101 protein-coding genes and 1 tRNA gene (2 of these 102 running past the window's edge) are annotated in these 115,343 nt (G+C 60.0%); 46 read left to right on the top strand and 56 right to left on the bottom strand.

The window, feature by feature from the left end; genetic code table 11:
* On the top strand, window positions 1-643 hold the final stretch of the coding sequence (locus ACL2XN_RS26420; RefSeq protein WP_410014348.1) for a TerC family protein. It extends 938 nt beyond the left edge of the window; 643 of the gene's 1,581 nt are visible here — the last part of the coding sequence; its start codon lies off the left edge, out of view; it ends in the stop codon at window positions 641-643.
* Window positions 644-714: 71 nt separating this feature from the next.
* Here the strand turns inward: ACL2XN_RS26420 and asmA are convergent, their stop codons facing one another.
* The 3 genes from asmA to udk all read right to left on the bottom strand — a co-directional run bounded on the left by asmA (window position 715) and on the right by udk (window position 3,891).
* The gene (gene asmA, locus ACL2XN_RS26415) at window positions 715-2,547 is read right to left on the bottom strand and encodes an outer membrane assembly protein AsmA (RefSeq protein ID WP_413729798.1); all 1,833 of its coding nucleotides are present in this window, start codon (window positions 2,545-2,547) and stop codon (window positions 715-717) included.
* 44 nt (window positions 2,548-2,591) lie between these two features.
* Window positions 2,592-3,173 carry a dCTP deaminase gene (gene dcd, locus ACL2XN_RS26410; protein WP_410014346.1) on the bottom strand — a complete coding sequence of 194 codons (582 nt, stop codon included), beginning with the start codon at window positions 3,171-3,173 and terminating at the stop codon, window positions 2,592-2,594.
* Between the two features lie 76 nt (window positions 3,174-3,249).
* A complete protein-coding gene (gene udk / locus ACL2XN_RS26405) occupies window positions 3,250-3,891 on the bottom strand; it encodes a uridine kinase (RefSeq protein WP_410014345.1) in 642 nt (213 codons plus the stop codon).
* Between the two features lie 245 nt (window positions 3,892-4,136).
* On the opposite strand from udk, the gene ACL2XN_RS26400 reads away from it, so the two are divergent.
* From ACL2XN_RS26400 to ACL2XN_RS26390, 3 genes are all read left to right on the top strand, one after another.
* Window positions 4,137-4,799 (top strand): phosphatase PAP2 family protein, encoded by a 663-nt coding sequence (locus tag ACL2XN_RS26400; RefSeq protein ID WP_413723260.1) that lies wholly within the window; start codon window positions 4,137-4,139, stop codon window positions 4,797-4,799.
* 389 nt (window positions 4,800-5,188) lie between these two features.
* Window positions 5,189-6,190: a sugar kinase gene (locus ACL2XN_RS26395; protein ID WP_413723261.1), complete on the top strand. Its 1,002-nt coding sequence runs from the start codon at window positions 5,189-5,191 to the stop codon at window positions 6,188-6,190.
* Between the two features lie 193 nt (window positions 6,191-6,383).
* Window positions 6,384-7,388: an NAD(P)-dependent oxidoreductase gene (locus ACL2XN_RS26390; protein ID WP_413729797.1), complete on the top strand. Its 1,005-nt coding sequence runs from the start codon at window positions 6,384-6,386 to the stop codon at window positions 7,386-7,388.
* A gap of 53 nt (window positions 7,389-7,441) precedes the next feature.
* Here the strand turns inward: ACL2XN_RS26390 and ACL2XN_RS26385 are convergent, their stop codons facing one another.
* From ACL2XN_RS26385 to apbC, 3 genes are all read right to left on the bottom strand, one after another.
* Window positions 7,442-7,852: a type II toxin-antitoxin system VapC family toxin gene (locus ACL2XN_RS26385; RefSeq protein WP_413729795.1), complete on the bottom strand. Its 411-nt coding sequence runs from the start codon at window positions 7,850-7,852 to the stop codon at window positions 7,442-7,444.
* A gap of 1 nt (window position 7,853) precedes the next feature.
* Window positions 7,854-8,105 carry a type II toxin-antitoxin system Phd/YefM family antitoxin gene (locus ACL2XN_RS26380; RefSeq protein ID WP_410014340.1) on the bottom strand — a complete coding sequence of 84 codons (252 nt, stop codon included), beginning with the start codon at window positions 8,103-8,105 and terminating at the stop codon, window positions 7,854-7,856.
* Window positions 8,106-8,281: 176 nt separating this feature from the next.
* Entirely contained in the window at window positions 8,282-9,394 is a 1,113-nt protein-coding gene (gene apbC / locus ACL2XN_RS26375; protein ID WP_413729793.1) for an iron-sulfur cluster carrier protein ApbC, read from the bottom strand.
* A gap of 141 nt (window positions 9,395-9,535) precedes the next feature.
* Here apbC and metG point away from each other — a divergent pair, with 141 nt between their 5' ends.
* Window positions 9,536-11,572, top strand: a complete 2,037-nt coding sequence (gene metG, locus ACL2XN_RS26370; protein WP_413729792.1) for a methionine--tRNA ligase — start codon at window positions 9,536-9,538, stop codon at window positions 11,570-11,572.
* Between the two features lie 186 nt (window positions 11,573-11,758).
* Entirely contained in the window at window positions 11,759-12,982 is a 1,224-nt protein-coding gene (locus tag ACL2XN_RS26365) for an MFS transporter (protein ID WP_413729791.1), read from the top strand.
* Between the two features lie 1,245 nt (window positions 12,983-14,227).
* Here the strand turns inward: ACL2XN_RS26365 and ACL2XN_RS26360 are convergent.
* Window positions 14,228-14,509 (bottom strand): hypothetical protein, encoded by a 282-nt coding sequence (locus ACL2XN_RS26360; protein WP_413729789.1) that lies wholly within the window; start codon window positions 14,507-14,509, stop codon window positions 14,228-14,230.
* A 67-nt stretch (window positions 14,510-14,576) separates the two neighbouring features.
* Entirely contained in the window at window positions 14,577-15,482 is a 906-nt protein-coding gene (locus ACL2XN_RS26355) for a dihydrodipicolinate synthase family protein (protein ID WP_413729788.1), read from the bottom strand.
* Between the two features lie 253 nt (window positions 15,483-15,735).
* On the opposite strand from ACL2XN_RS26355, the gene ACL2XN_RS26350 reads away from it, so the two are divergent.
* The 6 genes from ACL2XN_RS26350 to ACL2XN_RS26325 all read left to right on the top strand — a co-directional run bounded on the left by ACL2XN_RS26350 (window position 15,736) and on the right by ACL2XN_RS26325 (window position 21,290).
* Entirely contained in the window at window positions 15,736-16,140 is a 405-nt protein-coding gene (locus ACL2XN_RS26350) for a CidA/LrgA family protein (protein ID WP_410014335.1), read from the top strand.
* The gene (locus tag ACL2XN_RS26345) at window positions 16,140-16,835 is read left to right on the top strand and encodes a CidB/LrgB family autolysis modulator (RefSeq protein WP_410014334.1); all 696 of its coding nucleotides are present in this window, start codon (window positions 16,140-16,142) and stop codon (window positions 16,833-16,835) included. The genes ACL2XN_RS26350 and ACL2XN_RS26345 overlap by 1 nt, the downstream gene beginning before the upstream one ends.
* A 154-nt stretch (window positions 16,836-16,989) precedes the next feature.
* A complete protein-coding gene (cdd, locus tag ACL2XN_RS26340) occupies window positions 16,990-18,021 on the top strand; it encodes a cytidine deaminase (protein WP_413729786.1) in 1,032 nt (343 codons plus the stop codon).
* Window positions 18,022-18,211: 190 nt separating this feature from the next.
* Window positions 18,212-19,909 (top strand): NAD-dependent malic enzyme, encoded by a 1,698-nt coding sequence (locus ACL2XN_RS26335; protein WP_410014332.1) that lies wholly within the window; start codon window positions 18,212-18,214, stop codon window positions 19,907-19,909.
* Window positions 19,910-20,027: 118 nt separating this feature from the next.
* Entirely contained in the window at window positions 20,028-20,783 is a 756-nt protein-coding gene (sanA, locus tag ACL2XN_RS26330; protein ID WP_410014331.1) for an outer membrane permeability protein SanA, read from the top strand.
* Window positions 20,784-21,056: 273 nt separating this feature from the next.
* Window positions 21,057-21,290: a YgdI/YgdR family lipoprotein gene (locus tag ACL2XN_RS26325; protein WP_410014330.1), complete on the top strand. Its 234-nt coding sequence runs from the start codon at window positions 21,057-21,059 to the stop codon at window positions 21,288-21,290.
* A 154-nt stretch (window positions 21,291-21,444) separates the two neighbouring features.
* On the opposite strand, the gene ACL2XN_RS26320 is transcribed toward ACL2XN_RS26325, so the two are convergent.
* The 13 genes from ACL2XN_RS26320 to ACL2XN_RS26260 form a co-directional block, all read right to left on the bottom strand.
* Complete coding sequence (locus tag ACL2XN_RS26320) at window positions 21,445-21,897, bottom strand: type II toxin-antitoxin system HigA family antitoxin (protein WP_410014329.1); 453 nt, start codon at window positions 21,895-21,897, stop codon at window positions 21,445-21,447.
* Window positions 21,894-22,205 carry a type II toxin-antitoxin system HigB family toxin gene (locus ACL2XN_RS26315; protein WP_410014328.1) on the bottom strand — a complete coding sequence of 104 codons (312 nt, stop codon included), beginning with the start codon at window positions 22,203-22,205 and terminating at the stop codon, window positions 21,894-21,896. Before ACL2XN_RS26315 ends, ACL2XN_RS26320 begins: the two co-directional genes overlap by 4 nt.
* A 124-nt stretch (window positions 22,206-22,329) precedes the next feature.
* On the bottom strand, window positions 22,330-23,340 hold the full coding sequence (mglC, locus tag ACL2XN_RS26310) for a galactose/methyl galactoside ABC transporter permease MglC (RefSeq protein WP_410014327.1): 1,011 nt from the start codon (window positions 23,338-23,340) through the stop codon (window positions 22,330-22,332).
* An 18-nt stretch (window positions 23,341-23,358) separates the two neighbouring features.
* The gene (gene mglA, locus ACL2XN_RS26305; RefSeq protein ID WP_413729784.1) at window positions 23,359-24,879 is read right to left on the bottom strand and encodes a galactose/methyl galactoside ABC transporter ATP-binding protein MglA; all 1,521 of its coding nucleotides are present in this window, start codon (window positions 24,877-24,879) and stop codon (window positions 23,359-23,361) included.
* 70 nt (window positions 24,880-24,949) lie between these two features.
* Window positions 24,950-25,951, bottom strand: coding sequence for a galactose/glucose ABC transporter substrate-binding protein MglB (gene mglB, locus ACL2XN_RS26300; protein ID WP_410014325.1), 1,002 nt, complete (start codon window positions 25,949-25,951; stop codon window positions 24,950-24,952).
* Between the two features lie 182 nt (window positions 25,952-26,133).
* Complete coding sequence (gene galS / locus ACL2XN_RS26295) at window positions 26,134-27,174, bottom strand: HTH-type transcriptional regulator GalS (RefSeq protein WP_410014324.1); 1,041 nt, start codon at window positions 27,172-27,174, stop codon at window positions 26,134-26,136.
* A 320-nt stretch (window positions 27,175-27,494) separates the two neighbouring features.
* Window positions 27,495-27,791: a hypothetical protein gene (locus ACL2XN_RS26290; RefSeq protein WP_410014323.1), complete on the bottom strand. Its 297-nt coding sequence runs from the start codon at window positions 27,789-27,791 to the stop codon at window positions 27,495-27,497.
* Between the two features lie 9 nt (window positions 27,792-27,800).
* Window positions 27,801-28,883, bottom strand: coding sequence for a two-component system sensor histidine kinase PmrB (pmrB, locus tag ACL2XN_RS26285; protein ID WP_410014322.1), 1,083 nt, complete (start codon window positions 28,881-28,883; stop codon window positions 27,801-27,803).
* The gene (gene pmrA, locus ACL2XN_RS26280; protein ID WP_410014321.1) at window positions 28,880-29,557 is read right to left on the bottom strand and encodes a two-component system response regulator PmrA; all 678 of its coding nucleotides are present in this window, start codon (window positions 29,555-29,557) and stop codon (window positions 28,880-28,882) included. The genes pmrB and pmrA overlap by 4 nt, the downstream gene beginning before the upstream one ends.
* Window positions 29,554-31,206, bottom strand: a complete 1,653-nt coding sequence (gene eptA, locus ACL2XN_RS26275; RefSeq protein ID WP_413729783.1) for a phosphoethanolamine transferase EptA — start codon at window positions 31,204-31,206, stop codon at window positions 29,554-29,556. Before eptA ends, pmrA begins: the two co-directional genes overlap by 4 nt.
* 168 nt (window positions 31,207-31,374) lie before the next feature.
* Window positions 31,375-32,535 (bottom strand): DUF418 domain-containing protein YeiB, encoded by a 1,161-nt coding sequence (yeiB, locus tag ACL2XN_RS26270; RefSeq protein ID WP_413723269.1) that lies wholly within the window; start codon window positions 32,533-32,535, stop codon window positions 31,375-31,377.
* Between the two features lie 57 nt (window positions 32,536-32,592).
* Window positions 32,593-33,258 carry a GTP cyclohydrolase I FolE gene (gene folE / locus ACL2XN_RS26265; RefSeq protein ID WP_162368522.1) on the bottom strand — a complete coding sequence of 222 codons (666 nt, stop codon included), beginning with the start codon at window positions 33,256-33,258 and terminating at the stop codon, window positions 32,593-32,595.
* 156 nt (window positions 33,259-33,414) lie between these two features.
* A complete protein-coding gene (locus tag ACL2XN_RS26260) occupies window positions 33,415-34,539 on the bottom strand; it encodes a YbfB/YjiJ family MFS transporter (protein ID WP_410014318.1) in 1,125 nt (374 codons plus the stop codon).
* A gap of 102 nt (window positions 34,540-34,641) precedes the next feature.
* On the opposite strand from ACL2XN_RS26260, the gene ptrR reads away from it, so the two are divergent.
* Complete coding sequence (gene ptrR / locus ACL2XN_RS26255) at window positions 34,642-35,556, top strand: putrescine utilization regulator PtrR (RefSeq protein ID WP_413729782.1); 915 nt, start codon at window positions 34,642-34,644, stop codon at window positions 35,554-35,556.
* Complete coding sequence (gene fghA / locus ACL2XN_RS26250) at window positions 35,556-36,404, top strand: S-formylglutathione hydrolase (RefSeq protein ID WP_413729781.1); 849 nt, start codon at window positions 35,556-35,558, stop codon at window positions 36,402-36,404. The genes ptrR and fghA overlap by 1 nt, the downstream gene beginning before the upstream one ends.
* 117 nt (window positions 36,405-36,521) lie before the next feature.
* Here fghA and ACL2XN_RS26245 read toward each other — a convergent pair whose 3' ends face one another.
* From ACL2XN_RS26245 to yieE, 3 genes are all read right to left on the bottom strand, one after another.
* A complete protein-coding gene (locus tag ACL2XN_RS26245; RefSeq protein WP_413729780.1) occupies window positions 36,522-37,619 on the bottom strand; it encodes an oxidoreductase in 1,098 nt (365 codons plus the stop codon).
* A 234-nt stretch (window positions 37,620-37,853) separates the two neighbouring features.
* The gene (locus ACL2XN_RS26240; RefSeq protein WP_413729779.1) at window positions 37,854-39,377 is read right to left on the bottom strand and encodes an amino acid permease; all 1,524 of its coding nucleotides are present in this window, start codon (window positions 39,375-39,377) and stop codon (window positions 37,854-37,856) included.
* Between the two features lie 187 nt (window positions 39,378-39,564).
* Window positions 39,565-40,449, bottom strand: coding sequence for a DNA-binding transcriptional regulator YeiE (gene yieE, locus ACL2XN_RS26235; protein ID WP_413729778.1), 885 nt, complete (start codon window positions 40,447-40,449; stop codon window positions 39,565-39,567).
* 125 nt (window positions 40,450-40,574) lie between these two features.
* On the opposite strand from yieE, the gene ACL2XN_RS26230 reads away from it, so the two are divergent.
* Together ACL2XN_RS26230 and nfo are read left to right on the top strand one after the other, a co-directional pair.
* Window positions 40,575-41,648, top strand: a complete 1,074-nt coding sequence (locus ACL2XN_RS26230; protein ID WP_413729777.1) for a YeiH family protein — start codon at window positions 40,575-40,577, stop codon at window positions 41,646-41,648.
* 74 nt (window positions 41,649-41,722) lie between these two features.
* Entirely contained in the window at window positions 41,723-42,580 is an 858-nt protein-coding gene (gene nfo / locus ACL2XN_RS26225; protein WP_413729776.1) for a deoxyribonuclease IV, read from the top strand.
* Window positions 42,581-42,654: 74 nt separating this feature from the next.
* On the opposite strand, the gene narI is transcribed toward nfo, so the two are convergent.
* From narI to ACL2XN_RS26200, 5 genes are all read right to left on the bottom strand, one after another.
* Window positions 42,655-43,332 carry a respiratory nitrate reductase subunit gamma gene (gene narI, locus ACL2XN_RS26220; protein ID WP_410014310.1) on the bottom strand — a complete coding sequence of 226 codons (678 nt, stop codon included), beginning with the start codon at window positions 43,330-43,332 and terminating at the stop codon, window positions 42,655-42,657.
* A 2-nt stretch (window positions 43,333-43,334) separates the two neighbouring features.
* Entirely contained in the window at window positions 43,335-44,120 is a 786-nt protein-coding gene (narJ, locus tag ACL2XN_RS26215; RefSeq protein ID WP_413727985.1) for a nitrate reductase molybdenum cofactor assembly chaperone, read from the bottom strand.
* Complete coding sequence (narH, locus tag ACL2XN_RS26210) at window positions 44,113-45,654, bottom strand: nitrate reductase subunit beta (protein WP_413729774.1); 1,542 nt, start codon at window positions 45,652-45,654, stop codon at window positions 44,113-44,115. Before narH ends, narJ begins: the two co-directional genes overlap by 8 nt.
* The gene (locus tag ACL2XN_RS26205; protein ID WP_413729773.1) at window positions 45,651-49,433 is read right to left on the bottom strand and encodes a nitrate reductase subunit alpha; all 3,783 of its coding nucleotides are present in this window, start codon (window positions 49,431-49,433) and stop codon (window positions 45,651-45,653) included. Before ACL2XN_RS26205 ends, narH begins: the two co-directional genes overlap by 4 nt.
* A gap of 85 nt (window positions 49,434-49,518) precedes the next feature.
* Entirely contained in the window at window positions 49,519-50,943 is a 1,425-nt protein-coding gene (locus tag ACL2XN_RS26200; protein WP_413729772.1) for a NarK family nitrate/nitrite MFS transporter, read from the bottom strand.
* A gap of 326 nt (window positions 50,944-51,269) precedes the next feature.
* On the opposite strand from ACL2XN_RS26200, the gene ACL2XN_RS26195 reads away from it, so the two are divergent.
* Window positions 51,270-53,165 (top strand): ATP-binding protein, encoded by a 1,896-nt coding sequence (locus ACL2XN_RS26195; protein ID WP_413731030.1) that lies wholly within the window; start codon window positions 51,270-51,272, stop codon window positions 53,163-53,165.
* A 12-nt stretch (window positions 53,166-53,177) separates the two neighbouring features.
* Window positions 53,178-53,828, top strand: coding sequence for a two-component system response regulator NarL (gene narL / locus ACL2XN_RS26190; RefSeq protein WP_413723280.1), 651 nt, complete (start codon window positions 53,178-53,180; stop codon window positions 53,826-53,828).
* A gap of 100 nt (window positions 53,829-53,928) precedes the next feature.
* On the opposite strand, the gene fruA is transcribed toward narL, so the two are convergent.
* From fruA to fruB, 3 genes are read right to left on the bottom strand one after another with little or no spacing between them, the layout of a single operon-like run.
* On the bottom strand, window positions 53,929-55,626 hold the full coding sequence (fruA, locus tag ACL2XN_RS26185; RefSeq protein ID WP_413727982.1) for a PTS fructose transporter subunit IIBC: 1,698 nt from the start codon (window positions 55,624-55,626) through the stop codon (window positions 53,929-53,931).
* Window positions 55,623-56,579: a 1-phosphofructokinase gene (fruK, locus tag ACL2XN_RS26180; protein WP_162368505.1), complete on the bottom strand. Its 957-nt coding sequence runs from the start codon at window positions 56,577-56,579 to the stop codon at window positions 55,623-55,625. Before fruK ends, fruA begins: the two co-directional genes overlap by 4 nt.
* Window positions 56,576-57,709, bottom strand: a complete 1,134-nt coding sequence (gene fruB / locus ACL2XN_RS26175; protein WP_413729770.1) for a fused PTS fructose transporter subunit IIA/HPr protein — start codon at window positions 57,707-57,709, stop codon at window positions 56,576-56,578. The genes fruK and fruB overlap by 4 nt, the downstream gene beginning before the upstream one ends.
* 428 nt (window positions 57,710-58,137) lie before the next feature.
* Between fruB and ACL2XN_RS26170 the strand changes: the two genes are divergently transcribed.
* From ACL2XN_RS26170 to mepS, 6 genes are all read left to right on the top strand, one after another.
* Complete coding sequence (locus ACL2XN_RS26170; protein ID WP_413723472.1) at window positions 58,138-59,388, top strand: sugar efflux transporter; 1,251 nt, start codon at window positions 58,138-58,140, stop codon at window positions 59,386-59,388.
* A gap of 30 nt (window positions 59,389-59,418) precedes the next feature.
* Window positions 59,419-59,991, top strand: coding sequence for an elongation factor P-like protein YeiP (gene yeiP / locus ACL2XN_RS26165; RefSeq protein WP_410014302.1), 573 nt, complete (start codon window positions 59,419-59,421; stop codon window positions 59,989-59,991).
* A gap of 37 nt (window positions 59,992-60,028) precedes the next feature.
* Entirely contained in the window at window positions 60,029-61,519 is a 1,491-nt protein-coding gene (locus tag ACL2XN_RS26160) for a mannitol dehydrogenase family protein (RefSeq protein ID WP_413729769.1), read from the top strand.
* Window positions 61,516-62,496, top strand: a complete 981-nt coding sequence (locus tag ACL2XN_RS26155; RefSeq protein WP_410014300.1) for a CobW family GTP-binding protein — start codon at window positions 61,516-61,518, stop codon at window positions 62,494-62,496. The genes ACL2XN_RS26160 and ACL2XN_RS26155 overlap by 4 nt, the downstream gene beginning before the upstream one ends.
* A 53-nt stretch (window positions 62,497-62,549) precedes the next feature.
* Entirely contained in the window at window positions 62,550-63,263 is a 714-nt protein-coding gene (locus tag ACL2XN_RS26150) for a phosphatase PAP2 family protein (RefSeq protein ID WP_413729768.1), read from the top strand.
* A 405-nt stretch (window positions 63,264-63,668) separates the two neighbouring features.
* Window positions 63,669-64,277, top strand: a complete 609-nt coding sequence (mepS, locus tag ACL2XN_RS26145; RefSeq protein WP_410014298.1) for a bifunctional murein DD-endopeptidase/murein LD-carboxypeptidase — start codon at window positions 63,669-63,671, stop codon at window positions 64,275-64,277.
* 352 nt (window positions 64,278-64,629) lie between these two features.
* On the opposite strand, the gene ACL2XN_RS26140 is transcribed toward mepS, so the two are convergent.
* Window positions 64,630-65,460: a sugar phosphate isomerase/epimerase family protein gene (locus ACL2XN_RS26140; protein WP_410014297.1), complete on the bottom strand. Its 831-nt coding sequence runs from the start codon at window positions 65,458-65,460 to the stop codon at window positions 64,630-64,632.
* Between the two features lie 168 nt (window positions 65,461-65,628).
* Between ACL2XN_RS26140 and ACL2XN_RS26135 the strand changes: the two genes are divergently transcribed.
* The 4 genes from ACL2XN_RS26135 (at window position 65,629) to yejF (ending at window position 71,222) form a co-directional block, all read left to right on the top strand.
* Window positions 65,629-67,449, top strand: coding sequence for an extracellular solute-binding protein (locus ACL2XN_RS26135; RefSeq protein WP_410014296.1), 1,821 nt, complete (start codon window positions 65,629-65,631; stop codon window positions 67,447-67,449).
* 66 nt (window positions 67,450-67,515) lie between these two features.
* Window positions 67,516-68,610, top strand: a complete 1,095-nt coding sequence (locus ACL2XN_RS26130) for a microcin C ABC transporter permease YejB (RefSeq protein ID WP_410014295.1) — start codon at window positions 67,516-67,518, stop codon at window positions 68,608-68,610.
* A complete protein-coding gene (locus tag ACL2XN_RS26125) occupies window positions 68,607-69,629 on the top strand; it encodes an ABC transporter permease (protein WP_410014294.1) in 1,023 nt (340 codons plus the stop codon). Before ACL2XN_RS26130 ends, ACL2XN_RS26125 begins: the two co-directional genes overlap by 4 nt.
* Before the next feature lie 3 nt (window positions 69,630-69,632).
* On the top strand, window positions 69,633-71,222 hold the full coding sequence (gene yejF, locus ACL2XN_RS26120; protein WP_413729767.1) for a microcin C ABC transporter ATP-binding protein YejF: 1,590 nt from the start codon (window positions 69,633-69,635) through the stop codon (window positions 71,220-71,222).
* 24 nt (window positions 71,223-71,246) lie between these two features.
* Here the strand turns inward: yejF and ACL2XN_RS26115 are convergent, their stop codons facing one another.
* From ACL2XN_RS26115 to rsuA, 6 genes are all read right to left on the bottom strand, one after another.
* Window positions 71,247-71,588 (bottom strand): YejG family protein, encoded by a 342-nt coding sequence (locus ACL2XN_RS26115; protein ID WP_410014292.1) that lies wholly within the window; start codon window positions 71,586-71,588, stop codon window positions 71,247-71,249.
* Window positions 71,589-71,958: 370 nt separating this feature from the next.
* Window positions 71,959-73,245 (bottom strand): iron uptake transporter deferrochelatase/peroxidase subunit, encoded by a 1,287-nt coding sequence (efeB, locus tag ACL2XN_RS26110; RefSeq protein WP_410014291.1) that lies wholly within the window; start codon window positions 73,243-73,245, stop codon window positions 71,959-71,961.
* Between the two features lie 13 nt (window positions 73,246-73,258).
* Window positions 73,259-74,398, bottom strand: coding sequence for an iron uptake system protein EfeO (gene efeO / locus ACL2XN_RS26105; protein WP_413723292.1), 1,140 nt, complete (start codon window positions 74,396-74,398; stop codon window positions 73,259-73,261).
* A 37-nt stretch (window positions 74,399-74,435) separates the two neighbouring features.
* Complete coding sequence (gene efeU, locus ACL2XN_RS26100) at window positions 74,436-75,266, bottom strand: iron uptake transporter permease EfeU (protein WP_410014289.1); 831 nt, start codon at window positions 75,264-75,266, stop codon at window positions 74,436-74,438.
* A gap of 1,425 nt (window positions 75,267-76,691) precedes the next feature.
* Window positions 76,692-77,897, bottom strand: coding sequence for a Bcr/CflA family multidrug efflux MFS transporter (locus tag ACL2XN_RS26095; RefSeq protein WP_410016770.1), 1,206 nt, complete (start codon window positions 77,895-77,897; stop codon window positions 76,692-76,694).
* 70 nt (window positions 77,898-77,967) lie between these two features.
* Entirely contained in the window at window positions 77,968-78,678 is a 711-nt protein-coding gene (rsuA, locus tag ACL2XN_RS26090; RefSeq protein ID WP_410014288.1) for a 16S rRNA pseudouridine(516) synthase RsuA, read from the bottom strand.
* 204 nt (window positions 78,679-78,882) lie between these two features.
* Here rsuA and ACL2XN_RS26085 point away from each other — a divergent pair, with 204 nt between their 5' ends.
* Entirely contained in the window at window positions 78,883-80,643 is a 1,761-nt protein-coding gene (locus tag ACL2XN_RS26085; protein ID WP_413729766.1) for a DEAD/DEAH box helicase, read from the top strand.
* Between the two features lie 128 nt (window positions 80,644-80,771).
* The gene (gene rplY / locus ACL2XN_RS26080) at window positions 80,772-81,056 is read left to right on the top strand and encodes a 50S ribosomal protein L25 (RefSeq protein ID WP_410014286.1); all 285 of its coding nucleotides are present in this window, start codon (window positions 80,772-80,774) and stop codon (window positions 81,054-81,056) included.
* Window positions 81,057-81,668: 612 nt separating this feature from the next.
* Here the strand turns inward: rplY and yejK are convergent.
* The gene (gene yejK / locus ACL2XN_RS26075; protein WP_413729764.1) at window positions 81,669-82,676 is read right to left on the bottom strand and encodes a nucleoid-associated protein YejK; all 1,008 of its coding nucleotides are present in this window, start codon (window positions 82,674-82,676) and stop codon (window positions 81,669-81,671) included.
* Between the two features lie 180 nt (window positions 82,677-82,856).
* On the opposite strand from yejK, the gene ACL2XN_RS26070 reads away from it, so the two are divergent.
* The 3 genes from ACL2XN_RS26070 to ACL2XN_RS26060 all read left to right on the top strand — a co-directional run bounded on the left by ACL2XN_RS26070 (window position 82,857) and on the right by ACL2XN_RS26060 (window position 85,035).
* Window positions 82,857-83,084, top strand: coding sequence for a YejL family protein (locus ACL2XN_RS26070; RefSeq protein ID WP_410014284.1), 228 nt, complete (start codon window positions 82,857-82,859; stop codon window positions 83,082-83,084).
* A gap of 20 nt (window positions 83,085-83,104) precedes the next feature.
* The gene (gene yejM, locus ACL2XN_RS26065; RefSeq protein WP_410014283.1) at window positions 83,105-84,880 is read left to right on the top strand and encodes an LPS biosynthesis-modulating metalloenzyme YejM; all 1,776 of its coding nucleotides are present in this window, start codon (window positions 83,105-83,107) and stop codon (window positions 84,878-84,880) included.
* A gap of 78 nt (window positions 84,881-84,958) precedes the next feature.
* A tRNA-Pro gene (locus ACL2XN_RS26060) sits at window positions 84,959-85,035 on the top strand.
* Between the two features lie 109 nt (window positions 85,036-85,144).
* On the opposite strand, the gene ACL2XN_RS26055 is transcribed toward ACL2XN_RS26060, so the two are convergent.
* Window positions 85,145-86,086 (bottom strand): SDR family NAD(P)-dependent oxidoreductase, encoded by a 942-nt coding sequence (locus ACL2XN_RS26055; protein WP_413729763.1) that lies wholly within the window; start codon window positions 86,084-86,086, stop codon window positions 85,145-85,147.
* A 215-nt stretch (window positions 86,087-86,301) separates the two neighbouring features.
* Complete coding sequence (locus tag ACL2XN_RS26050) at window positions 86,302-87,147, bottom strand: metal ABC transporter substrate-binding protein (RefSeq protein WP_410016769.1); 846 nt, start codon at window positions 87,145-87,147, stop codon at window positions 86,302-86,304.
* Between the two features lie 283 nt (window positions 87,148-87,430).
* Here ACL2XN_RS26050 and ssuE point away from each other — a divergent pair, with 283 nt between their 5' ends.
* The 4 genes from ssuE to ACL2XN_RS26030 all read left to right on the top strand — a co-directional run bounded on the left by ssuE (window position 87,431) and on the right by ACL2XN_RS26030 (window position 91,593).
* Window positions 87,431-87,994 carry an NADPH-dependent FMN reductase gene (ssuE, locus tag ACL2XN_RS26045; protein ID WP_413723295.1) on the top strand — a complete coding sequence of 188 codons (564 nt, stop codon included), beginning with the start codon at window positions 87,431-87,433 and terminating at the stop codon, window positions 87,992-87,994.
* Between the two features lie 117 nt (window positions 87,995-88,111).
* On the top strand, window positions 88,112-89,098 hold the full coding sequence (locus tag ACL2XN_RS26040) for an ABC transporter permease (protein WP_413729762.1): 987 nt from the start codon (window positions 88,112-88,114) through the stop codon (window positions 89,096-89,098).
* Window positions 89,095-89,937 carry an ABC transporter permease gene (locus tag ACL2XN_RS26035; protein ID WP_410014279.1) on the top strand — a complete coding sequence of 281 codons (843 nt, stop codon included), beginning with the start codon at window positions 89,095-89,097 and terminating at the stop codon, window positions 89,935-89,937. Before ACL2XN_RS26040 ends, ACL2XN_RS26035 begins: the two co-directional genes overlap by 4 nt.
* Before the next feature lie 6 nt (window positions 89,938-89,943).
* Window positions 89,944-91,593, top strand: a complete 1,650-nt coding sequence (locus tag ACL2XN_RS26030) for an ABC transporter ATP-binding protein (RefSeq protein ID WP_410014278.1) — start codon at window positions 89,944-89,946, stop codon at window positions 91,591-91,593.
* Between the two features lie 57 nt (window positions 91,594-91,650).
* Here ACL2XN_RS26030 and ACL2XN_RS26025 read toward each other — a convergent pair whose 3' ends face one another.
* The 6 genes from ACL2XN_RS26025 to ACL2XN_RS26000 are packed head-to-tail and all read right to left on the bottom strand — an operon-like array spanning window position 91,651 to window position 99,380.
* Window positions 91,651-92,463 carry an SDR family oxidoreductase gene (locus tag ACL2XN_RS26025; RefSeq protein ID WP_413727973.1) on the bottom strand — a complete coding sequence of 271 codons (813 nt, stop codon included), beginning with the start codon at window positions 92,461-92,463 and terminating at the stop codon, window positions 91,651-91,653.
* Window positions 92,464-92,474: 11 nt separating this feature from the next.
* Window positions 92,475-93,707, bottom strand: a complete 1,233-nt coding sequence (locus ACL2XN_RS26020; RefSeq protein WP_413727972.1) for an acyl-CoA dehydrogenase family protein — start codon at window positions 93,705-93,707, stop codon at window positions 92,475-92,477.
* Between the two features lie 9 nt (window positions 93,708-93,716).
* Window positions 93,717-95,069: an LLM class flavin-dependent oxidoreductase gene (locus ACL2XN_RS26015; protein WP_413727971.1), complete on the bottom strand. Its 1,353-nt coding sequence runs from the start codon at window positions 95,067-95,069 to the stop codon at window positions 93,717-93,719.
* Entirely contained in the window at window positions 95,066-96,421 is a 1,356-nt protein-coding gene (locus tag ACL2XN_RS26010; protein WP_410014274.1) for an LLM class flavin-dependent oxidoreductase, read from the bottom strand. The genes ACL2XN_RS26015 and ACL2XN_RS26010 overlap by 4 nt, the downstream gene beginning before the upstream one ends.
* A 42-nt stretch (window positions 96,422-96,463) precedes the next feature.
* Entirely contained in the window at window positions 96,464-97,726 is a 1,263-nt protein-coding gene (locus ACL2XN_RS26005) for an acyl-CoA dehydrogenase family protein (RefSeq protein ID WP_410014273.1), read from the bottom strand.
* A gap of 49 nt (window positions 97,727-97,775) precedes the next feature.
* Window positions 97,776-99,380, bottom strand: a complete 1,605-nt coding sequence (locus ACL2XN_RS26000) for an ABC transporter substrate-binding protein (RefSeq protein WP_410014272.1) — start codon at window positions 99,378-99,380, stop codon at window positions 97,776-97,778.
* Between the two features lie 299 nt (window positions 99,381-99,679).
* On the opposite strand from ACL2XN_RS26000, the gene ACL2XN_RS25995 reads away from it, so the two are divergent.
* The 7 genes from ACL2XN_RS25995 (at window position 99,680) to ACL2XN_RS25965 (ending at window position 107,622) form a co-directional block, all read left to right on the top strand.
* The gene (locus tag ACL2XN_RS25995; RefSeq protein WP_413729761.1) at window positions 99,680-101,281 is read left to right on the top strand and encodes an ABC transporter substrate-binding protein; all 1,602 of its coding nucleotides are present in this window, start codon (window positions 99,680-99,682) and stop codon (window positions 101,279-101,281) included.
* 1 nt (window position 101,282) lies between these two features.
* Window positions 101,283-102,068 carry a class II aldolase/adducin family protein gene (locus ACL2XN_RS25990; RefSeq protein ID WP_410014270.1) on the top strand — a complete coding sequence of 262 codons (786 nt, stop codon included), beginning with the start codon at window positions 101,283-101,285 and terminating at the stop codon, window positions 102,066-102,068.
* Window positions 102,061-103,272: an acyl-CoA dehydrogenase family protein gene (locus tag ACL2XN_RS25985; protein ID WP_413729760.1), complete on the top strand. Its 1,212-nt coding sequence runs from the start codon at window positions 102,061-102,063 to the stop codon at window positions 103,270-103,272. Before ACL2XN_RS25990 ends, ACL2XN_RS25985 begins: the two co-directional genes overlap by 8 nt.
* An 8-nt stretch (window positions 103,273-103,280) precedes the next feature.
* A complete protein-coding gene (locus ACL2XN_RS25980) occupies window positions 103,281-104,426 on the top strand; it encodes an LLM class flavin-dependent oxidoreductase (protein WP_413729759.1) in 1,146 nt (381 codons plus the stop codon).
* 27 nt (window positions 104,427-104,453) lie between these two features.
* Window positions 104,454-106,037, top strand: a complete 1,584-nt coding sequence (locus ACL2XN_RS25975) for a rhodanese-like domain-containing protein (RefSeq protein WP_413729758.1) — start codon at window positions 104,454-104,456, stop codon at window positions 106,035-106,037.
* 220 nt (window positions 106,038-106,257) lie between these two features.
* Entirely contained in the window at window positions 106,258-106,680 is a 423-nt protein-coding gene (locus tag ACL2XN_RS25970; RefSeq protein WP_413729757.1) for a DUF2000 domain-containing protein, read from the top strand.
* A gap of 117 nt (window positions 106,681-106,797) precedes the next feature.
* Complete coding sequence (locus ACL2XN_RS25965; protein WP_410014265.1) at window positions 106,798-107,622, top strand: helix-turn-helix domain-containing protein; 825 nt, start codon at window positions 106,798-106,800, stop codon at window positions 107,620-107,622.
* A 99-nt stretch (window positions 107,623-107,721) separates the two neighbouring features.
* Here the strand turns inward: ACL2XN_RS25965 and ACL2XN_RS25960 are convergent, their stop codons facing one another.
* Both ACL2XN_RS25960 and ACL2XN_RS25955 read right to left on the bottom strand, forming a co-directional pair.
* The gene (locus ACL2XN_RS25960; protein WP_413723303.1) at window positions 107,722-107,919 is read right to left on the bottom strand and encodes a hypothetical protein; all 198 of its coding nucleotides are present in this window, start codon (window positions 107,917-107,919) and stop codon (window positions 107,722-107,724) included.
* A gap of 48 nt (window positions 107,920-107,967) precedes the next feature.
* Window positions 107,968-108,195, bottom strand: a complete 228-nt coding sequence (locus tag ACL2XN_RS25955) for a YgdI/YgdR family lipoprotein (RefSeq protein WP_413723304.1) — start codon at window positions 108,193-108,195, stop codon at window positions 107,968-107,970.
* Between the two features lie 272 nt (window positions 108,196-108,467).
* On the opposite strand from ACL2XN_RS25955, the gene ACL2XN_RS25950 reads away from it, so the two are divergent.
* The gene (locus tag ACL2XN_RS25950; protein ID WP_413729755.1) at window positions 108,468-109,355 is read left to right on the top strand and encodes a class I SAM-dependent methyltransferase; all 888 of its coding nucleotides are present in this window, start codon (window positions 108,468-108,470) and stop codon (window positions 109,353-109,355) included.
* 61 nt (window positions 109,356-109,416) lie between these two features.
* Here the strand turns inward: ACL2XN_RS25950 and pagP are convergent, their stop codons facing one another.
* On the bottom strand, window positions 109,417-109,950 hold the full coding sequence (pagP, locus tag ACL2XN_RS25945) for a lipid IV(A) palmitoyltransferase PagP (protein WP_413728757.1): 534 nt from the start codon (window positions 109,948-109,950) through the stop codon (window positions 109,417-109,419).
* Window positions 109,951-110,428: 478 nt separating this feature from the next.
* Here pagP and ACL2XN_RS25940 point away from each other — a divergent pair, with 478 nt between their 5' ends.
* The gene (locus tag ACL2XN_RS25940) at window positions 110,429-111,067 is read left to right on the top strand and encodes a nitroreductase family protein (RefSeq protein WP_413729754.1); all 639 of its coding nucleotides are present in this window, start codon (window positions 110,429-110,431) and stop codon (window positions 111,065-111,067) included.
* 109 nt (window positions 111,068-111,176) lie between these two features.
* Here ACL2XN_RS25940 and ACL2XN_RS25935 read toward each other — a convergent pair whose 3' ends face one another.
* The 5 genes from ACL2XN_RS25935 to ACL2XN_RS25915 all read right to left on the bottom strand — a co-directional run.
* Window positions 111,177-111,959 (bottom strand): anti-sigma factor family protein, encoded by a 783-nt coding sequence (locus tag ACL2XN_RS25935; RefSeq protein WP_413729752.1) that lies wholly within the window; start codon window positions 111,957-111,959, stop codon window positions 111,177-111,179.
* Window positions 111,956-112,477 (bottom strand): sigma-70 family RNA polymerase sigma factor, encoded by a 522-nt coding sequence (locus tag ACL2XN_RS25930; RefSeq protein WP_410014259.1) that lies wholly within the window; start codon window positions 112,475-112,477, stop codon window positions 111,956-111,958. The genes ACL2XN_RS25935 and ACL2XN_RS25930 overlap by 4 nt, the downstream gene beginning before the upstream one ends.
* 25 nt (window positions 112,478-112,502) lie before the next feature.
* The gene (locus ACL2XN_RS25925; RefSeq protein ID WP_413723308.1) at window positions 112,503-113,951 is read right to left on the bottom strand and encodes a YncE family protein; all 1,449 of its coding nucleotides are present in this window, start codon (window positions 113,949-113,951) and stop codon (window positions 112,503-112,505) included.
* Window positions 113,952-113,982: 31 nt separating this feature from the next.
* Window positions 113,983-114,423, bottom strand: a complete 441-nt coding sequence (locus ACL2XN_RS25920; RefSeq protein WP_413723309.1) for a DUF305 domain-containing protein — start codon at window positions 114,421-114,423, stop codon at window positions 113,983-113,985.
* 602 nt (window positions 114,424-115,025) lie between these two features.
* A protein-coding gene (locus ACL2XN_RS25915; RefSeq protein WP_413729751.1) for a DUF202 domain-containing protein crosses the window boundary here: on the bottom strand, window positions 115,026-115,343 show its 3' portion. The gene runs 6 nt beyond the window's last position; the window shows 318 of its 324 coding nt (coding positions 7-324); its start codon lies off the right edge, out of view — the gene reads right to left on this strand; its stop codon occupies window positions 115,026-115,028.

The raw sequence follows: 115,343 nt of genomic DNA, 5'->3' as shown, positions 1-115,343 counted from the left end.
TATCGAGCATATCGATTTGCGCGATCCGCCCGAGGTGATAATCCCGCTGCTGGAAAATAACCAGCATACGCGGCTGGTGATTACCGAGGACAGCGCGTCCAATGAGCCGTTGGGCGTGGTGCACGTTATCGACCTGCTAACCCAGCAGTTGCGCAATGAGCCGCTGAATCTGCGCGCGCTGATCCGCCAGCCGCTGGTGTTTCCCGAACAGCTGTCGCTGCTGCTGGCGCTGGAGCAGTTTCGCGAGGCGCATACCCATTTTGCGTTTATCGTCGATGAGTTCGGGTCGGTGGAAGGTATTATCACCCTGAGCGATGTGATGGAGACCATTGCCGGTAACCTGCCGCTGGAAAACGAAGAGATCGACCCGCGTCATGATATCGTGCAGCATGATGACGGCACCCTGACGGTGAATGGGTACCTGCCGCTGGAGGATTTGGTCGGCTATATCGGTATTCCGCTGGAAGAGCGGCGGGAATACCATACCCTGGCGGGATTACTGATGGAGCATACACAGGCGATCCCCAAGGAAGGCGATACCTTGAGTATTGATAATTACCTGTTTGAGATTCTGGAAGTAGAGAGCCACCGGATATTAAAGGTACGCATCACCCCCGAAACCTTACCTGAATACGAAGTCTGAGAATACGCGGCGGCGAGGGGGCTTAGCCATGACAAGCCTTAGCTCCCGCGTTCCGTTTATCCCCTGCCCCGTTACAGCTTATCCAGCAGTTTTTGCACGTTTTTGTTCTGCGGGTGATCCTGGTTTTTCTGCGCCCAGGCGTCCAGGCGTTTCTTTAGCTCGTCCTGCAAGCGGTCGCGCAGCAACTGGTCGACGTGCAGCTGATAGCTGAGGCTGTCCCAGGGGCCGTAGACGCGCAGCGGGATGGCGGTATTGACCAGCGCCTCGGTCAGCTGCGGCTCGCCTTGCCAGCCCTTGAGCACCCGGATATTGAGGTTCACGTCGCACTGCCTGCCGGGCAGGTCGAGCACGCCGGTGCCGGCCAGCGACATCAGGTCCGAGTCTCCCGCCAGATTGTTCAGCCGCAGATTGCCCCGCTCGAGCGTGGCGTCGGCGGTAAGCTGTTTTACCGCTGAGTAGGTCTCGTTGCGCTCTTGCGCCGTGACATTATTATTGGTGCGCTCGACGGCCCGTTGAATCAGCTGTTGGATATTCAATCCTTCCAGGCGGGCATCATCGAGCTGCATCCGGCCTTTGCCGCTCCAGTTTTCGGCAAAATCCCGGAAACTGAAGGTCTGCCCGGTCAATTGCCCGTCCACGGATAGCCGTCCGGTCAGGGTCTGCGGCAGGGCAAATGCCTGCAGCAGCGGTCCCAGCGCCACCTGTTTTAAGCTTGGGTTTAATTCAAAACGGGGCCTGGCGCCGGTGGTATCCACCGTGCCCGGCAGGCTGAATTCGCCGTCGCCCAGTTTTCCGCCCAGGGTATTGATCGACAGATGGCCGCGGCGGTTATCCGCCTGGGTTTTAAAGCCGGTGATATTGAGCCCGTGGTAGATAACCTGATCCGCCGTGAGGTTAAGCTGGCCGTTGAAATCATTCAATACCGCCAGCGGCTGTTCCTCTTTACCGATGGCGGCGATGACCGGCTTGGCGCTGTGGCGATGGCTTTGCGTGTCATTGCCGCCGCCGGCGTTGATGCCCAGCAGCGTGTCCAGGTTCAGGCGCTTGGCGGTGAGGTCGAGCTGATAAACCGGCGCGTCGCCCAGTTTGGCGCTGGCCTGGCCCGCCAGCTCGCTGTCGTTGGCGCTGAAGGACATGTTGCTTAATTCGACGGTCTGGTTGGTGGCGGAATAGTCGGCGCTGAATTTACCCTGCCCTTTGATGCCCTCGGCCGGTAACCCCTGGCCGTGGAGTTCATAGTTAAAACGGTCAAGGCTGGCGGCCAGCTGGCGTGGGTAATGGCTCAGGTCAGCTTTGCCGCTGAGGGAGACCGCCACGTCGCGCTGATCGCGGTTAATGCGGCTGGAGAAGGTGATATTGGCCAGCCGCGCCGCCGTTTGCTCCACATCCAGGTTGAAATCGCGCAGGTTGATTTGTTCGTTTGGCTCCCGTTGCCAGACAAGCAGGCTGTCGGTCACCTTTAAACTGGCGATATCGTAGGACCATCCTGAGTGCGGCGCCAGGTCGGGCGTGCCGGCGGGCGCAATGGGCGCATTTTCCGGCCGGCGGGCTTCGCTGTCGGGCGTGATGGTAATGACGGCCCCCTTCAGCAGTACCTGTTTTACCGAGAGCTGATGGGACAGCAGCGGCCAGAGCTGGACATCAAGGCGCATATTTTCGGCGCTGACCACCGGCACGGCGGCGCCGGGCGCGGTGAGCGTCATGCGTCCGGCCAGGATGCTGAGCTGCGGCCAGACGTGCCAGCGCAGATCGCCGTCCAGGCGCAGCCGGTAGCCGCTGCGCTGCTCAACCTTGGTGACCATATAATTACGAAAGTCATTGGGATTGATCAGCAACACCAGCGCAGTCGTGCCTGCCACCAAAACCGCCAGCAAAATAACCAGCGTCGTCAGAAATCGTCTCATGCCATCCTCAAATAAGTCTGCGCCATACAGTTCGTCTGACGGAATTAATCCTCATCAATCCGGCTGGCCACCGCGCCCTGTTGGTTGCGGTACTTGGCATCCTCGCGGCGATTATACGGCCGCGCGGCATGGCCGCTCAGCGGCTCGAAACTCAGCGCGCCGATAAGCATGCCCGGACGCAGCGCCAGCGGCAGCTTACCTGAATTATAGAACTCCAGCACGATCCTACCCTGCCAGCCGGGATCGATGCGGTGCGCGGTCACATGCACCATCAGCCCGAGGCGCGCCAGGGACGAGCGGCCGTCCAGCCAGCCGACCAGGTTATCCGGCAGGGTGACGGATTCAAGGGTGACCGCCAGCGCCAGTTCGGCGGGATGCAAAAAGAAGGCGCCGCCTTCCGGCAGCACGATTTCATCGCTCATGACGCGATCGAGCGCGGCCGAGACTTCTTCCTTAGGGCCGCTGAGGTCGATAAAGGCCGCGGTATGGCCCTGGAACACCCGGAATTGATTGCCCAGGCGCACATCGACCGTGGCGCCGTTAATCCGTTCCACCGGCGGACGTGGGCTGATATCCAGCCTGCCGTCGTCCAGCCAAGCTTCAATATCGCTGTCGCACAGTCTCATCGTTATTTCTCCATAAGCGTTCTGGGGGTCGTAGCGCCGGCGGCGCCGTGAACCCTACCCGCCTGCGTTAGGGGGATTATTCAAAAAACTGACTGATTTTTGCCTTCAGGATATCGATGGCAATACGGTTCTTTCCCCCGCGGGGTACAATAATATCGGCGTATTGCTTGGAAGGCTCGATAAACTGCAGGAACATCGGGCGTACCGTTTTCTGATATTGCTCCATCACCGAATCCATGGCGCGGCCCCGTTCGTTGACGTCGCGCTTCATGCGCCGCAACAGGCAGATATCCAGCGGGGTATCGACGAAAATCGAAAAATTCATTTCCGTGCGCAGCCGCAGGTCGGTCAGCAGCAGTATGCCTTCCAGGATAATCACCTTCTTGGGACGCAGATGGATGGTCTCAGGCCGGCGGGTGTGCTCGACATAGCTGTAGACCGGCATTTCGATGGCCTGGCCCGCCTTGAGCATCTGCAGATGCTGGAACAGCAGGCTGTGATCCATGGCGCTGGGATGATCATAATTGGTCTTGACCCGCTCGCTCATGGTCAGGTGGCTTTGATCCTGATAATAGCTGTCTTCTGGGATAATGCCGATATGTTCGTCGCCGACCTGCTCACAAAGTTCCTGGTACAACGTGCTGGCTATCAGGCTTTTCCCGGAGGCGGAGGCGCCGGCGATGCCGATAATGACGCACTGGTGAGGCTTGTCAGTCATACAATAAATGGCCTGGTGTTATAAAGATGAAGGGCTGCGCCGGGGCGCATTTGACGCGGCAATTATAGAGTGCGGGAGAAACGGATGCCAGCAATAGCGTTTATCTGACGTGGCTTTACGCGGTTTAGACCGATGATTACCGCGATTTATGTCACACTTTTAAGATAATTCATGCTGGAGAGGGGCCGGAAGTTTGCGTAAGGTATATACAGCGGCATTTTTAATCTACTTTCGAGCGGTATTGGATGAATTGGCATTGGTTGACGTTTTTTGGCGATAGCATGCTGTTGCTGCCCTGCGCGGTTATTATCGTTATGTTGCTGCTGTGGAAAGCCGATACCCGGCGCACCAGCCTGCAGTGGCTGCTGCTGTTCGCTACCGCGGGCGCCGTGGTCGTGATATCGAAACTGGCTTTTATGGGCTGGGGCGTCGGCAGCAGAATGTATGATTTTACCGGTTTCAGCGGCCATTCGGCGCTCTCCGCCAGTATCTGGCCGGTGATGATCTGGATTTTGACCAGCCGCGCCTCCCGCGGCTGGCGGCTGGCGGCGGTGTGTTTCGGTTATCTGCTGGCGCTGGCCGTGGGATTTTCCCGCGTGATTATTCATGCCCATTCGGTTTCCGAGGTGATCGCCGGGCTGGCGCTGGGTTTTACCATCAGTACCTCGTTCCTGCTGATGCAGTATTCCCGCCGGACCGCTATCCGCCCCCTCTCCTACGGGCAACTGAGCGCGGTGCTGCTGCTGCCGCTGCTGCTGGTCGTCCAGGGGAAAAAAGCGCCGACCCAGGGATTGCTGGAGCAGATAGCCTTGACGGTGGCGCCCATCGAGCGGGTGTATACGCGCGCGGATTTGCACGGCAAGGGGCGGCTGGCGTTGCCGGATACCGTGCAGATCACCCCGCAGTAAGCCCTTTATCCGCTATGAAGCCCATGGCCGCATCGCCCTGGGCGGCCTGTTGCAATGCCGTTTATTCCACGTGTTCTCAGCATGAAATGCGGCTTTCATGCCACCTCGCCCGCCGACGCTGCAGCGGCGGCAGGGTATTTCACGTTCCCTTCTGGGATATCGGCGCGCCGTTTCATTCTTCTTCCCTGTTTATGCCTGTTCGCATCCCAGGAATTCCCCGCTGGTAATTAAATCGTGATCCGCTTCAAATTTTTATCATGAGGTGATAGATCGTCGATGGAACCGGTTCCATACTCTTCTCAGCGTATTTGCCGCGCCGGCTGCCAGGTTAGCCCTGTCCGCGCCCGCCCGGATGCCACCCTGTATTGATGTCTTGAGGAGTATCTTTTATGTCCAGCAACCCTATTCCTACTGACTACGACCAGACCCTGGACGTGGTGACCTTCGGCGAAGCGATGGCCATGTTTGTCGCCACCGCCGGCGGCGAATTGCACACGGTGAGCCAATATGTCCGCCGCGCGGCCGGCGCCGAACTGAATGTCGCTATCGGCCTGGCGCGCCTGGGGCTGAAATCCGGCTGGGTGAGCCGTCTGGGCAACGATTCTTTCGGACGTTTTATTCTGGATACCCTTGATGCGGAGCAGGTGGACCGCCGTGCGGTCACCCTGGATGCGGCCTACCCTACCGGCTTTCAGCTGAAATCCAAAGCGGAGGATGGAACCGATCCCACCGTTGAGTACTTCCGTAAGGGCTCGGCCGCCAGCCGGCTCTCCACGGCGGATTTTGATGAGCAATACTTCGGCGGCGCCCGGCATCTGCATCTCAGCGGCGTGGCGGCGGCGCTGTCGCCGGAATCTTATCAGCTGGCCGCCCATGCGGCGCAGTGGATGAGGCAGCGCGGCAAGACTATCTCCTTTGACCCTAACCTGCGCCCGGTGTTATGGCGCTCGCGGGAAGAGATGGTATCCCGCCTGAATGCGCTGGCGTTCAGCGCGGATTATGTGCTGCCGGGAATTAAGGAAGGCCTGATCCTGACCGGCCACGAAAGTCCTGAGGCGATTGCGGATTTTTACCTGGCGCACGGTGTGCGGGCGGTGGTGATCAAGACCGGCGCGGACGGCGCGTATTATAAAACCGACGCCGGTGCTGAGGGCGTGGTGCCAGCGGTGCGGGTGGTTAACGTGGTGGATACCGTGGGTGCCGGCGACGGTTTTGCGGTGGGCGTGGTTAGCGCCCTGCTGGAGGGGCTGACGCTTGATAAGGCGATTGTGCGCGGCAACCATATCGGCGCGCTGGCCATCCAGGTTATCGGCGACAGCGAAGGATTGCCGGATCGCCGGCAGCTGGCGCGGGCCATGGCGGATAGTACCGCCGGCGCACTGACGGCGTAAAGGACGTCACCAGACCGCGCGACACGCCGTGCGGCTGCCGGAGGTAATGCACCTGCGGGTCAAACCGGCCCCACCGTCGCGCCCCTGCCGCCGGGCAGGCGCCGCTGTGCCCCGGGAGCTGCCCGGGGCACAGACATACGGCTCCGTCCGGCAATCCGGGCGCGGCTGATAACCAATTGCAAAAGGAATCGTTATGAAACCCAACGTCGTCCTGTATAAAACCATTCCCGCCGATCAACTGGCGCGGCTGCAGGCTGCTTTTAACCTGACCCGATTCGACAGCATCACCGACGCCAACCGGCAAGAGGTCATAGCCGCCCTGCGCAACGCACAGGGCCTGATCGGCGCCAGTCATCCCATCGGCAACGAATTGCTTGATGCCGCGCCCGGATTGCGCGCCATTTCCACCATTTCGGTGGGCTATGATCAGTTCAGCGTGCCGGAACTGACGCGCCGGGGCATTACCCTGATGCATACCCCGGGGGTATTGACCGAAACCACCGCCGACACCATTTTCACCCTGATCCTGACCAGCGCCCGGCGCGCCGTGGAGCTGGCGGAGCTGGTGAAGCGCGGGGAATGGCGGCGCAGCATCGGCGAGGAATATTACGGCACCGACGTCAACGGCAAGACCATCGGCATCCTCGGCATGGGCCGTATCGGGTATGCGGTGGCCAAACGCGCGCATCTGGGATTCGGCATGCCGGTGATGTATTACAATGATAAGGTGAACGAACAGGCGGAGAGCTTGCTCCATGCCCGCCGCGCTACCCTGGATCAGGTGCTGGCCGAGGCGGATTTTGTCTGCGTGGTGCTGCCGCTATTGCCGGAAACCGAGAAATTGATCGGTTACGCCGAAATCAGCAAGATGAAGCCGGGCGCCATCCTGATTAACGGTTCGCGCGGTAAAATCATCAATGAGCCGGAGCTGATACGCGCCCTGCAAGACGGCGTGATACGCGGCGCCGGGCTGGATGTGTTCGAGCAGGAGCCGCTGCCGGCCACCTCGCCGCTCCTGGCGCTGCCCAACGTGGTGTCGCTGCCGCATATCGGTTCGGCAACGCATGAAACACGCCACGCCATGGTGGCCTGCGCGGTGGACAACCTGATTGCCGCGCTGGCGGGCGATGTGACTCAAAACTGCGTTAATCCTGGGGCGTTGCGCAACGTGGCAGCTACTGGCAATGAATTTCAGTGAATGTAACGGCAATCCCGATCAATCCCCGCCCCTGGCGGCGGGGCAACTGGCCGTCACAGCCAGGGATTTAATAACGTTACGCCGGTTAATCCGAAATCTTTCGTGTTGCGGGTAACAAGCGTAAGACGGTTCGTTATGGCGGTTGCCGCGATTAATGAGTCCGTCATACATTTAGGGTCAGGGACAGGCATTTTGGCACAGCATAGCGCTACAGCGGCATCAACTGCCAGGATCCTGTCATGAAAACCTTTTATTACTGTATGCTCAAACCAAGACCGCAATTTGACCGCTTGCGTTAAATCTTTCCTTTCTTTTAGTAAGATACCTTTTTCAATTTCCATAATAACTAATGCGGAAGTATACATTTCATAGTGTTCGTTACTTGCCGCCCATTCCCTGACGTTGGAATCAGCTTTATCCCCCTTAAAAAGCTCGGATATCACATTGGTATCTAACAGAAACATATTAAAACTCAACAGGCCTTGCTTGAATGTGTGCGCGTTCCGTTTCCAGATCGAACGATTCACCATCGGGGGGAGACAGCGCGTCAAGAATACTTTTACGCCCCCCCGTGATACTGCGGTAGGCTTCTTCGCTCAGCAGAACATGGGTTATTTTGTTGCGGGATTTTATAAACACCGGACCTTTGACAGCATCCCGTTTTGCTTTGGTAATGTTTTGATTGAGTTCCCGACTTGATATGTAGGTTACGCTCATCTTATCACCCCCTCATAACACAGCGTATGTAGTAACATTACTACATTACCGTTACCCGGGCAAGTAAGGAAGATAGCCTCACCGGCGACGTCAAGGGCAGGAACCGTTGGTCCGGCACGTCATCCATTTTTATCACCCCGTGCCGGCCATAACACATAAGCAGGATTATTCTGCCCTTATAATGCCTTAAACGCGATCTCGGTGGGGATAACCTCGCCCTGCCAGTACAGCTGCGCCGCCACCTGTCCCGCCAGTTGGCGGTAGAGCTCGGTGAACTCGCTGTCCGGCCGGCTGACCACCGTCGGCTGGCCACGGTCCAGATCTTCGCGCAGGCTGATATGCAGCGGCAGTTGCCCCAGCAGCGCGCAGTGGTACTGCTCGGCGAGTTTTTCGGCGCCGCCGGTGCCGAAGATGGCCTCCAGGTGACCGCAGTGGCTGCAGATATGCACGCTCATGTTTTCCACGATACCGAGCACCGGCACGCCGACCTTTTCAAACATCACGATACCTTTGCGCGCGTCGGCCAGCGCGATATCCTGCGGCGTGGTCACCACCAGCGCGCCGGTGACCGGGATATTCTGCGCCAGCGTCAGCTGGATATCGCCGGTGCCCGGAGGCATATCCAGCACCAGGTAATCCAGCTCCGGCCACAGGGTGTCGTTAAGCAGTTGCAGCAGCGCCTTGCTGGCCATCGGCCCGCGCCAGACCATGGCGTTATCTTCCGTTACCATATACCCGATGGAGTTGGTAGCCAGGCCGTGCGCCATGATGGGGGCCATATGCTGGCCGTCCGGCGACGTGGGGCGTTCCTCGGTGGTGCCGAGCATGGCGGGAATCGACGGGCCGTAGATATCCGCGTCCAGCAGGCCGACGCGGGCGCCCTCGGCGGCCAGCGCCAGCGCCAGGTTAACCGCGGTGCTGGATTTGCCGACGCCGCCCTTGCCGGAGCTGACGGCAATCAGGTTGCGCACGTTTTTTACCCCGGGTTGATCCTTAACCCGCTTGAGCGTGGCGATATTGTGGGCCAGCGTCCAGTCGATGGCCCGCGCCCCGGTGACGCGCAGCAGGTCCGCGCTGGCGGATTCCTTCAGCTCCTCAAAGGCGCTGTGCCAGGCGAAGGGCATGATAAGTTCGATATGCAGCGTGCCGTCCAGCAGCGCGCAGTGGTTCAGCGCCTTGAGTTCGGCCAGGCCGCGTTTGAGCGTGGGGTGCTTGAAGCGGGCGAGCACCTTGGCGACCTGGGCGCGCAGCACCTCGGGAGTAGACTGTTCGGGTGATGGAGGATTCATCACGGCTCCTTAATTTCTCATTCTGGGGGTGGTAACCGATGCCCATAGCATAACAGAACTGGCGGCGCTTGTTTACGTGAGGTGTCGCTATCGGTTACCATCGAAACTCTTTATTTCATCTGATAAAAGCACATTCCCAACATGACTCAAGTCGCGAAAAAAATATTGGTAACCTGTGCGTTACCATACGCTAACGGTTCAATTCATCTCGGCCATATGCTGGAGCATATCCAGGCAGATATTTGGGTCCGTTTTCAGCGAATGCGCGGCAATCAGGTTTATTTCATCTGCGCCGATGACGCGCACGGCACGCCGATCATGCTTAAGGCCCAGCAGCTCGGCATCGCGCCGGAAAAAATGATCGATGAAGTGAACCAGGAGCATCAGAAGGATTTTGCCGGTTTCGGCGTCAGCTATGATAACTACCACTCGACGCACAGTGATGAAAACCGCGAGCTGTCGACGCTGATTTACCATCGGCTGAAAGATAACGGCTATATCAAGACCCGCACCATTTCCCAGCTGTTCGACCCGGAAAAAGAAATGTTCCTGCCGGACCGGTTTGTCAAGGGCACCTGCCCGAAGTGCAAATCCCCCGATCAGTACGGCGACAACTGCGAAGTGTGCGGCGCCACCTACAGCCCGACCGATTTGATCGATCCTAAATCGGCGGTGTCCGGCGCCACGCCGGTGATGAAGGAGTCGGAACACTTCTTCTTCGACCTGCCGGCCTTCAGCGATATGCTGAAAGCCTGGACCCGCTCCGGCGCGCTGCAGGAGCAGGTGGCCAACAAAATGCAGGAATGGTTTGAATCCGGCCTGCAGCAGTGGGATATTTCCCGTGACGCCCCCTACTTCGGCTTTGAAGTGCCTGATGCGCCGGGCAAGTATTTCTACGTCTGGCTGGACGCGCCCATCGGTTATATGGGGTCGTTCAAGAACCTGTGCGACAAACGCGGCGACATTGATTTCAACGAATACTGGCGCGTGGGTTCCGATGCCGAGCTGTATCATTTTATCGGCAAGGATATCGTCTATTTCCATAGCCTGTTCTGGCCGGCGATGCTTGAAGGCAGCGATTTCCGCAAGCCGACCAATTTGTTTGTCCACGGCTATGTGACGGTGAACGGCGCCAAGATGTCGAAATCGCGCGGTACCTTTATTAAGGCCAGCACCTATCTTAAGCATCTTGACGCGGATTGCCTGCGTTATTATTACGCCGCCAAGCTGTCGTCGCATATCGACGACATCGACCTGAACCTGGAAGACTTCGTCCAGCGGGTTAACGCCGATATCGTCAATAAGGTGGTTAACCTGGCCTCGCGCAACGCCGGTTTTATCGCCAAGCGCTTTGACGGCCGTCTGGCCGATACCCTGGCCGACCCGGCGCTGTACCAGACCTTTACCGATGCCGCCGTCGGCATCGCCGAAGCGTTCAACGCCCGTGAATCCTCGCGCGCCATCCGCGAAATCATGGCGCTGGCCGACCTGGCCAACCGCTATGTGGACGAGCAGGCGCCCTGGGTGGTGGCGAAAGCGGAGGGACGCGAGGGGGATCTGCAGGACATCTGCTCAATGGGCATTAACCTGTTCCGCGTGCTGATGACCTATCTCAAGCCGGTGCTGCCGTCGCTGGCGGAACGCGCCGAGGCGTTCCTGAACGTGCGGCTTGACTGGGACGGCATCCACACGCCGCTCACGGGCCATAGGGTTACGACCTTCAAGGCGCTGTTCAGCCGTATCGATCCCGCGCACGTGGCGAATATGGTTAACGAATCCAGGGAAGAAGCGGATGCCGCCGGCGCCAAGACCGCCGTCGCCGGTCCGCTGGCGGATGAGCCGCTGCTTGAGACCATCGCCTTTGACGATTTCGCCAAGGTGGATATGCGCATTGCGCTTATCAAGCGCGCCGAGCTGGTGGATGGATCGGATAAGCTGCTGAAGCTGACGTTGGATATCGGCGGCGAAACCCGCCAGGTGTTTTCCGGCATCCGCGCGGCCTATCCCGATCCGCAGGCGCTGGAGGGCCGCCTGACGGTGATGGTGGCCAACCTGGCGCCGCGCAAGATGCGTTTTGGCGTTTCCCAGGGCATGGTGATGGCGGCGGGACCGGGCGGCAGCGACATATTCCTGCTTAGCCCCGACGCCGGCGCCCTGCCGGGCATGGCGGTTAAATAATTCCTTAAGGCAAGGCATATAACCGGGCCGCCAGAGTTTGCGGCGGCCCGGTAGGTTTTCCGTGTAAAAAACCCCGCTTGGCAGCAGCCTAATACCTTCATTTCGTTATCAATTTAACTCCACATGGTGAGCAATTTAGATTAAGGTTGGGTGTACGCCTTATTATTTATCATGAGAAAATTGGTCATGAAAGGATTCCCGCCCATTATCCGGCTGTTGTTAATCACATCGTTAATATTAACCATCGGCCGCGGGCTGACGCTGCCGTTTATCGCCATCTACCTGTCCATGCAGGGCGGCATGCCGCCGGGAAAAATCGGCCTGGTGCTGGGTATGGGGCTGACGCTGGGCATTATCTTTAGCCTGTATGGCGGCTATCTGGTGGACCGGTTTAATAAAAATCGCCTGATTATTTGCGCCATCATGGTATTTGCCCTGGCGTTTTTTCTGCTGCCGCTCGGCGGGGGCGCTTTGTTGCCGATGATTATACTGGTGGCGCTGATTAATTCGGCGTACAGCCTGTACTCCATTACCCTGAAGGCCAGTATTGCCGAATGGCTGACCGTTGAGCGGCGCATCAAGGCGTTTTCCGCTAATTACACCCTGATCAACGTCGGCTGGGCCATCGGCCCGCCGCTGAGCGTGTTATTGGCGAAAAGCAGCGCCGTGCTGCCGTTTTATTTATCCGGCGTCCTGGCCGCCGCGGCCACGCTGACCCTGGCAATGCTGCTGCCGCGCTATGGCCGCCCGCCGGCCCGGGCGGATGATAACGTGGCGGCGGTAACGGAAAAAATCAACTTCCGTACGACCCTGGACGTGCTGCGCCACGATAAGCGGCTGATCTTTTTTACTCTGGGCGGCGCACTCGGCAGCCTGGTATGCAGTCAGTTCGCCAGCTGTATTTCGCAATACCTGATGGTGGAGTTCGACGCTGTGTTTGCTTATCGGGTGGTGGGGATTATTCTGCCGGTCAACGCCGCTATCGTCATCACCCTGCAATATGCCGTCAGCCGTAATATCCGCCGCGAGACCCTGATGCCGTGGCTATTACTGGGCAGCCTGTTTTTTATTATTGGCCTGCTGGGCTTTATGCTGGCGGGCAATGCCCTGCCGCTATGGATGATCGCGGTTGCCCTGTTTTCGCTGGGGGAGATTATTATTATCCCGGTGGAATACATGTTTATCGACTTTATCGCGCCGGCGCATTTAAAAGGCAGTTATTACGGCATGCAAAACCTGGGTAATCTCGGTGGCGCCGCCAATCCGCTGCTCACCGGCGCCATCCTGACCTATGCACCGCCGGTCTCGCTGTTTATGGTCTTGATACTTGCCACGCTGCTTAGCCTGTGGTTATTCCACCGCGGGTTTCACCACACCCGCCGCGCCGCCGTAACAACACATTCTTTGTGATTGCGTCCCGGTCTTTGGCCGGGAGAGTGAAGAAAGCACGTGATTATCCGCCCGCCAGACCGCGCGGGCAGGCCGCAATTGAATGGTCCAGAGCTATAGCGCGGTTTTAAAGCCGGCATACAGCACGGCGACGACGGGGTTTTGTTTGCGGCATGGTTTATATTGCCTTGGGGAGGGCGTTTGCGGCATGATCTATGTCGCCCCGAGGGGGTTTCGCTTGCCATGCGTGAGGTGTTCATAGGTATTGCCGGGCGCCGGCAAGCGACAAAGAGGCCGTACCGCGACGGCCTCCTTGACCTCCGCGCGCCCGGCAGATCGCGCGTCGCTGCGCGATGCCTTCCGCCGCCAATGCCCCCGTGATGCACCGGCCCGGTTAGCGCTCCCGGCGCCACCGGGCCTTTCGCCGCTCCCGGCGGCTCATGCCGGGGTCACAGGCGCCGTCAGCGCGCTTTATGCCGGTCCACATGTCGCTGTTGGCCATGCGTTTTATGAAGTGGCTGCGGCGCTGTTGCTTAGGATAGAGACTGGCGTCGGGATGGGATTGACCATTATGGGAGGCAATGACTATGGAATGCAGCTGACACAGCGAAAAGTTGGACATACAGTCATACAGTCATGCAGTCATGCAGTCATGCAGTCATGCAGTCATGCAGTCATGCAGTCATGCAGTCATGCAGTCATGCAGTCATACAGTCATACAGTCATGCAGTCATACAGTCATGCAGTCATACAATCATGCAGTAAGGCGTTCATCATTCAACTTTATGCTTAAGTTTTAACAGTAAGCATTAAGCATTAAGCCATTAGCCATCAAACTGTAAGCTTTAGCGCAAAATGAATACCGATACCTTTCCCGGTAAGTGCATGCCGCAAGAAACCCAAAAACGCTATTTTACTCACAGGCGGTGGTGTTGACCTGGTGCCGGCATAGAGTGCGCCGGCGGCGCACATCGCGGCTGGATGAGCCGCCGGGAGCGGCGAAAGCTAAGGGCCGCGCCGGGAGCGCGTCCCGTGCGGTCCAAAAGCCGGGATGGGTGATGCCGGGAACCGCGCAGCGGCGCACGATCTGCCGGAAGCCCGGGGTCCCGGGGCGGGGGCGACTGCCCGCCCCGGGTCGATTGCCCGCACGGTGCGGCATAAAAATCCGCCTCGCATGGCAAGCGAAACCTTCTCCCATGCCAACAAACGCGCCCGCCCAAGCAAAACCTTCCCCCATGCCAATAAACGCGCCCGCCCAGGCAAAACCTACCCCCATGCCAACAAACGCGCCCGCCCAGGCAAAACCTTCCCCATGCCGATAAACTCGCCCGCCCAGGCAAAACCTACCCCCATGCCAACAAACGCGCCCGCCCAGGCAAAACCTACCCCCATGCCAATAAACGCGCCCGCCCAGGCAAAACTTACCCCCATGCCAACAAACGCGCCCGCCCAGGCAAAACTTACCCCCATGCCAACAAACGCGCCCGCCCAGGCAAAACCTTCCCCCATGCCGATAAACGCGCCCGCCCAGGCAAAACCTTCTCCCATGCCAGTAAACACCCCTAGGCAAGCTCAACCCCCTGCCCAGCCGTAGTCCCGCCAACCGCAATGCCCCTTAAATTACCCCGCTCCTGACCAGCGCGCTCCTTACCTTCTCCTTCAGCTCTTCCGTAAGCGGCGACGCCGGCCAAAGCGAATTCACCGAAATATCCACCCCGGTCAGCTTAATGGCGTATTTCACCACGTTATAGAACGGCAAATCATAATTATACAATTCCGGAATATACGACAGGCTCTGCTGCAGCTTGACCGCCTGGGCATAATCCTGTTCCTGCCAGGCCCGGTAGATGCCGCAGGTCAACTGCGGGGCAAAATTCGCGCTGGCCGGAATACAGCCGTCGCCGCCGAGTATCAGGGTGCCGAACAGATATTCGTCATAGCCGGAAAATACGGCAAAATCCGGACGCACGGGTTTAACCGCGTGGATGGTTTCCCGAATATGGTTAAGGGTATCCACCGTATCCTTGAGGCCGACGATATTCGCGCAGGTCTCCGCCAGGCGACGGATCACCGCCACCGGAATCGATTGGCCGGTCAGCCCCGGGAAGTTATAGATGATAATCGGCAGGCTTAGCGCGTCGGACAGATGCTTATAATGCAGATAGAGGTTTTCCTCGCTCAGCGGATTGTAAAACGGATTTACCGCCACCACCCCATCGGCGCCAATCTTCTGTGCGTGCAGGCCGTAACGGATGGCCTCGCGGGTACCGGAATGGGCAATGCCGATTAAAACCGGTTTACGCTTGTTGACGTAATTAACGCAGAACTCCGCCGTCTGCAGGCGCAACGCTTCCGACATATGGGCAAACTCACCGGCGCTTCCCAGGAAAAACAGGCCGTTGACGTCAGAGGCAATCAGACTGTCCAGCAGTTTCGCCATGCTGTCTTCATCGAGTTGCTCATCGGCGGTAAAAAGGGTGGGAACGGGCGGAATAACACCATAAAAACGTGGAATAGCCATAGTAAAAACCTCTTCTGATCGCAAACACGCCTGACGAGGATCCTTCGTCGGCAAATGAATCTACTTTGTTAACAGTTTGGCCGGGAGATTGCCGTGCGATAAGTCATACATTTAAATCCGCCTTGGTCACGGCACGATTTTTACCGGCATAGCTGATAAGCTGGCCCGGTCATTTCATCGGACGAACCGTGAGCGGTGGCACGGTGTCAGAATTAATTGTATGATAAACGCGATTAGAAATAAGGTTGAGATAATGCGCAATATCATCGTAAACGGCTGGGCCTTTATTCGCGCCTTTGCCTTGATTTACCTGTGCCTGTTCGTCGGTGATTTCCTTTCCACGCTGTTGCCGATTACCATTCCGGGCAGTATCCTGGGCATGCTGATCCTGTTTATCCTGCTCTGTCTGCAACTGCTGCCGCCGTTATGGCTCAAGCCCGGCTGTCATCTGCTGATCCGCTATATGGCGTTGTTGTTCGTGCCGATAGGCGTGGGCGTGATGAACTATTACCACGAGCTGTCGTCGCAGTTCGGCCCGCTGGTGGTGTCTTGCGTTATCAGTACCCTGATTGTCATGGTGGTGGTGGGCTATAGCTCGCATTACATCCACCGTGAACGTCCGGTGGCCGGCCAGCCGCGCCCCCCTGAGGATCAATAATGTTAGCCAATTTCTGGTGGTCGCTGCCGCTTACGCTTGCGGTATTTTTTGGCGCCAGGCGGCTGGCGGCGAAATTTCGCATGGCGCTGCTCAATCCGCTGCTGATTTCCATGGTGGTGATTATCCCGCTGCTGTTGCTCACCGGCATTCCCTACGCGCGTTATTTTGCCGGCAGTAAAATTCTCAACGACCTGCTGCAACCGGCGGTGGTGGCGTTGGCCTTCCCGCTGTATGAACAACTGCACCAGATCCGCGCGCGCTGGAAATCCATTATCAGCATCTGTTTTGTCGGCAGCGTTACCGCCATGGTCAGCGGCACCGCCATCGCGTTGTGGATGGGCGCCACGCCGGAGATTGCCGCCTCGATCCTGCCTAAATCGGTGACCACGCCGATTGCCATGGCGGTGGCGCAGTCCATTAACGGTATTCCGGCCATCAGCGCGGTATGCGTGATTTTTGTCGGTATCCTGGGCGCGGTATTCGGCCATACGCTGTTCAGGCTGCTGGGTATCACCACCAAAGCCTCCCGGGGCCTGGCCATGGGCACCGCGTCCCATGCGCTCGGCACCGCCCGCTGCGCCGAGATGGATTTTCAGGAAGGCGCGTTCAGTTCCCTGGCATTGGTGATCTGCGGCATTATCACCTCGCTTATCGCGCCGTTCCTGTTCCCGCTGCTGCTGCGGGCGTTCGGCTGATCTCGCCGCGCCGGCATCCGTCCGGGCTGATGCGATAATTTGCTTGACCCGGCCGCCGCCGGCAACCGCCAGGCCGCACGATAAGATATTGATCATATTTATTTAAGCCTACAACGTCTAAAATGATCCCATAATAAATGCTCAGGGAATCATTATGCACGCACGGTTTACCCCCTCACTGGACGCCCTGGCACCGGCCCTGCGGTCCGCGCTGGCGCATGAACTGGACCAGGCCGATTTCAGCGGCTGGCTAAGCGCCGCCCAGGCCGCCAGCCTGATGCGGGCCGGCGGGATGGACGAAGACGCCTTATGCTTCGCGCTGCTGCCCCTGGCCGCCGCCTGCGCCCTGGCGCCGGTCTCGCGGTTTAATGTCGGGGCGGTGGCGCGCGGCGTTAGCGGCAACCTCTATTTCGGCGCCAATATGGAATTTATCGGCGCGCCGCTGCAGCAAACGGTGCATGCCGAGCAAAGCGCCATCAATCATGCCTGGCTGCGCGGTGAAAAACGCCTGCGCGGCATCAGCGTCAACTACACGCCATGCGGCCATTGCCGGCAGTTTATGAACGAGCTGAACAGCGGCACCGACCTGATGATTTACCTGCCCGACCGTTCGCCCGCCACGCTGGGCAATTATCTGCCCGACGCGTTCGGCCCGCGCGATCTGGCCATTCATACCCTGCTGATGGACGGCGTGGATCATCAGTACGGCATGATGGCGCCCAATTGGCGCGGCGCCAGGGCGGTGAAATCGCCAGGGGCGCGCGCGGATAGGCTTTACGCCGCGGCGCAAGGCGCGGACCCGGCCCAGGCGGCGTCCGGACGGCCCGCAGCCGGCAGCCCGGGGAAAGGCGCCGAGAGCGTCAACGATCCCCTGGCGCAGCAGGCGTTGCAGGCCGCAAACCAGAGCCACGCGCCTTATAGTCAGGCGCATAGCGCGGTGGCGCTGCAAACGGCGGATGGGCGCATTTTTGCCGGCCGCTATGCGGAAAACGCAGCGTTTAATCCCAGCCTGCCGCCGCTGCAGTCGGCGCTGATATTACTGAATATGGCCGGCGCCGACTGCGCGACCCTGCAGCGCGCGGTACTGCTGGAACGTGAAGGCGCGCCTTTTTCGCAGTGGGACGCGACGCGATCGACGCTGACGGCGCTGGGCTGCGGCGAGATCTCCAGGTATTGGCTGACATAAGCCCCTTTCCCGCCGATAACGTCTTCGACGGCGGCGCTGCGTTGCCGCCGGGCGGCGCCGATCGGGGCCGGCTGGAGTATCCAATTATTTATAAGTTAATCATTAAATAACAAATTACCAATGAAAACATGCATCCTTCGCCACAATCTTTTATCCTTTTGGAATCTTTTGCGAAGCGATGGGAAAAGTCATGGAATTGGAACACGAAAGCAAGCGTCCCCTCTATATCCCCCATGCGGGTCCGGTACTGCTGGAATTTCCGCTACTGAATAAAGGCAGCGCGTTTACCATTGAGGAGCGCGATAACTTTAACCTGCATGGCCTGCTGCCGGAAGCGGTGGAGAGCATTGAGGAGCAAACCGAACGCGCCTGGCGGCAGTATCAGGACTTTACCAGCGATATCGATAAGCATATCTACCTGCGCAATATTCAGGATACCAATGAAACGCTGTTCTACCGTCTGCTGGACGGTCATCTGAGCGAGATGCTGCCGATTATCTACACGCCGACCGTGGGCGAGGCCTGCGAGCATTTTTCCGATATCTACCGTCGCGCCCGGGGGTTGTTCATCTCCTACGGTAACCGCGACAAAATCGATGATATGCTGCAAAACGCCACCAAACAGAATGTAAAAGTGATTGTGGTCACCGACGGCGAACGCATCCTGGGCCTGGGCGATCAGGGTATCGGCGGCATGGGCATTCCCATCGGCAAGCTGTCGCTGTACACCGCCTGCGGCGGCATCAGCCCGGCCTATACCCTGCCGGTGGTGCTGGATGCCGGCACCAACAATCCCCAGCGTCTTAACGATCCCCTATATATGGGCTGGCGCCATCCGCGCATTACCGGCGAGGAGTATGATCAGTTCGTCGACGCCTTTATCCAGGCGGTGAAGCGCCGCTGGCCCGATGTGCTGTTGCAGTTCGAGGATTTTGCCCAGAAAAACGCCACCCCCCTGCTTAACCGCTATCGCGACGAACTGTGCTGCTTTAACGATGATATCCAGGGCACCGCTGCGGTAACCCTGGGCTGCCTGCTGGCCGCCAGCCACGCCGCCGGCAGCCGTCTGCGCGATCAGACCGTGGTGTTCCTGGGCGCCGGCTCCGCCGGCTGCGGTATCGCCGAACAGATCGTCGCGGAGATGCGCACCGAGGGCCTGAGCGAGGACCAGGCGCGCGCGCGGGTGCTAATGGTCGACCGTTTCGGCTTGTTAACCGATAAGCTGGCCAACCTGCTGGATTTCCAGAGCCGCCTGGTGCAGCACAGCGACCAGATTGCCGATTGGCGACTGGACAGCGACACGATTTCGCTGATGGATGTGGTGCGCAACGCCAGGCCGACGGTGCTGATCGGTGTTTCCGGCCAGCCTGGCCTGTTCAGCGAGGAGATTATCCGCGAGATGCACGCTCACTGCCCGCGTCCCATCGTCATGCCGTTGTCCAATCCCACCTCCCGGGTAGAGGCCACGCCGGAAGACGTGATTCGCTGGACCGACGGCGCGGCGCTGGTGGCCACCGGCAGTCCGTTTGCGCCGGTGCGCTATAAAGACCGGGTTTATCCTATCGCCCAGTGCAACAACGCCTATATTTTTCCGGGCATCGGCCTGGGCGTCCTGGCCTCGGGCGCGACGCGGGTGACGGAAGCCATGCTTATCGCCGCCAGCCGCGCCCTGGCCGACTGTTCGCCGCTGGTTAACGGCGCCGATGGGGCGCTGTTGCCGGATATCAACGATATCCAGGGCGTGTCGAGAGTGATCGCCATGGAAGTCGGCAAGGCGGCGCAGGTGCACGGCGTGGCGATGGTCACGCCGGAGGAGGTGCTGTCCATCGCCATCGAGCACAATTTCTGGCATCCGCAGTATCGCCACTACCGGCGCACGCCGTTCTGACGCGCCTCAACAAATTGTCACATTGGGCGTATTCAGCCGCCACGCTCCTTGCTTCGGCCGGGCAGGTAAAGTAGCCTTGGGCAATGACTTTGCGGCAGGATAGGTTAAGGCTTACGGCATGTGGAAGCGCCTGATATATTCCCTGATTATTATCGCGGGCGTTTTGCTGTTAACGGCATTCGGACTGGATCGCTGGATCAGTTGGAAAACCGCGCCTTATATCTATGAAGATCTGCAACTGCTGCCCCACCGCCAGGTGGGCGTGGTGCTGGGTACCGCCAAATACTACCGCGCCGGCGTCATTAACCAGTATTATCTCTATCGCATCCAGGGCGCGCTTAACGTCTACAATAGCGGCAAGGCCAACTATCTGCTGCTAAGCGGCGACAACGCGCTGCAAAGCTATAACGAGCCGGTCACCATGCGCCGCGACCTGATTGCCCACGGCATGCCCGCCGGCGACATCGTGCTCGACTACGCCGGCTTTCGTACTCTTGATTCGATCATCCGCACGCGCAAGGTCTTCGACACCAACGATTTCACCATTATCACCCAGCGCTTTCATTGCGAAAGGGCGCTGTTTATCGCCATGCGCATGGGTATCCAGGCCCAGTGTTTCGCCGTGCCCTCGCCCAAGAATATGTTCTCGGTCCGGCTGCGGGAAATCGGCGCCCGCCTTGGCGCCCTGTCGGACTTGTACCTTATGAAACGCGAACCCCGCTTCCTGGGGCCGCAAATCCCCATTCCCGCGCCGCACGAAATTCCCGAGGGCACCCAAGGCTACCCGGCGGTATCACCGGAGCAACTGCTTGAAACCCAGCCCAAACCCGAACCGAACAACGATATCAGCGATCGTCTGCCGGATATGCGCTAACCGCACCAGACCCTACCTATTGGTGCGAAACGCACCTGACTGAGGGGTTGCCGCCCCGATAACGACCCGGTCCCTTGTCCTACCGCCGTAGGTTCCCGCCGGTAGGCCGATGGGTGGTTTAGCATTGAAAATGAACAAATAATCGCCAATATTCCTAAAATAAAGACCAATGGCACGGATACCTCATCAACCGGCTCGTAAACAGTCAACTCTCTGCTAGATTTTAAGATGAAAAATTCACAATCTAATTAACGTTCATCAGAGGAGATTATAATGATTAAAAATATAGTGGTTTCAGTGGTTTTCAGCTGCGCTTCGCTGTTTTTACTGACCGCCTGCTCATCCAATCAGGCGATAAAAACCACCGACGGCAGGACCATCGTCACCGATGGTAAACCACAGATTGATGATGATACCGGCCTCGTTTCTTACAAAAACGCCGAGACCGGCAAAACTGAGCAGATTAATCGCGATCAGGTTAAATCCATGGGCGAATTGGATAACTAATAGCGGAGCCGGGGTTTATATCGCCTGGGGAGGGTTTCGCGCTCGCCAGCGAAACTCTCACCGAGGGCCACAACAGCCCTTTTTGACAGCAAGCCCGGGCCGCCTTTGCCTTTTTATCATAAAATTCTGGTATTTCAGAACGACAATTCAACCGCTAAATGAACATTTCGGCAGGAATGTGAAAGCGCTCAGAGAGTGCTTTTATATGATGTACAGTCAATGCACGCCGTCCGTTCAGTATGTTGCTTACGTTGGATTTAGAACCTAATTCACTCTCAAGATCCGCCGCTTTGAGTCCAAGCTGATCCATAATCGTGCGCAAAACTGCAATTCCACCTGGTATCCCGTCAAGCGCTTTGTTTAATTCAGCGAACTCCGGCGCACTGCTCTCATATTCGGCGATTTTTGCCGCTAGCGGTTCAAACAACGGATTATCAAGCTCGTCGTGGTCGATCAGGTACTCAATCAACTCCAGCGCCTGGTGGTATTCCGTTTCACTTTTGTTGCCCGTCATCAGGGGGATAATTTTCACGACGTTCCCAAATGCGGAAATTATGCCTTCGGCACTGGCGGCATTGAGGTGATTTTTACCATAGAGCGTAGTCATTCTTTATGCTCCCGATAATATTTTGTCAATTTGTCATAGTCGGCATGACTGGCGATATGCTTGATGAAAACCTTTTGCAATTGAAAATCGATAAACGCGATGATCCGTAGCGTATTTCCTGATACATCAATCACCCACCACTTCTCCCGATACTTAAAATTGTCTAGAGAAGATATCGCCTTTTTCATCGACTCCGGGCTGCTGAAACTGCCTTTTTCCAATGTCATTAGCAGATCAACAAGTGCAGTAGCGCTATTGGGGAATTCCGCCCGCGCCTCGTTGAACGGCAGCCTGCTGATAACGTGCAATCGTTTTGCCTCCCAGCATGACGTTTTCAACTTGAAAACATTCTAGTCTCTTCTCTGTACGTTTTCAAGATGAAAATACGTAAGCGCGGGGCCATTGACAACCCCGCACCTACGCCTGAGGCTGTTATTTCTTCTTCGCGTATTTCAGTGAATCCAGCGCCACCGCAAAGATAATAATCGCCCCTTTAATAATGTACTGCCAATAAGGATTTACGCCGATATAGGTCAGCCCATAGTTGATAACCGTAAAGATAATTACCCCGGTCACCACCCCCGCCACCGTGCCGACCCCGCCGGCGAACGATACCCCGCCCACCACGCAGGCCGCAATGGCGTCCAGCTCGTACATAAAGCCCAGGTTATTGGTGGCGCTGCCGATACGCCCGGCTTCCAGCATACCGCCGAAGGCATAGAACACCCCGGACAGGGCATAAATCATAATCAGGTTCAGCGGCACGTTGACGCCGGAAACCTTGGCCGCTTCCGGATTGCCGCCGATGGCGAAGATATTTTTACCGAAGCGGGTCTTGGTCCAGATCACCCAGACAAACAGAATGGCAAACACCGCGTAAAACGTAATATAGGAAAGCTTAAAATCGCCGAAGCGCAGGAACCCTTGGGTAAAGGTGGAAAAATGGGAATCAAAGCCGGCGATGGGCGAGGCGCCGACAATATCGTAATACAGCGAGTTGACGCCATACACGATGATCATAGTACCCAGAGTGGTAATAAAAGGCGTCACATTAAGATAAGCAATCACCACGCCGTTAATCAGGCCGATAAAAGCGCCGATCACGCATACCGTCAGGATAACCACCGGGATCGGCAGGGTTTGCATATCCGGAAAGACTTTATTGACGTTTTCCATTGATTGCAGCAGGGTCGCCGAGACCACCGCCGCCAGCCCCACCTGGCGCCCGGCCGACAGGTCGGTGCCCTGGGTAACAATCAACCCCGCCACGCCGAGCGCGATAATAATACGCACCGATGATTGGGTCAGGATATTACTTAAGTTTATCAGGCTTAAAAAAGTCGGATCCTGAAAAATGATAATAGCCAGCAGTACCAATAACACCACATAAATGCCGCCCTCTTTTAAATAAGTGAGCATGCTTTTCTTATTCAACACATTCATAATAAGAACCCTATAAAATTAAAGATGCACGGAAGCAAGACGTAAAATTTCGTTTTGCGAAGTTTGTTTCGTTTCCACAATCCCCGCCATCAGACCGTTACTCATTACCAGTATCCGGTCGGTGATCCCCAGGAGTTCCGGCATCTCGGACGAAATAATAATAATGCCCTTACCGCGTTTCGCCAGCTCGGTAATTAATTGATAAATTTCAAATTTAGCCCCGACATCAATCCCGCGCGTCGGTTCGTCCAGCAGCAGGATTTCCGGTTGGGTCAATAACCAGCGGCCGATAATCACTTTTTGCTGGTTGCCGCCCGACAACGAACCGATATTGGTCTGATGGCCCGGCGTTTTTACCCGCATGGAATCGATAACCCATTGGATATCGCTTTTCATGCGCGAATTATCCAGCAGCCCGATTTTGTTTTTATAATTGCGGATATTGGAAATCAGCGAATTAAAGCCGACATCCAGATAGGCGTAGATACCGGTGGCCCGCCGCTCCTCGGTCACCAGGGCAAAACCGTTGTTGATCGCCTCGTTGGCGCTGTTGTTTTTGATGGCCTTGCCATGCAGGATGATGGTGCCGGTCACTTTTTCGCGAATGCCGAACAGGGTTTCGACAATATCGGTGCGCCGGGCGCCCACCAGGCCCGCGATGCCGAGAATCTCCCCTTTGCGCAAGTCGAAGGAGATATTGCGGATCGACGGCTGGCGCAGCGAGGTCAGGTTTTTCACCTCCAGGATCACCTCGCCCGGTTCGCCTTCGCGCGTGGGGAAGCGCTGGCTGAGCGAACGCCCCACCATCATGGAGATAATCTTGTCCATGGTCAGGCCTTCCACCTGTTGGGTGGCAATCCACTGGCCGTCGCGCAGGATGGTGATTTCATCGCACAGCTGGAAAATTTCCTCCAGCTTATGGGAAATATAAACAATGCCGCACCCGCGCGCCTTGAGCTTGCGGATAATACTGAACAGATGATTGACCTCGCGTTCGGTCAACGACGAGGTCGGTTCATCCATGATGACGATTTTGGCATTATAGGAAAACGCCTTGGCAATCTCGATCATCTGCATTTGCGACACTGACAGGGTGGCCACTTTATCATAGGGATCGATATTAATGTCCAACTCGTCAAATATGGCCTTGGTGTCGGCGTACATCTTTTTGTGATCGACAAACAGGCCTTTGCGCGGATAACGCCCAAGCCACATATTGTCCATGACGGTACGCTGTAATACCAGGTTCAGTTCCTGATGCACCATGGAAACGCCATGTTCCAGCGCCTCTTTGGAACTTTTGAAATCGATTTCCTTTCCCTGGAAAATAATACTACCGGAATCTTTTTTATAAATGCCGAACAGGCACTTCAATAACGTGGATTTACCCGCGCCGTTTTCGCCCATCAAGGCATGGACGGAGTGGGAGTGCACCTTGAGGTTCACATTATCCAATGCTTTGACGCCAGGAAATGATTTACTGATGTTGTTCATTTCCAGCAGCCATTCGCCTGGCTGTTCGGTCGTAATATCGGCCATAGTTATACCCGGCTAGGATAAGACAGAAAAATCCCCCCTCGGGCGTCAGGCCCAATGGGGGGAGTGGGGATTATTTCTTAATAAACTGCGTTAAATTATCTTTATCGACGCCGACATAGGGGATGCGGACGACTTTATTATCCAGTTTCCAGTTGGTGCCTTCCGCCGCCGGTTTGCCGTCGGCCAGGTTTTTCGCCAGGTCGAAGGTGGCCTTGGCCTGGTTGTCGGCATCGTTCAGCACGGTGCCGGCCATAGCGCCGGATTTAACCATCGCCAGCGCTTCAGGCAGGGCATCGACGCCGAATACCGGAATGGCCGATTTATTGTGGGCTTTCAGCGCTTCCACCGCGCCCATGGCCATGGCGTCGTTATTGGCGATCACCACTTCAATCTTGTTGGCGTTCGGACCCGACATCCAGGCATCGGTTTTATCCTTGGCCTGGGCGGTATCCCACATGGCGGTATCCAGCTGCAGCTGCTGTACCTTGATCTTTTCCTGGTCGGTCAGGGTCTTGACCACATAGGCGGTGCGCGCTTCGGCATCGGGATGTCCCGGCTCGCCTTTAAGCAGTACATATTGGATCACGCCGTCTTTATTCAAATCCCATTCCGGATGCGCCTTCCAGTGCTTGGCGATAAGCTCGCCCTGGATAATGCCCGACTGCTTGGATTCGGTACCGACGTAATAGGCCTTGTCATAGCTGTCCAGGTCTTTACGGCTGGGTTCTTTGTTGTAAAACACCACGGGAATATTGGCGCCGCGCGCTTTTTCGATAATCACCGGCGCGGCGGCGGGGTCGACCAGGTTAATCGCCAGGGCCTTGACGCCCTTGGCAATCAATACGTCCACCTGGTCGTTTTGTTTTGACTGGTCATTTTGCGAGTCATTCATCAGCAGTTGCACGCCTTTGGCTTCTTTGGCGTCTTTTTCTATTGCCTTGCGCACCACCGACATGAAGTTATCGTCATATTTATAAATAGTTACCCCAATGCGGGTATCGGCGGCATGAGCGGCGACGGACAGCAACAGGCCGGTTGCCAGAGCGGTAAGGGTTAATGCCTTCTTATTCATTAGTTTCTCCGGAAATAGGTAGGTTTACTCAAAGGCAGACAAATTCCTTCCGTGGTTTTACCGACATCCCTGTACGAAAAGCCCTCGCGATGTTGACCTGATAGCATCGTGAGGGAATAACACCATTAGCATAGAGGGATCAATGTTAAGAAACTGTGAATATTCTCACAGTTTGGAAGCGGTTACATCTCATCTTCTGATGACGACGCGATCGCCGCCACGTTTTTCCAGGGCGCCACGGAATGGCGGCGCACCAGCGTCGGCATAAACAGGTGCGTTTGCTTCTCGTCGATGCGCCCCGCCGTGCCCAGCAGCGCCAGCTCGGTAGCGGCGACCGCCATGGCGAAGATGGGGTAGCGCACCGTGGTAAGATTGGGGCTGGTATAGCGGGAGATGGGAATATCGTCGAACCCCACCACCGAAAATTGCGTCGGCACCGCGATACCGTTTTCTTTCAGCGTCGCCAGGGCCCCCACCGCCATGCCGTCGTTATAGACAAACACCGCCGTCAGCTGCTGGTTGCGCCCCAGCAGCTCCACCATCGCCTCCTCGCCGCCCTGCAGGTCCGGCGAGCTGAACGCCTGCCAGCTTTGCGGCGGCGCGATCCCCTCCTCCGCCATGGCCTGCAGGTAGCCCTGGCGCCGCTGCCGCTCATCCTCGATGGGATGGTTGGAACCGATATAGCCAATCTGCCGGTGCCCCTGCTTGAGCAGGGTACGGGTGGCCATCAGGGCGCCGCTGACGTTGTCCAGCCCCACGCAGCGGTGCTCGAAGCCCGGCAGGATGCGGTTAATCAACACCATGCCCGGCTCGCGCACCATAAAGGGGATCATCTCTTCGTCGGACAGGATCTTGGCGTGGACCACCAGCGCGCTGCAGCGCTGGCGGATCAGCACTTCAATGGCATGGCGCTCTTTATCCGCCTGGTGGTAGCTGTTGTTGATCAGGACGTTTTTTTTATGCCGCTGCGCCACGGTGTCCACCGCTTTCACCAGCGCGCCGAAAAACGGATCGGATACGTCCATAACCACCACGCCGATGGTGTCGCTGATTTGCGTGGCCAGCGCCTGCGCATTGGCGTTAGGCCGGTAACCCAGTTCCTTGACCGCTTTCATCACCTTGTCGCGCGCTTCCTTGCTGGCGATAGCGCTATCGTTTAATACCCGTGACACCGTTGCCACCGATACCCCGGCCAACCGCGCCACATCACGAATAGTGATCATCTCATCCCCTGTTAATGGTGCTTTTCGCCCAGGTATTCTCGACCAAACCGGCGGACATTGATGGTTTATGCCCTCCTGACGCTCCTGATTGTCATAACACTTATGAAACATAAAGCGCTATCCTAACCGGTTTAATCGCAACACAGCGTGAATCAGGTCACAGGACCGGAACCGTTTACATACATTATTGGCATTTTATCTGCCAGGCGCTTTTGCACGCATTTGCCGGAGGGGAAGGATCGGTGGGGGGATACTTGGTGGATGTTGTAACTATTTAGGGGCTTTTTTTTGTTATTTCACCCTATCCTATCACGAAATACTTAATCATCGCGGCGGCGGCGGTGTTTTTTCGCCCGGGAGTAAAATGACAGCGACCAGGCGCTGACCACCGAAACCAGCACAAAGGAGGCATTGATAAGCAGCACTATGTAGCAGGCGGCGGCCGGGCTGGATGCGTCGATACGGCTGAAAACCGTCGCCGCGGCGGCAAGCGTGCCCGCCAGGCTGAGGATGATATACAAAAACGCCTTATTCCACGCCAGGTGCGCGTAACCGCTGGCCAGCAACGCCAGGATAAACAGGTTATACAGCCAGGGGGCGGACGCGTCGGATAGCATGGCGGTCTCCTAGGCCGGTTCGGTTAGGAACAGGCGGGCGATGGTGCCGGAGTGGTCGTCGCGGTTGACCAGCTCGAAGCGGCCGTTGTGCAGCTGCGCAATGCGGGTGACAATACTTAATCCCAGGCCGATGCCGTTATAGCGCTGATCCATGCGCACGAATTCCTTCGTCAGTTCCACCGCTTTCGCCGGGTCGACGCCCGGCCCTTCGTCAATCACCTGAAGCTGGATGCCGTCAGCGCCGTCATGCGTGAGCCGCACGACGATAATACTGTCCGCCGGGCTGTAGCGGTGGGCGTTTTCCACCAGGTTGCGCAGCAGCAGCCGCATCAGGATGGCATTGCCCTGGAAAATGATTTCCGTTTCCGGCAGCAGCCAGCGTATCCGCTGTCCGCGCTGTTCCACCATCTCGTCCAGTTCGCTTTGCTGTGGGATGATAACGTCGTCCCTGAACCTGACCGTTTGGTAATGGCCGGAGGAAAAATCGTGGCGAATGCGCGCCAGCAGCAGCAGCTGTTCCACGGTATAGGACATATTGTCCACCCGCTCGATAAGCGGCTGGCAGTCGATACCGTACTGCTTTTCCTGTACCTCCAGGTGCAGCCGGATGCCGGAAAGCGGCGTGCGTAATTCATGGGCCACGTCGGAGGTAAACTGCCGGTCCTGCTGCAAGGTGGTATTCAGCCGGAACAACAGCTGGTTAAGGCTGCGGGTGACGGCGATCACCTCGCGGATATTGCCGAGCTCCGGCAGCGGCTCAAAGTTTTCCGCGCCGCGCGATCCCAGCGCGTCCTGCAGGCGCGAGAGCGGCTGGGTTATCCAGTTCACCGCCTGGAAGCAGAAGAACAGCGTGAACATAATCATCATCAGCGACGGCACGCTGAGCGCGGCGATGGCCTCGCGTATTTCCTGGTTAACGTGCTCGTTACGCACGCTCTCCGCCAGGGTACGGTTGACCAGCAGGTCGATTTGTTCTTTGCTTTCGTGCCATAACCAGATAACGGTAATCAGCTGGCAACACAGCAGGATAATGCCCAGCACCACGATAAGCCGCCAGCGCATGCTGGTCATCGGACCGTCGGCGGCTTTCATGACGGCTCCCCTGCCGCGGTTTTGGTCAGCAGGTAACCGAATCCGCGCAGGGTGCGGATACGATCCTTGCCGATTTTCGCCCGCAGATTATGAATATGGACCTCGAGCGAGTTGGACGAGGGGTCGTCATCCCAGTTATACAGATCCTGATGGAGGATTTCGCGGTGGATGCGATGCCCCGCCCGCAGCATCAGCCGGGAAAGAATGGCGAATTCCTTCGGCGTCAGTTCGATAATCTTGCCGTCCAGGGTCACTTCGTGGCTGTTCAGGTCGAGTGAAATATTATCCACCCACAGCTGATTGTTACTTTTGCCCTGATGGCGGCGGATAATGGCGCGCACCCGGGCCAGCAGCTCGCTGAGGGCAAAAGGCTTGACCAGGTAATCGTCCGCCCCCAGGTTTAGACCGTGCACCCGTTCATCGATGCCATCGCGCGCGGTCAGGATCAGCACCGGCACGTCGTTTCCCGCCTTGCGCCACAGATTCAGCAGCGACATGCCGTCACCGTCCGGCAGGCCCAGGTCGAGTATTGCCAGGCTGTAGGCGGTGCTGTCCATCAGATGTTCCGCGTCGCGCAGATTACCCGCGCAGTCGCTGGCGTAGCCTTCCTGCTGCAGGGCCATTCGCAGGCCGTCCTGCAATAACTTATCGTCTTCGATGATCAGAATTTTCATTGCTGCGCATCCCGGCAAGGTTGTAAAACATCAAGATCCGGCTGATAGAGTTGCGTTTTGACATCGGTCAGTCCAAGCAACGTAGAGAAGAGATTATCGTGTGAGTAGGCCTGTCGTTTTGCCCGGTCTCGCAGGCAGTCTTCCCGGACGGCATGCGCCTGGACATAGTCGGGCGACAGCCAAATCAGCATCGGGATATGGGTTTGCTGGGCCGGCGCCACGGCGTAGGGCATGCCGTGCAGATAGATACCGTTCTCGCCCAGGGATTCGCCGTGATCTGACAGATAGACCAGGGCGGTATTGAACCTATCGCCATGAGCTTGCAGCAATTTTATGGTCTTATCAAGCATGTCGTCTATATAGACAATAGTATTGTCATAAGTGTTAACCAGCGCCTGGTTCGAACAGGTTTGAATCTCGTTGGTGTCGCAGGTGGGGGCAAAGGCGGCGGCGGTTTTCGGGTAGCGCTGGTAATAAGTCGGGCCGTGGCTGCCCATGGTATGCAGCACGATAACCGTATCCTTGGTGCGCGCGTTGATGTAGCCGTCCAGGTTGCGCAGCAGGGCTTCGTCCAGGCAGACGCCTTCGGCGCAGAGTTCGGGTAGATGCCAGGTGCTGAGCTGTTCGGTGGGCACCCGCAGGCAGACATCCTTGCAGCCGCCGTCGTTTTCCCGCCACAGCACATCCACCTGCGCCCGCTGGATGATATCCAGCGCGTTGCTTTGGCTGTCGGCTTTTTCGCCGTCATACTGCCTGCGCGTCATGCCGGAAAACATGCAGGGTACCGATACCGCCGTGGCGGTGCCGCAGGACGAGGTGTCCGGAAAATAGATGACGTTGTCCGCCGCCAGCTTGGGGTTGGTCAGTTGGCCGTAGCCGCCCAGCGAAAAATCCTGCGCGCGGGAGGTCTCGCCCACCACCACGATGATCAGGTTCTTTTTATGATTGTCATGAATCGCGGGGACAATATGCGCGTCCTGGCCGCGCTCGGTGAAGGGCATTTTCTTGACGTAATCATGCTTGTAATAGGAATAGCCGCCGAGCGCCATATCGCTGGGGACCAGGTTTTTCACCAGCTGCTGGTTATTGCGCATCAGCGAAGCGTAGTCTTTATAAAAGAAAGAGGCCACCAGCGCGATAACACAGAGCGATACCAGGACATTCAGGAAATGCAGACCGATATTCGACCAGGAAAACGCCACCGGCCTGACCTTGATCCACAACACCAGCAGCGAGGGCAAAATACCGAAGACGATAAGATACAGCGCCAGGCGCGGCGTCAGCAGGGCGACGCTTTCCACAAGCGTGGTGTCAAGGGTGTTCTGGACCATGCCCCGGTCGATAATAATGCCGTACGCCTGCATAAAATACTGCGCCAGGGCGTCGCTGAAAAACAATAGGATGACGATGGGCTTGCGGATATAAGGCAGCAGGATCACGCTGAATAATACATTGAGCGCGAACAACAGGGTAACGGGCATGCTGATAAAAAACAGTAAGTTGTAGCCTGCTGATATATCGACGAGCTGCAGGACTTTTCTAAAATAAACGATATTCTGGAAAAAAGTAATTATCAGCGCCACGATAATATTAAAAAACCACGGGCTGACCGTGGGGCGCGGCGCCGCTTTCGCAATATTAAACCACATATTCAGGTTAGCTCAGGGAAATATTAGCGCCAGTTAACCATGAAAAAATTAACCTAACCTTAAGCGGGCACATGCTTTGATGAATGATTAAAGTAATGGCGCACTCTCCCGGCAATCCCGCCTCCGCCAGGGATAATGGATGGCGATGCCCTGCCCCGGGGAAGGACCTTAGTCCGCCGCGCGCGCCGGGGCGCCGGCGGTCAGCCGGGTGAGGCGGCGCCATGCCCATTCCATCGGCCCCTGGGGGAAAAACCGCAGCCACAGGGTGGAAAACAGGATATTGGCCAGCCAGACGGGGGGCACCAGCAGCAGCAGGCCGGTGCGGCCGAGGGACATAAACAGGCCGAACTGGTTAAACACCAGGGTGCACAGCAGTGTTTGCAGCAGGTAGTTGCTCAACGCCATGCGTCCGACGTTACTCACCCAGCGCACGACGCGCAGGCCGCCGATGGCCGGCCAGAAGCCGTAGCACAGCGCCACGTAGCCGAGCGCCTGGAACGGGGCGCCCAGCTCGCGGGGGATTTGCAGCAGGAACGCGCACCAGTGATAAGCCCAGCCCGATTGCCACTGCGCCACCACCGACGGCAGGTTTATCGCCAGCCCCAGGGGAATAAGCCAGGACGCCATGGCGCGGTAGTGGGCGGGACTTCTGTTGCCCGCCAGCCAGCCGCTGCGCATCAGCCCGGCGCCAATCAGCATGGCGCCGGCCAGCAGCCAGCCGTACTGGGCCGCCAGCGACATCAGGCTCGATTGCAATAACGCCAGGCGCACGCTCCAGGCTTCGGGACCGCCGGTGGTTTGCCAGTAGTATTCGTAAATGCGATCGGCCACGCCGGGCAGCCAGAACCGCCCCGGCGCGGCGCCGGCCAGCATCGCCTGCATCAGCACCAGGATGCCGAGGCCGATGGCGTACAGGGCGATGCCGGCGCCGATCAGGCGCCCGGACGATATATCGTGGCGAATGGCGCCCAGGCACAGCAGCCCCACCAGGCCGTAATCCAGCAGGATATCGCCGTCCCAGAAAAAGATGGCGTGGATCAGGCCAAAGGCCATCAGCCAAAACAGCCGCGAGCGTATCCAGCGGCCGCCGCGCGGCAGCAGCATTTGCAGGCCGGCGCCGAACAGCAGGGCGAACAGGGTCAGGAACTTGACCTGCGCCACCATGTCCATCACGGCCCAGGTCCAGGCATCGGCCAGGGAAGGCGCGCCCATAAACGCCGGATTGAGATAGGCCGCCTTCGGCAGGCCGAAGGCGGTAATATTCATCAGCAGGATGCCGAGAATCGCCATCCCCCGCGCGCAGTCCAGCATGGCGATGCGCTCGCGCATGGGCAACCTCTTTTATCAGGCGGCGCGCACCGCGCCGTAACACATATCAGCGCCGCATCAGCCGTTGTGGTGGCGTACGGCCCGTAAAAATTCCTGGCGCGTATTCTGGCTGGATTTAAACAATCCGCCCAGGGACGTGGTGGTGGTGGCGCTGGTGGCGTCGCGGATGCCGCGCGCTTTCACGCAGTAATGCACCGCGTCGATGGACACCGCCACGTTCAGGGTGCCGAGCAGGGTTTGCAGCGCCACCAGGATTTGCTGCGTCAGACGCTCCTGCACCTGCGGGCGCTGGGCGAAAAACTGCACGATGCGGTTGATTTTGGATAAGCCAATCACGCTGTCCTTCGGGATATAGGCCACGGTGGCCTTGCCGTCGATAATCACGAAGTGGTGTTCGCAGGTGCTGGTCAGGGTGATATCCCGTACCGTGACCATTTCATCCACCTTCATCTTGTTTTGAATCAGGGTGATTTTGGGGAAATTGGCGTAATCCAGGCCGGAAAAAATTTCATCAACGTACATCTTGGCAATCCGGTGCGGCGTTTCCGCCAGGCTGTCGTCGGATAAATCCAGGTTAAGCAGGTTCATTATGGCGGTCATGTGCTCGGCAATCTGCCGTTTGCGGGTTTCCCCGTCCAGCACTTCCCCGCGCAGGGGCGTTTCGAGGCCGCGCGTCATTAAGGCTTCATGCACCAATGCGGCTTCTGTTGTCAGCGATAGCATACTTTTTCTTCTCCGGCAGGCCTGGCTGCTCTTGATCTCATCACGTCAAGATGCGCCCCCACTCTAGTAGAGAGCGCCGCGTTTATCCAGTGAATGTGTTGCATGCGCCATGAAATTTTTACCGGCTTTACCGCATCGCCGCCTGTGACTAACCGTTCAGGGCTGACGCCATGCCAGCGCGCCCGCGAGCGCCAGGGCGGCCACCGCCGTCATCAGCGCCGGCTCCAGCCGGCCGGTCAGGCTGCTGGCCAGCGCGGAAAGCATGGGGCCGATAAGCTGCCCGACCGCGTAGCCGCAGGTGAGCAGGCCGGTCATGAAGCGCATATGATCCGGCGCCTGGCGGCGGGAGCAGACCAGCGTCAATTGCACCACGCTCAAAAAGCCGCCGCCGGTGAGCACCGCGCCCGCCATCAGGCCGGCGACGCCGGGCATGGCGATCATCAGGCCGACGCCGAGCGTTTGCGCCCAGAGGGTCAGCGCCAGCCGCTGGCCGGCGCGCAGGCGATGGCGCGTCAGAATGCCGACCCCAATGCCCGCCATGCTGGCGGCGCCGAACACCGGCCAGATCCAGTGGCCGGTCTCGCTGCCGGGAAACCGCGCGGCCGCCATCTGCGCCAGAAAGGTGGCCGGCAGGATATAACCGAAACCCGCCAGGGAGTAGCTCCAGACCAGGCTTTTCAGCCGTGGCGTCAGCGCCGGCCTGGCGGCGTCCGGGCCCTGGCGCGTCAGCGCGCCGCCTCTGGGCAGATGCGCGCTGATAAGCGCCACCAGCAGCAGCGCCGTAACGCCATAGACCAGCCAGGCGCCCGCGGCGTGGATATCCAGGCGATGCATGACCAGCGCCAGCAGGCCGCTGACCATGATGCCGGCGCCGGGACCGGCGAACACCGCGGCACTGAGCGCCGGGCGACGTAGTTGTACCAGCCGGTCGCCGGTCCAGGCCGCCACCAGCACCATTGCCCATCCGCTGGCCGCGCCCGCCAGCAAACGCAGCAGGCAGTGCGCAAGCAGGCTGTGGGTAACGGCGCAGAGCAGCGTGATGGCCACCGTCCCCCACAGCCCAAGCCACAGCCGTATTTCCAGCCCCCTGCCCGCGCGCATGGCGTCATAAGCGCCCACCAGGTAGCCCAGGTAATTACAGGCCGCCACCACCCCCGCCCCGGTAAGGGTTAACTGCCCCGCGCTTATCATCAGCGGTACCTGCGGCGTAAAGGCGAAACGGCCGATACCCATCGCCACCAACAGTGCCAGAAAGCCGCTCAGGGCCACTTTTATCGCCATACCTTCTCCACAAGAAATATTCATCTTGCCAATAGCATGCACGATCACTAAACTCACGAAAAATGAATAATCAAGACCAACTTACTGACAAATCGAGAACATATGGATCTGACCCAGCTGAAAATGTTCTGCGCCGCCGCCGATACCGGTTCGCTGGCGCGCGCCGCCGAGCAGTTGCATCGCGTGCCGTCCAACCTGACCACCCGGCTGCGGCAGCTGGAGCGGGAATTGGGAACCGATCTGTTTATCCGCGAAAAACAGCGCCTGCGGCTCTCGCCCATGGGGCATAATTTCCTGGGCTACGCCACGCGGATCCTGGCGCTGAGCGAAGAGGCCATCAGCATGACCCACGCCGGGGAACCGACGGGCAATTTTGCCCTCGGCTCCATGGAAAGCACGGCGGCCATCCGCCTGCCCGCGCTGCTGGCCACCTATCATCAGCGTTTTCCCCGGGTGTCGTTGTCGCTGGTGACCGGATCCTCGGGGGAGCTGGTGGACGGCGTGCGCGCCGGCACCCTGGCCGCCGCCCTGGTGGACGGTCCGGTGAACTATGCTGAAATAGAAGGTTGCTACAGCTTCGCCGAGACGCTGGTATTGATTGCCGCGCTCGATCAGCCGCCGATCGACAGCCCGGCGGAGATTGCCGGCAAGACGTTGTTCGCCTTTCGCCCCAGCTGTTCTTACCGCCGGCGCTTTGAAGCGTGGTTTGCACAGCAGGGCGTGGCGCCCGGTCCGATCCTGGAAATTCAGTCGTATCATACCATGCTGGCCTGCGTCGCCAGCGGCGCCGGCGTAGCCATGCTGCCGCTGACGGTGCTGCGTCAATTACCGGATCGGCGGCGGGTGTCGGTGCATGAACTGCCGGCGCCCACCGCCGATGTGGCGACGTGGCTTATCTGGCGCGCCGATGCGTTCAGCCCCAACGTGGCGGCGCTGAAAAAACTGATTATCGAGCAATACCCGCCCGCGCCCGGGAACGGGTGTGCGGTTAACGATGTGGTCCTGGAGAATATGTGATGGATGCGATGCCTGAGTGTATTGATGAGCACCGGCTGTTCGGCGGCCGGCAATGCCGTTTTCGCCATCGTGCGGCGAGTACCGGCGGCCTGATGACCTATAGCCTGTTCGTGCCGCACGCCGATCGGCACGCGGCGCCGCCGCATATGGTGTTCTGGCTGTCGGGACTGACCTGCAGCGATGAGAATTTTTCGCAGAAAAGCGGCGCCCAGCGGGTGGCCGCCGAGCTGAACCTGTTGCTGGTGATGCCGGATACCAGCCCCCGAGGCGCGGATGTGCCGGATGACGAGGCGTATGATCTGGGCCAGGGCGCGGGGTTTTACGTTAACGCCACTCGGCAACCCTGGGCCGGGCAATTCCGGATGTTTGATTATGTGGCCGAAGAGTTGCCGGCGCTGGTGCGACGGCAGTTTGCGGTAAGCGGCCGGCAGGCGATCATGGGGCATTCCATGGGCGGCCACGGCGCGCTGATGCTGGCGTTGCGTTTCCCGGGGCGGTTTAGTTCGGTGTCGGCGTTTGCGCCTATTGTGAATCCGGCGGAGGTGCCCTGGGGGCGCAAGGCGTTTAGCCACTACCTGGGAGATAACGCGCAGGCGTGGCGGGAATACGATAGCTGTGTCCTGCTGGCGGGGGATGCGGCCAGGCCATTGCCGATACTGATAGATCAGGGCGATGCCGATCAGTTTCTGGCGACGCAGCTGCAGCCCGAGAAGTTTGCGGATCTGGCGCGGCGGCGGGACTGGCCGTTAACGTTGCGCATCCAGCCGGGTTATGATCACAGCTATTTTTTCATCGCCAGTTTTATCGAGGATCATCTGCGCTTTCACGCGCTGCATCTTAACCGTTAACGCCCGTCCACTGTGAATCCGCCGACAGCGAGCCTGGCGAAACGGGGGCGTCCGGTGCCCCGAAACGCCGTGGCTGCTTCGGCCTCATAGGCACGCTTTCCCTTTTACCCGCCATGCTTACGCTGCCGCACCGGCGGCGACAGCCTCGACGTCGCGCAGCGCCTGCAGCACAATAGCCTCGTTTAAAGCGATCGGCACCAGATGGATGGATTCTCCCGGCTGGAGCGTGCGGGCAATGAGCTGGCCGACGGCGTCGCGGTCGTTGATATCCACGCGCATGGCCGCCAGCGACGTCGGCAGGCCGAAGCGGCTCCAGGCGGCGCTGAGCGCGCGCAGGACGTCATGTTGTCCCAGCAGGGCGCACTGGACCAGGATGCCGTAGGCGACTTTGGTGCCATGCAAAAAGGACGCGGTGGCGGGCAGCGCCGTTAAGCCGTTATGGACCGCGTGCGCGGCCGCCACCCGCGTGTAGCGTTCGCCCAGGCCGCCCACCATGCCGCCGGCGGCGATAATGGCGTCCACCACATCAAGAAAATCCTGGCTTAGCTCGCCCCGGTCCAGCGCCGTCAGCGCCGCGGCGCTTTGGTTGAGCAGCACATCGCGCGCCGCCAGCGCGGTCTGGAGCCCCAGGCGTACGGTAAGCGGCAGTTTTTCCGGTTCGGCACTGAGCACCACCGCCTCATACCATTTCGCCAGCGTATCGCCGATGCCCGCCAGCAGGTAAGCTTTCGGCGCCGCCAGGATAATGCGCGGCTCCACCAGTACCAGGTGGTTGGCATCGGCGAAGATTTCAAAGCGCAGGGCTTGCCCGGCGTCGTCGTACCAGACCGAGAGCGGCGTCCAGGCGGCGCAGGTGGCGGCGATGGTGGGGATAGCCACCAGCGGGATGCCCAGGCGACGGGCCACCACCTTGGCGGTATCCAGCACCGCCCCGCCGCCGACGCCTATCACCACACGGCGGTCGCCGCCGGCCCGGCGCGCCAGATCCGCAACGTCGCGCTCGCTGCAATGGCCGGCAAAACCGATGCGCACCGCGCCGGGGGCGTCAAAGGACGCCGGCAGGTAGGCGCGCGCCGCCGCCAGCGCCCGTTCGCCGTAAATCCAGACCGCGTTCGCCAGCACGTCCGCAGGATAGAAATGGACCAGCTGTTCGATGGCGCCGGGGTAGGAATAGTAATTATCGGGAGATACCTGTACACGGATTGCGTATGACATGCCTTGGCCTGTATAAAACCGCGCGCCGTGCGAACTGACCTAGCCGACCCGGCCCGCGCTGGAATGGGAAGAATATCTTATTGGGTATCCGGGCAATGGGTAAGCATTTTTTCGGCATATAAAAAGCCAATCGCGCTATAAACCCAGGCCGGCGCGCCGCCCGGGATCACCCGAGGGGACGACGCGCGCGACAGGCCGGGCGGACGGCGGGCGCATCATCCGCCGTCCCGCGGCTCAGCTCTCCGAGCGCAGGGGCGCGGGCGCTGCTGCGGCGTCCTGGCGTTCAGCGGCATCGGGCCGGGCGGGGAAAATCATCTCCCGATAAGGCACCAGGCGCGAGCCGTGGCTCCATTTGTAACCCAGCCAGATAACCAGGAACAGCGGGATGCCGATATAGGTGGCGGTGACGCTGTACCAGTCGATGCGATCCTGTAAAAACGCCTGGTAGTTTTGCCCGAGCGTGATAAGCAGGCACAGCACAAAGGCGAAAATCGGCCCCAGGGGAAAAAAGCCCGAGATATACGGCAGGTCGCTGAGCCGGCGGCCCTGGATGATATACCCTTTACGAAAGCGGTAATGGCTGATGGCGATGCCCAGCCAGGCGATAAAGCCGGTCATGCCGGAGGTATTAAGCAGCCACAGGTAGACCGTCTGGTTGCCGTACATCGAGGTCAGAAAGCACAGGCCGGCCATGATGGTGGTCAAATAGAGCGCGTTGCGCGGCACCCCGCCCCGGGATAACTTGGCGAAGATTTTCGGCGCCTTGCCTTCGCAGGCCAGCATATACAGCATGCGGGTGGAGGCATACATGCCGGAATTGCCGGCCGAAAGCACGGCGGTCAGGATCACCGCGTTCATTACGGCGGCGGCGGAGAGCAAACCGGCGTTGCGGAACACCAGCGTAAACGGACTGACGGTAATATCCTTGACGTCGTTGCGCAGCAGGTTCGGGTCGGTATAGGGGATGATGAGGCTGATAATCAGGATGGCCAGCACGTAGAACAGCAGGATACGCCAGAACACCTGGCGCACCGCGCGCGGAATATTCTTGCCCGGATCGGCGGACTCGCCGGCGGCGACGCCGATAAGCTCGGTGCCCTGGAAAGAGAAACCGACAATCATCGCCACCCCGATCATCGCCGGGAACCCGCCGGCGAAAGGCGCGTCCCCCACCAGCCAGTTATGCCAGCCCGCACCCTCGCCGCCGCGCAGGATACCGGCAATCATCAGTACGCCCACGGCGATAAATATCACCACCGTGACCACTTTGATCAGTGAAAACCAGTATTCCGCCTCGCCGAAGCCCTTGACCGAAATGGCGTTAAGCAAAAACATAATGGCAAGGAATATGGCGCTCCAGATCCAGCCGGGCACCGTGGGGAACCAGTAGTTCATTACCAACTGCGAGGCCACCAGATCGACGGCGATGGTCACCGCCCAGTTGTACCAGTAGTTCCAGCCCAGCGCAAAACCGAACCCTTCCTCGACGTAGCGCGCGCCGTAGGTGGCGAACGAGCCGGACACCGGCATGTAGGCCGCCAGTTCGCCCAGGCTGGTCATCAGGAAATAAACCATCAGGCCTATCAGGATATAGGAGAGCAGCGCGCCGCCGGGACCCGCCTGGGAGATGGTCGCCCCGGAGGCGACAAACAGCCCGGTGCCGATGGAGCCGCCGATGGCGATCATGGTCAGGTGGCGTGCCTTAAGTTCACGCCGCAGGCCCGGCGCGGCCTGGGGTTCGATGCGGTTTTGCAACATGGTTGTTCAGTCTGTCCGTACAAAAATCGAGGGCGGATTGTAACAAATCAGGCGGCGGGGGATAGCGCAACGCGCCGGTTATAAGAGACCTTCATGATCGGCGGGGAATTATAAGCAATACGGCGGAAGATTGCCGCTTTTTGCCGCGGCCGCCGGTCCGGGACGGTGGCGCGACATCGCCGGACGCTTAGCGCGGGAGCATGTCGAACCGGCGGCAGTAGTCCTGGAAACGGGCCAGCGCCTGGGAAAGGTGTTTTTGCCGGTGATGCACCAGGTAAAGCGTGCGCATCAGCGGCGGCAGCGGCAGATCCAGCGTGACCAGGGTGCCGAGCGCCAGCGCCTCCGCCACCACCCGCCGCGACAGGCAACTGATGCCCAGGCCGTGGCGCACCGCGTGCTTGATGGCTTCCGAATTGCCGAGTTCCATGACCGGCAGAAAGCTTGGCAGCCGGGCCAGCAGCAGGTAATCGACGATTTCCCGGGTGCCCGATCCCTGCTCGCGCAGGATCCAGGGCGCGCCGGCCAGCTCCGCCAGCGCCAGCCGGCGTCCCGCCAGCGGATTATCCGGCGCGGCAAACGCCACCAGCTCATCCTGCAGCCAGGGCTGGGTAACCAGATCCGGATTGTGGCTCGGCCCTTCAATCAAGCCCAGGTCGACGCGAAAATCAATGACGGCATTTACCACGTCCTGGCTGTTGCCCACCTGCAGCTCCAGCGAGGTGTCGGGATAATCGCGGCGATAGCCGGCAATCAATTCCGGCAGGATATAGTTGCCGATGGTGCTGCTGGCGAACAGGCGCAGCGCGCCGTTGCCGCCATGGAACAATTGCTCGATTTCCATCACCCGCTCCAGCAGCGCCATCGCCTTGGGATACAGCAGTCGTCCGTGCTCGTTAATCGCCAGCCGTTTGCCCACCCGATCGAACAGCTGCAGGTTCAGCTGGCTTTCCAGCTCGGTCAGCGCCGCGCTGACGGCGGACTGGGACAACGCCAGCGCCAGGGCGGCCTGAATGGTGGAGCCGCTTTTAACCACTTCGGTAAAGACTTCAAGCTGGCGCAGGGTGATATGCATCAGATACGGGTTCCTTGACGTGACGCTTAACCACTAATAACGATAGGTTATAAACATATAATCAATTTCTCTTTTATGCCAGCGCCCATTACCCTGTTTTTATCCGGGAATAGAGGAGCGAAACGATGTTATCCCTGCGCCATGAAAAGTTATTACCCCCGATCCGCCTGGCCGGGCGCCGCCTGTCCGGGCTGTTGCTGGCGGCGGCCATTACCCTGGCGGCCATACGCGCCGGCGACCTGCCCGCCGTTGCCGGCCTGGGGCTTGGCGCACTGACGCTGGCGATACTGGCGGGCATGGTGCTGGGCAATATCATCACGCCGGCCTGGCTTCATCAGTGTGACCCCGGCGTGCAGTTCGCCCGGCAGCGGCTGCTGCGCCTGGGCATTATCCTGTATGGTTTTCGCCTGACTTTCCAGCAAATCGGCGCTGTCGGCGCCACCGGGGTGGTGATTGATGTGCTGATGCTGTCCTCGACCTTTTTGCTGGCCTGCCGGCTGGGATGCCGGGGGCTGGGGCTGGACCGGCAGACCGCCATGCTTATCGGCGCCGGCAGCAGCATCTGCGGCGCGGCGGCGGTGCTGGCCACCGCGCCGGTGCTGAAAGCGGATGCGGATAAAACCGCCGTGGCGGTGGCGACGGTGGTGCTGTTCGGCACCGCCGCCCTCTTTCTCTATCCGGCGCTGTTTGCGCTGAATGCGCATTATCACTGGCTGAGCGTCAGCGCCACCGCCTTCGGTATTTATACCGGTTCCACCCTGCACGAGGTGGCGCAGGTGGTGGCGGCGGGCCATGCCGTCGGTCCGGAGGCGGAAAACGCGGCGGTGATCAGCAAAATGATCCGGGTGATGCTGCTGGCCCCGTTCCTGCTGCTGCTGTCGGCCTGGCTGCGGCGGCGCACGCCAGGGGCCCATGGCCCGGCCGGCGCCCCCCTCGCGTTTCCCTGGTTTGCCCTGGGATTTATCGCGGTGGCCGGCGTGAACTCGTTGCCGCTGTTGCCGCCACGGCTTATCGCGGCCATCACCACCCTGGATACCTGGCTGCTGGCCATGGCAATGGCCGCCCTGGGGCTGACCACGCATATCGGGGCGCTTAAACGCGCCGGGCTGCGGCCGCTGCTGCTGGCGCTGGCGTTGTTTCTCTGGCTGATGGCGGGCGGCGCCCTGGTGAACGCCGCCGTACAGCGCCTGCTGAGCTAAAAGGGATGTTTTTTTCCCTTTCGGGCGTTTTAGCGGCATTATCAGTGCGATAATAACGTCAAAAAGGAGAAGACATGAAGTATATAGGTGCCCATGTAAGCGCGGCGGGCGGCGCGGACCAGGCGGTTATCCGCGCCCACGAACTGGACGCGACGGCGTTTGCGTTATTTACCAAAAACCAGCGGCAATGGAAAGCGGCGGAACTGAGCGACGAGGATTGCGAAAAATTCCGCGCCGCCTGCGCGGAATTTAATTTTTCTCCCGATCAGATCCTGCCCCACGACAGTTACCTGATTAACCTGGGACACCCGGTGGCGGACGCGCTGGAAAAATCCCGCGACGCCTTTATCGACGAACTGACCCGCTGCCAGCAGTTGGGGCTGACGCGGCTGAATTTCCATCCCGGCAGCCATTTACAGCAAATTGACGAGGAAACCTGCCTGGCGCGCATCGCCGAGTCGATTAACATCGCGCTGGAACGCACCCAGGGCGTGACGGCGGTGATCGAGAATACCGCCGGCCAGGGCAGTAACCTGGGGTTTCGCTTTGAACACCTGGCGGCGATTATCGACGGGGTAGAGGATAAAAGCCGCGTGGGCGTGTGCATCGATACCTGCCACGCCTTTGCCGCCGGCTACGATTTACGTACCGAGGATGCCTGCAGCCATACCTTTAGCCAGTTTGAGCATATCGTCGGCTTTTCCTACCTGCGCGGCATGCATCTGAACGACGCCAAAAGCGCGTTCAACAGCCGGGTGGATCGCCATCACAGCCTGGGGGAAGGCAATATCGGCAAAACCGCGTTCGAGTGGATCATGGCCGATCAGCGCTTTAACGCTATCCCGATGATCCTGGAGACCGTTGAGCCGGCGATCTGGGCGCAGGAAATCGCCTGGCTGAAATCCCTGGACCCGGATCGGCGCGAAGCCTAACGGTCCCGGCCGGCGATCGGCAATGCGCGGCGCCGGACCGCACAAGCCCGGGCGCCGGCACCGGCGAAGTTGCGTTAGCGCCGGTTGCGCACCACCTGGTAGCGCCGCGTCAGGTATTCCACCGGCGCGCTCCAGATATGCACCAGCCGGCAGAACGGAAACAGCACGAACAGCGTCATGCCTAGGATCATATGCAGCCGGTAGATAACCGCCACGCCCTCAAGGTGCGCCGACGCGCCGGGGTGGAAAGTGACCACCGCCTGCGCCCAGCCCACCAGCTTCATCATCTCCGCACCGTCCATATGCCTGCCGGATACCGGAATGGTGAGCAGCCCGAGGATCACCTGGACCACCAGCAGGGTCAGGATCAGGATATCCCCGACGCTCGAGGTGGCGCGGATGCGCGGATTAAGCAACCGGCGTTTTAATAGCAGGCCCCCGCCCACCAGGGTCAGGATGCCGCAAACGCCCCCCGCCCCCATCGCCATTTTCTGCTTTAGCGCTACGGACAAAAACGGCTCATAGACCCAGTGCGGCGTCAGCAGGCCGAACAGATGACCGAAAAAAATACCCAGGATGCCGATATGGAACAGATTGGACGCCAGGCGCATCCCTTTTTTATCCAGCATCTGGCTGGAGCCGGCGCGCCAGCTGTACTGGCCATAATCGTAGCGCAGCCAGCTGCCGGCCAGGAAGATGGTGCCGGCTACATAGGGATAGATATCAAAAAAGAACAGATTGAGAAACGACATGGCTAGTCTCCTTTCTTATCGGTGGCGCGCCGGGGCGCGTCAACCGCGGCGCCGCTGTGCGCGCGGCCGCGGGCCGGGCCGGGAGCGGCGCTGAAATCACTGCTCAGGTACTGCGGGATCACCGCGCCGGCAAACCGGCGCTGATGGCGGACCTGTTCGCCGGAGGCGCAGTCCGGCGGGGCGAGGAATTTGACCTGTTCCTCCTCCCAGACCGCGTCCAGCGCCGCCGGGGTATCGTCCCGCGCCTCAAGGGCGACGTTGTTATCCAGGCTGGCGCCGCGCAACTCGCTGCCGGAGATCGCCAGCAGCATGTCGAACAGCAGGGCATAATGGTTAGACCGCGCCCGCAGCCGGGCGCCGAGCAGCGCCAGGATGGGCGCGATATCCGCCAGACCCTCGCGGCCCGCCGCCTGGTCGCGGCTGGAGAGATATTCCAAATAGAGCGGCAGGAAATCAGGCAGTTCGCGGCTGTCCAGCGCCAGGCCGGCCGCCCGGTACTGCGCCAGCAAATCCACCATCGCCTGGCCGCGATCGCGCGATTCGCCGTGCACATGCTCGAAGAGCAGCAGCGAGGTGGCGCGGCCGCGATCGAACAGGCCGCAGTAAGCCTCCTGCGCGTCGAGCAGCGGTTGGGCGCAAAAATCGCCGATAAACCCGATCAGGCGGGCCGCCTGCCGCAGGGTTAATTCCCCGGCGCCGCCCAACGCCGCGATCAGTTCCTCCCGCGCGGCCCAAAGGGGCTCGTCCGGATAATCCAATAAACGTCCGATAATCTTCAGGCTAATCATGGGGGGTGCCGCCGGTTTTTACGCTGACGTCGATGGCGTCGATGCGCTTGCTGTTAAACAGATTAAAACGGGTATTGCTGCCGTGGCAGCCGTCGCCGAAGCTGAAACCGCAACCCTTGCTTTCCGGGAACGCGTCGCGGGCCAGCTCGCGGTGGCTAGAGGGGATGACAAAGCGGTCCTCATAGTTGGCGATGGCCAGGTAGCGGTACATTTCCCGCGCCTGGGCCTCGGACAGGCCGACCTGCTCCAGCGCGCTGGTGTCCACCCGGCCCTCCACCGTTTCGGCGCGCTTATAGTGGCGCATCGCCAGCAGGCGGCGCAGCGCCAGCAGCACCGGAGCGGTATCGCCGGCGGTGAGCAGGTTGGCCAGGTACTGCACCGGGATGCGCAGGCTTTCCACGTCCGGCAGCACGCCGCTGTGCGGTAAGGCGCCCGCGTCGTCGGCGGACTGGATGGGCGACAGCGGCGGCACGTACCAGACCATCGGCAGCGTGCGGTATTCCGGATGCAGCGGCAGCGCCAGCTTCCAGTCTATGGCCAGCTTATAGACCGGTGATTTCTGCGCCGCCTCGATCACCCCCTGGGGAATACCGTCCGCCAACGCCTGCGCCACCACCGCCGGATCCTGCGGGTCGAGGAAGATATCCAGCTGGCTTTGGTAGAGATCCCGCTCCTGCTCGGCGGCGGCGGCCTGTTCTATCCGATCGGCGTCGTACAGCAGCACGCCCAGGTAGCGGATGCGCCCGACGCAGGTCTCCGAGCAGACGGTCGGCTGGCCGGCCTCGATGCGCGGATAGCAGAAAATGCATTTTTCCGACTTGCCGCTTTTCCAGTTGAAGTAGATTTTTTTATAGGGACAGCCGGTCAGGCACATGCGCCAGCCCCGGCAGCGCTCCTGGTCGATAAGCACGATACCGTCCTCTTCGCGCTTGTAGATGGCCCCGCTCGGGCAGGTGGCCACGCAGGCCGGGTTCAGGCAATGCTCGCACAGGCGCGGCAGGTACATCATAAAGGTGTGTTCAAACTGGCCGTACATGGCCGTTTGCATATGCTCGAAGTTTTTGTCCCTGGCGCGATGCTCGAATTCGCCGCCGAGGATCTCCTCCCAATTGGGGCCGCCGGTGATTTTTTTCATCCGCCGGCCGGTAATCAGCGAACGGGGACGGGCGATGGGCTGGTGTTTGCCCGCCGCCGCGGTGTGCAAATGCTGGTAGTCGTAATCAAAGGGTTCATAATAATCGTCGATTTCCGGCGCGTGGGGATTGGCGAAAATGTTCGCCAATATGCCCACCCTGCCGCCCATGCGCGGCTGCAGCCTGCCGTTGATCTTACGGATCCAGCCGCCCCGCCATTTATCCTGGTCCTCCCAGGCGTGGGGGTAACCTATGCCCGGTTTGCTTTCGACGTTATTGAACCAGGCGTATTCCATGCCTTCGCGGCTGGTCCAGACGTTTTTGCAGGTCACTGAGCAGGTGTGGCAGCCGATACACTTGTCGAGGTTCAGCACCATGCCGACCTGGGAACGGATTTTCATTGTGCTTTCTCCTGCGGGCGGTGGGTGCCGGCGAGCGCATTGCCCTGCGCGTCATCGTTATGTTCGTCGTCCAGCCAGTCGATACGGTCCATTTTGCGCACCACCACGAACTCGTCGCGGTTGGAGCCGACGGTGCCGTAATAATTAAAGCCGTAGGCCAGCTGGGCATAGCCGCCAATCATATGGGTGGGCTTGGGACAGACCCGGGTAACGGAGTTATGGATACCGCCGCGCTGGCCGGTGATTTCCGAGCCGGGAATATTCACGATGCGCTCCTGGGCGTGGTACATCATGGTCATGCCCGCCGGCACGCGCTGGCTGACCACCGCGCGGGCAATCAGCGCCCCGTTGGCGTTGAACGCCTCGATCCAGTCGTTATCGATGATGCCCAGCTCGCGGGCGTCGTCTTCGCTCAGCCAGACAATCGGCCCGCCGCGCGACAGGGTCAGCATCAGCAGGTTGTCGCTGAAGGTGGAGTGAATGCCCCATTTCTGGTGCGGCGTGAGGAAGTTCAGCGCTTTTTCCGGGTTGCCGTTGGGCTTGGCGTTAAGCAGCGGCGCCGCGGCGCGGGTATCAATGGGCGGGCGGTACACCAGCAGGCTTTCGCCAAAGGCGCGCATCCATTCATGATCCTGGTACAGCTGCTGGCGGCCGGAGAGCGTGCGCCAGGGGATAAGCTCATGCACATTGGTATAACCGGCGCTGTAGGAGACATGCTCATCCTCCAGCCCGGACCAGGTGGGGCTGCTGATAATCTTGCGCGGCTGGGCCTGCACGTCGCGAAAACGGATTTTCTCGTCTTCCTTGTTCAGCGCCAGATGACGGTGATCGCGCCCGGTCATGACGCCCAGCGCCGCCCAGGCTTTTACCGCCACCTGGCCGTTGGTCTCCGGCGCCAGCGATAAAATCACCTCGGCGGCGTCGATGGCGGTATTGATATTGGGACGGCCGGCGGCGGCCCCCGTGGTTTTGGTCAGGTTGAGTTTTTTCAGGAAATCAATTTCCACCTGGGTGTTCCAGCCGATGCCTTTACCGCCGTTGCCAAGCTTGTCCAGCAACGGTCCAAGGGAGGTAAAACGCTCATAGGTATTCGGGTAATCCCGTTCCACCACCATGATATGCGGCGCGGTTTTGCCGGGGATCAGCTCGCATTCCCCTTTTTTCCAGTCCTCCACGCCCAGCGGCTGGGCCAGTTCGGCGGCGGAATCATGCTGGATAGGCAGGGTCACCACGTCGGTCTCCAGGCCCAGGTGCCCCTGGCAGACGCGCGAAAACGCCGCGGCGATGCCTTTATAGATCTCCCAGTCGCTTTTCGAATCCCAGGCCGGGTCCACCGCCGCCGACAGCGGATGGATAAAGGGATGCATATCGGACGTATTCAGATCGTCTTTTTCATACCAGGTGGCGGTGGGCAGCACGATATCGGAATACAGGCAGGTGCTGGACATGCGGAAATCCAGGGTCACCACCAGATCCAGTTTGCCTTCGCCGCCCTGCTCCCGCCATTCCACTTCTTCCGGCATAACGCCGCCCTGGCGCCCCAGATCCTCGCCCTGGATACCGTTTTCGGTGCCCAGCAGGTATTTGAGCATATATTCATGGCCCTTGCCCGACGAGCCGAGCAGGTTGGAGCGCCAGACGAACAGGTTGCGCGGGAAATTCTGCGGCGCGTCGGGCTGCTCGGCGGCAAAACGCAGCGCCCCGCTTTTCAGGCCGGCCACGGTATAGTCCACCGGCGACAGGCCGGCATCCCGCGCTTTGGCGGCGATATGCAGCGGATTGACGTCCAGCTGCGGCGCGGAAGGCAGCCAGCCCATGCGCTCGGCGCGCACGTTAAAGTCGATCAGGCTGCCGGTAAAGCGCGCGGGGTCCGCCAGCGGCGACAGCAGTTCCTGCGGCGCCAGGGTTTCATAGCGCCATTGGCTGGAGTGATTATAGAAAAACGAGGTGCTGTTCATATGGCGCGGCGGACGCTGCCAGTCCAGGCCGAACGCCAGCGGCAGCCAGCCGGTCTGCGGCCGCAGCTTTTCCTGACCGACGTAGTGCGCCCAGCCGCCGCCGCTCTGGCCCACGCAGCCGCAGAACACCAGCATATTGATCAGGCCCCGGTAGCTCATGTCCATGTGATACCAGTGATTCAGCCCGGCGCCGACGATAATCATCGAACGGCCGTGGGTTTTATCGGCGTTATCGGCGAATTCGCGCGCGATGCGGGCGATATTGTGCCGCGACACGCCGGTGATCTTCTCCGCCCAGGCCGGGGTATAGGCCTTGATATCGTCGTAATCGCGCGCGCAGTTGTCGTCGCCCAGTCCGCGATCGAGGCCGTAGTTGGCCAGCATTAAATCGTAGATGCTGGTCACCAGCGCCTCGCCGCCGCCGGCAAGCGTAAGGCGCTTGACCGGCAGTTTATGCAACAGGATATCGTTGAGCGGCACCGGGCTGAAATGCTCGCTGGGCGTGCCGCCAAAGTACGGGAACCCCACCTCCACCACCTGGTCGTGGCGGCCCAGCAGGCTGAGCTGTAATTTCACCTCCTGCCCGCTGCCGCCATCGCGCTGCTCCAGGTTCCATTTGCCCTGCTCGCCCCAGCGAAAGCCGATCGCCCCCTGCGGCGCCGTCAGCCCGCCGGTGTTTTCATCAATGGCCACGGTCTTCCACTGCGGGTTATTGTCCTGCCCCAGGCCGTCCACCAAATCGGCGGCGCGCAGCAGGCGGCCGGCGGCGTAAAATCCCTGGGGCCGGGGTTCGAGCAGCACCAGCATCGGCAGGTCGCTGTAGCGCCTGACATAATCGAGGAAATAGCTGCTTTGCCGCTGCAGGTAAAACTCGCGCAAAATCACATGGCCCATCGCCAGCGCCATGGCGCTGTCGGTGCCCTGTTTCGGGCTGAGCCATTGGTCGCACAGCTTGGCGATTTCGGCGTAATCGGGCGTCACCGCCACGGTCTTGGTGCCTTTATAGCGGGCCTCAGTAAAAAAGTGGGCGTCCGGGGTGCGTGTTTGCGGCACGTTGGAGCCCCAGGCGATGATATACGATGAGTTATACCAGTCGGCGGATTCCGGCACGTCGGTTTGCTCGCCCCAGGTCATCGGCGAGGCCGGCGGCAGATCGCAATACCAGTCGTAGAAACTCAGGCAGACGCCGCCTATCAGGGAAAGATAGCGCGCGCCGGCGGCATAGGAAATCATCGACATGGCCGGGATCGGCGAAAAACCGATAATGCGATCCGGGCCATAGGTCTTGGCGGTATAGACATTGGCGGCGGCGATCAGCTCATTCACCTCGGCCCAGCTGGAGCGGATAAAGCCGCCGCGTCCGCGCGCCTGCTTATAGGCCCGGGTGGCCGCCGCGTCGCTCATGATGGCGGCCCAGGCGTCCACGGGATCGGCGTGCCGCGCGCGGGCTTCGCGCCAAAGGGTGAGCAGCAGCTTGCGCATCAGCGGATACTTCAGCCGGTTGGCGCTGTAGAGGTACCAGGAATAGCTTGCTCCCCGGGGACAGCCGCGCGGCTCATGGTTCGGCAGGTCCGGGCGGGTGCGCGGATAATCGGTCTGCTGGGTTTCCCAGGTGACCAGCCCGCTTTTGACATAAATTTTCCAGCTGCATGAACCGGTGCAGTTTACCCCATGGGTGGAGCGCACGATCTTGTCATGCTGCCAGCGGCTGCGGTAGCCTTCCTCCCAGTCGCGATTGGTGTTCATCGCCTGGCCGTGCCCGTCGGCAAAGGTCTGGTCCAGCTGTTTGAAATAACGGAACCGGTCGAGAAAATGGCTCATCGGATGTTCTCCTGCAAGACAGGTCCCGTGGACCTGCGGTCAAAATACGAGCCCGGACGCCGCGCAATCGCCGGCGCCCAGGTCCTCAACGTGGTTTTTTGGTCGCCATGCCGCGATGGAGGTTGCGGCCGTAAACCAGCCACGTGACCAGCACGCACACCACATAAAACGCCAGGAATACTTTCATCGCGCCGGCCGGCGAACCGGTCAGGGCCAGCGAGGTGCCGAAAGCCTGGGGAATAAAAAATCCCCCCGCCGCGCCGATGGCGGAGATAAAGCCCAGCGAGGCGGCGGATTCCGTGGCCGCTTCGCGCTGCGCCTCGTCGTCGCTGCCGCCCCGCGCCTTGACCCGGTCCAGGGTAAGCTTGCGCAGGATCACCGCGATCATCTGGAAGGTGGAGCCGCTGCCGAGCCCCGCCGTCAGAAACAGCAGCATAAATACGGTGAAAAAAGCGGCGAACGAGCCGTCCTGTCCATTGGACGGCAGGGTCAGGAACAGCAGAGCGGCAAACAGGGCCATCAGCACAAAGTTGACCAGAGTCACGCGGATGCCGCCCAGCCGATCGGACAGCGCTCCGCCGGCCGAACGCGCCAGCGCGCCGATCAGCGGACCAAAAAAGGCGTAATGCAGGATCTGCACCGCGGGAAATTGAGTCTTCGACAGCATGGCAAAACCGGCGGAAAAGCCGATAAACGAACCAAAGGTCGCCAGGTAGAGAAAACTCAGGACCCACATATGGCCGCGCTTGAGCACCACCATTTGCTTACTCAGGGACGCTTTGGCGGTAGCCAGATCGTTCATGCCGAACCAGGCCGCCACGGCGGCAATCAGCAGCAGCGGCACCCACATCCAGGCGGCGTTTTCCAGAAATAACCGGCTGCCGTCCGCCAGCACCCGCCCGGTGCCGCCAAAGACGGCGAACAGCGACGTGGAGATGACCAGCGGCGCGACCAGTTGCATCACGCTGACGCCCAGGTTGCCCATGCCGCCGTTCAACCCCAGCGCCCCGCCCTGGCGGGCCTTGGGGAAAAAGAAGCTGATATTGGCCATGCTGGAGGCGAAGTTGGCGCCGGCAAAGCCGCACAGCAGGGCGATGGCGATAAATACGCCGTAGGGCGTCAGCGGGTCCTGTACCGCCACGCCCAGCCACAGGCAGGGGATCACCAGGAACAGCGTGCTGATGGCCGTCCAGCGCCGCCCGCCCACCAAAGGCACCATAAAGGAGTAGGGCACCCGCAGAATGGCGCCCGACACCGCCGGCAGCGCGGTAAGCAGAAACAGCCGATCGGTGGAAAAATTAAATCCCACTTTATTCAGGTTGACCGCCACGGCGCTGAACAGCATCCAGACGCAAAACGACAGCAGCAGGCAATAAATGGAGATCCAGAGATTGCGGCGGGCCACCGGCTGGCCCCGGGTGCGCCAGAACTCGGGCTGTTCCGGCTGCCAATCCTCGATTACGGCGCCCCGGCGGCGTGGTGCGGCGTCTGAACGGGAAAGTAGAGTCATAAAGTCCTCGGGCATGTAGGGGGATTCGTTGTGATATCCGCCACCCTAGGCAAGGCGGGGACGGGCGAACTTGATGCAAATCAAGGGATAACCCGTTAGCCGGCGCGGCGTCCGGCCGGCCCTATCATTTGTAAGTAGTGCTTTTTTTCCGGCAAGGCCCTATGATTCATCAGGTTATGGCCCGGCCACGAAGAGAGGGGTAACCCCCGCCCCGCTCACGGCTATTTGTGGGTACTCCTAAAGGGGTATAGGGTTAACGCCGGGGATCAGGAACAATGGCCCCATCCGCCGCTCGCCTGCGCTTGACCTGGGAACGCTGCCTTATGATCAAAGCTCTTTTCGCGCCGTTATCCATCGTCCAGCAGGTGGCGCTGCTGATGCTGCTGTCGGGCATATTGGGCATCGGCGGCATGAGCCTGTCGTTATGGATGGCGCAAAGCATGCAAGGCAACGCCCATGCCATCAATAAGGCCGGCTCGCTGCGCATGCAAAGCTACCGGCTGTTGTCGCGCGTGCCGCTGGATCAAAGCAGCGACCCCTTGCTCGCCGAACTGGAACGGGACCAGTTAAGCGACGATCTGCGCCAGCCGCTGAAGCGCGAAGGCCTGACCCCGCAGTACCTGGATTTGCGCGACCATTGGCACGGCACGCTTAAGCCGCTGCTGCTGCGGGCGCAGCGCCCCGCGGACGCCGCCCGGGGCGTTGCGGAGTTCGTGCGCCGGCTGGATGCGCTGGTGTCGGATCTCGATCGTAATACCGAGCGCCGGCTGGCGCTGGTGGCCCTGGTGCAGAAAATCATCATCGCCCTGACCCTGCTGGTGCTGACCGGCACCATCCTTTACCTGCGCCACCGGCTGCTGCGCCCCTGGCGGCGCCTGCTCAACCAGGCCAGAGCGGTAAGCCGCGGCGATTTTAGCCAGCGCTATCCGCTGCCTGCCGGCGCTGAACCGGGCGGATATCATGAAATGGATCAGCTGGGCTTTACCCTGAACAGTATGTCGCAGTCGCTGTCGCAGATGTATACCGAGCTGGAGCAGCGGATCGCGGACAGCACCGCCGATTTGCGGCAAAAAAACCGCGTGCTGGATTTTCTCTATCGCGCCAGCCGGCAATTGCATACCGGCGCGCCTTTGCCCGGCCGCCTGCGACCGGTGCTGGAGGAATTGCAGACCCTGATCCCCTTGCGGGAGATCCAGATCCGGCTCTACGAAAACGAGCGCGATCCCGGACTGAACGGCGTCCAGGCAGACGGCGAGGCGGCGGCGAACGATGCCGCACAACCGGTAAACGACGGGGCGGCACCGCCGGATGCCGGGGCGACAGCGATACAGGGCGGGATGGCCGTCACGACGGGCGGACCCGCGCCTGTCGATACGGCGCGGATTGCCGCCCGTCCGCCGGCGCCCGACTTAACTGAAGCCGGGACGGAGCAGCTCAGCTGGCGCCTGCACGATAAATTAGGTCAATACGGCGTGATGCTGGCGCAGTATCCGCCGCGCCATAGGCTGGATGATACGCAGCGGCGCCTGGTGGCCACGCTGGTCGAACAGCTGACCAGCACCCTGGCGCTGGAACGCCAGGCCGAGCATCAGCAGCAGCTGATGCTGATGGCCGAGCGCACGGCCATTGCCGGCGAACTGCACGACAGCATCGCCCAGTCGCTCTCCTGCCTGAAGCTGCAAATAGGCGTTCTGCAAATGCAAAATACGCACGCCGCGCCTGAAAATCAGCTGCTGATGCAGCAAATGCGCGACGAGCTTAATACCGCCTACCGCCAGCTGCGCGAGCTGCTGACCACCTTTCGCCTGCGCCAGACGGAGCCGGGCCTGCGCGCGGCGCTGCAAACCACGGTGGAGGAATTTTCGGCGCGGCTGGGGTTCGCCGTTGAGTTCATCTATCGGCTGCCGGCGCAAGCCGTCTCGTCCCATCAGGCCATCCACCTGACGCAGATCGCGCGCGAAGCGTTAACCAATATCGTCAAACACGCCGGCGCCAGCCGGGTGACGCTTACCGCCGACCTGGAGGCGGATGCGCTGGTGCTCAGCATCCGTGACAACGGCCGCGGCCTGCCGGAGGAACATCAGCGCCAGCATCATTACGGCGTGGTTATCATGCAGGATCGCGCCAGGAACCTGCACGGCGACTGCCGGGTGGCGAATCTCCCCGGCGGCGGCGCCGAAGTACGGGTAACCGTGCCGCGGCAACCGGCATCATCCTATTAACAGGAACAGACCATGAGCGAATCCGACGTCGCCACGATTTTATTGATTGACGATCACCCGATGCTGCGCAGCGGCGTGCGGGCGCTTATCGGCATGGACCCCGGCCTGAAAGTGGTTGCCGAAGCCGCCAACGGCGAGCAGGGGGTGCTGTTGGCCGAAACGCTGGATCCGGATTTGATCCTGCTCGATTTAAAGATGCCGGGCATGAGCGGGCTGGATACGCTGGACTGCCTGCGCCGGCTGCCCCTTTCCGGGCGCATCGTCGTATTCAGCGTCTCGAACCATCAGGACGATGTGATTACCGCCCTGAAACGCGGCGCCGATGGTTACCTGCTGAAAGATATGGAGCCGGAAGATCTGCTGGCGGCCATCCGCCAGGCCGCGGCGGGCAGGATGGTATTAAGCGAGGCGCTGATGCCGGTGCTGGCGGCCGGCCTGCGCGATGACCGTCCCGGCGGCGCGCGGGATAGCGGGCAGTTGACGCCGCGCGAGCGCGATATCCTGAAGCTTATCGCCCACGGCCTGCCGAATAAAACCATCGCCCGCAGGCTCGATATCAGTGAAAGCACCGTGAAGGTACATGTGAAACATCTGCTGAAAAAAATGGGGTTGAAGTCACGGGTGGAGGCGGCGGTATGGGCGCTGCAAAGCAAGGTGTTCTGACGTGGCGTTATAAAAAACGCCCCGCGCGGGACGATAGCGCGCGGGGCGTAAAAGAAGCATCGGCGCCCCGGAGCATTGAGCCCCGGGATGCCGGGCCGGCTTAGGCCAGCGCTTTCGCCAGTTCGGCGTCCGGACGTTTCAGTACCGAGTACATCACGCCCAGCAACAGGGTGCCCGCCGCGATGGCGACCAGGTAACTGAGCACCGGCGTAATGGCGCCCGGGATCAGCAGCACAAACATACCGCCGTGCGGCGCCATCAGCTTGGCGCCGAAGAACATCGACAGCGCGCCGGTGACGGCGCCGGAGATCATGGCAAGCGGGATCACCCGGAACGGATCGCGCGCGGCGAAGGGTATCGCGCCTTCGGAGATAAAGCACAGCCCGAGGACAAACGCGGCCTTGCCGGCCTCCCGTTCCGGTTTATCGAACTTATTGCGCGCCAGCAGGGTGGCGACCGCGATGCCCAGCGGCGGCACCATGCCGGCGGCCATAATCGCCGCCATCGGCGCATAGGTTTGCGTACTGAGCAAGGCGACGCCAAAGGCATAGGCGGCTTTGTTGATCGGCCCGCCCATATCGCTGCACATCATGGCGCCGAGGATGGCGCCCAGCAGTACGGCGTTGGCGGTGCCCATCGACTGCAGCCAGTTGGTCAGGCCGGTCAGGATCCTGGCCACCGGCGTGCCCACCACATAGATCATCACCAGGCCGGTCACCAGGCTGGCGATTAACGGTATGATCAGTATCGGTTTCAGCGCCGCCATGCTTTGCGGCAAAGGCAATTTGGTGCTGATAAGCCTGGCCACGTAGCCGGCCAGAAAACCGGCGATAATACCGCCGATAAATCCGGCGCCGGTGCTGACCGCCAGCATACCGCCCACCAGGCCCGGCGTCAGGCCCGGACGGTCGGCGATGGAGAAGGCGATAAAGCCCGCCAGCACCGGTACCATCAGGGCGAACGCCGATTTACCGCCGATGGTCATCAGCGCCGAAGCCAGGGTTCCCGGCTGTTCAAAGGCATGGATGCCGAAAACAAAGGATAACGCGATGCACAGGCCGCCGGCCACCACCATAGGCAGCATATAGGAAACACCGGTCAGCAGATGGCGATACGGACCGGGAGAGGCTTTTTTGGTCTCGCCGGATTCAGTATTGCCGCCCTGCGCGGACGGCTGGTACACCTTGGCCTCCACCACCGCCTTATCCAGTTCCTGGGCGGTTTTTTTCAGCGCCAGGCCGGTACTGGTGCGATACATCGGTTTGCCGGCGAACTTGCTCAGATCCACCTCTATATCGGCGGCCACGATCACCAGGTCCGCCTGCTGCACTTCCTCGGCGGTGATGGCATTACCCGCCCCCACCGAGCCGCGGGTCTCCACCTTCACCCACCAGCCGCGTTTTTTGGCTTCGCCATCGATGGCTTCCGCCGCCATATAGGTGTGCGCCACGCCGGTCGGGCAGGCGGTGATGGCCACCAGCCGTTTGGGTCCGGTGACGGCAAGCGCCGCCGCGGGCGTGGTTTCCGCCGACGCCTGGTACAGGCTGGCCTCGGTCTTGGCGCGGGCGAGGAAAGCTTCCGGCTGGCTGGCCGCCTGGGACGGTTCGCCGGTAAACACCCGCTTGCCGTTCAGGGCGGCATCGGGGGTAAGGCCGCCCACCGCCACCACCAGTTCGGCGTCGGCGGCGGAGTCAACCAGGGTCAAACCCGCTTTCGGCGCGGCATCGACCAATATTTTTTTCACCAGGTGGCATCGTGCCTGCCCCAGCGAGCTGTCTATTTTCAGCAGCGTTTTCATTGTGCCTCCAACTGGTCATTAAACGGTTTTAAATCCACTCGGGCCATCATGGCGGCCAACTGCGGCCGATCGGTGATGCCGACATTGCTTTGACTGACCGCCAAAGCCGCCACGGCGGTCGCCAGGCGTAACGTATGTTCACTGGACTCGCGCATCAGCAGGCCATAGATCAGGCCGCCCACCATGGAATCGCCGGCGCCGACGGTGCTGACCACTTCACAGGCCGGCGGCTTGGCCAGCCAGGCGCCCGAGGCGTTGACCCACAGCGCGCCTTCGGCGCCCAGTGAAATCACCACATGGGCGATGCCCTGCTCGCGCAGCGCATGGGCGGCCACCACCACGTCGGCCAGGGTGGGCAGCTTGCGGCCGGCCCAGATTTCCAACTCGCGCCGGTTAGGCTTGACCAGCCAGGGCGCGGCTTTCAGCCCGGCCACCAGCGCTTCGCGGCTGCTGTCGAAAATAATGCAGGGGCAGTGGCTGCGCAGCTTGATCATCCATTCAGTAAAGGCTTCCGGCGGCACGCCCGCCGGCAGGCTGCCGCTGACCGCCACCATATCGAACTGGCCCAGCCAGGTCAGCGAATCGTTGACAAAGCGTTCCCAGTCCTGCGGCGTGACGTTAAATCCGGAAAAATTGAAATCGGTCACGTCTCCCTGCTTCTCGGTCAGCTTGACGTTGATGCGGGTACGCCCCTGCACGACCTGGAAACGGTTGGCAATGCCCAGATCGCTGAACAGCAGTTGGAAACCGTCCTGGTTTTCCTTGCCGAGAAAGCCGCCGACGGTGACGTCGATGCCAAGATCCTTCAACACCTTGGCGACGTTTATCCCTTTTCCCGCCGCGTGCAGTCCGGTCGTTTGCACCAGGTTAACCTCCCCGCGTTCAATTTCGGGGCAATAGCCGACCAGGTCGTAAGCCGGGTTCAGCGTAATGGTGGCGACGCGTCTGCTCATGCCGCGCCCTCCCCGAGTCCCGCGGCAATCGCCGCGCCGATGGCTTGCAGCGCCTGTTCGGCGTCGGCGCCTTCAGCGGTGAAACGCAGGCGATGGCCGCTCTTCACGCCCAGGGCCACCACTTTCATCAGGCTGCGTCCATTGGCCGGTTTGCCGGACCCGTCCAGGTTGGTGACGGTAATGACGCTGTCGAACTGTTTGATCACGTTCACCAGGGCGGTGCCGGGGCGGGCGTGCAGGCCATGCTCGTTACGCACCACGAATTCCGCGCTTAATACCCCATCCGTCGCCGCGGCTTCGCCGCTGAGCAGGGCCAGCAGGGCGGGAGCGTCGGCGGTCAGCAGGCGGCTCGCCTCGCCGGCCAGCAGCAGGTCGCCGATGACGTTCAGCACGTCAAGCGGCCGATCGTCTACCATGGCGACGGTAATCAGCAGCGCCACGCTTTCACCGTCCTCGACAAACGCCGTCGCCGGGCGACTGATCGCCACGGCGCTGGCCAGGTTGCCGCGCGTGCTGTCGTTCAGCCAGACGCCCTGCCCCAGGTTCAGCGGGCGGCCGCTGATGATATCGCTGACGAACGCGACGTCCACCGCGCCCGCCAGCTGCAGGCGGCCGGCATTGAGCGCCTTGAGGGTGACCATGTCGCCGGCGGGGACGCCCAGGGCCATCAGGGAGATATCGAACAGGAACGGCGCCGGCTGCTTTTCACCCGTCAACGCGGCGCGCAGTTCTTCGGCCGACGTGGTGCTCGCCAGGCGCGCCGCCACGGCATCGTCGCTTAAGACATGGGTCAGCTGGCGCAGCAGCGCGAGATGCTCGTCGGAGCGCGCGGCGATGCCGATCACCACATAAGCCGTCTGGCCCTCGCCCCAGTCAATCCCCTGCGGAAACTGAAATACCTGCACGCCGGTGTTCAGCACCAGGTCGCGGGTATCCGTGGTACCGTGCGGGATGGCGATGCCGTTGCCTAAAAAAGTGGACGTCTGCTGCTCGCGCTTCATCATGCCGTCCACATACCCGGCGTCGACATAACCTGCCTGCGTCATGGCCGCGGCGATCTGGGCGATAGCCTCCGTCTTGCTCTGCGCCTGGGCGCCGAGATGAATATCTTTTAATGACAAATCAAACATATCTCTCCTCGCTTGCTGATATTGCTAATATTGAATCGATTCAGCTTCGATACGCACCAACAGCGGGATGGTCCGGGGCATCGCCTGTCTAATCACGCTGAAACGTTTCAATAAAGTCTCCGACGTTGGCGACGTGATTGCAAGCGCCGGTCGACTATTCCTGTCGGATCTTTGAAGCGCCGCACAGTTTATCGTTATTCAGGCACGTCCCGGCCCGCCGGGACGGCTTTTGCTGACGCGCTGCTGAAGACCCCATCCCCCATGCCCGTCGCGGCCTGACCGGGGCCGCCCGCGCAGCGATCCGGCGGCGCGCCTTGCCGCCGGCCGACGTCATGCTGAAGTGGATTTATTTTCGCCGCCGGCTGTTGTTTTTCGCCAACAGGCGTATTATTCGGGCGTCCATTTGTCCTGATCCCGATGCCATTATCATGCACACGCCTATCGCCCTCCCGCGGCGCCTTCCGGATATGACCGCCCCGGCCTTTCTGGTTATCGCTTTTCTCTCCGGCATCGCCGGCGCACTGCAGTTGCCGACCCTGAGCCTGTTCCTGTCCACGGAAGTGGCGGCCCGGCCCTTTATGGTGGGCCTGTTCTATACCGGCAGCGCGGTGATAGGCATCGCGGTCAGCCAGTTCCTGGCCGGCCGGTCGGATAAAAAAGGCGATCGTAAACGGCTGATCCTGCAATGCTGCCTGCTGGGCGCGGCGGGCTGCGTGCTGTTTGCCTTTAACCGCAGTTATTTTGTCCTGCTGGCCTGCGGCGTGTTATTGACCAGCTTCGGTTCCACCGCCAACCCGCAGATGTTCGCCCTGGCGCGCGAACATGCCGAGCAGACGGGGCGCGAGGCGGTCATGTTCAGTTCGGTAATGCGCGCGCAGGTGTCCCTGGCCTGGGTCATCGGACCGCCGCTGGCCTTTGCCCTGGCGCTGGGCTTTGGTTTCAAAGTGATGTATATGATGGCCGCCGTCACCTTCGTGGCCTGCGGCGCGCTGGTCTGGCTGGCGCTGCCGTCGATGCGCAAATCGGCGCTGAAAACCGCCGCGGTGCTGGAGGCGCCCCGCCGCAACCGCCGCGACGCGATGCTGCTGTTCGCCGCCTGCACGCTGATGTGGACCTGCAACTGCATGTACCTGATCAATATGCCGCTCTATCTCATCCACGAGCTGCAGCTGCCTGAAAAACTGGCCGGAATGCTGATGGGCACCGCCGCGGGCCTGGAGATCCCGACCATGCTGGTGGCCGGCTATGTGTCCAGGCGCTTTGGCAACCGGCTGCTGATGCGCATCGCCGTCGGCGCCGGACTGCTGTTTTACCTGGGGTTGCTGGTGTTTACCGCCCCTATGGCGCTGCTGGCGCTGCAGTCGCTGAACGCGGTGTTTATCGGCATTCTGGCCGGCATCGGCATGATCTATTTTCAGGATCTGATGCCGGGCCAGGCCGGCGCCGCCACCACGCTGTTTACCAATACCGGACGGGTGGGCTGGATTATCGCCGGTTCGGCCGCCGGGCTTATCGCGGAAATCTGGCAGTACCATACGGTGTTTTTTGTGGCGCTGCTAATGATTGCCGGCGCCGGTTATTGCATGTGGCGCATTCGTGATGTAGATTCGCCGCTGCCCCGCGACACGCACTTTTCCCCCTTGCCTGAAGGCCCGGGCAACGGTAACGTGTCGCCATAGACTCCGATACAATTATACAGGTCCACTTTGATGGCTAGAGCAAACGAAATTAAGCGCGGCATGGCGGTAAATTACAACGGCAAACTCCTGCTGGTAAAAGACATTGATATCCAGAGCCCAAGCGCGCGCGGGGCCAGTACGCTGTATAAGATGCGGTTTTCCGACGTCCGCACCGGCCTGAAGGTGGAAGAGCGCTTTAAGGGCGACGATATCCTCGAGACCATCAACCTGGTGCGCCGCTCGGTGACGTTTTCCTATATCGACGGCGAAGAATATGTCTTTATGGACGACGAGGACTATACCCCGTACCTGTTCAAGAAAGACCAGATAGAAGACGAACTGCTGTTTATCCCCGAAGGCGGCATCCCCGGCATGCAGGTGCTGACCCTGGAAGGCCAGGTGCTGGCGCTGGAATTGCCGCAAACGGTGGATCTGGAGATTATCGAAACCACGCCCGGCATCAAAGGCGCGTCGGCCAGCGCCCGCACCAAGCCGGCGCTGATGAGCACCGGCCTGACCGTCTCGGTGCCGGAATACCTGAACAGCGGCGAAAAGATCCGTATTCACGTGGCGGAACGTCGCTATATGAGCCGCGCCGACTAACCATTTCCAGGCCAACGGCCAGACGGGGTGCATCATCATGGCGACCCTTGCCTCGCATCACCTTCCCGCCGGGGTGCAACAGCCCGGCTACGATCGCGGCCTGCTTAAGAGCCGCATCGTACATATCGGTTTCGGCGCGTTTCACCGGGCCCATCAGGCGGTAATGACCGATCGGGCGCTTAACGCCGTTGGCGGCGATTGGGGCATCTGCGAGGTCAGCCTGCACAGCGCCGGTTTATTGCAGGCGCTGCGCGCCCAGGATCATCTGTTTACCGTGCTGGAAAAAGACGGCGCCGGCAGGCAGGCGCACGTTATCGGCGCGGTCCGCGAGTCGGTTATCGCGGCAGAGGTCGGCATCGCGGCGGTGCTGGAAAAGCTGGCCGAGCCGCAGGTGGCCGTCGTCTCGCTGACCATTACCGAAAAAGGCTATTGCATCGAGCCGGACAGCGGCGAGCTGGACCGCGCCAATCCGCGCGTCCAGGCGGATATCCTGCATCCCGGGGCGCCTGGCACCGTGCCGGGCATTCTGGTGGAGGCGCTGCGCCTGCGCTATGCGCGCGGCCTCGCGCCGCTGACCCTGCTGTCGTGCGACAATATTCCCGGCAACGGCCAGGTGCTCAGGCGGGCGGTGCTGGGCCTGGCCCAGGCCAGGGATCCGCTGCTGGCGGCATGGATCGGGGAACAGGTGTCGTTTCCGGCCACCATGGTCGACCGTATCGTGCCCGCCGCCACGGAAGAAACGCTGGCTGAGATTGCCGCCCTTATCGGCGTGGCGGACCCCTGCGCCATCGCCTGCGAACCCTTTATCCAATGGGTTATCGAGGATAATTTTGTTGCCGGCCGGCCGGACTGGCAGGCGGCGGGCGCGCAGTTTGTCCCCGACGTCGCGCCGTATGAAGAAATGAAGCTGCGCATGCTGAACGGCAGCCATTCCTTTCTGGCCTGGCTCGGCTATCTGGCCGGCTACCAGCATATCAGCGACTGCATGGCGGACCCGGGCTACCACGCCGCCGTGGCCGCGATGATGGCGCAGGAACAGGCGCCCACCCTGCGCCTGGGCGCCGGGGAAGTGGACCTCGCCGCCTACGCCGCGCAGTTGCTGGCGCGCTTCGCCAATCCGGCGCTGAAACACCGCACCTGGCAGATTGCCATGGACGGCACGCAAAAGCTGCCGCAGCGCATGCTGGACCCGGTGCGCTGGCATATCGCCCACGGCGACGGCTATCCCCTGCTGGCGCTGGGCATCGCAGGCTGGATGCGTTATGTGGGCGGCCGCGACGATCTCGGCGCGCCTATTGATATCCGCGATCCGCTCAGCGACGAGCTGCGGCGCATCGTCGGCCACAGCCCCGACGGCGAGCCGCGGGTGCTGGCGCTGTTGGCGCTGCGTTCGGTATTCGGCGCGGATCTGTCCGCCAGCCCCGCCTTTGCCGCCGCCGTCACCGCGGCTTATCTCGCGCTGGCGCGGGACGGCGCCAAAGCGACGGTGGCCGCCGCCCTCTCCCCGGCCGCCCGGGGACGACCATGACCGCCCGCACCACCCTGATTACCGGTTTTCTCGGCAGCGGTAAAACCACTACCCTCTTGCATCTGCTGGCGCAAAAACCGGCCGGCGAACGCTGGGCGGTCCTGGTGAATGAATTTGGCGAGATTGGCGTCGACGGCGCGCTCCTGGCCGACAGCGGCGCAGTGCTCAAGGAAATTCCCGGCGGCTGCATGTGCTGCGTCAACGGCCTGCCCATGCAGGTGGGATTAAATACCCTGTTGCAGCGCAACACCCCCGATCGGCTGCTGATCGAGCCGACCGGGCTTGGCCATCCCAAACAAATCCTCTCTTTGCTCACCTCGCCGGTATATGAAAACTGGCTGACCCTGCGCGCCACCCTGTGCCTGCTGGACGCGCGCCAGCTCGGCGACGCACGTTACCGCGACAATGAAAACTTCCGCGACCAGCTGGCCGCCGCCGATGTCATTATCGCCAACAAGCAGGACAGCTACCAGCCGCAGGATCGCGTGCTGCTGGACGAGTGGGCCGCCGGGCACGGCGATGGACGCCAAATAGTCGACGCCGTCCAGGGCCGGGTGCCGCTGTCATTGCTGGACCTGCCGCGCCTGAACGCGCGCGAACTGCCCGACGGCGCCCACCATCACGCCCCCCCGGCGCCCAAGGCGGGACTCGCGGCGCTGCGGCTGCCGGGCAATACCGGCTGGCGGCGTGCGCTGAACCAGGGCCAGGGCTACCAGTCCTGCGGCTGGATTTTTGACGGCGCCACCACCTTCGATACCATCGGCCTGCTGGAGTGGGCGCGGCTGGCGCCGGTGGAACGGGTCAAGGCCGTGGTACGCATCCCCGAAGGCACCCTGCAGGTCAACCGCCAGGGCCAGGACTTGCGCATCGAGACTCTGCCCGCACCGCCGCCCGACAGCCGGATTGAATTGATCAATCCCGCCCCGGCGGATTGGAACGCGCTGCAAACGGCTTTGTTGAAGATTCGTTTAAATTAGCAGGAATACTATAATCACCTTAATTTAGTCACTTGTTTTATAGGTGCTGAGTCATGCGTCGCTTACCTGCCGTTATTTTGCTCAATATCCTGGGCATCGCGCTTTTTGTCTCATGGTACCTGCCTTCGCACCACGGATTCTGGTCGCGACTGGATACGGCGATCTTCCTGTTTTTTAATCATATCGCCGCCAGTAGCCATAGTTATGCCGTATTCCTGGCCGTCACCAACTATCGCGCGTTCGATATCACCTCCCTGCTGGCGATGGGCCTGCTTTACCTCCACTACCTGTTGCGCACCCCGCCGGATCGGCGCTATCAATTGATAAGCCTCGGCATCGTCATGCTGCTTTCGGCGCTGGTGCTTAACCAGCTGGGGCACCTGCTGCCGGTCAGCCGCCCCAGCCCGACGCTGTTTTTCCAAAATGAGGACGGCGTGGTGCGCGTGTCGCAATTTAGCCGCATTCCCACCAAGGACGCTTCCATGGATAGCTTTCCGGGCGACCACGGCATGATGCTGATGATTTTTGCCGCCTATATGCTGCGCTATTTCGGCGGCCGGGCGTTTGCCTGCGGCATGGCTATCGTGGTGCTGTTCTCCCTGCCCCGGGTGATGATTGGCGCGCACTGGTTCAGCGATATCGCGGTGGGATCGCTGTCGGTGGTGCTGGTCGGCCTGAGTTGGTGGCTGATGACGGATGCCAGCGATAATGCGGTGAGCTGGTTTAACCAGCGCTTGCCGGGCGTGCGCGACCGGCGATATCAATAGGAATTAATTATAGCGGGGGCGGCCTGTGACGGCGTCCGGCGGTCGCCACGTTACGGGAAGGTTGCGGGATCGCCGGCCCCCGGGCGGCGACAATGCCCGCCCGCCGCCATTCCCGGCAAACGGCGGGGCTTTTTGATCCAATTCTTAACGTTTAATTTAATACTATTTCACATCACCAAAAGTTATAAAATAGTCGATAAAAATCCTCGCTTTCCCTTATTCATTACGGTACCCTCGAATTCGCTGTACTTATACACTGATATTTTCCCGCTAATAAAAATGTGTGAGTAATACCACACAATGCAGGAATAACGGTTGGTCAATCAGTATTTGCGCATTATTCTCGATTCGCTCGGTATTTTATAGCGGCACCGTCGCTAAGGACTTTAAGGGATAACACTTATAATGGTCAAATCTCAACCTATTTTGAGATATGTGCTGCGGTTAATCCCCGCAGTGGCGGCGGCAGTTATGCTTTCCGCCTGTAGTTCTCATGGCAGTCAACAAACAGCTGAGATGCATGCAGTCAACGATAAAAGTGATTTTTTACTGCAAGCCTCTCAGGATCAATTCGAAGATATGGTCCGTAATGTCGATGTGAAGACGAAAATTATGGATCAATATGCCGTATGGAAAGGCGTTCGGTATCGCCTGGGCGGCAGCTCTAAACGTGGTATAGATTGTTCGGCTTTTGTACAGCAAACGTTCCATGAACAGTTTGGCCTGGAATTGCCGCGCTCAAGCAGCGAGCAGCAGGGTATGGGCGCTAAAATCCAGCGCACCAAGCTGCGTCCAGGAGATCTGGTCGTGTTCCATGCCGGTTCCACCGGGCGCCATATGGGGATTTACCTGGGCAACGATCAGTTTGTCCACGCATCCACCACCAGCGGCGTCACCATTTCCAGCCTATCGGAAACCTACTGGAACAAGCGTTATCGGGAAGCACGGCGGGTATTAACCGGCGGCGCCAAGGGGCAGATGACCACGGCAATGCGCGGCAACAGCAACTCCTGATAATTAACGGTTATTATTTAAATGTCCTGAATGCCGAACGAGATAAAAGCCGCCTGCCCGGGCGGTTTTTTTTTGACCATTATTAAAGATTTGTATATCTGTTTTTTTGCTTAATACATATTCTTCGAAGCTCATCACTATTCTCGCCGCTATATTCCCAGCTCCTTAACATATTTGCCTGCATGTTATCAACATATTAATTATTATAATCCGCGTCATTTGTCCGTTTGCCGTTATGCTAACGGCGGCCAGCCCGCCCGCGATTGCGCCATATCGGCTAATTATTAAGCACGATAATATATCAGTTAAGGCAATATATGGGCGCAACATCCCATGCCCGCGGCCGCGCTAATTACGGCCGGCGCGCCGTTATCTCCCGTTCCAGCCACGCCAGCGAGGCAAACCCCTCGGCGGCGATGCGCTGCGGCGTTTCCCGCTGATACCGGTCGCTGAAAATTTCCAGCGACCAGATGCCCCGGTACCCTGCCGCCGCCACTTGGCGCGCAAAACCGGCGACATCCAGGATGCCCTGGCCCGGAAAACAGCGATGATGCCGGCTCCAGGCGTCTACCGGCTGCGACGGCCGCGGGCGCGGCGCGGCATCGGCCATCTGCACGTAAAAGATTTTTTCCGCCGGGATGTGCGCCAGGCCGTCGAGGTTATCCGCCAGGGCCAGGATATGAAAGCTGTCCAGCGCCAGGCCCAGGTTGGGCATGGCGACGGTGCTGACCCGCTCCCAGGCCTGGCGGTAATGATGCACATGGCGCCCCCAAGCCAGGGCCTCATAACAGATGGCGCAGCCATAACGCTGCGCCAACTCGGCCAGGCGCAGCAGATCGCCGTTTTGCGCCTCTTCGTCCGCCAGGGCATCCTGGTCCACCGAACTGCATACCAGCAATTGCCGGCATCCCAGTTCTGCCATGGCGTCAAACATGCGCCCGGCCTCGGCCAGCACGCCGGCGCGGCCGGCCGCGGGCGCCCCGTCGGCGTTGCGCAGCGGCTGCAGCAGCACCGCCTCAAGATCGAGCGCGTCGAGCAGCCGTTTAACGTCGCGCGCGGTACCGGGGAAGCGTTGCAGATCGTCGTCAAACAGTTCCACGGCGTCAAACCCCGCCCGGGCGATGGCCTCAAGCTTTTCCGGCAGGCTGCCGGCCATGGATAGGGTAGCAATGGACTTGCGCACCGTCGTCCTCCTGATTAAAGGGTGTATGGCTTAATAATCTGATTGATAATTTTGACATTAATGGCAAAAAAACCGTTAATGGCATTGTTTTAGGCATTAGTATAATAGACAGCCTTCAGCGGCTTGCCCTTTCAATACTATTTGGTGTTATCCCAGGAGCGTAACCTGATGTTTCCACGTGTTTGGATTGCGCTGATTCTCAGCGTCGTCTGCCTCGGCCCGCGCGCCGACACTATTGACACTATTAATGAAAGCTACGCTTTTGCGCTATTGGGCCAACCGAAATACCCCAGCGACTTCAGCCATTTTGATTACGTCAACCCCGCCGCGCCCAAGGGCGGCGCCATAACCCTGGCGGCCATCGGCACCTTTGACAATTTTAACCGTTTTGCCCTGCGCGGCTCGGCGGCGATGCGCACCGACCAGCTCTATGACGGTTTATTTATCACCTCGGACGATGAGATGGGCAGCTATTATCCCCTGGTGGCGGAATCGGCGCGCTATCCCAGCGATTTTTCCTGGATGGAGGTGTCCATCAATCCCCAGGCGCAGTATCACAACCATCAGCCCATCACCGCCCGGGACGTGGCCTTCACCTTCGGCAAATTCATGACCGAAGGGGTGCCGCAATTTCGTATTTATTACAAAGGCGTCACGGTAAAAGCCATCGCGCCGCTCACGGTACGCTACGAGTTTCCCAAACCCGATAAAGAGATGCTGCTGGGCCTGCTGACCTTGCCGATTATGCCGGAAAGCTATTGGCAGCATCACAAACTCGGCGACCCGCTGACCTCGCCGCCGCCGGCCAGCGGGCCTTACCGCATTACGTCCTGGCGTACCGGGCAGTATGTCACCTACTCGCGTGTCCGCGATTATTGGGCGGCCAACCTGCCGGTCAACCGCGGCCGTAATAATTTTGACAGCATCCGTTATGATTATTACCTGGACGACAACGTGGCGCTGGAAGCGTTTAAAGCCGGCGCGTTTGATTTGCGCATCGAAAGCTCGCCCAAGCTGTGGGCCACGCAGTACCACGGCGGCAACGTGGAACGCGGCTATATCATCAAGCAGGAAATACCCAACGATGCGCCGGTCGCAACGCCCTGGCTGGCATTTAATATCCAGCGCCCGCTGTTCGCCGACCGGCGGGTGCGCGAGGCGCTGACGCTGGCGTTTGATTTTGAATGGATGAACAAGGCGCTGTTTTACCAGGGGTACCAGCGGGTCGACAGCTATTTCATCAATACCGACTATGCGGCGCGGGACTATCCCGGCGTGGACGAACTGGCGGTGCTGGCGCCCCTGAAAGGCCAGGTGCCGCCGGAGGTGTTTACCGAACGCTACCAGCCGCCGGTATCGGACGGCAGCGGTTATGACCGCAAAAACCTGCTTAAGGCGCTTGGGCTGTTAAAGCAGGCCGGCTGGGAATTAAAGGACCAACAATTGGTCAACGTCAAAACCGGCAAGCCGTTTGCCTTTGAAATGATGCTGATGAGCGGCAGCAATAGCAGCAATTACATCCTGCCCTTCCAGCACAACCTGCAGCGCCTGGGCATACAGATGACGCTGCGTCAGGTGGACAGCGCGCAGTTTACCAACCGTCTGCGCAAACGTGATTTTGATATGATGCCGTCAAGCTATGCCGCCTTCCCCTACCCCAGCGGCGATTTGCAAATCCTGTGGGGCAGCGCCTATGTGGAATCCAGCTATAACCGCCCCGGCGTCAAGGATCCGGCGGTTGACCGCCTGATCAACGAAATCGTGCGCCACCAGGGCGACGAAAAAGCGCTGCTGCCCCTGGGGCGGGCGCTGGACCGGGTGCTTACCTGGAATTATTTTATGATTCCCCAGTGGTTTTCCCACCAGACCCGTCTGGCCTATTGGGATAAATTCGCCATGCCGGCCGTTAAACCCACCTATGCGCTGGGTTTCGATACCTGGTGGTATGATGTCAACCGGGCGGCCAGGCTGCCCGCGGAACGACGCTGACGCCGGCCGCGGCCGCCCGGTGCGTCCTGCGTCTGACTATCGACAAAGCTCTAAGGGAGGAGCCGCTTGCTAACCTATTTGTTACGCCGTTTATTGCTGGTGATCCCGACGCTTTGGGCCATCATTACCCTGAACTTCTTTATCGTGCAAATTGCCCCCGGCGGACCGGTGGATCAGGCCATCGCCGCCATTGAGATGGGCCAGCAAAGCGGCTTCAGCGCCGGGCACAGCGACCCCGCCGCCCGCGTGCAAACGCTGCACGGCGGCCAGATTGGCGACAGCCAGTACCGCGGCGCCCGGGGCCTGGATCCGGAGGTGATTGCGGAGATTACCCGGCGCTACGGCTTCGATAAACCGCTGCATGAGCGCTATTTCACCATGCTGTGGAACTATGTGCGCTTTGATTTTGGCGACAGCCTGTTTCGCGGCGCCACGGTAATGCATTTGATCAGGGAAAGCATGCCGGTCTCCATTACCCTCGGCTTGTGGAGCACGCTTATCATCTATCTGGTGTCGATCCCGCTCGGCATCAAAAAAGCGGTGCGCAGCGGCAGCGCCTTCGACGTCTGGAGCAGCACGCTTATCATCATCGGCTACGCGATCCCGGCCTTCTTGTTCGCCATACTGCTGATTGTGCTGTTCGCCGGCGGCAGCTATCTGGACTGGTTCCCGTTGCGCGGTCTGGTCTCGAGCCATTTCGATAGCCTGCCGTGGTATAAAAAAATCACCGATTATCTTTGGCATATCACGCTGCCGGTGCTGGCCACGGTGATTGGCGGATTCGCCACCCTGACCATGTTGACTAAAAACGCGTTCCTGGACGAGATCCGCAAGCAATACGTCACCACCGCGCGCGCCAAGGGGCTGACGGAAAACCAGATCCTCTACCGCCATGTGTTTCGCAACGCCATGCTGCTGGTGATAGCCGGTTTCCCCGCCACCTTTATCAGCATGTTTTTTACCGGTTCGCTGCTGATTGAGGTGATGTTTTCCCTTAACGGCCTGGGGCTGCTGGGGTACGACGCCACCCTGCAACGGGATTACCCGGTCATGTTCGGCACGTTATATATCTTTACCCTGATCGGCCTGCTGCTCAATATCCTCAGCGATATGACCTATACGCTGGTCGACCCGCGCATTGATTTCGAGGGCCGCCAATGAGACTGAGTTCCGTCAACCAGGCGCGCTGGGCGCGTTTTCGCCGCAACCGCCGGGGCTACTGGTCGTTATGGCTATTTCTGCTGCTGTTTATCCTGAGCCTCGCCTCGGAGCTGGTGGCCAACGACAAGCCCCTGCTGGTGCGCTACCAGGGACAATTTTATTCGCCGCTGCTGTTTAACTACAGCGAGACCACCTTCGGCGGCGAGCTGGCGACCAGGACCGATTACCGCGATCCCTATATCGCCGGGCGGTTGGCCGCGCACGGCTGGGCGATATGGGCGCCGGTACGCTATGACTACCGCACCATTAACTTCGCCACCGCCCGGCCCTTCCCGTCGCCGCCAAGCCGGCAGAACTGGCTGGGTACCGACAGCACCGGCAAGGATGTGCTGGCCAACTTATTGTATGGCTTCCGGCTGTCGATGCTGTTCGGCCTGGCGCTGACCCTGCTTTCAAGCGTTATCGGCATTATCGTCGGCGCCAGCCAGGGCTATTATGGCGGCCGGCTGGACCTGTGGGGACAGCGCTTTATCGAGGTCTGGTCCGGCATGCCGACGCTGTTTTTGATTATTTTATTATCAAGCGTCGTGCCGCCGGACTTCGGGTGGCTGCTGGCCATTACCGTGCTGTTCGGCTGGATGGGCCTGGTGGGCGTGGTGCGCGCCGAATTCCTGCGCGCCCGTAATTTCGACTATATCCGCGCCGCCCAGGCCATGGGGGTCAGCGATCGGATGATCATGCTGCGCCATATGCTGCCCAACGCCATGGTGGCGACGCTGACCTTTTTGCCCTTTATCCTGTGCGGGTCCATTACCACCCTGACCTCGCTGGATTTTCTCGGTTTCGGCCTGCCCATCGGCTCGCCGTCCCTGGGCAATCTGTTGCTGGAAGGCAAAAACAACCTCCAGGCGCCGTGGCTCGGCATTACCGCTTTTGTTACGCTGGCCCTGGTGCTGTCATTACTGATTTTTATCGGCGAAGCGGTGCGCGACGCCTTTGACCCCAGCAAGGCGCATTAACCTATGACCACGCCATTGTTAGAAATCAAGGAACTGAGCGTCGCCTTTCGCCAGGGCAATCAAACCCGGCAGGTGGTGGATAAGGTGACGCTGGCGCTTAACGCCGGCGAAACGCTGGCGCTGGTGGGCGAATCCGGCTCGGGCAAAAGCGTCACCGCCCTGTCGGTCCTGCGCCTGCTGCCCCAGCCGCAGGTGTGCTACCCCCACGGCGATATCCTGTTCGCGGGCAAGAGCCTGCTGCATGCCCCAGACGCAACGCTCAGGCGCGTGCGCGGCAATGACATCGCCATGATCTTCCAGGAACCGATGTCGTCGCTCAACCCGCTGCACAGCGTGGAAAAACAGCTGCTGGAGGTGCTGGCGCTGCATCGGGACATGCGCGGCGCCGAAGCCCGCGCCGAAGTGCTGGCCAGCCTCGATCGGGTGGGTATCCGCCAGGCCAAATCCCGGCTGCGGGATTTCCCCCACCAGCTCTCCGGCGGCGAACGCCAGCGGGTGATGATCGCCATGGCCCTGCTCACCCGGCCCAAACTGCTGATTGCCGACGAGCCGACCACCGCGCTGGACGTAACGGTACAGGCGCAGATCCTGGCATTGCTGACCGACCTGCGCCGGGAGATGGGCATGGCGCTGCTGTTTATCACCCATAACCTGAATATCGTGCGCCGTCTGGCGGACAACGTGGCGGTGATGCAGGAGGGCAAATGCGTGGAAATCAGCGACCGCGACGCCCTGTTCAGCGCGCCGCAACACCCTTACACCCGCCGTCTGCTGGCGGCGGAGCCGGGAGGCGAGCCGCTGCCGGTGCCGCCGGGGGCGCCGGCGTTGCTGCGGGTCGCTAATCTGGGCGTGACCTTTTCCGGGCGCCAGGGTCTGTTTCGCCGCCAGGCGGGACAAAAAAGCGCCGTGCGCGGGGTGTCATTTAGCCTGCGGCGCGGCGAAAGCCTGGGCTTGGTGGGCGAATCCGGCTCAGGCAAAAGCACCACGGCGCTGGCGGTGCTGCGGTTGCTGAAATCCGACGGCGAGATCTGGTTTGACGGCCAGCCGCTGCATCAGTTTAACCGGCGCGGCATGCTGCCGCTGCGCCGCCGTATCCAGGTGGTGTTCCAGGACCCGAACTCGGCGCTGAATCCCCGGCTGACGGTGGCGCAAATCGTGGTGGAGGGGCTGCGCGTGCATCATCATTTTTCGGCGCAGGAACAGGACCGGCGGGTGATTGCCGCGCTAAGCGAAGTGGGGCTCGATCCCGACACCCGCCATCGCTACCCCGACGAATTTTCCGGCGGGCAGCGCCAGCGCATCGCCATCGCCCGGGCGCTGATTTTGCAGCCGGACGTGGTAATCCTCGATGAACCCACCTCGTCGCTGGACAGATCGGTGCAGGCGCAGATCCTGCAATTGCTGAAGTCACTGCAGGAAAAACACCAGCTGACCTACCTGTTTATCAGCCACGATCTGCAGGTGGTGCGGGCAATGTGTCATCAGGTGATGGTACTGCGGGAAGGTGAAGTCGTGGAACAGGGCGCCTGCCGGCAGGTGTTCGACGCGCCCTCAGCGGAGTATACCCGCCAGTTGCTGCTGGCGGCCGGGTAAGCGCGGCGCGCCCGGGTACTGGTCTTAAGAATAGTACGATGCCGACGCGGGCTCGGCGATGGCCACGCCCATGTTTTTCAGCCGGCACAGGCCGGTGCATTCATCGTCACGGTGCAAAAACAGGCAAGGCTGCCCTTCGCATTCCAGCACCGAGCAGGTGACCTGGATTTCCACCAGGGAACGCGCCAGTTCCCGCATCACTTCCCACGCCGTATCGCCTTCATGGCTTAACAGCGTCAGGCCAATCAGGTCGTTATCGTCGCAATCACCGGCGGATATCGGTTCGACTTTGATGCCGCTAAACCCATTCAGCCAGCGGTAATATTGTGGCAAACGATGCACCACGGATAACTGTAGATTTGTCACTCCACGTCCCCAGACGATTAAACTACTTAGTAACAATTTTATCACAATACTATAATATTAGCGTGACATTAGCAGTCAATATGTTCATAAAAACAGCATAGATAACTTTGAAATGAGAGACAGATCTCTTTTCGGCCTATATGTACCGCGTTAAACGCCGCAGCACAACTGTTTTTTATGCATTTGCATAACTTTAACTGAGCTTATTATTTACATTTTGCGAACAAAAAAATGCCACGGGAGGAAGGATAGGATGCGCTCCCGCCGTCGCGGCGGGTAAAGGGGACGGCGGTTCACAGGAAAATCGACATGCACGCCGGCGCAGGGCAGTCGCGCCGGCAAAGCGGCAGAAGGGGGAAAACCGCCGGTGTTATGCCAGCAGCGACTGCGCCAGATAGCCGTCCTGGCGCTCGACCCCCGGCAGGGCAAAAAAGTAGCCCCCGCCGATGGGCTGGATGTATTCTTCCAGCGCCTCGCCGTTAAGCCTGCGCTGCACGGCGAGAAACCCCTGCTCCAGATCCTGCTGGAAGCAGACGAACAACAATCCCATATCCAGCTGGCCGGAGCGGGAAACGCCCAGGGAATAGCTATAGCCCCGGCGCAGCATCAGGTTGCCTTGGGTGGCGGGCGTACGGGGATTGGCCAGGCGCATATGGGCATCGAGCGGGATGACCTTGCCCTGCGGATCGCGGCTGTAGTCGGGCACGTCATGTTCATTGGCCATGCCCAGCGGCGCGCCGGTGCGCTTATCACGGCCGAAGATGGTCTGCTGCTCATGCAGCGGCGTACGATCCCAGGACTCGACGTGAAAGCGGATAATGCGCACCGCCTGGTAACTGCCGTTTACCGCCCAGGCGGGTTCATCCGTACCGGCGCCGACCCAGATCACCCGATCCATCAGGCCGGGGTCGCGGGTATCCGGATTGCCGGTGCCGTCCTTGAAGCCCAGCAAATTAATCGGTGTCTCCTTGCCCCGGCTGCGCGCCGCGCTGGCGGAAATAAAGCCTTCGCGCTTCCAGCGCACGCTCAGCAGATCCGGGGTATGTTTAATGATATCCCGCAGCGCATGAATCACCGTGTCGCTGCCGTTGGCGCAAATTTGCAACAGCAGATCGCCATGGCATAAATCAGCGTCCAGCGCATCGTTGGCAAAACGCGTCATCTTTTGCAGCCGCCGGGGTTTCAGCGCGGCGAGGCCGAAACGATCGTCAAACAACGAGTCGCCCACCGCCACCGTGATGGTCAGGTTATCCGGGGCGATATGCTCGCCCAGAATGCCGGAGTCCATCGGCGGCAATTTATCATCCACCGCCGGCGCCTGCCCGCCGGTGGTTAAAAATGCAATCCTCTCGGTCAGCACGCGAAACAACCGCCGCAGATCGTCCTTATCTCCGGCCAGCACGTCAAACGCCACCAGCATCATGGCCGCCTGCTGCGGCGTGGTGATGCCGGCCTGCCGGGGTCCGTAAAACGGCTGGCGCTGCCAGCGCTCGTCGGGTGACAAGGTGCCGGGGGAATGCTCATCGGGAGCAGGAGCCGGCGCCGCCGCCGCGCCGCGCAACGCCAGGGCGCCGCCGAGGGCGCCAAGCCCCTTCAGCCAGCGGCGCCGTGATGGCGACGCCGCCTTACCGCTGTTTTTATCTTTATCAGCACTCATCAGGCGCTCAACCCTACTCCAGCCCCAGCACGCCGCGCAGCAGCGCCAGATCTTCCGCCAGGGCGGTGATCGGGCCTTTGAGCGCGGTGCGATCGGCATCGGTCAGCTTGTCATAAGACGCAAAGCCGTCTTTATTACGGTATTTCATCAGGACGTTATCCACCTTGGCAAAGTTACCGTCAATTTTCGCCAGCAGCGGCGCATCGGCTTTTTGCAGCAGCGGGCGCAGCAGGTTGACGATTTTTTGCGATCCGTCGATATTGGCCTGGAAATCGGAAAGATCGGTACGGCTGTAACGGTCTTCCTCGCCGCTGATCTTACTGGAGGCCACTTCCTCAATCAGTCCGGCGGCGCCGCCGACCACTTTACTCGGCGGGAAGGTCAGGTCGCCGATGCGTTTTTGCAGATCCTGGGTATCTTTATACAATTGATCGGCAAACGGGGCGGTGCCGGCCGTGGTTTTATCGCTGAAGAGGATTTTTTCCAGCCGGTGGAAACCGGTGAATTTCGGGTCGGCGGATTTCTGCTCGAAATCATCTTCGCGGGCATCAATACTGCCGTCCAGATCCGAGAACAGTTCGGCGATAGGCTCGATACGCTCGTAATACACGCGGGTGGGGGCAAACAGCTTCTGCGCGGTGGCCAGATCGCCTTTTTTCACCGCATCGGTAAAGGTCTTGGTATGGGAGACAAGCTCGCCGACCTGTTGCAGCACATAGACTTTATAATCGGCAATCGGCCCCACCAGCGCCATGGCATCCGGTTTCGCCGCGCCCGCGCCGCCGTCCGCCGAAACCGTCAGCTTGCCCTTCGGATTGCTCAGCAGGCCGCAGGTCATATCGTATTCCCCCGGCTCCAGGGTGGCGGTCATCTTCTGGGTAAAGCCCGGCGCCACGTTCTCGCGCTCCTCGACCACCATCACGCCCTTGAGGATTTCCCACTCCAGCCCTTTCTGGCTGGCGTTATGAATAATAAACTGCGTTTTGCCCGGTTTAACGGTCAGCGCCATCGGATCGCACTGCTTATCGTTAACGGTAATCTTGACCTGGGGAATATCGGCCGCCAGCGCGGGCCAGCCCCATGCCGATAGCACCGGCGCCACCAGTAAGGCGGCAGGAAGAATGCGGCGACGGAAGCGTTGCATATTGGACATTTTTTTTACCCTGAATAGTGGAACAATTTAATGGATTTTATCCGGCGACACGTGTCGTCCGGTTGCCCCGCGCAGGCAGGAAAAACATCACCAGGGCCGGCACCAGGTATAACAAATACACGGCCACTTCACTGACGGTGGGCGCTTCCTGATAACCCAGCAGCCCCTCAAGCAAGGTGCCGAACAACGATTGGGTGGACAGGGTGGCGCTGAAATCAAATGCGATTGCCTGGAAACCATTCCATAATCCCGCTTCGTGGAAAGCGCGAATTGCCCCGGCCGCCAGCCCCGCGGCCACAAACAGAATAAACAGGCTGGTCCATTTGAAAAATTTCTCCATGCGCAGGCGGATGCCGCCGTAATACATCAGCATCCCCAAGACGATGGCGCAGGCCAATCCCAACACCGCGCCGATGGGAGCCTCGATGCCTACGTCCTGCTGAAACGCCGCCAGCAAAAAAAACACCGATTCCAACCCCTCGCGGGCCACGGCAAAAAACACCATGCCCACCAGCGCCCAGCCCTGCCCGCGGGCATTGCTGAGCGCCTGATCGACGGCGCTTTCCAGCTGGGCTTTAATCGAGCGGGACATCTTGCGCATCCAGAACACCATCCAGGTAAGGATGAGGACCGCCAGCACCGCCACGATGCCCTCGAACAGCTCCTGTTGCTTTTGCGGAAACTCGCCGGTAGTTTCGTTAATGACGACACCCACCGCCAGGCACAACAGCGCCGCGCTTAGCACGCCCACCCACACCGCTTTTAGCCAGCGGCCGCGGCCGGTCTTTTTCAGATAGCCGGCGATAAGGCTCACGATCAGCGCCGCCTCGAGACCCTCACGCAGCATAATCAGAAAAGGCACAAACATACCCATCACCTCGATGCTTTTGGGGGCGAGAAAAAGTAAAGAAACGTCAATTAAAACGATATTGATTATCATTACGAGGAAAAGAAACACAAGCGCAGATTTGCGACTATTTGTAACCGATGCGCTACAAAAGGTTTCAGGATAAATAAAAGGTAAAGGGGGCGTCAGGGGTTAAGTGGTCTCGGTGAGGGTTTTGTTTGCTGTGCCTTGGTTTGCCTTGTGGCAGGGTTTATGTCGCCTCGGCGCGGGTTTTGCTTACTGTGTCTTGGCTTGCCTTGTGGCAGGGTTTATGTCGCCTCGGCGAGGGTTTCGCTTGCCGTGCGTGTGGTGCTCATAGGTATTGCCGGGTGCCGGCAAGCGACAAAGAGGCCGTACCGCGACGGCCTCCTTGACCTCCGCGCGCCCGGCAGATCGTGCGCCGCTGCGCGGTTCCCGGCATCACGCATCCCGGCTTTGGGACCGCACGGGACGCGCTCCCGGCGCGGCCCTTAGCTTTCGCCGCTCCCGGCGGCTATCCAGCCAAGATGCGCGCTGCCGGCGCACTCTATGCCGGCACCACGTCAACACCATCGTCTGTGGGTAAAATAGCGTTTTTGGTAGTAAGTAATATGCACGTACCGGGAAAAATATCGGTATTAATTTTGGGTTAACTTAGACTAGCTTGGCTTAGTTTAGCTAAGATTCGCGGCCAGCTACCTACTCTCACTGTGGCGGGTTTATGCCCGGCTACGTGGTTCTATGGTTGCATGACTGTAATTGCCGACGGCATGACATACTGGCTATATGACCGCTGACTATGTGAATGCTGGCAGCATTGCATGATGTATGACTGATAATTACCCGCTGCCGACTGCATGTATATTTGCATGTATGACTGACCTGTCGCGGTGCCTTTTACATTGCACAATGATTAGCCGCTTCTCTGTCTGCTGTACCACCTTCCACTAAACCCACAGCGGCGCCGATGCCCTATACATCACAGCGCTGGCCGCGACAGATATCCCGGCATAAAGCGCGCTGACGGCGCCGGTGGCCCCGGCATGAGCCGCCGGGAGCGGCGAAAGGCCCGTTGCGCCGGGAGCGCATAACGGGCCGGTGCATCACGGGGACATTGGCGGCGGAAGGCATCGCGCAGCGACGCGCGACCTGCCGGGCGCGCGGAGGTCAAGGAGGCCGTCGCGGTACGGCCTCTTTGTCGCTTGCCGGCACCCGGCAATACCTATGAACACCTCACGCACGACAAGCGAAACCTTCGCCGAGGCGACATAAGCCCTGACGCACGCTAACGCAAAGCAGGCAAAACCCTCGCCGTGGCGACATTTATCTTCACGGCAGCCGAATATTGCCAGGACGGCGATCGCCAAACCTACACAAGACGTGTAAAAGGGAGAACGTGCCAACGCCCGGCGTGTGAAAAAGAGAACGCTATGACGCGGTACGCGCCGCCCGCCGCGGACGGCTGGCATACAGATAACACAACATCGCGCTGATGGTGCAAAATGCCATGGACAATACCATCGGCCAGGCGCTGGAAAACGTCGCCAGCGACAACAACGCACCGATTACCGCGCCCACGCCGAACCGCAGCGTTCCCGCCAGCGACGAGGCGGTACCGGCCATATGCGGAAAATCATCCAGGATCACGGCCATGCCGTTGGACGTCACCATCGCCACGCAGCCGACAAACACCGCCACGCCGATAACCAGCGGCCAGAACCCCAGGTTCATGCCGCAAACGATCAACAGCCAGATACCCATCAGCAACTGGATAAACAACCCGAAACGGAACATCTTCTGCGCCCCGAAATGCCTCACGCTCCGGCTGTTGATAAGCGTCATGATAAACAAAAACAAGACGTTAAGGGCAAAATAATAACCGAAATTCTGCGGCGAAACGCCGTTAAGATTGATATAGACAAACGGCCCGGCGCTCAGGAACGAAAACATCCCGGCAAAGGAAAAACCGCTGGCCAGCATATAGCTGAACACCCGCTTATGGCGAAATAACGCGCCGAAGTTGCCGATGGTGGTGCGCAGATTAAACTTTTGCCGCCGCTCCCTGGGCAGCGTTTCCCGGATATACAGCATCACCAGCACGGTGGCCACCAGCGCCGTCAGGCTCATGATCCAGAAAATGGCATGCCAGTTAAACACCACCAGCAGCACGCCGCCGATGATGGGAGCCAGCAGCGGCGCCACCGTCATCACCAGCACCACAAACGACATCATGCGTGAAAAATCATCCTTGGTGAACATATCGCGCATCAGCGCATTGATCACCACGCTCGCGGCGGCGGCGGACAGACCATGCAAGAAACGCATATTGATCAGCTGCTCCACCGATTGCGACAGCGCGCAAGCCGCGGCGGCGACGGCAAAAAAGAACGTGCCGAACAGAATCACCGGCTTACGGCCCAGGCTATCGGCCAACGGCCCGTAAAACAGCTGGCCGATGGAAAACCCCAGCACATAGGCGCTCAGGGTCATCTGCACGCTCCCCGCGCCGACGCCGAACTCCGAGGCAATCAGCGGCATGGCCGGCAAATACATATCGATAGCCAATGGCATCAGCATCGACAATAAACCCAGGATGACGATTAAACCGATATGGGATGTCCGGTCTGCTTGCACGTTGTACGACTCCTCGTTCATGCCTTTATCAATCCTGCACGGCCGGCGGACGCACCGCCCGCCGTCGTTGTCACGGACGTGCCGGCGCGCCTATGCCGGCGATTTCATCGGCGGTCAGCGCGCGGTATTGGCCGGGTTCCAGATCCGCATCCAGCACGATGGCGCCGACACGTTCGCGATGCAGCGCCACCACATGGTTACCCACCGCGGCGAACATTCTTTTCACCTGATGATAACGCCCTTCGCTGATGGTCAGGCGCACTTCGCGCTCGGCAAGCTGCTCAAGCTGTGCGGGCCGGGTCGGCAGTTTTTCGCCGTGAAGCATCACCCCTTCGGTAAACTGACGCGCGATATCCCCGTCCAGCGGATCCTCAAGCGTCACCAAATAGGTCTTTTCACAGTGATGTTTAGGCGAGGTGATCCAGTGGGACCACTGGCCGTCGTCGGTCATCAACACCAGGCCGGTGGTATCGATGTCCAGGCGGCCGGCGGCGTGCAGCTTGTCCGGCACCGGTTCGTCCATAAAATACAGCACGGTGGGATGATCGGGATCGTCGGTTGAGCACACATAGCCCTGGGGTTTGTGCAGCATAAAATAGCGCGGGGCAAGTATCTGGTGCAGGACCCGATCGTCAAAGCGCACTTCATGTTGCGCCAGCAGTTGGAACGCGCCCTGTTTCACCGTATCACCGTCGACGGTCACCCGCTTGGCGCGCAGTTCCCGTTGCACCAGCGCCCGGCTGATACCTAACTGTTGAGATAAAAATTTGTCCAGTCGCATTAACGTCGTTTTGCCTGTAATCTTGGAAAGCGCCCGGCAACGATGCTCCACCCGCCCGGTAAGGGAGGCGCGCGGCCGGACCAAATGGCCCGAATCCGCTATCGTGCGGGAAAGGCGGCGAATGCCGCATATGCTTATAAAGTGAAATCACAGTATAACGGGGCTTGCCTGCCGAGCATAGCCGACAACGAGATTCATTTAGAGATGTCCTTCACCCTACGTCCTTATCAGCGCGACGCAGTCAACGCGGCGGTGGATCATTTTCGCCGCCACGACGAACCGGCGGTGATCGTGCTGCCCACCGGCGCCGGCAAAAGCCTGGTGATCGCCGAGCTGGCGCGCCTGGCGCGCGGCCGGGTTCTGGTCCTGGCCCACGTCAAGGAACTGGTGGCGCAAAACCATGAAAAATTCCAGGCGCTGGGACTGGAGGCGGATATCTTCGCCGCCGGTCTGCAGCAGCGGGACAGCCGGGGCAAAGTGGTGTTCGGCAGCGTACAGTCCGTTGCGCGCAACCTGGATCAGTTCGACAGCGCGTTCTCATTGCTGATTATCGATGAATGCCACCGGCTCGGCGACGGCGACGACAGCCAATATCAGCAGGTCATCCGCCATCTGCGCCTCGCCCGGCCGGCGCTGCGCATCCTGGGACTGACCGCCACGCCCTTCCGCCTCGGCAAGGGATGGATATACCAATACCACCATCACGGCATGGTGCGCGGCGACGAGCGCAGTTTCTTCCGCGACTGCGTCTATGAGCTGCCGCTGCACTATATGATCAAGCACGGCTTCCTGGTGCCGCCGGAGCGCCTGGATATGCCGGTGCTGCATTACGACTTCAGCCGCCTGTCGCCCAATATCAACGGCTACTATGCCGAGTCGGAGCTGAATACCGAAGTACGGCGGCAAAACCGCATCACGCCGCTTATCGTCGGCCAGATACAGGAGTACGCGGCGGATAAGCGCGGCGTGATGATCTTTGCCGCGACGGTAGAACATGCCCGCGAAGTCCTCGGCCTGCTGCCGCCCGCGCAGGCGGCGCTTATCAGCGCCGAAACGCCCCAGGCGGATCGCGACCGGCTGATCGACGCCTTCCGCCGGCAATCGCTACGCTACGTGGTTAACGTGGCGGTGCTGACCACCGGTTTTGACGCTCCCCATGTGGATATGATCGCCATCTTGCGGCCCACCGAGTCGGTCGGCCTGTACCAGCAGATTGTCGGGCGCGGACTCCGGCTCTATCCCGGCAAGACCCGATGCCTGATTCTCGACTATGCCGGCAACGGCCACGATCTATTTTCCCCCGAGATAGGCCAGGCCAAACCGGCCGGAACCGGCACGCCGGTCCAGGTATTCTGCCCGCTCTGCGGCTTTGCCAATATGTTCTGGGGCAAAACCACGCCGGAGGGCGAAGTCATTGAACACTACGGCCGCCGCTGCCAGGGTTTCGAGGAACAGGAAGATGGCGAACGCCGCCAATGCGATTTTCGCTTCCGCTGCAAGATCTGTCCGGACTGCGGCGCCGAAAACGATATCGCCGCCAGGCGCTGCCACGAATGCGATAAAATCCTGGTGGATCCGGACGATATGCTCAAGGCGGCGCTGCGGCTCAAGGACGCGCTGGTGCTGCGCTGCAGCGGCATGACGCTTGACTGCGGGGCCGACGGCAAAGGCGAATGGCTGCGCATCACCTACCATGATGAGGACGGCGCCGAGGTCGCCGAGCGTTTCCGGCTGCATACGCCGCCCCAGCGGCGGGTGTTCGAGCACCGTTTTCTGCGTCTGCACCAGCGGGCGCCGGGGGTGCCCTTTCCCTGGCAAACCGCCGCCGATATCCAGCGCGCGGCGGACCGGCTGCGCGCGCCGGATTTTGTCGTCGCGCGCCGCCAGGGCGCGTTCTGGCAGGTAAGGGAAAAGATTTTCGACTACCAGGGCCGTTATCGCCTGGCCCACGAATTGCGCGGCTGACGGGGTTTTATTTGCCCCGCCGGGGTATTTCCGGTAGAATTCCGCCCGCTTTACTTTAAAGCACGTCTATCCAACCTGCTGCTGGGTCGCCTGTAGCGGGGTTACTTTTTTAAGTATCGAGAAAATACATGTTAATTATTAATGCAGAAGTGCGTAAAGATCAGGGTAAGGGTGCGAGCCGCCGCCTGCGTCTAGCGAATAAGTTTCCTGCTATCGTTTATGGTGGCACCGAAGCGCCGGTCTCTATCGAGATGGACCACGAAATCGTGCTGAATACCCAAACCAAACCGGGTTTCTATAGCGACGTATTATCACTGGTTATCGACGGCGCCGAAACTCAGGTTAAGGTTCAGGCGGTACAACGCCATCCGTTCAAACCGAAACTGACTCATATCGACTTTGTCCGCGTTTAATCGCGACTAACCGATACGATAAAAGGACGCCGCTTACGCGGCGTTTTTTTTTGCCCCATGGCGCGGTAGGCCCGCCAACACCGTACTCACAGCAAACGTGTTCAAGGGAGACCGTGCCGATGGGGTTGAATCGGGCGTGGTTTTCCGCCCGAACGAGGCCCCATGGCGCGGTAGGCCCGCCAACACCGGGCTCATAGCAAACGTGTTCAAGGGAAACCGTGCCGATGGGGTTGAATCGGGCGTGGTTTTCCGCCCGACCGAGGCCCCATGGCGCGGTAGGCCCGCCAACACCGGGCTCATAGCAAACGTGTTCAAGGGAAACCGTGCCGATGGGGTTGAATCGGGCGTGGTTTTCCGCCCGACCGAGGCCCCATGGCGCGGTAGGCCCGCCAACACCGGGCTCACAGCAAACGTGTTCAAGGGAGACCGTGCCGATGGGGTTGAATCGGGCGTGGTTTTCCGCCCGACCGAGACCCCATGGCGCGGTAGGCCCGCCAACACCGTACTCACAGCAAACGTGTTCAAGGGAGACCGTGCCGATGGGGTTGAATCGGGCGTGGTTTTCCGCCCGACCGAGGCCCCATGGCGCGGTAGGCCCGCCAACACCGTACTCTAGCTTCCGCCGTTCTGGCGACGGGTAAGCTGATCGCGCAGGTTCGGCGGCGTACCTTTGATGGTCAGGGTATCGGTGGCGGGGTCCCAGAAAATACGCTCGCCCAACAGCTGCGCGTCAAAATTCAGCGTAACGCCGCCGCCGCTGCCGGCATACTTGGTCAACTGGCGCAGGGTGCCGCGGTCGGCCGGAAAACTCTCCTCCAGCTCATACCCCGCCCCGCTGGCAAACGCCTGAAAGGTTTTATCGCCCACCGGCGGCAGGGTCTCGGACAGCTCGGCCACCGCGATCTCCTCGCCGGACGACAGCTGATCCTTACAGTAGCTGTATACCTGCTGGCGCACATTCTGCCGCTCGCTTTTATCAAGCTGGGCATCGGCGCAATAATCATCCACCGCCTGCAGCAGCCCGCGATTCTGCGCTTTGGCGTCCAGCCCTTCGCTGGCGGCGAGGAAATCCATAAAAAAGTCGGACACCTTACGGCCCACCCGTCCCTTCAGGAACGTCAGATAGCGCGCAGACTGCGGATTGGTATCCCATTCGGTCAGATCGATACGCGCCACGATATCCGCATGGTTTATATCCAGATAATGGGTACTGCTGATATCAAGCTGTTCATTCACCCGCATACTGCTCAGGCTGTTCAACACCGCGATCAACAGATATTCCACCGCCAGGTAGCGGTACTGACAAAACAAAACGACGCCGCCCTCGGCAAAAGGATATTTGGCCAGTTCGTCGCGCAGCCTGCCGGTGGCGGCGCGGGTAAACGCCAGGAAGTCTTCATCGCCCTTGCGGCAGCTGCGCAGCGCCGACGCCAGCTCGCTGCCCTCGTTAAACAGACCGTAGGCTTTGTTTTTCGCGCTATATACCCGGTGCAGCTCCGCCATCATCTCCGCCACCGCCGCGCTGGGGGACAAAAGCGAATCGCGCAATACCAGTTCCAGCGTTTGCTCGTCGCGTTTGATAAGCTGATGCAATGCTATCTGGTCAATATCCAGACTCATGATTTATTCTCCTTCGGGCCAGGTGCGTATTCAAACACTGAATAGCCCGCAGCTCAACCGGTGTTGCGCTGGCACAGCACATTGCGCAGGGGCGCCCCGGCTGAAAAGCGATAAAAAAGCGGAAAAAGCGGAGTTGATACGGTAAGATAGCGGACTTTAACAGATTACTAAGAATATATTATGCCGCAAGCATCCCGTTATAGCGACGAAGAGGTTGAAGCATTGCTGGGCGAACTGTCGGCGGTGCTGGAAAAGCACCGTACGCCAACCGATTTGTCGCTGATGGTATTGGGTAATATGATTACTCATGTGATCAACACCAGCGTGGCGCCGGAACAGCGCAAAACCCTGGCAAACTCCTTCGGCGAGGCGCTGCTCTCCTCCGTCCGGACTCACGATACGCATTAATGAGCTGCCAAGACTGATTTATGGTGACAAATAGCCAGCGCTACCGTGACAAAGTTTCCCAAATGATCAGTTGGGGTCACTGGTTCGCCCTTTTCAACATCCTGCTTAGCCTTGGGCTCGGCAGCCGCTATCTTTTTGTCGCCGACTGGCCCGGCTCGCTGCTGGGCCGCGTTTTCGCGTTCACCAGTTGGCTCGGCCACTTTAGTTTTATCGTTTTTACCCTTTACCTGCTGATTATCTTCCCGCTGACCTTTGTAGTGATGTCGCAGCGACTGCTGCGCTTTCTGTCGGCCATTATCGCCACCGCCGGGCTGACGCTGCTGCTGGTGGATACCGAGGTGTTTACCCGTTTCCACCTCCACCTTAATCCGGTGGTCTGGGAACTGGTGGTCAACCCCGACGAAGGTGAGCTGGCGCGCGACTGGCAGCTGATGTTTATCGGCATCCCCATCATCTTCCTGGTGGAAATGCTCTTCGGCACCTGGTCATGGCAAAAGCTGCGCAGCCTTAACCGGCGTAAAATCGGCAAGCCCGTGGCTATCGTGCTTATCTGCGCCTTTTTCGCCTCGCACATTATCTATATCTGGGCGGACGCCAATTTCTACCGGCCGATTACCATGCAGCGCTCCAACCTGCCGCTATCCTACCCCATGACCGCGCGCCGCTTCCTGGAGCGGCACGGCCTGCTGGATGCGCAGGAATACGAGCGTCGCCTGGTGCAGCAGGGCAATCCCGAGGCGGTGGCGGTGGAATACCCGTTAAGCCCGCTGCAATTCCAGAATAAAGGCAGCGGATATAACCTGCTGATCATCGCCACCGGCGCCCTGCGCAACGATACCGTCGACCAACAGATGCCGACGTTAAAGCAGTTCGCCGCCGACAACGTGCGTTTCACCAACCATTTCAGCACCGGCAATCATGCGGATACCGGGCTGTTCGGGCTGTTTTACGGCATTTCGTCTTCTTATATGGACGGCATCCTGGCGGCGCGCAAGACCTCGGTATTATTCGATGCGCTCGGCAAGCAGGGCTATCAGCTGGGCCTGTTCTCATCCAACGGCTTCGGCAGCCCGCTGGACAGGCAGGCGCTGCTGACCGATTTCAGCCTGCCGGAGCCGGTCAGCCAGCCCGACAGCCAGACCGCCCAGCAATGGCAACAGTGGCGCGCGGCGTCCACCGGCGATGCGCCCTGGTATTCTTACGTGGAATTCAACGGCACGGATATCAACGCCGGCCTGAATAACAAGCCCAACCTGGCGGAGCATTACCAGCAGGGCGCTCAGCGCCTGGACGGCTATATCGGCCAGATTATCGCCACCCTGCGCGCCAGGGGAGACCTGGAGCATACGGTGGTGGTGATTACCGCCGCCAACGGGCTGGAGCTCAACGATCGCAAGAACGGCCATCGGGAAGCCGGCACACGCCTTAACCGATACCAGCTGCAGGTGCCGCTTATCATCCACTGGCCGGGCACCCCGCCGCAGGTGGTGACCAAGCTGACCTACCACAACGATGTCACCGCCACGCTGATGCAGCGCCTGCTGCATGTCGCCACCGATGCCAGCGACTATACCCAGGGCGAGGATCTGTTTGCCCCAAGGCGGAGCAACGATTGGGTGGTCAGCGGCGATAACGGCACGCTGGTTATCAATACGCCGACCCAGAGCATCGTGCTGCAAAGCAACGGTGATTACCGCACCTACGATCTCAATGGCGACGTTATTCATAACGCCAAACCGCAGCTGGCGCTGCTTTTGCAGGTACTGACGGACGAAAAACGCTTTATTGCCAATTAACTGCTTAAATCTAAAGCAGTCAATTCAATGGGCTATTGCAATCAACGCAGGACAAGGTAGTATAGGCGCCCATGCAGTCGGCATGTAGCGCAGCCTGGTAGCGCACCGTCATGGGGTGTCGGGGGTCGGAGGTTCGAATCCTCTCATGCCGACCAATCATCCTGAAGAAAACCAACCACTTGTGGTTGGTTTTTTTTTCGTCTGAAGCGTGGTTGAAAAACCAGGCGGCGGCTTAAGCGCGGGCGCCGGGTCTGGCGCGGGTCTTTATAAACATGATTGCCTGCCCTCCTCGTCTTCCCGTTTCATTCTCGCGCGAATGCCACCCTCAATGCGCAGGGTCTCCGCCATAGGCTCATAGATAGCCCCTTGCGTAGCGGCCACCGGCGGGGCTTTATGAACTTCGCGGTCGGCGATGTCCGCTGACAGCCGCTCGGTCAAATCCGGGAACAGATGATGGGAAATATTGGAGGAACCGGCCTTCCAGCCGACGGGCGTTTCTTCCTGTGGATTGACGCAGGCCCCGACGATGGCATCCACCACCAGCGCGGGATCGTCCATCGCCGCCATGCGCGGCGCATGGACGCTGTAATTGGCGGCATGCAGCCACCAGGGCGTATCCACCGCCCAGGGCATAATGGTCGCCACCTTGATATTGGCGGCGCTGCCATCCAGACGCAGCTCTTCGTTGAGCGTGCGGCTGAGGCTCAGCACCGCGGCCTTGGAGGCGGCATAGGATGCCTGATAGGCCAGGGGCACTTCGCTGTCGATCGACCCGGTGTTTATCAGGGTGCCGAACCCCTGCATGCGAAATTGCCGGATTGCCGCGTGGGCGCCAAACAGGAGCCCTTTCAGGTTAACGTCGATAATGCGCGCATGATCCGCCGGCGGAATATCCCAGAATAGTCCCAGGGCGCCGATACCGACGTTATTGATCCAGATATCGATGCCGCCAAACCCTTCCAGCGCCGCCTGGGCCAGATGCTCGACGTCGGCGGCGTCACTGACATCGGTCCGCACCGCCAGCGCCGCGCCGCCGGTGGACCTGATGTGTGCGGCCAGATCTTCCAGCGCCGCCTCCCGCCTTGCGGCAAGCACGACGTTCGCGCCCAGTTGCGCGAGTTTGAGCGCCGTTCCCCGGCCAAAACCGCTGGATGCGCCGGCGATGACGACGGTCTTCCCCTTGAGATCGTGCTGGTGTGCTGACATGATGGATATCTCCATTTAATTAGCGCGCTTACCCAAAATGGGGAAATCCATCTCCCTGACCTGGAACCCTGGCCAGGGGACATAGTGCCGCGCGGAAGGCTATACCGATAGGTTCGCAATGGAATACGTCGGGATAGCCTCAATATAGTTGAAGATACTGCAGCGGGCAAAACCGTGGTTGTGACGCCCACCGCCGCCACGCGGCGGCGCTAGGGTTATTGCATGCTGGCGGCTATCGTCTCGACATTGTGTTTAAAGGCCGCCTCGTAGGTCGTCGCGGGCCCGCCGGCTTTCGATAACGATTCCGGATACAGTTCGCCACCCGGCTGCGCGCCACTGGCGGCCGCCACCTGCTTCACCAGGCGCGGGTCGGTTTGATTTTCAATAAAGTAGGTTTTGATATGCTTTTCCTTAATCTGCCTGATCAAGCCGGCGACGTCGCTGGCGCTGGCTTCGGCTTCAGTGGAGAAACCGACCGGGGCGAGGAACTCCACGCCATACTCGGCGCCGAAATAACCAAAAGCATCGTGGCTGGTAATCACTTTACGTTTGTCCGCCGGGATGGCGGCGAAGGTGCTTTTTGCCCAGCTGTCCAGCTTTTCCAGTTTTTGTATATAGGCGCTCCCTTGCCGGCGAAAATAATCCGCATCCTCAGGATCCGCGGCAATCAACGCCTGCATAACATTGCGGGCATAAACTGCGCCGTTTTTGGCGCTGTTCCATGCATGAGGGTCGGTGACGGTTTTGCCTTCCTCTTCCATGTTGCGCGTGTTTACGCCCGTGGACGCGGTAATGATCTTGCCCTTATAGCCTGACGCCGTGATCAGGCGATCCATCCATCCTTCCATCCCCAGGCCGCTGACAAACACGACGTCGGCTTTATTTAACGCCTGGCTGTCTTTCGGCGCCGGCTCAAAACTGTGGGGATCGCCATCCGGGCCCACCAGGCTGGTCACGGTGACATGATCCCCGCCAACCTGTTTTACGATATCGGCCAGTACGGAAAAACTGGCTACCGTATCGACCGTTTTGGCCAACACGGCGGGGCTCGACACCATCATGGCCACCGCTAATGGTAGGGTTAAACGATTCAATTTTCTCTCCTTGCTGATAAACGCGCGCTATAAACGCCAGTTATTGTTACTTTATAACATAACATGTAGCGCGATTTGCTGGCAAGACTTAACGCCGGCGGTCATCATTTATTCAGCTATAGAAAGCCAAAAAAGATATTTTTATTTTTATTACATGCGTAATAAGGTGGTTGCGCATATGTAATGGCGCTGTATTTATTTTGAGATATTTTGTATTGGCAGAATATGATGATTGTTTCAAGGAGCTGTAATGAATGTTATTACCCTGGCCGGTAGTCCGCGTTCGCCCTCGCGTTCGGCGGCGCTGTTGACTATCGCCCAGCGCTGGCTGGAGGGACGGGGTATTAAGGTTACCCCCTGGAATGTGTTTAATTTTAACGCGGAAGATTTGCTGTACGCGCATTTCGACAGCCCCGCGCTCAATGACTTTGTCAGGCAGCTTGCCGGAGCCGATGGCGTGATTATCAGCACGCCTATTTATAAAGCCTCGTTCAGCGGCGCGCTGAAAACCCTGCTGGATCTGCTGCCGGAGCGCGCGTTCGAGCATAAAGTGGTGTTGCCGCTGGCCACCGGCGGCTCGGCAGGGCATATGCTGGCGCTGGATTATGCCCTCAAGCCGGTGCTTAACGCGCTGAAAGCCCAGGAGATCCTGCACGGCGTTTTCTCAGAAGACAGCCAAATCACCCGCTACGATGGCGATCCGTTGTTAAGCGCCGCGCTTGAAGGCAGATTGCTGGAATCCCTGGAGACCTTTACCCGCGCGCTGGAAAGGCAATCGCAATTCAGCCCCTTGCATATCTCATCCGCCTCGTAGGCCTCGGCAGCGGCCGCTGACAGGCGCGACGTGGAGAATAGAGTAAACCTTATGAAATTAGCTTGGTTTAATGACGGTAAACACCCCATATCCTTATTTTTAACGGGAGGATAAGCGATGCAGGGGAGAATTGGCTATATAGGCTGGCGGCTGTTCCAGATTTTGCCCACCACGTTTACCATTGTGCTGTTGGCCTTTGTGTTAATGAAATTAGCGCCCGGGGATGTTATTGATGTCGTGGCGGGAGAATCAGGCGGGGCCACGCCGGAATATATGGCGGAAATGCGTGAATTATATGGGCTGAATATTCCGATCTGGCAGCAGTTTATTCATTATCTCGAGTCGCTGGCGCATTTCGACCTGGGCTATTCCTTTCGGGAAAACACGCCCGTTGCCGATTTAATCCTCAGCCGGTTGTCCGCGACCATTACCCTGTCGTTGACGGCGATTATTTTCGCCCTGTTGGTTGGCGTGTTGCTGGGCATTATTGCCGCGCGCTACCGTGGTTCCTTCTTGGACGGGCTGATCTCGGTTTTTTCCACCATCGGTTTTGCCACGCCTTTATTCTGGATTGGCTTGTTGCTGATCGTCGTATTTTCCATTAATTTGCGCTGGTTTCCGGTGAGCGGCATCGCCACCGTCGGCGCCGACTACGCCAGTCAGGTCTATTACCTGCTGGACGTAGCAAGGCATTTGATCCTGCCGGCGTTATCGCTGAGCCTGTTCTTTCTGTCGATGTATGTCCGCATCACCCGTTCCTCAATGCTGGAAGTCTATGGACAGGACTTTGTGCGCACGGCCAGGGCCAAAGGATTAAGCGAATGGCGGGTAATATTCGGCCATATCCTGCGTAATGCCGCGCTGCCGATTATTACCATTACCGGCCTGGAAATCGGCGGACTGCTCAGCGGTTCGGTGGTGGTGGAAACCGTCTTCGGCTGGCCGGGTATCGGCCGGCTGGCCTACGACGCGGTATTTTCCCGCGACCTCAACCTGCTGCTGGGCATTTTCTTGCTCAGCTCCTTTCTGGTGGTGCTGATGAATCTGCTGGTGGATTTGATCTATGTCGCGCTGGATCCGCGCATCGGGAGACGCCGCCAATGATATCTCGCGGTTTTCGCGCGCGGCTGGCCCGCTCATATTCCACGCAGATTGGCCTGCTGTTATTGTTGCTGATCCTGTGCGGCGCGGCGGCGGCGTCCTATTTTTTCCCCGGCGACCCGCGCAATATGGTCGGCAGCCCGACGATTTGGCCCGGCGCCGATGCCCGGTTTCCCCTCGGTACCGACATGATGGGCCGCGATATGCTTTCCGGCCTGCTGTATGGCGCCCGCACCTCGCTGATGATCGGCCTGTTCGCCACCGCGCTTTCCGTGGTGCTCGGTATTGTCATCGGCGTGATCGCGGGTTATTTCGGCGCATCCTGGGTTGACGATATCCTGATGCGCCTGACCGAAGTGTTCCTGACCATGCCGCGCTTACTCTTTGCCATCGCCCTGGTGATGGTGCTGGGTCCCTCGACATTCAGCATTTCCCTGGCGCTGGGCGCGACCTCCTGGCCGCAAATCGCGCGCCTGGTGCGCGGCGAGGCGCTGCGCGTGCGCGAAATGGAGTTCGTGCGCGCCGCCGCCACCATCGGGCTTGGACACCTGCGCATCATCACCCGCCATGTCTTGCCCAACAGCATCGCGCCGGTGATGGTGGCCTCGTCGGTACTGGTGGCGCAGGTTATTTTATCCGAGGCGTCGTTATCCTTTCTCGGGCTTGGCGATCCCAGCGTGGTGACCTGGGGGGGCATGGTCGGCTCAGGGCGCGAGGTGCTGCGTACCGCCTGGTATATGACCGCCCTGCCCGGCCTGGCTATTTTCGTGACCGTTATGGGCTTTATGCTGATCGGCAACGGCCTGAACGATATTTATAACCCACGCCTGCATAGGAAGTAGATTACGATGGCAACAGAAGAGAAACCGACCGCCGCCGTCGACGGACCGATACCGCTCAAGCTGCTTGACGTGCGGGATTTACGTATTGGTTTTAATGGCGAAGAGATTGTGCACGGCATTTCTTTTCATATTAAGCCGCATGAAAAGGTCGCCCTGGTGGGCGAGTCCGGATCGGGTAAAAGCGTGAGCGCCATGAGTTTATTACACCTGATCCCCGGCGCCAGCGTGTCCGGACAGGCGCTGTACGGCAATACCGATCTGCTCAAGCTGCCCGAGGCGGACGTACGCGCCGTCAGCGGCAAGGATATTTCGATGATTTTCCAGGAGCCGATGACGGCGCTTAATCCCCTGCATCGGGTCGGGGAACAGATTGCCGAAGTTTACCGGCTAAAGCGGCGGATGGGCCGTAAGGACGCCTGGGAGCATGCCGTGGCCCGGCTCGCGGAAACCGGCATCGCCGAGCCGGAACGGCGCGCCAATGCCTATCCGCACCAGCTTTCCGGCGGGCAGCGCCAGCGCGCCATGATAGCCATGGCGCTGGCCGGCGAGCCCAAACTGCTGCTGGCTGACGAACCGACCACCGCGCTGGATGTGACCCTGCGGCTGCAAATCCTTGAACTGTTGTCCGCTTTGCAGCGCAAGAACGGCTTATCCATCCTGCTTATTACCCACGACCTGCACCTGGTGCGCCGTTTCGCCGATCGGGTCATTGTCATGGAAGCCGGCAATATCGTGGAAGTCGCCCCGACCGAACAGCTGTTCCAGGCGCCAAAACATCCCTACACCCGTCAGTTGATCAACAGCCGTCCGCAACGGGACATCGGCGCCGTCGCCGCAGACGACGCCGGGCAGCACCCGCGCCTGGAGGGCAAAGACCTGCAGATAAGCTACCCGGTTTCGCATCCGGGAATAGGCAACTGGTTCCGGCGCCACCGATTCCAGGCGGTCAAAAATGCCGACTTCGTGTTGCGGCGCGGACAAACCCTGGGCGTTATCGGCGAGTCCGGTTCAGGCAAAAGCACGCTGGCCGCCGCGGTGCTGGGACTGATGGATCATGAAGGCTCGCTGCTTATCGACGGCATGTCGTGGCAGCAGGCCAATGCGCACTCTTCCCTGGCGCGCCGGTCGCAACGGCGCAAAATACAGGCGGTATTCCAAGACCCCTTCTCTTCCCTGTCCCCGCGCCTGAATATTGCCCAGGTGGTGGGCGAAGGCCTGCATTTCCATCATCCCGAACTGTCGGCGCGGGAGCGGGAGCGGCGTATTACCGCGATCCTCGGCGAGGTGGGTCTTAACGAAACCCAGTTTCCGGGGCTGCTGCACCGGTATCCCCATGAATTTTCGGGCGGCCAGCGCCAGCGCATCGCCATTGCGCGGGCGCTGATTATCAACCCCGATATTCTGGTGCTGGACGAGCCTACCAGCGCTCTGGACGTTACCATCCAGCGGCAAATCATTACCCTGCTGCAGCGACAGCAGCGCGCGCATGGTCTGAGCTATCTGATCATTACCCATGATGTGGCGGTGGTGGCCGCCATGGCGCACCGGATTATCGTCATGAAGGAGGGTAACGTGGTCGAGGCGGGGGACGCCATGACCCTGCTGAACGCCCCGGTCCATCCCTACACGCGCAGCCTGATCCTGGCGGCGGCCTGATACCCGGCACGCGCATGGCGCCAGGGGCGGGCGCCTGCCCCGCTGGCCGGCGTGTACCTAAAAAACGGGGTGCTGCCCGCCGTCCACCGAGATAAATGCCCCGACCACATAACTGGCGCGTTCGCTGGCCAGGAACAACACCACGTCGGCAACTTCCTCGGGACGGCCGAAACGGCGCAGCGGCAGTCCGCCGCTGAGCCGGCTTAGCGCCTCTCCGGACGTTATCCCCAAGCGCCGGGCTTCATGATCGACGGTCTGATCAATGCGATCGGTTAAGGTATAGCCCGGATTGACGGCATTAAGCCGGATGCCGTAACGCGCGTAATACTGTCCGAGTCCCAGGGTGGACAACAGCAGCGCCGCATTGGCCGCCCCGCCCGCCACATGCGACGGATGCGGCACCCGCGCGCCGGTGCCGATAATATTGACCACGGCGCCTACCTGGCGCGCCGGCGCGCCGGCGCCCGCGGCCTGCGCCACCCAGCGTTTGAGTACCGCGTCCTGGGCGTGGATATAGGTATAATATTTGGCGTCCATGGCGGCATGCCAGGCGGCGCTGTCGAGGGATTCCGGCGGGTTGCGGCGCGCGGCGCCCGCGCTGTTCACCAGGATATCAATCGGCCCCAACTGCCGGGCCAGCTGTTCGACGGCGGCCTCCGCCTCATCGCTGTGGCTAAGATCGGCACGCGCCACGGCAATCTCCGGCCCGTCATCCGCCAGCGCCAGCCGCGCCTGCGCCAGATTGCGCGTATCCCGCGATACGATGCCCACCCGCGCGCCCTCGCGCAAAAAAGCCCGGGCGACGGCCAGGCCGATGCCTTTGCTGCCGCCGGTGACCAGCACCACTTTCCCCGCTAATCCGAGTTCCATAACCCCGCTCCTTAAATTTTTGTATTGATCGGCGGCAGTATGCCGTTTAAATAAAAATCCCCCACCGCCCGCGCCTTATACGCCACGGGATCGTGGGTGGTATGGGTACGCGCGTTGCGCCAGTGTCGGTCAAGGTTAAGCGCCGTCGAGGTCGCCGAGGCGCCGCCAAGACGGTAGATCATTTCGCTCACCCTGACGGCGGCCTCGGAAGTGGCGTATTTCGCCTCCGCCACCGCAATCGACGCCTCCCCCAGCAGGCGATCGCTCGCCTCGCTGCCGGCCCATTGTGCCGCCAGGGCGTGGTCCAGCGCTTGCGCCCCGCGCTCAAGCAGGGTTTCCGCACCGTGCGCGATAATGGCCATTTCACCGACGGTATGCAGCACATACGGATCGGCGGTGGCGCCGCTGACGCCGCTTTCGCGTAGCGCGCGCGCCTGGTTACGCCCGTAAGCGCAGGCGTCCTCCAGGGCCGCCCGGGCGATGCCGGCGTCGATGGCGGCATGGATCAGCTGCGCGAACCCGCCTTCATGGGTGCGGCGCTGGCCATAGGCGGGAATGCGTAAGATCTCCCCCTCGGCGATAAGCACATTGTCAAACACCGTGGTGCCGCTGGCGGTGGTGCGCTGTCCCATGCCGTCCCAGTCGTCGCTGACGGTCACGCCGGGGCGATCCACCGGGACGAACACCGCCGCCCGGCCCCCCTCCTCATGCACCGCCGTGACCAGAATAAGGCTGGAGAACAGACTGCCGGTGCTGTAATACTTGCGCCCGTGCAGGCGCCACTCCCCATTTTTCCGCGTCAGCCGGGTGGCCACGTCGCCGATAAAGGCGCCGTCACGTTCGGCGGCGGCGTTGCCCATCATTGCCCCCCGCAGCACCCGATCGAAGTAGTGCCGCTGCTGCGCGGCGCTGCCATATAACCGCAGTTTTTCCAGATTGGCGAATTGCGGCGCGATCGCCTGGGCGATATTGGGATCGCCCGCCGCCAGCAGGCATATCACGCGGGAAAATGTCGTCAAGTCAGCTTCCAGGCCGCCGTATTCCCGCGGTACCCGCATCGACAGCAGCCCGCTTTGCCGCAGCGCGCGGATTTCCTCGTGGGGCAAGGCCCGCTGGCTATCGCGCCGCGCCGCGCCGGCGGCGAAACGCAGCCTGAATTGCTCCGCCGCCGCGATAAGCCCGGACGTATCGTCTTCTCGCCCGCCTGGGCGCAAGGCGTGTTGCTGGTCATGGTCTGTCGGCATACCTGTTCCTTAATAATGATCGCGCGCCGCATAGCGGCTGGCCGGGCGCGCCAGACCCATAATCTCCCGGGTGGTCGCGCCCTGATAGCGCCGGCGATATACCCCGCGCCGCTGCAGCTCGGGCACCACCAGGTCGACAAAATCCGCCAGGCCTCCGGGCAGCCAGCCCGGCATGATATTAAACCCGTCCGCGCCGCCCTCCTGGAACCAGGCGGTCATCATATCGGCGATATCCGCCGCGGTGCCGGTAAGCACCGGATGGCCCCGGGCGATGGCCACCTGCAAATATAAATCACGGATGGTGAGGTTATCGCGCCGGGCGATATGCCGGAGCAGCGCGATCCTGCTGTTGGCGCCCTCCCCGCCGGCCGCCGGCAGGTCGGGCAACGGCCCGTCCAGGGGATAACCGGACAGGTCGATGCCGCCCAGATGGTGCTCAAGCTGCGCCAAGCCAACCTCGGGGTGGATAAGCGATTGCAGATAATCGAATTTTTCCTGCGCCTCGCCCCGGGTGCGGCCCACCACCGGAAACAATCCCGGCAAAATACGCAGCGCGCGCGCCGATCGCCCCGCCGCCCGCGCCTGGCTCTTTAACTGGCCATAAAACGATTGCGCGTCCGCCAGGGTGGTCTGCGCGGTATAGATAACCTCGCCCACACTGGCGCCGAGCGCCATGCCGGCCACCGATGAACCGGCCTGCACCAGCAGGGGGTGGCCCTGCGGCGGCCGGGCGATGTTCAGGGGACCGCGCACGCTGAAAAATTCGCCCCGGTGGTCCAGGGCATGCAGTCCTTCCGGCCGGAAATAGACGCCCGCGTCCCGCTCGGCCACGATGGCATCATCATCCCAGCTGTCCCACAGGCCGCGCACCACGTCGACAAACTCCCCGGCGCGGCGGTAGCGCTCCCCGGCGGGCGGGATGGACCCGGCGCCGAAATTTTCCGCCTCCGCATCGCTTGAGGAGGTGACGATATTCCATCCCGCCCGGCCGCCGCTCAGGAAATCGAGCGAGGCGAATTTGCGGGCGATATGGAAAGGCTCGTTAAAGGTGGTCGACGCCGTGGCGATAAGCCCGATATGCCGTGACGTCTGGCTCAGGGCCGACAGCAGCGTTATGGGTTCAAAATGCGCCTTTGGCCCCCGCCCAAGGCGTTCGGCCGAACGGTCGCGGATGGCCAGGCCGTCAGCGAGGAAGAACAGGTCGAACAGACCGCGTTCGGCGATCTCCGCCACCTGCCGGTAGTGGGCGAAATCCATTGGCCCCAGGGGATTAACCTGTTGGTGGCGCCAGCTGGCCAGATGCCGGCCGGTCATCTCGACAAACACGCCGAGGTTCATTTCATGCCGCGCCGCGCCGCTCATGCTGGCGCTCCCGTCGCCCGGCCGGCATAACGGTTGGCCGGCCGCGCCAGCCCCAGATGGTCGCGCAGGGTAGCGCCGGTATACTCGTGGCGAAACAAGCCGCGCCGGCGCAGTTCCGGCACCACCTGGTCGATAAATTCCAGCAGGCCGCCGGGCAGCCAGGGCGCCATGATATTAAAGCCGTCCGCCCCGCCGCCGGTAAACCGTTCCTCCAACTGGTCGGCAATTTGCGCCGCCGTGCCGAAAATCGCCCAATGGCCGCGCGTGCCGGTGACATGCCAGTAGAGCTGGCGGATGGTCAGATTTTCACGCCGGGCGAACGCCGCCAGCAGCCCCTGCCGGCTCTGGTTTCCCTGCGTCGGCGGCAGTTCCGGCAGCGGCCCGTCGATGGGGTAGGACGACAGATCAACGCCGCCCAGGTGGCGGGCCAGGACCGGCCAGCCGATTTCCGGGTCGACCCATGACTGCAATTGCTCGAATTTTTCCCGGGCATGAGACTCGGACTCGCCGATAATAGGGAATACGCCCGGCATGATTTGCAACTGATCGGGATGGCGCCCGTAAGCCGCCATCTTCTGTTTAACGCTGCGGTAAAACGTCCGCGCATCCTCAAGCGTTCGCTGGGCGGTAAAAATCACCTCGGCCCGGCGCGCGGCCAGGTCCTGCCCGTCGTGCGACGACCCCGCCTGCACCAGCACCGGCTGCCCCTGGACCGGGCGCGAGATATTCAGCGGGCCCCGCACCTTAAAAAACCGCCCCTGGTGATCCAGCACATGCAGTTTGCGCGGGTCGAAAAAATGCCCCGTCGCTTTATCATTGAGCAGCGCGTCGTCTTCCCAGCTGTCCCATAATCCCTGCACCACGTCCACGAACTCCTGGGCGCGCTGGTAGCGCAGGCCGTGCTCCATAACCTCGTCACGATTAAAATTCAGCGCCTCGCCCAGCGTCCAGGAGGTCACCACGTTCCAGCCCGCCCGTCCCCCGCTGATATGATCGAGCGAAGCGAACTTGCGCGCGACATTGAACGGCTCGTTATAGCTGGTGGAGGCGGTGGCCACCAGCCCGATTTTTTCGGTTACCATCGCCAGGGCGGACAGCAGGGTGAGCGGTTCATAGTTCACCGTGCGCGTCGTTCGGCCGATATATTCGTCCTCCTCGTACTGGAAAGTCATCTGATCGCCTAAGAAAATCATATCAAACTTGGCCGCTTCGGCCCGGCGGGCCAGCAGTTTGAAATGCTCCAGGTTCATGCCGGCGTTAACCGGGGCGTCGGGATGCCGCCAGGCGCCGATGTGATGGCCGACATCCTGTAAAAACGCGCCCAGGCGCAGCTGTTTTTTCTGTTGTGTCAAGGTTAGCGCTCCGCTTGTTTACCCTGCTTCCACCCGCCCCCATCAGTCATACATGGTGATGGGGGGCGGCGTCTGGTTAAGGTAATAATTGCCGACCACGCGATAGCGGTGATTGATCGGGTCGTGGGTGGTATGGGTGCGTGCGTTGCGCCAGTGGCGGTCAAAGTTGTTCTCACGCAGCGTCGCGGAAGAGCCGCCGACCTCGTAAATCAGCTCCGCCGCCCTGAGGGCGGCGCCGTTGCAGACGATTTTCGCCTCGGCCGTGGCGATGGAGCCGTCTATCAGCTTCTGCTCCAGTTCATCCCCGGTCTCGCCGCCGTGCCAGGCAGACGCCGCGGTGTCCACCAGCGCGGCGGCGCGCAGCAGGGCCGCCTCGGCGCCATGCGCGTGGGCGATGATATTGCCGATGGTATGCTGGACAAACCAATCGTCGACGGAGCGCTGTACCCCGGAATCGGCGCGCGGCCGCGCGCCGCGATGCGCCCAGGCCACGGCGTCGTCCAGAACCGCCAGAGCGATGCCCACCTCAATGGTGGAATGCAGCATTTGCGTGGCCGCCGGCTGGTAGTTGCGCTTTTTGCCCTCGTCGCTGGTGTAGAACATCACCTCCTCGTCCGCCACCGCGACATCCAGGAATTCGGTGGTGCCGCTGGCGGTTAACCGTTGCCCCATGCCGTCCCAATCGTCGTGCTGCACAATGCCCGGCCGGGCGCGGGGCACAAACGCCGAAACTGTGTCGCCGCGATCATCCTTAGCGGTAACCCGCAGTCGATCCGCCATCAGGCCCCCGGTGCTGTAGAATTTTTTACCGCGCAAACGCAGCCCCTGCGGCGTTTGCACCAGCCGGGTGGTCATCTCCGCCACGAACTGCCCGCCGCGTTCGCCGGTCGCGCCGCTGATTAAATCGCCGTGCAGCAACCCGTGGAAATAACGCGCCTGCTGGGCGGCGGTGCCCGTCAGGCGAATACGCTCCACCGAGGTGAAATGCGGGATCAGCACCTGGGCCACGTTGGGATCGCCCTTCGCCAGCAGGATGACGATGCGCGCCAGTTCCGCATAAGACAGTTCGGGCCCGCCATAGGCCCCGGGCACCCGCGCCGCGCCGATACCCGCCCGCAGCACCCAGTCCAGTTCCGCATGGGGCAGAATACGTTCCTTGTCCCGTCTCGAGGCGTCGGCCGCCAGCCTGGCGCCGAGTTCCGCCGCCCGGGTTATCACATCGCCGGCGCGGGTATCAATCCCGGCGACCGCTTCGGCAAATCGGCCGGCCGGCCCGGCGTCGATGGTGGAAGAAGATAAAGACATAAAGACCCTCGCTTGGGACCGTTAAGTGGTGGCATCAACGCCGTCGCCATCAGGGCTGTTCGGCGATCCAGGCGTCGCGAAAACCGGAGTGCGCGCCCGCCGGGGAAAAATCCAGTCCGTGCAATTTACGGTTGTATACCGTGAAAAAAGGCGCTTCCATTACCGGAAGCAACGGTAAATCAGTCAGGGTTTGCCGTTGAAACTGACCAATAATGGCGATGCGCCGTTGTGGATCGACCTCATTTTGATAGGCGGCTATCAGCCGGTCCGTTTCCGGGCTGGAGTACGCGAACGCATTGGCGTAGGGCACCCCCGGGGATTGTGCTTTGGAGTCAAACACCCGCGTCAACCCCATTTGCGGGTCGAGCATCACGCCGAAGCCCTGGAAAATAATATCGAAGTCATAGTCCGAATAGACTTTTTTCAGGAACGTGGCGTTATCCAGCGGTGAGAACGCGATATCGATACCGATCTTGCTGAATTCCTGGCGCAAAAACTCTCCCGCCAGCAGGAACTGGCCGGAGCTGGGATCGGTATACAGACGCAGGGTGAAACGCTTGCCGCCGGCTTTCACCGGATAACCCGCCTCGTCCAGTAATTTACCCGCTTTCGCCACGTCGTAATCATAACGGGGAATATCGTCCGTATAGAACCGGGTCAGGGATGCGGGCACCACGCTGTATTCCGGCTTGCTTTGCCCATACCAGACGGTATCGATTAACCGCTGGCGATCGATGATATGGGCGATAGCCTGCCGCACTTTCACATTGGATAAAACAGCCGATCGCAGGTTAAAGCCTATAAAATAGGTCTGCGCGGCATAGGCATAGCCGCGGGATTCAAATTTGAGCTCGGGATTTTTTTTCAGGCGCGCTATATCGGAAAAGGGTACGCCGGCATAGGGAATATAGGATACTTCCCCCGATTCCAGCGCGCCGCTGCGGGCGGCCGCGTCCGGGATAAACCGGTAAATGACCCGATCCAGATAAGGTTTGCCCTTATCCCAATAATCGGGATTTTTCTCCAATACCACATATTGCCCCCGTTTCCATTCTTTAAAGCGAAAAGGACCGGTGCCGATGGGCCGCGCATTTTCAGGGTTCTTGCGAATATCGCTGCCGTCGAAAATATGTTTCGGCACCACTTGCGATTCCGCGCCGTCCAGCGCGCTTAATATTACCTGCGAGGGTGAGCTGAGGCGGAATATGGCCGTATAGTTGTCCGGGGTCTCCACATCTTTTAATGCCGAGAAGGTCGATCGCCCGCGCGAATGCACTTTTTTCCAGACTTCCAGCGCCGAGTATTTTACATCCGCCGCGGTAAAGGGCTGCCCGTCGTGCCATTTAACGCCCTGGCGCAGGTGAAAAGTGATGCTCAATCCGTCCGGCGCCACTTCCCAGGAAGTCGCCAGGCGGGGCTGGGGCTGAAACCTATCGTCGTAATACACCAGGCCGTCAAATATATTGGCTGAAATCACGCGATTGGCATATTGGTTGTTATAGGTCGCCGTCAGCGTGACCGGCTCGGGATAAATAGCGGCAATCAGGGTTCCTCCCCTGACGGGCGCCGGTTCCACCGCCCCGGCCGCGCCCAGAAAACTGGATGCCAGCAGGAGCGCTCCCACGGATAAGGCGGACAGGCATGATCTTAACATCTGTTTAAACCTTTTATTATAAATAATGGTTCCGGATCTGTGCAGGCGATGTTTTTCAACAGCGGAGAAAGTCTATCCCGGCGAAGATAACTTAATTAAATATCAATAATTGCTGTTTATAGACAACTTTGTGCTATCGAATTTATTACTGAGCTGGTTCTAAGTTAATTCAAAAAAAGCATTGGCTAAAAGCAGCCTTAATTTATATTTTAGGGTGTTTCCAAATTGTTAATGAAAGAAAGTTTTTTTATTACCACACGCCGGACCAGATAATTACCGAGGATGTAAGGTCATCATTTATGCCTATTTTTCAGCTGCCTTTGCCAAAAATCATTTTTGCCGCTATCGGCATCAGTTTTACCCTGACCGTCTGGCCCGCCCTGGCCGCCGGCGGTAATCTGGTCGCCCTGGTGCAACCCGAGCCCGTTGCGCTGAACACCGCCTTTAATACTAATTTTCCTAACGGCGTGGTTTCCAATAATATCTATGAAGGCCTGGTGTCCTATAACCAGGAGATGCAGCCGCAGCCCAGCCTGGCGACCTCCTGGGAAGTGGCGCCGGACGGATTGAGCATCACTTTTCACCTGCGCCAGGGCGTTAAATGGCACGACGGGCAGCCCTTTACCGCGGCGGATGTAAAATACTCGGCGCTGGAATTATGGAAAAAAGTCCATCCGCGCGGACGCACCACGTTTGCCGCGCTCAAGGATGTGGAAACGCCGGATGACCATACCGCGGTGTTTCGCCTCGAACATCCCTCTCTGGTGATCTTAAGTTCGCTGAACGCCAACGAGGCGCAGATTTTACCGGCGCATCTGTTTGCCGGCACCGACGTGCGCACCAGCCCTTATAATGCCAAACCGGTGGGCACCGGCCCCTTCAGGTTTGTGCAATGGCAGCGGGGACAATATATTGCGCTGGAACGCAACCCCGACTATTGGGACAGCGGCAAGCCCAAGGTCGATAAGGTTATCTTTAGCATTATCCCCGACGCGGGATCGCGCGCCGCCGCGTTGGAAACCGGCGACGTGCTGTATGCTCCCTATGATTCGGTGCCCCTTTCCGATGTAAAGCGCCTTAGCCAGAACCCGCAGTTGGTGGTGACCAAGCAGGGCTACGATTCGTCGGCGGCCTATACGTTTTTGGAATTCAACCTGCGCAACCCCATTTTGGCCAACCTGAAGGTGCGCCAGGCCATCGACCGGGCAATCGATAAACAGGCGCTGGTGGACGTGGTCTGGTACGGCCTGGGTAAACCCGCCACCGGTCCCGTTCCCTCGTCGCTGAAGCGTTTTTATACCATCGACGGCGTGCCGCAGTATGCCTTCGATCCCGCCGCCGCCGAGAAGCTGCTGGACGAAGCGGGCTACCCGCGCAAGGCCGGCGGCGTACGTTTCCGCCTCGCCATCGACTATTTCCCGGTCAACGACGGTTTCAAGAATCAGGCGGAATTTATCCGCCAGAGCCTGAGCAAGATAGGCATTGAGCTGACGGTGCGTAACCAGGACCTGGCGACATTTATCAAGCGCATCTACAGCGATTACGATTTTGATATCGAGACCGGCCGCTGGGTGCCCATGATGGACCCGCAGATCGGCGGCCTGCGCCACTACTGGAGCAAAAATATCGCCCAAGGCACGCCCTGGTCCAATGCCTCGAATTACACCAATCCCAACATGGACCGGATTATCGAGCGGCTGCAGGTGGAAATAGACCCCGGCAAGCGCGCGGGCGAATTCCATGAATTCCAGCGTCTGGCCCAGACCGACCTGCCGGTTATTCCCCTGGTGGAACAGCAGAATTTCACCGTCTACAGCACCCGGCTTCACGGCGTGAGCACCGCGCCGGACGGCGCCTTATCGTCGCTGAAAGATGTCTCTTTGCAACCTGAAGGAAAATAATATGAGTTTGTTCTCCGCCAACGATCCCGGCGCGACGGCCCGGCACGAGGCGCGGTTGGATCTCGCCGCCGCGCACCGTCTCGCGGTCTGGCACGATTTCAGTGAAGGCATTTATAATCATTTCACCCTGGCGGTGCCGGGCAGCGACGATCGCTTCCTGCTGCCGCCTTTCGGCCTGCATTGGTCGGAAGTGCGGGCCAGCGAGCTGATGACCATCGGTTTTGACGGCACGCAGCTGGACGGGGAAGGCATCATCCAGCGTTCCGCTTACTGTATACATGCGCCGATCCATGCCGCCCATGCCAAACACCAGGCGGTGTTCCATACCCATATGCCCTATGCCGGCGCGCTGACCCGGCTGGAAAGCCAGCATCTGCTGGCGCTCGGCCAGACCGAGGCGCTGCTGCTCGACCAAATCGCCTACGACGAGGGTTACGACGGCCTGGCCCGCGATCCGCGGGAAGGCGAACGGCTGGCGGCGATCCTGGGCGAAAAGACCATTCTGTTTATGGGCAATCACGGCGTACTGGTGACCGGGCGCTCCACCGCCGAAGCCTACGATCGGCTGTATACCCTGGAGCGCGCGGCGCGGGTGCAGCTGTTTGCCCTGTGGACCGGCCAGCGACTGCGGGGATTGAGCGCGGAGCAGGTGGATAAGGTACAGGACCAGATTCATAACACCCCACTGCACGATGCGCCGGGCGCGCAGTACAAACCCGGCTATCAGCTGCATTTCGACGCGCTGCGGCGTCTGCTTGACCGGCGCGAGCCCGACTATCGTGACTGACCTGGCCTCAGGGGATGATGCCCCGCTAACTTTTTCCCGGCTACTGGCGGCGGCCGGGCAATTCAGCGCCCAGTTTAGCGCCGGCGCCGCCCGCCGCGACCAGGAGCGGCTGTTGCCCAAGGCGGAAATCGCCGCGCTGGCCTCCTCGGGCCTGCTGGCGGCACGGGTCGCGCGCGCATACGGCGGCGGCGAGGTCAGCCTGACCCAATGGGTGCGCCTGATGCTGCCCCTGGCCAAAGGCGATCCGAATATCGCCCAGGCCATCCAGCCCCACGCCTGCGGCATCGAAAAGCTGCGCATTTACGGCACCCCGGCGCAGCAGCGGCGCTACCTCGGCGCCATCAGCGACGGCGCCCTGATCACCAATGCCTCCGCCGAACGCCATACCGGCGCGGTCGGACAAATCGCCACGCGCCTGGTCCGGGAAGGCGCCGGCTGGCGTTTGGACGGCACCAAGCACTATGCCACCGGCAGCCTGTTCGCCCACTATTTTTATGTCCTGGCCAATGATGACCAGGGCGGCCGGGCGCTGGCGCTGCTGCCGGCGGACAGGGCCGGCGTCCATATCCAGGATGACTGGAACGGCATGGGGCAGCGGACCACCGCCAGCGGCAGCGTGACTTTTACGCATGTCGTGCTGGCCGACGACGAAATCCTGCCGCTGCCGGAATGGAAAACCCGCCGCACTTATGAAGGCGCCTTTGCCCAACTGCTGCACGCGGTAATCGATACCGGCATCGCGCTGGCCGCGCTGGAGGATGCCGCCGATTACGGCCGCAACCGCGCCCGGCCCGTCAGCGACGCCGGGGTTGACCGGGCCGGCGATGACCCGTATGTCCAGCAGGCGGTGGGAGAAATGTCGGTGCTGGCTCATGGCGCCGAAGCCATGGTTGGGCGCGCCGCCGGCGTGCTTGAGCAGGCCATGGCGTTATTCTGGCGCGGCGCGGACGCCGAACGCGCCCTGGGCGAGGCCTCGGTCGCCGTCGCCGAAGCCAAGGTCGCGGCCGAACAGGCAGCCCTGCGCGTGAGCGAAATGCTCTACCGCGTCGGCGGCGCCGGCGCGACGATACAGCCGCTGAACCTGGACCGGCACTGGCGCAATGCGCGCACGCATACCACCCATGATCCCATCGCCTACAAAACCAAGATCATCGGCGATTTCGTGCTAAACGACCGTTTGCCCCCGATCGGCACTAAAATTTGAGGTTACCTATGCATTATCCCGTTTTGCCGCCGCTCCCGCCGGACAGCCCCCTGGGCATAGCCATGAAACAGCCGCTGATGCTCGGGCTGTTTTTACCCATCCATAACGGCGGCTGGACCATGTCGTCCTATCCCCGGGGCACCGACTGGACCTTCGATTACAATGCCGCGCTAACGCGCCAGGCCGAGGCGCTGGGATTTGAACTGGTGTTCGGACCGGCGCACTGGTTGCCAAAGGGCGGGTTCGGCGGAGAAACCCGCTATCGCGAAACGGCGCTCGACACCCTGATGACCGCGGCGGGCCTGGCGGCCATTACCGAACGCATCCTGCTGATTTCCACGGTGCATATTTTTTATGGCCCCTGGCATCCCCTGCATTTGGCCAAGTTCGGCGCGACGCTTGATCATATGTCGGGGGGCCGCTGGGGCCTGAACGTCGTCACCGGTTTCCGTAAAGACGAATGGGCCATGTTCGGCCAGGAGCAGCCTGGCCACGACCAGCGCTATACCCTTGCCGACGAATATGTTTCGCTGCTGCAGCAGCTTTGGGCCGGCACGGAAAACCTGGATTACCACAGCGACCGGTGGCGGTTGAACCAGGCGTTTGTCACGCCCAAACCCCGTTATGGCCGGCCCGTGATAGTCAGCGCCACCAGTTCGGCCGCCGGCATCGCCCATGCGGTACGTCAGGCTGACCTGATTTTCGTGACCAGCCCCGCCGGCGCGTCGTTCGAGGCGGCCATCGATGCGCTGCCGGATATTACCCGCCAGGTCAGGACGGCGGCACAGGCAATCAACCGCGACGTGCGGATCCTGGTCAATCCGATGATTATCGCGCGCGATACCGAAGCCGAAGCGCAGGCAGTATATCAGGCGATCATCGCCCAGGCCGACCATGGCGCGGTGGACGGATTTTTCCATACCCACGCTACCGGCGATAGCCGGTCCTGGCGCGGCCACCAGCGGGATGAGCGTATTGTCGGCGGCAATATCCAACTGGTGGGCACGCCGGAGCAGATCACCGAACAAATCCTCCGGCTCAAGGCTATCGGCTGCGACGGACTGCAACTGTGTTTTGTCGACTATCAACCCGAGCTGGCTTATTTCGGCCAACGGATCCTGCCGCTGCTAAAACAGGCGGGCCTGCGTTATTAACGCATTATTTCTTCATACAGGCATTTTATGACACGACAACATGACGCCGGGCGGCCCGTTACGCTGGCCGCCCTGCTGGACTGGCTCGACGACGGCGAAGAGCTGGCGTTTATCGATATCCGCGAAGAAGGCCCCTATGGCGAGGGTCATCCGCTGCTGGCGGTTAACGTTCCCTACAGCCTGCTCGAAACCGCCCTGCCCCCGCTGGTGCCCCGCGCCGGCACGCGTTTGGTGCTGCTGGGCGACGACGAGGATGTGACGGCGCGGGCCATAACGCGCTTATCCGCCCTGGGATATGACCGGCTTTATTTTCTGGCCGGTGGAGTACAGGCCTGGGAGCGCGGCGGTTACCCGCTATTCAAGGGCGTCAACGTGCCCTATAAAGCCTTTGCCGAGTTTGTCGAACACCTGCTGCATACGCCGGATATCGCCCCGGACGAACTGGCGCGCCTGATCGAACGCCAGGAGGATTACGTCCTGCTGGACAGCCGCACGGTAGAGGAATACGACCGCTTCCATGTGCCCAGCGCCATCGCCGTACCCAGCGCCGAACTGCTCTATCGCTTCGAGGACCTGGTGCCTTCGCCCGAGACGCTGGTGGTCATCTCCTGCGCGGGCCGCACGCGCGGCATCATCGGCGCGCAGACCCTGATTAATGCCGGCGTGCCTAATAAAGTGGTGGCGTTGTCCGGCGGCACCCAGGGATGGCGGCTGGCCGATCTGGCGACGGTAAGGGATGATGCCCGTTACTTCCCGCCGCTGAGCAAACGGGCGCAGCAATCATCCCGCGCACGGGCGGACGCGCTGGCACAACGTTACGGCGTAAACGTTATCGACGCGGCCACGCTCGGGCAATGGCAGTCGGACCCGGAGCGCACCACCTATCTGTTCGATGTCCGTAATCATGACGAATATCAGCGCGGCCACCGGCCCGGCGCCCGCTGGGCGCCGGGCGGACAGCTGGTGCAGTCGCTGGATAAATGGGCGGCCACGCGCAATGCGCGCATCGTGCTTAATGATAATGACGGGGTGCGCGCCACTACCACCGCCCATTGGCTGCTGCAGCTCGGCTGGGACGCGGTAGTGCTGCCCGGGTTCGATGGGGCGAACACCGCATCTCACCCCACGGCGCCCTTGCCCTTGGCGTTGCCGCCCGTCCCGGTTATCGACGCGGCGGCGGCCAGGCAAAGGCTGGACGCCGGCGCCCTGGGCCTGAGCGCCGATCGCAGTTGGGAATACCGCCGGGCGCATCCCGCCGGTACGCGCTGGGTCAACCGTTCGCGGATCGCGGCCGACTTGCCGCCGGCCGCCGAGATCCTGGTGTTTGCCGGGCAAGGGCCGCTGGCCGAAGGGGTGGTGCGTGATTTAATCGATGCCGGATTTGATGCCAAACGCGTGTCCGGAAAGCCGCAGGATTGGCAGGCCGCGGGCTTAACGGTGCAAAGCAGCCCGCAGAATCCCCCTGAGGGCCAACAGATTGATTATCTGTTCTGGCTGCACGATCGCCATGACGGCAATGCCGCCGCCAGCGCCGCCTACCTGGCCTGGGAGGCCGATCTGCCGCGTCAGGTGGCCGATCCCTTAGCGGCGCATTTTGCCATCCGCCGCTAAGGGACCGGCCTGTCGCGCCGCACGCCGGCGCGACAGCCAATTTTACCCGCACAGTTGCCGATTAACGGCGCCGGACCCCACGGCTTATTGCCCCATGCCTTGCAGCGCGTGGCCACAGGATCCGCCCACCCAAGCGCCGCTATCCTGCAATAGCGTTCAAGACGGCGACGACGGGCCGCCGCATCATAGAGCGATATTGTTATTTCATGGAGTTCCAGGCATGTCCGAAGCAACCAAAATACCCGAACGCTGCGTTATCGTGGTCGATAGCGAACTGCCCGCGGGCAGAGCGGCAAACGCCGCCGCCGTCATCGCCCTTACCGTTGGCCAGCGCCATCCGGCGCTGGTCGGCTTGCCCCTGGTCGACGCCAGCGGGTGCAAACATCCCGGCCTTATCCCCATCGGCATTACCGTTCTGGCGGCCGATCGCGCCACGCTGTCCGCCCTGAGAGCCAAAGGCGCCGGGTCGGGCTGCGACATCATTGATTTTCCCGTCCAGGGCCAGCAGACCACCGACTACGCCGCTTTTCGCGAGGCGGTAGCCCGCGTGGCCACCGAAGAACTACAGTATGTTGGCCTTGCCCTGGTCGGCGAGCGTAAGCCCATAAGCAAAATCGTGGCCAAACTCGGGCTGCTAAAATAGCCGCAGGCATAAACGCCGGGGCGGCGCGGACCCTGCGTGCCGGCGTTGCCTGGGTTCTTCAAAGTGATGTACCCTAACAGAGGAGTGTTTGCGCCCCTTGCCCCAGAGGATGTCCCCATGCCGTTCAACCCTTCCGACGTCAATGTCTGGCGGTCGCCCGACCTGAAGGCCGAGCTGCTGCGCGGCACATTTGTTGATTTTTCCTATGATGTGCATACCCATGATACGGCCTGTTTCGCCCTGCTCACTGAAGGTAATATCCGCATCCGCACGCGGGGCAATGAATTTATCGCCCGGCGCGGCGATCTGTACGCCATTGACGCGGACGAACCGCATGCGGGCTGGCCCGTCACCGCGCAGGGGTGGAGCCTGCGTACCCTGTATGTGGATATCGCTTATCTGCATCAGCTGGTTGACGAGCGCGGCGCCAGGCATGCCTTGACGATTTCCGGCCCCATTATCAGGGATCCCGAGATTAACGCTATTTTGTATGCGCTACACCGCAGCTCGGAGACCCAGGGATCGCTGTTATTTCGCGATCAGGCTTATCTGGCGTTTTCCGACACGCTGATGAAGCGTTACGTTAAAGACGCCGCCAAATCGCCGGACGGCGGACCGGAGCTTGGCGCGGTGCGGCGGGCGCGGGCGTTTTTGGATGAACATTTGGGGGATCGCGTCAGTCTGATGGATATCGCCGTCCAAACCGGCATACCGCCGTTTCGCCTGCTGCGCGCGTTTGAGCGCGAATACGGCATGACGCCCCACGCCTACCAGCGCCAGGCCCGGGTGCGCTATGCCATGCACCTTATCCGCCACAGATGCCCTCTCAGCCAGGCGGGTATTTTATCCGGTTTTGCCGACCAGGCCCATTTTACCCGCTGGTTTCGGCGCTTTATGGGGGTAACGCCCGGTCAATATCAAAAGGCCCTGCACGGCGTTTAGCGGTGAGAATGACCTGGCTGTCAAAAGGACCGCGCGCTTGCCGATGACCTCTTTCGCCGGCCGGGCATGAAATACCGCTTTCACCATCGGATCGTTCGCTTAAATAAGTCTGGGCGAGTGATCTTTAATACCAAAGCGATCGGGTAAATGATCGTGAAAATTGATGGTTGCTTTATTTAATGGTATTTCTGGAATTAACTCATTACCGGCCCTTATGGCTGGATTTGCCAGGCTGATTTCCTGGCGGATTAAAACGGCGTTAGCGCCAGCAGGATAACATTCTACTATTGCGGCCATAAAAAAACCCCAGCAGGGTGGGGTTTCGTCTTAGCGCGATGTTATGCGTCAGTGTTGGATTTCCATCATTTCCTTAACGTCACTGCGATTGATCTGCTGCTTGGTTCCATTAGCATCTTTGTAGCTTATCATACCGGTCTGGTCATCTACCTTCGGTTTGCCTTCACTGACAATGGTGCGTCCGTCGTTGGTATGCATGGCATAATTATTATCGGCGCAACCCGCCAGCAGGATGCTGAACATACATGCGGATAAAACATATAAGCTTTTTTTCATAACGAACTCCTTTTGTTAGGCCTACTAAAGGTTTAGCACAGACAAACCAAGCCGCAAGTCGGAACGCATCTTTCGTCCTGTTTATACCCTGCCCCGGCGCGGCCGGCCCCACGGTCGAATCCGCGCCTACGCGCCGCGGGGCGCGGCCTGCGCGTCTTTTATGATGCCGCTCACGTTATGTTATCTGGAACATTGTCCTTTTTTACAGCGCTACTATGCTTTCTGATTTCTGAGGGCGCCAATGCCTTTTTATCTACCGGCGGATCCGGCCTATGTCGAAAAAAAAGCTTTTTTTCTCTTCCACCGCTGAAATGACCTGTCTGTTTCGGGCCAAATCTTTCGGCGAAACACGTCAACACTTTAAAGGCGACGATTTTATTGCGGTAATGATCTGTTATGCATTGAACTCATTTTTATCGCTGATGCATAAATCTTTTTTACTTAACGACGAGATGTTTAATGCCTCGGTACCGCCCGGCGCTTATGAATATATTTTAGGCCGGACAAACTTCCTGGATAACATTTTCATGACCCTGCCCGCGGACTGTAAACAGGTCTTTATTCTTGGCGCCGGTTTTGATTCCAGGTGCTGCCGCTTCCAGCAACAACTCAGGCACTGTCAGGTGTATGAAGTCGATCATCCTGATATGCAGCAACAGAAACGCGCTATTTTCAAAAAAATAGATATTGATTTTCCGGCCAACGTTCATTTTATCGCCATTGATTTTTCCCGGCAACGCATAAACGAAATATTGACACAGCGTGCAATTCCACGCGGCGAAAAATGTTTTTTTGTGCTGGAAGGGCTGACCTATTATCTGGAAGCGGAACAGGTCGAGGCTATTTTTACCGCCATTAGCCGGCACGGCGGTCCGGGGAGCCAGGTATTTTTTGATTATGTGGATACCGCAGCGATTGCCGGAGAAAATAGCCAATATGGTTTGCAAGAATGCGTGACGGCAGTCAGGAAACTCGGTGAAGCCCGGACGTTCGGTATAGAGGCTGATAAAGCCGCCCAATTCCTGGCGCCGTTTCATTTTGACATCATCGAACAATTGACGTCGCGTGAAATGGAGGAACAATATTTTACCGATGAACACCATAACCGGCTGGCAAAGACCATGAGTTCGCTGACGCTGGTACGCGCCCAACGGGTGTGAACGCGTCTATCGCCCCGGCTCCTCCTCCCTCACCCGGCGGGGTGGTCAAAGACGCCGTCGGTTAAAAACGCCAGCGCAGCCAGGCAAAAACGACATTGCCGTTATTGCGCGTACCAGGAATATAGGTGCCCTGGAAGGTAATAGTGTGATAGCTGACCGACGCCAGCGGCAATAGGGCCGGGATGGGATAATAACGCCAATTATGCCGGGCCGTGACCCCAAGCGTGAAGCCCGCTCCCAGCCTGAAATCGTTATCGGCAAGGGGCCGCCATTGCGATTCCCAGGCATAGCCGGCGAAAGGTTCCCAGCGGTTAAAGGAGTCCTTAAAAGCCATGGCATAGAGTGCGTGCCAATTATCCCGTTCGTCCAGTCGTGAAATGCCATATCCCAAACCCCAGGGACGCTCATTATAACGCCGGATATGCTCGTCATCATAAAAATAGCGATTATGCCAGGTTATTACCGGCACATAAATATCCTGGTCGGGTGAGGCGTTCCATGTTTTAGCGATATTGGCGGTAAAATTCCGCCATAAACCCTTATTCTTATCCAGCGTAGGATCATGACAGACATTTACTGCCAGCGCCTCAGGCATTATACCCAAAGCCAGTAGGGGAATTGCCGCCCATTTAAATAACCACATCAGGTTACTGCTCCCTGAAAGCAATACACCACAGCATCATTTATCATCATTACCGCACACTATTACACGTAGGACTTATACCGGTTGCCGGGAGGATCCGGTGTTATACATTTCGGAATCGCAGGTTATGCCACACTTTGTGTAAATCAAATATAAACAAAAATAAAAATGCGGATGGCCATGCGGACGTTATTATCCGACGTGGACTGCCGGTAGGGATGAACCCGATAACAGCCTGCGCCTCTTGCGCAATGCCATTGCGGTAACATCTGAATGTTCGGCACGCGGCATGGTTTTGCCGGGGCGGTGATGCTGCTATTATTTAGCCAGCTCGCCTTTTGCCGCTAACCCCGGGATTGCCGGGGCCGACACTACGCCGCAAGCCCGGGCGCAATCCCGGCATGCACATTCACACCTGAAGGAAACCAAGATGACCACCGTTAATGAAAGATTGGCATGGCGCTATGCCACCAAGAAGTACGATGCGACGAAAAGCATGCCCGCCGAAAAGCTTGAACGTATCATTGAAGCTGTGCGGCTGGCGCCTACCTCAAGCGGGCTGCAACCCTTTGAGCTGTTCGTGGTCAGCAACGCGGATATCCGCGCAAAGATTCGCACCGTGGCTTGGGATCAGGCGCAGATTACCGACTGTTCGCACCTGCTGGTTTTCGCCGCCTGGGACGACATCACGCCCGATCGCGTTAATATGATGTTCGACCTTACCAACGACGTGCGGGGTTTTAAAAACGAAGGTTGGGAAAATTATCGCCAGATGTTGCTGGGTATCGTCGCCGGTCGGGGCACGGAGGCTAACTATCAGGCGGCCGCGCGGCAAGCTTATATCGGCCTGGGCGCGGCCTTGATTGCCGCGGCGTTCGAAGAGGTTGACGCCACGCCGATGGAAGGATTCGATCCGGCGGCGGTCGATGACATTCTCGGTTTGCCGGCGAAAAACCTGCGTAGCGTGGTTATGCTGCCCCTCGGTTACCGGGCGGCCGAAGGTGACTGGCTGGTGAACCTGAAAAAAGTCCGGCGCAGCCGCGATAGCTTCGTCACTGAAATAAAATGAACCGGACATTATTGGTTTCAGCGGCGAGGTGATCGCCACTGCTGCTCATGGCCGGCGGCGATAAGCGACGGTCAGGCAGAATCCTGGCATTAGTCAGGCACGGCCGCCCTTAGAGCCTATGGGCGGCGGTATAGGCGGCGATGGCATTTTGCACCGGCTGTGCGCGGCGGCTGTCTACCGGACTGACCACGGCGTAGCTGTATTTATTGTCGCTCCAGTACTGCGCCAGCAGGTTGCCGGCCTCGCGTTTGCCGCTCTTCAGGCCGTTGCTCCCCGATGGCCGGATATAATAGGTCACCCGCACCCCCTGGCTATCCTGATAAACGATTAACGCCGACGGACCGGTATCCGTCGCCATCAGGCGCCCCCCGACCAGGGTGAAGCCATATTCCTCCAGGTTGGGCGGCATGGCGCCATTGATAAAATAGCGGCTGACCCAATTGTCCATGTCACCGCGGTTATCGGCCACCACGTCCAGCACCGGCAGTTTATCCTGGCTGAACAGCTGGTAGGCATGTACCGCGTCCTCCATCGGCAAGGCATGGCGCTGCATCTCCAGGTCCCGGAACTGCCAGCCGGCAATACCGCCCACGCCCAGGGAAAAAAGCAGCGTAAAGGCCAGCGCCCAGCGCGTCTGTCGCCGGGACTGGATGCGGCGGCGGATTGCCCGCGCCTGCACAAGACGGGTCTGGAGGTCCGGCGCCTGCGTCAGGGATTCGTCATGGGTCAAGGCGACCCGCAGCCGCTGGGTTTCAGTTTGCCAGCCGGCGACCCTTTTCGCCGCCTCGGGATGCCGGGAGAGGTAGTGCTGGACCCACAGGCGCTGCGGCTCATCGAGCTGGTTGTCCACATAGGCGTGTAAATCGTTTTCAGTGGGCGTCCGGGTCATCATTTTAATCTCCTTAACGACGGATTAACGGGCGCGGCGGTGCCTTCCGCCAAATCGTGCAATTGCCTGCGCGCGCGCGACAGCCGCGACATCACGGTACCCAGGGGAATGTCCAGGGCCTCGGCCACTTCCTTATAACGCAAACCCTCGACGGCGACGAGCAGCAGGATGGCCCGCTGATCGGTGGGAAGCGAGGCGAACCCCGCCAGCACGCCATCCGTCAGCGCCAGGTCCTCCGGCGAGGCGGCATATTCCTCCTCTCCCTTAAACAGCGATAACAGACGTAAATAGCGTTTTTTGCGGCGCTCCCCGTCGATAAACTGCCGGTACAGAATGGAGAACAACCATACCCGCAGGTTGTCCTCATGTTGCAGGGCCGCGTAGGCGGTTAACGCTTTTTCCAGGCCGGACTGGACCAAATCGTCAGCCCCGGCGGGATTGCGCGTCAGCCACAGGGCAAAGCGCCGCAGCTGCGGCAGCACTTCCCTTATCTGGCGATCGGTAAGCCCGGACATGGTCATCAGCTTCCTTTTATGACATGGCGCGTTACAACGCCTGGATTTGCACCGGCGCGCCATAGTTTTCGGCGGTCCCTTTCACCACCACCAGATAGCGGCGTTCAGCCTTGCGGTCCTGGCGGACGACCTGGCGAATCGGTCCGATGGCGTTAACAATCGCCGCGCCCGCGGGATTGGTCATAAACGCGCTTAACGGCTGTACCCCGCCGCTGCCGTCGGGGCGCGTGGCCAATGCCAGCAGATAAGCCTGTTTAGGCTCCAAACCGGTCACCGCCGCCTGCAACACCTGCGTCAGGCCCTGGTCAAACAGCGATACCGTGGTCGGGGCCGGCCCCCCCGCCGCGCCGACGCGCCGCAGCGCCAGGTGCGTGGCCTTCCCGGCCACGCCCAGGGTTTGTAAACCGGCCTTGCCGTCCCCCTCCGGCACCGCGTTGGGCACATAAGCCAATGCCTGCGGCGCCTGGCCGATGGGAATGGTGGCGGTAACTTTATTGCTTAACGTATCGATAACCGCCAGCGCATCGTCATTTTCCAGGCCGACATAAACCCGGCTGCCGTCGGCGGACGGCCAGACGCCATGGGGTAAATTGCCTACGGCGATGGTGGCCGCCTGGGTGAAATCATCGGTGCGGAACACTTTTACCTGGTTAAGTCCGCCAACGCTAATATACGCGAAGGTGCCTTTGGCATTATGCGCGATATTGACATGATTGGTAATAGGTCCGGTATCCAGCGTTTTCAGCAGCTGAAAAGGCGGCTGCGCGGCAAACACCTGGGTTTTCCCCGAGTCCTTAAGGGTAAACCATACCTGTTTGCCGTCGGGCGTGGCCGCAATATTCGGGCAGAACGGGCTGGCCTGTTTCACCCGCCCGACAATGGCGTGATCGGCTACGGAAACCACCACTGTTTCAGGATTAAAGGATGAACAGATATAGCCGTATTTGCCGTCCGGCGAAAAAATCTGCATGCCCGGCCCGGCCGGCACCTTGATACGCAGCTTTTCCTCATAACTGGCGGCATCCAGTACGGCAATATAATCTTCGCCGCGCACCGTAACCCACACCTCCCGGCCGTCGGGGGTAAAAAACGCCTCATGGGGCGCCCGCCCCAGATAGGTGGTGTGTTTCACCTGGTTGGTGGCGGTAGCGATAAAGGTCACGGAATTGGTGCCGATGGCGACCACCGCCAGGGTTTTACCGTCCGGAGAGAAGCCCAGCCCGTGCACCAGCACCTGGCCGCGATACAGCGGGCTGAGGTTGCCCGGCTGCGGATCGCCCAGGCGAATGACCCCCAGCAGGGTATTGTCCGCCGGGTCGGTGACCGAAAGGGTATTGGAAAACTGTTCGGCGGCGTAGACCCGGTCGTGATGGCTGACGGGGATATCGGCGCTTGCGGCGGCGCGCGGCGCCTGCCCGGCCCAGCCGGACAGCGGTGCGGTAAGCAGGGTCAGCGATAGGGCCATAAAGGATGATTTCATGATGGTTGTCCTTTCAGTGGGAAATATGACGTTAATGTCCGGCGCGCGCGCTGCCTGCCGGGATGAGATCGGGCGCCGGCGCGCTTGCCGGCAACGGGTCCCCCAGCGCCTGGCGCATGGCGGTGATTTCCTCCTGCTGGGTTATGATAATTTCCTGCGCCATGCGGCGCAGCCGCTCGTTACGGCCATAACGCAGCTCCGCCTGCGCCATGGCGATAGCGCCCTGGTGATGGGGCGTCATCATGGCGACAAAATCGCGATCGACATCGCCGCTGGGCGTCAGCGTCATGGCGGTCATCATTTGCGTCATCGCGGCATCATTCTCGCGCAGGAAAGGCGCTTCAGTGGCCGCCCCAGCCGTATCGGCGTCCGCCGCCGCGGCATGACTATCACCATGGGCATGGGCGGCGGTCATTAGCAGGGCCGCAAGTATGCCGGCGGCGGACCACCGGCAGCGTGGGGTGAAAGGCATCTTATCTCCGTCAAAGCGGTGCATAGGTACGGATAAGACGCGCGCGGATACGGATTATTCCCGGATGCGATTTTTTTTTTGCCGCCCGGCGGAATGACGGCGGCTACGCGCAAGCTTGCCCGCGGGCCGGCCATTAACCCCATTTTGCTTATTACATAAGCAAAATGGTTGTTCAGTCACACTCGTTTCCTCCTGTTAAGGCCACAATGATGACAGGTGAAAGGGAGGTGACTTATGCAAACCAACGACATTACTTTTCTCGCAGCGCTCGCCGTGATTATTATTGGTTTTGTTTCGTTTATGTATGCATGATCGGAGAGGATGACTGGACGATAGAGACAGAGAAGCGCACCGACAACCTTTGCTGTACTCCCTCTTGCGAGGAGGTAAGTGGCCGATGCGCTTTTCTGAGGAAAAAAGCCCCGTCACCGGGGCCGTCAAAAAATGACGTTATCCTTTCCGGCGCTTATCTCCGGCGCTCATGACCCGGGGCCAAGGCGTTAGCTCTGTAAAGGATGATGTGTATATTAAGATTATTCTTAAGACCCTGCAGTGATAAACATCACAGTTCCATAGCATTGCTGGTTATTATGGTTTTTTCCTCAGCCCAGCGCCGACAGCACGGTCATGACACTGACTGACAGCACGGTCAGCATGGTCAGCGCCATCATCCAGCGGCCTTGCCAGGCCGAACGCGTCAGACGGCCATATCCCCACAGCCACATCATGCCCGCCAGGATTAACAATAGCGTTCCGCCGGCCAGCAATAGCCGGTTGCCGCCCGTCGCCGCCGCGCGCAGCAGCAGCAAGGCGTTAACGGCGGCGACGAAAGCGGTGCGCGACCAGGCCAGGCAGGTGCGCTCAGGCTGCAGGCCGGGGTCCGGCGGCGGGGCGCCGCCGGCGCCGGGCAAGAGAGGTCC

The sequence above is a fragment of the Sodalis sp. RH22 genome, assembly GCF_047324165.1.
In the GTDB taxonomy this organism is placed as follows: domain Bacteria; phylum Pseudomonadota; class Gammaproteobacteria; order Enterobacterales; family Enterobacteriaceae; genus Acerihabitans.
The sequence above is the reverse complement of the archived record's forward strand: the minus strand, read 5'-3'. Positions and strand labels throughout refer to the sequence as shown.

Coding starts and splice junctions, on each gene's coding strand:
- ACL2XN_RS25940 (WP_413729754.1), top strand. CDS start 110,429: ATGACCACCGTTAATGAAAGATTGGCATGGCGCTATGCCACCAAGAAG.
- ptrR (WP_413729782.1), top strand. CDS start 34,642: ATGGATCTGACCCAGCTGAAAATGTTCTGCGCCGCCGCCGATACCGGT.
- galS (WP_410014324.1), bottom strand. CDS start 27,174: ATGATCACTATTCGTGATGTGGCGCGGTTGGCCGGGGTATCGGTGGCA.
- ACL2XN_RS26150 (WP_413729768.1), top strand. CDS start 62,550: ATGCGTCGCTTACCTGCCGTTATTTTGCTCAATATCCTGGGCATCGCG.
- yeiP (WP_410014302.1), top strand. CDS start 59,419: ATGGCTAGAGCAAACGAAATTAAGCGCGGCATGGCGGTAAATTACAAC.
- yieE (WP_413729778.1), bottom strand. CDS start 40,449: ATGCATATCACCCTGCGCCAGCTTGAAGTCTTTACCGAAGTGGTTAAA.
- yejF (WP_413729767.1), top strand. CDS start 69,633: ATGACCACGCCATTGTTAGAAATCAAGGAACTGAGCGTCGCCTTTCGC.
- ACL2XN_RS26170 (WP_413723472.1), top strand. CDS start 58,138: ATGCACACGCCTATCGCCCTCCCGCGGCGCCTTCCGGATATGACCGCC.
- ACL2XN_RS26005 (WP_410014273.1), bottom strand. CDS start 97,726: ATGTCTTTATCTTCTTCCACCATCGACGCCGGGCCGGCCGGCCGATTT.
- fghA (WP_413729781.1), top strand. CDS start 35,556: ATGGATGCGATGCCTGAGTGTATTGATGAGCACCGGCTGTTCGGCGGC.
- ACL2XN_RS26260 (WP_410014318.1), bottom strand. CDS start 34,539: ATGGCGATAAAAGTGGCCCTGAGCGGCTTTCTGGCACTGTTGGTGGCG.
- mglA (WP_413729784.1), bottom strand. CDS start 24,879: ATGGCCGATATTACGACCGAACAGCCAGGCGAATGGCTGCTGGAAATG.
- fruK (WP_162368505.1), bottom strand. CDS start 56,579: ATGAGCAGACGCGTCGCCACCATTACGCTGAACCCGGCTTACGACCTG.
- ACL2XN_RS26395 (WP_413723261.1), top strand. CDS start 5,189: ATGTCCAGCAACCCTATTCCTACTGACTACGACCAGACCCTGGACGTG.
- ACL2XN_RS25975 (WP_413729758.1), top strand. CDS start 104,454: ATGACACGACAACATGACGCCGGGCGGCCCGTTACGCTGGCCGCCCTG.
- mglB (WP_410014325.1), bottom strand. CDS start 25,951: ATGAATAAGAAGGCATTAACCCTTACCGCTCTGGCAACCGGCCTGTTG.
- narJ (WP_413727985.1), bottom strand. CDS start 44,120: ATGATTAGCCTGAAGATTATCGGACGTTTATTGGATTATCCGGACGAG.
- ACL2XN_RS25950 (WP_413729755.1), top strand. CDS start 108,468: ATGTCGAAAAAAAAGCTTTTTTTCTCTTCCACCGCTGAAATGACCTGT.
- narI (WP_410014310.1), bottom strand. CDS start 43,332: ATGTCGTTTCTCAATCTGTTCTTTTTTGATATCTATCCCTATGTAGCC.
- ACL2XN_RS25960 (WP_413723303.1), bottom strand. CDS start 107,919: ATGGCCGCAATAGTAGAATGTTATCCTGCTGGCGCTAACGCCGTTTTA.
- sanA (WP_410014331.1), top strand. CDS start 20,028: ATGTGGAAGCGCCTGATATATTCCCTGATTATTATCGCGGGCGTTTTG.
- ACL2XN_RS26350 (WP_410014335.1), top strand. CDS start 15,736: ATGCGCAATATCATCGTAAACGGCTGGGCCTTTATTCGCGCCTTTGCC.
- ACL2XN_RS26020 (WP_413727972.1), bottom strand. CDS start 93,707: ATGCCGACAGACCATGACCAGCAACACGCCTTGCGCCCAGGCGGGCGA.
- ACL2XN_RS26135 (WP_410014296.1), top strand. CDS start 65,629: ATGTTTCCACGTGTTTGGATTGCGCTGATTCTCAGCGTCGTCTGCCTC.
- ACL2XN_RS26335 (WP_410014332.1), top strand. CDS start 18,212: ATGGAATTGGAACACGAAAGCAAGCGTCCCCTCTATATCCCCCATGCG.
- ACL2XN_RS26155 (WP_410014300.1), top strand. CDS start 61,516: ATGACCGCCCGCACCACCCTGATTACCGGTTTTCTCGGCAGCGGTAAA.
- efeB (WP_410014291.1), bottom strand. CDS start 73,245: ATGAGTGCTGATAAAGATAAAAACAGCGGTAAGGCGGCGTCGCCATCA.
- ACL2XN_RS26345 (WP_410014334.1), top strand. CDS start 16,140: ATGTTAGCCAATTTCTGGTGGTCGCTGCCGCTTACGCTTGCGGTATTT.
- ACL2XN_RS26320 (WP_410014329.1), bottom strand. CDS start 21,897: ATGACTACGCTCTATGGTAAAAATCACCTCAATGCCGCCAGTGCCGAA.
- ACL2XN_RS25935 (WP_413729752.1), bottom strand. CDS start 111,959: ATGATGACCCGGACGCCCACTGAAAACGATTTACACGCCTATGTGGAC.
- ACL2XN_RS26205 (WP_413729773.1), bottom strand. CDS start 49,433: ATGAGCCATTTTCTCGACCGGTTCCGTTATTTCAAACAGCTGGACCAG.
- ssuE (WP_413723295.1), top strand. CDS start 87,431: ATGAATGTTATTACCCTGGCCGGTAGTCCGCGTTCGCCCTCGCGTTCG.
- ACL2XN_RS25920 (WP_413723309.1), bottom strand. CDS start 114,423: ATGCCTTTCACCCCACGCTGCCGGTGGTCCGCCGCCGGCATACTTGCG.
- fruB (WP_413729770.1), bottom strand. CDS start 57,709: ATGTTTGATTTGTCATTAAAAGATATTCATCTCGGCGCCCAGGCGCAG.
- yejM (WP_410014283.1), top strand. CDS start 83,105: ATGGTGACAAATAGCCAGCGCTACCGTGACAAAGTTTCCCAAATGATC.
- ACL2XN_RS26325 (WP_410014330.1), top strand. CDS start 21,057: ATGATTAAAAATATAGTGGTTTCAGTGGTTTTCAGCTGCGCTTCGCTG.
- pmrB (WP_410014322.1), bottom strand. CDS start 28,883: ATGAAAGCCGCCGACGGTCCGATGACCAGCATGCGCTGGCGGCTTATC.
- ACL2XN_RS26240 (WP_413729779.1), bottom strand. CDS start 39,377: ATGTTGCAAAACCGCATCGAACCCCAGGCCGCGCCGGGCCTGCGGCGT.
- fruA (WP_413727982.1), bottom strand. CDS start 55,626: ATGAAAACGCTGCTGAAAATAGACAGCTCGCTGGGGCAGGCACGATGC.
- mepS (WP_410014298.1), top strand. CDS start 63,669: ATGGTCAAATCTCAACCTATTTTGAGATATGTGCTGCGGTTAATCCCC.
- ACL2XN_RS26085 (WP_413729766.1), top strand. CDS start 78,883: ATGTCCTTCACCCTACGTCCTTATCAGCGCGACGCAGTCAACGCGGCG.
- ACL2XN_RS25995 (WP_413729761.1), top strand. CDS start 99,680: ATGCCTATTTTTCAGCTGCCTTTGCCAAAAATCATTTTTGCCGCTATC.
- ACL2XN_RS25980 (WP_413729759.1), top strand. CDS start 103,281: ATGCATTATCCCGTTTTGCCGCCGCTCCCGCCGGACAGCCCCCTGGGC.
- ACL2XN_RS26385 (WP_413729795.1), bottom strand. CDS start 7,852: ATGTTTCTGTTAGATACCAATGTGATATCCGAGCTTTTTAAGGGGGAT.
- ACL2XN_RS26125 (WP_410014294.1), top strand. CDS start 68,607: ATGAGACTGAGTTCCGTCAACCAGGCGCGCTGGGCGCGTTTTCGCCGC.
- efeU (WP_410014289.1), bottom strand. CDS start 75,266: ATGTTTGTGCCTTTTCTGATTATGCTGCGTGAGGGTCTCGAGGCGGCG.
- cdd (WP_413729786.1), top strand. CDS start 16,990: ATGCACGCACGGTTTACCCCCTCACTGGACGCCCTGGCACCGGCCCTG.
- ACL2XN_RS26040 (WP_413729762.1), top strand. CDS start 88,112: ATGCAGGGGAGAATTGGCTATATAGGCTGGCGGCTGTTCCAGATTTTG.
- ACL2XN_RS26200 (WP_413729772.1), bottom strand. CDS start 50,943: ATGACTCTACTTTCCCGTTCAGACGCCGCACCACGCCGCCGGGGCGCC.
- ACL2XN_RS26365 (WP_413729791.1), top strand. CDS start 11,759: ATGAAAGGATTCCCGCCCATTATCCGGCTGTTGTTAATCACATCGTTA.
- ACL2XN_RS26230 (WP_413729777.1), top strand. CDS start 40,575: ATGTTATCCCTGCGCCATGAAAAGTTATTACCCCCGATCCGCCTGGCC.
- ACL2XN_RS26390 (WP_413729797.1), top strand. CDS start 6,384: ATGAAACCCAACGTCGTCCTGTATAAAACCATTCCCGCCGATCAACTG.
- ACL2XN_RS26055 (WP_413729763.1), bottom strand. CDS start 86,086: ATGTCAGCACACCAGCACGATCTCAAGGGGAAGACCGTCGTCATCGCC.
- ACL2XN_RS26290 (WP_410014323.1), bottom strand. CDS start 27,791: ATGCTATCCGACGCGTCCGCCCCCTGGCTGTATAACCTGTTTATCCTG.
- ACL2XN_RS26030 (WP_410014278.1), top strand. CDS start 89,944: ATGGCAACAGAAGAGAAACCGACCGCCGCCGTCGACGGACCGATACCG.
- ACL2XN_RS25990 (WP_410014270.1), top strand. CDS start 101,283: ATGAGTTTGTTCTCCGCCAACGATCCCGGCGCGACGGCCCGGCACGAG.
- ACL2XN_RS26160 (WP_413729769.1), top strand. CDS start 60,029: ATGGCGACCCTTGCCTCGCATCACCTTCCCGCCGGGGTGCAACAGCCC.
- asmA (WP_413729798.1), bottom strand. CDS start 2,547: ATGAGACGATTTCTGACGACGCTGGTTATTTTGCTGGCGGTTTTGGTG.
- rsuA (WP_410014288.1), bottom strand. CDS start 78,678: ATGCGACTGGACAAATTTTTATCTCAACAGTTAGGTATCAGCCGGGCG.
- ACL2XN_RS25955 (WP_413723304.1), bottom strand. CDS start 108,195: ATGAAAAAAAGCTTATATGTTTTATCCGCATGTATGTTCAGCATCCTG.
- udk (WP_410014345.1), bottom strand. CDS start 3,891: ATGACTGACAAGCCTCACCAGTGCGTCATTATCGGCATCGCCGGCGCC.
- narL (WP_413723280.1), top strand. CDS start 53,178: ATGAGCGAATCCGACGTCGCCACGATTTTATTGATTGACGATCACCCG.
- dcd (WP_410014346.1), bottom strand. CDS start 3,173: ATGAGACTGTGCGACAGCGATATTGAAGCTTGGCTGGACGACGGCAGG.
- ACL2XN_RS26360 (WP_413729789.1), bottom strand. CDS start 14,509: ATGGGAGAAGGTTTTGCCTGGGCGGGCGCGTTTATCGGCATGGGGGAA.
- nfo (WP_413729776.1), top strand. CDS start 41,723: ATGAAGTATATAGGTGCCCATGTAAGCGCGGCGGGCGGCGCGGACCAG.
- yeiB (WP_413723269.1), bottom strand. CDS start 32,535: ATGCGCGAGCGCATCGCCATGCTGGACTGCGCGCGGGGGATGGCGATT.
- ACL2XN_RS26050 (WP_410016769.1), bottom strand. CDS start 87,147: ATGATGGTGTCGAGCCCCGCCGTGTTGGCCAAAACGGTCGATACGGTA.
- ACL2XN_RS25925 (WP_413723308.1), bottom strand. CDS start 113,951: ATGAAATCATCCTTTATGGCCCTATCGCTGACCCTGCTTACCGCACCG.
- eptA (WP_413729783.1), bottom strand. CDS start 31,206: ATGTGGTTTAATATTGCGAAAGCGGCGCCGCGCCCCACGGTCAGCCCG.
- ACL2XN_RS26380 (WP_410014340.1), bottom strand. CDS start 8,105: ATGAGCGTAACCTACATATCAAGTCGGGAACTCAATCAAAACATTACC.
- ACL2XN_RS26245 (WP_413729780.1), bottom strand. CDS start 37,619: ATGTCATACGCAATCCGTGTACAGGTATCTCCCGATAATTACTATTCC.
- yejK (WP_413729764.1), bottom strand. CDS start 82,676: ATGAGTCTGGATATTGACCAGATAGCATTGCATCAGCTTATCAAACGC.
- pmrA (WP_410014321.1), bottom strand. CDS start 29,557: ATGAAAATTCTGATCATCGAAGACGATAAGTTATTGCAGGACGGCCTG.
- ACL2XN_RS25970 (WP_413729757.1), top strand. CDS start 106,258: ATGTCCGAAGCAACCAAAATACCCGAACGCTGCGTTATCGTGGTCGAT.
- efeO (WP_413723292.1), bottom strand. CDS start 74,398: ATGTCCAATATGCAACGCTTCCGTCGCCGCATTCTTCCTGCCGCCTTA.
- ACL2XN_RS25965 (WP_410014265.1), top strand. CDS start 106,798: ATGCCGTTCAACCCTTCCGACGTCAATGTCTGGCGGTCGCCCGACCTG.
- apbC (WP_413729793.1), bottom strand. CDS start 9,394: ATGAATCCTCCATCACCCGAACAGTCTACTCCCGAGGTGCTGCGCGCC.
- metG (WP_413729792.1), top strand. CDS start 9,536: ATGACTCAAGTCGCGAAAAAAATATTGGTAACCTGTGCGTTACCATAC.
- ACL2XN_RS26025 (WP_413727973.1), bottom strand. CDS start 92,463: ATGGAACTCGGATTAGCGGGGAAAGTGGTGCTGGTCACCGGCGGCAGC.
- ACL2XN_RS26400 (WP_413723260.1), top strand. CDS start 4,137: ATGAATTGGCATTGGTTGACGTTTTTTGGCGATAGCATGCTGTTGCTG.
- ACL2XN_RS26355 (WP_413729788.1), bottom strand. CDS start 15,482: ATGGCTATTCCACGTTTTTATGGTGTTATTCCGCCCGTTCCCACCCTT.
- ACL2XN_RS26070 (WP_410014284.1), top strand. CDS start 82,857: ATGCCGCAAGCATCCCGTTATAGCGACGAAGAGGTTGAAGCATTGCTG.
- ACL2XN_RS26035 (WP_410014279.1), top strand. CDS start 89,095: ATGATATCTCGCGGTTTTCGCGCGCGGCTGGCCCGCTCATATTCCACG.
- ACL2XN_RS25930 (WP_410014259.1), bottom strand. CDS start 112,477: ATGACCATGTCCGGGCTTACCGATCGCCAGATAAGGGAAGTGCTGCCG.
- ACL2XN_RS26000 (WP_410014272.1), bottom strand. CDS start 99,380: ATGTTAAGATCATGCCTGTCCGCCTTATCCGTGGGAGCGCTCCTGCTG.
- ACL2XN_RS26015 (WP_413727971.1), bottom strand. CDS start 95,069: ATGAGCGGCGCGGCGCGGCATGAAATGAACCTCGGCGTGTTTGTCGAG.
- mglC (WP_410014327.1), bottom strand. CDS start 23,340: ATGAATGTGTTGAATAAGAAAAGCATGCTCACTTATTTAAAAGAGGGC.
- pagP (WP_413728757.1), bottom strand. CDS start 109,950: ATGCCTGAGGCGCTGGCAGTAAATGTCTGTCATGATCCTACGCTGGAT.
- rplY (WP_410014286.1), top strand. CDS start 80,772: ATGTTAATTATTAATGCAGAAGTGCGTAAAGATCAGGGTAAGGGTGCG.
- folE (WP_162368522.1), bottom strand. CDS start 33,258: ATGCTATCGCTGACAACAGAAGCCGCATTGGTGCATGAAGCCTTAATG.
- narH (WP_413729774.1), bottom strand. CDS start 45,654: ATGAAAATCCGTTCCCAGGTCGGCATGGTGCTGAACCTCGACAAGTGT.